The sequence below is a fragment of the Arthrobacter sp. NPDC093139 genome, from assembly GCF_044754165.1.
Classification (GTDB): domain Bacteria; phylum Actinomycetota; class Actinomycetes; order Actinomycetales; family Micrococcaceae; genus Arthrobacter.
Genome location: NZ_JBIVOO010000008.1, coordinates 1 through 113,034 on the forward strand (window position 1 = coordinate 1; position 113,034 = coordinate 113,034).

A 113,034-nucleotide genomic window follows, 5' to 3' on the forward strand; every position below is an offset into this window, starting at 1 on the left:
AGCGGAATCTGTCCCTCCCGCTGGGCCCGGTAGGCCTCCGGGTCTTCCTTGCGCTGGAACGATGCCTCGATGATCGGGGTTGCGGTCAGGCCGGGAGCGACGACGTTCACGCGGATGTTGCGTGAGGCCCACTCGATCGCTGCGCCCTTGGCGAGCATGATCAGGCCGCCCTTGGCCGCAGAGTACAGGACCTCTTCGGGCTTGCCGACGATGCCCAGCCGGGAACCGACCAACACGAACGAGCCTCCGGTAGCGGGCATCAGCGGCGCGAAGTGCTTCATCACCAGGAATGAGCTCAGCAGGTTGCTGTGGAGCGTGTTCTTCGCGTCCTCGTAAGACATCTCGGTCAGCGGGCCGCTGACCTGCAGGCCGTGGTTGAGGACGACGACGTCGACTGTGCCGTAGGTCTCGGCGGCCTCGCGGGCGAGGCGCTCGACGAAGGCCTCGTCGTTCAGGTCTCCGGGAACGTAGAGGTCCGCGGGTTGCGCGCTGTCGATCTGCTCCTTGCGCCCGGTGAGCAGCAAGCGGGCTCCCTCACTGCGGAACTGGGAACACACCGCCTGCCCGATTCCGCTGTTGGCACCGGTCACCAGAGCCGTGACTTTATCAAGCCTCATGTCAGACACTCCTTCATGGGATAGAAGATATAGGTCAACTCGTAGATGGGATTTGTTAGGAAAGGGGAGTGCGGGAGATCAGCGAGGCATAGGAATTGAGGTCGATGTTTCCGCCGGTTGCGATTGCTGCAGCCCTTGAGCCAGCGAGCTTTTGTCTGTGCTCAAGGCGCGCGGCACTGGCAGCGCCGCTGGGCTCAACCAGGGGTTTCCGTTCTCTGCCAGCCACGGCCTCGATGAGATAATGAATCTTCGGAGACCGTAATGCCGCAGCCGCAAGGATCTAGGCTTGGTGTGCTTTCGGGCTGCGGTCAGGTGCCATGGCGCAGAGCCAGCGGGAAATGATTGGCCAACTCGTCCCGGAACCGGTCGATGTCGCCCTCCAAGGCAATATCAGCCAATCTCTGGTGTTCAACGGCAACATCATGCAGATCCTCATAAGCGCGATGGTCGGCCGCCAGATAGAGACGCAACCTTGTCTCCCAACTGTTCCAGAGACTTCGCAGCACATCGTTTCCTGAGAAGTCGTAGAAAAGACCGTGGAAGCGCAGGTGCGCATCAATGCTTGCCGGAATGTCGTTCTCATCCGCGGCTCGGTGGAGCTGCTCCATGATTTGCAGCAACATGGGCCGCTGTTGCCCGCGCAGAGCTTCGAAGGATAGTTGAGCAGCGTACGGTTCGAGGAGGAGACGCAAGGCTGCCATGTCCGAGATCTCACGAGGGTCGACCTTTGCCACGAATCTCCCTCGGAAAGGGACTTTTACGACGAGACCCTCCTCCTCCAGCCTTGGCAATGCCTCGCGCAACGGCGATCGGCTTATTCCGAGGTCCTCGGCAATTTGGACTTCACGCAACTGTCCACCGGGAGGCAGCGTTCCGTCGAGGATCGCGGCCCGCAATACGCCATAGACCCCTTCCGGAGTAGTGCTCCGCTGCGATGGCCACGTCAACTTGGTCTCCATCTTGCCTCCTTAGTCGATGTCGATTCTAAATGTGTTTGCCCGTTAACTCTTTGTTCGGCTGAAGCGGAAGTCTACGACCTGGCCGATGCCGCTGTTGGTGCACGTAACCAGGGCAGTGACCTTCCCGAGTCTCAATGACAGACACTTCCTACATGGGGTTGCTCGCGTTCTTCATCACTTCAGTGATCCGAAGGGCCGGTTATCAGTCCGGCATAGGCCTGGAGGTCTATGTTTCCCCCGGTTGCGATCGTCACGACCTTTCGTCCTTCGAATTCGCTGCTGTACTCGAGGAGCGCGGCGTTGGCGACGGCGCCGCTTGGTTCGACCACCAGTTTCCCGTCCTGGGCCAGCCACCGCATTGCCGAGACTATGGACTCTTCGGAGACTGCCAGGACGTCATCAACGAGGGCTGTGATGTGTGCCCAGGTCAGCTCACCCACCGCGGCCGATCGCAGGCCGTCTGCGATAGTGCGCAACGTCATTTCCCGCGACCACACTGTCCGTTCGCCTTTGGCATACCCTTCCGCAAGGTCTGCGGCGAGTTCCGGTTCGACCGCAATGATCCGTACATCCGGTCGCAGGCTCTTGATGGCGCTGGCTACACCGGCGATCAGGCCGCCTCCGCCGACTGGCACAAGCACCACGTCGACGTCGTCGGTCTGCTCAAGCAGCTCAAGCCCCGCGGTACCTTGCCCGGCAATGATCAGGGGATCGTCATACGGAGGAACGAGGGTCAATCCTTGAACTTCCGCCAGATAGTGGGCATGCGGTACGAACTCGTCGGGATGCCGGAGCACAACGGTGGCCCCCAAAGCTCGCGTGACATCAACCTTGAACTGCGGGGCCGTATGGGGCATCACCACCGTTGCGTCGACTCCGGCCCTCCGGGCCGCGTAGGCCAGAGCCCTGCCGTGATTGCCTGCCGAATAGGTCACAACGCCTCGGTCGCCTGCGGTTCCGCTGAGCGCGGCCACTGCGTTCATGGCGCCACGAAACTTGAAGGAGCCTGTGTGTTGAAGGGACTCGGCTTTGACCCATGTCGGCTCACCGCTTGCCGGATGGAGCACTTGCAGGACCGGCGTCCGGAGACAGGCGTGGCTGATGCGCCCCTGCGCCTCGCGAACGTCGTCCAGGGTGACCAGCTTCGTTTCTTGGAATTCGGTCTTGTCCATGTCTTTCCTCTCGTGAACCATGATGCACTCTCAAAGCCGGCTGGACGGGCCAAGTCGAGACGGCCCAGGGCGCGCGGATTTCAATAGGGGTCCGTCTACCCCGGCATTACTTCTGTGACCGGGGCAGACGGAGTGGGAGCACTGCGCCCCTGCCTTCAGGCAGACAAAACCTGAACCTCCTAGATGCCGAGCAGCGGTGGCAGATCGGAGAGAAGCTCGATCTGCCTGAAGTTGTAAGCGGGGGTTGGGAGCTCGTAGCCCCGGTTGACGAATACCGTGTTCTTCACGCCGAGCTCCTGGGCGACCATCAGGTCGTAGCGGGGGCTGCCGGAGACGTGCAGGACGTCCTCGGGACGGCAGTTGAGCTGCTTGAACATGTACTCGAACGCCTGGTAGCGCGGCTTGTAAGCCTGGGCGTCCTCGGCCGTGAGGACCGCGTGGAACGGCGCCCCGAGCTTCTCAACATTCTTCATGACGGCGTTGTTGTCGGAATTGGTCAGGATGACCAGGGGGTACTTCGATGCCAGCGCCCGCAGCGCCTCCGGAACCTCCTCGTACGGCCCCCAGGTAGGGATCGCATCCGCGATGGCCTGGCTGTCGGACTTCCGATACGGGAGGTCGAAGCGCTCCAGGGTCTTGCGCAGCGAGTCGTGGATGACATCGGGCAGCGGCTTCCACGGACCAAGGACCTCATCGAGGCGCTGCCATTTGAAGCCGGCGATGACCGCGTCCATCTGCTCGGCCGGCACAATGTCGGCCAGCAGCTTCCGGGTCAGGTCAACGATCTGCCAGCGGATCAGCGTGCCATGCATGTCAAAGCTGATGTACTTCGGCTCGAAGTCGATCAAGGTTTCTCTCCTCCTCTATGAGACTGAACGGATATCCAGTCAGGTTGTTTACGCCCTCCACCATAGAACAATTGTACACAATACACAATAGACAGAGTTGAGTTGGGTGGCTTCGGCGTGGCAGCCATGGAAGGTGCCGAACAAGCCGGTGCTGTCCTGAACGATCGCTGGCTCGGGATTACGCAGCACGGGACCCTTCATATTGAAGCTTCAGCCGCTGGCCGGGGACAGCTTGCAACTACCCATTCCGGTGACCTGGATAGCCCTAAGCCGGACGGCAATCCATAGGCGGTCATGGTGGAATCCGATTGGGAAGCACTGGCCTCGGTATTTGGGCGTCCTTGATCCTGAGCTGAAAATCGCCGTCGCGGCCTTTCCACTGGAGGGTGAGAAGCATCCAAGACAGGACCGCCCGAGTCCCCTGCCGCTGGGGTCAGGATCTTCTCAGCTTTGGACGATACGGGACAGCGAGGACGCGACGTTTTCGCCGATGTCACTTCGGGCAGCAAAACAGGCATCAAGCGGCCCGGAATGAAAAAAGCTTCTTGAGTACGCCGAGGAGGGCGACACCGTCGTTGTTTGGCGTGTCGACGGCTTGGGCCGATCGTTGATTGACGTAATCAACACCGTGACCCTGCGGCGCGACCGCGGCATCCAAGTCCGATCCATCTCAGACGGCATCGACCCCGCGACTCGACGGGTCCGCCTGATGCTCAACATGCTCGGCGACCCTCGCCGAGTGTGACCATGAGCTGATCATCAGCGGTTCAACGCATGCATTGCCGCCGCCAAGGCACAACGGGACGCGTTTTCGCCGCCCGATCTCGGATCCGGCCGTCATGAATTGCGGTAACGGCGGGCATCGTTCCTCACCTCGCCTGCCCAGCCTCTTGAGTTAATCGGTCCTCACTTCGCTCGGGCTGTAGAGGCGCTTTTCTGCTTTTTTTGCTGCTGTCCTGCGGATCGTACGTGCCCGCTCCACCGGCTCAACCGTCCTGCGGACGGCTGCACAGCCGATGCCTTGTGTCGGCGTTTCGCTTATTTCCTCCCACAATCCATCCGCTGCTTGCCCTTCGGGTTGCGCCGACTCCGTCGGGCACAGCTACGCGATGCTCCGCCAGCAGGCAAAAACAACCGGGGGAGAGGGAAAGCTGGCCGGTCACCAAGGCCGCCCCCGCCCCCGCGCCAGTGAAAGGAAGACCAGAGCGCCCCAGCCGTACCCGGGAATGACGGTAGGCAGGGACCCTTGCCGGTAGCTATCCGGACGGGAATCCTCGTTGACAACATGATTGAGATTCCGTCGGCGGTTTCTTCCAACCCGACTGCGCCGTCCGCTGAGGCGTTCACTTATTCGATGAACGTGGGCAAAGCGCGCAGGAGTAGGCTTGCTGCATGGCACACGTTAACGATCGAGCAGTGATTGAACGCCTTATGCGAACGAAGGGGACGTGGGCCATCGTCGGCCTCAGCACGAACGAATGGCGCTCCGCCTATGACGTGGCCCTGTACGTCCGTGACCGCATGGGCATGGAGATCATTCCCGTGAACCTGCGCGGGGACGATGTCCACGGGGAAAAGGGGTACCGCTCCCTGGCCGACATATCGCCGGCGAAGCACCCGATCGACGTCGTGGAGTGCTTCGTGAACTCGCAAAAGGTCGGGCCGGTCATTGACCAGGCAATCGCCATCGGCGCCAAGGCAGTCTGGCTGCAATTGGGTGTTTTCGATGACGCCGCCGTGGAGCGTGCAAAGGCCGCCGGGCTGGACGTCGTGGTGGACTCGTGCCCTGCCCGCGAAGGCTGGCACTACGGGCTCTGAGACCGCTGCCGGGTCACGGTCGGGAGCAGCTTAGCGCTTCATCAGCTCCGGGTAGTGGCGCTCTGTGACATCCGGGTGCGCCCGCATCCTTCCCTTGAGCATGTTCAGCCCGAACGAGGCGAGCATCGGGTTGGACGGGTCGTCGGAGATGCCGCGGGCCTGCGCCTTGAGTTCTGCCGGGAGCGGTACCGGATCGATCACCGCATCGAGACGTGGCGACCAGAAGAACGGCACAGAGTAACGGTCCACCCCTGGCGGCGGCGCCTTCACACGGTGGATCGTGGCGGCGAGGTAGCCCTCGGTGGCCACCTCCAGCATTTCGCCGAGGTTCACCACCAGGGCTTCGGGGATGGGCTCCACCGGCACCCACTCGCTCGCGCCCGGCGGCAGTACTTCCAGCCCGCCCACCTCATCCTGCAGGAGGAGGGTCACAAAACCGTAGTCCGCGTGTGAGCCGACGCCCTGCTCGCCGGCCTCCTCGACGACTCCGCCGACATAGTGGACCAGTTTGCCCATCCAGGCCGGTGAGTCCCGGAAGGGTTCATCAAAGTAGTCTTCCGGCAGCCGGAGGGAAACGGCGATGGCGCGCATCAGTTCCGCCCCCACTTCCGCCATAAGCCCGGCCCACGCCATCGCCGCCGGCTTCAGCTCAGGCAGTGACTCATCCGGCCACAGGTTCGGGCCCTGGAGGAGCCAGTACGGCCGATCGGGAGGATACTCCTTTACCGGTTCGCGGTCGGGCGAGTAGTCGATCTGTTCGCGCGCATCCGCCCTGCCCTGGGTCACTTCCGTGCCCATCCGCGTGTAGCCGCGGAAATGGGGCGAGAGTCGGTTGTCCAGCTTCATCCGCTCCTCGAGGGGCAAATCAAAGAAGCGCTTGATCGTGGCCAGCAGCTCCCTCGCCTGGCCGGGTGAACCTCCGTAGCCGGTGACCTGGAAGAAGCCGACCCGGTGCGTGGCATCGCGGAGCTTGTCTATGAAGTCCGGGCTGAACGATCCATCGGCCTGGCGCGCCGCGCCAAGGTCAAGCACGGGTATGGTCTGCTGACCTGCTGCCATGCTCGCAGACTAGCACCGGAGGGAAAGGCTTTGTAGGCTCGCTCCATGAATCCAGCCGAATTGAGGGAAATCTGCCTGTCGTTTCCTGGCGCGTTTGAGGACTTCCCGTTCGGACCGGAAACGTCGGTTTTCAAAGTCCGGGCGGCCGTTGCGGGAGGCGCCAGGCACGAGGCCAAGATGTTCGCGGCGTCCACTATGGATCCGGATGACTGGTCCGTGAGCCTGAAGTGCGAACCGGCCCTGGCCGAACAGCTGCGGGCCGTGCATCCCGAGATCACCGGCGCCTGGCATATGAACAAGACGCACTGGAACGGCGTCCGGCTGGACGGCACACTGCCGGACGACATGATCCGCGACATGGTGGAGGACTCCTACGACCTCGTGGTTGCCTCGCTGAGCCGGAAGCAGCGTGAGCAACTCGGATGGGCCAGACTGGTGGGCAATGACTGAAAGACGCCTGGCGCAGGGTGAGCTCAACTACCCTGGGATCGGCTCCACCCAGGGCGGGATGCCCCCTGCGGGGTTCCCTTGCCTTGTCACGCAGACGTATCTGGGAGAGGGACACGCGACGTACCGCCGGGTGGCCCGCGGTATCCTCTCCTGGGAGCTGCAGCGCCGCTCCGGGCTGAGGGTCCGCACCGAGTCCGACGCCGTGGTTCCCGGCGCACGCGTGGTGAGCGGCTTCGGCGTCGGGCCGTTCCGCATCAACGCACCCTGCGAGGTGGTCTGGGTGCGGCAGCCTGCGCCCGGCGCCGGGCCGCAGTCGGCCGGCTTTGCCTATGGAACACTGCCCGGCCATCCCGAACGGGGTGAGGAAGCCTTTGAAGTGGTGATCGACGAACAGCAACGTGTGTTTCTCAAGATCACAGCCTTCAGCAGGCACTCGAACTGGTTTTACACCGCAGGCGGTTTGCTGGCCAGGGCGGCGCAGCGGCACATCACTTCCCGATACATTGAAGGGGCACGGCAACTCGCGACCGGTGAAAGCTGATCAGGAGACGGTACATGCTGGACCAAAAGACCCTTGACCGACTGTGGGATTTCGACAACCCCGGGCTGTCCGAACGGCGGTTCCGGGAAGCGATGGACGACCAGAAGTACGACGCCGACGAAAGGGCGGAGCTCGCCACGCAGCTGGGCCGGGCGATCGGGCTGCAGGGCCGCTTCGAGGAGGCCGATGCCCTGCTGGACTCGATCGACGGCGAAGACGAACCCACCATCGGCATACGCATCATTCTCGAGCGCGGACGGATCCTGAACTCCAGCGGTCACCCGGCGATGGCGGTTCCGCTGTTCGAACAGGCCGCAGAGCTGGGCGACCACCTGGGGGAGGAGTTCCTCGCCGTGGATGCCCTTCACATGCTCGCCATCGCCGATGCTGACCACGCGGAACTGTGGACCCGGAGTGCGCTTGAGTACGCTTCCACGGCCCATGACCCAAGCACCAGGCGCTGGATGGTGGCGCTGCACAATAATCTGGGCTGGGCGCTCCATGGCGCCGGCCGTTTCGCCGAGGCGCTCGTGGAGTTTCAACTGGCCGAGCAGTGGGCGGACCGGGTGGGAACGCCGGCCCAGCAGCAGTATGCCCGCGATGCCATCGCAGAATGCGAGCACGCCCTCGCCGGCTGACGCCGCTAGCATGAGGGCATGTGGATCGGATGGATTGAGTTCGACATCCTCCTTGGCGATGTTCACAGCCTGAAGGAGAAGCGTTCCGTGGTCAGGCCGCTGCTCGCGGAACTGAAACGCCGCTATGACGTCTCCGTGGCGGAGGTGGGGGACCAGGACCAATACCGGCGCACCCGGCTCGGCGCCGGCCTCGTCGCCGCGGACCGGGCCCACCTCGTGGAGGTGCTCACCGCCGTCGAACGCTTTGTGGCCGCCCGCCCCGAAATGGACCTGCTCAGCGCGCGCCAGCGCGAAATCCACAGCGAGGACTGATCGACAGGTTAAGCGCGAACGGACACTTGTGGCCCCAAGGGGCTACAAGTGTCCGTTCGCGCTTGGTGCCTGACGGCTTAGCCGAAGTACTTCGGCAGGGTTGCCTCGTGGGCTTCGCGGAGGGCGTCGAGCGGGAGTGCGTCCACGCCGTTGATCTCCAGCTGGCCGCTGGCCGCGTCCACCACGCCGATGCGGATGTGGGCGAAGCCGCGGGCGGTGCACATGTCCGTGAAGCGGACTTCCTCCGAACGCGGGACGCCCACGAGGGCGCGACCCTGGGACTCCGAGAACAGCGCCGTGAACAGGTCGATGCCGTCGCGGTCCAGAACATCCTGCAGCGCGATCCGGGCACCGACGCCATAGCGGAGTGAGGACTCCACGAGAGCTGCCGCGAGGCCGCCCTCGGAGAGGTCGTGCGCGGAGTCCACCATGCCGTCGCGGGAGGCGTTGATCAGGATCTCGCCCAGGGCGCGCTCGGCCGCCAGGTCAACCTTGGGCGGCAGGCCGCCAAGGTGTCCGCGCAGGTTCGCCCACTCCGAGCCGTCCAGCTCAGCGGCGGTCGTGCCCAGCAGGTAGATGGCCTGGCCGTCCTCGCGCCAGCCCGAGGGCGTGCGGCGCGCGACGTCGTCGAGCTTGCCCAGTACAGCAACCACCGGGGAAGGGTGGATCGGCGTCGTGCCGGTCTGGTTGTACAGCGAGACGTTGCCACCCGTGACAGGGATGCCCAGCTCCATGCAGGCGTCCGACAGGCCGCGAATGGCCTCGGCCAGCTGCCACATCACGTCAGGATCCTCGGGGGAACCGAAGTTCAGGCAGTCGCTGACGGCCATGGGCACGGCGCCGGAGGTGGCCACGTTGCGGTAGGCCTCGGCGAGTGCCAGCTGGGCGCCCTGGTACGGGTCCAGGTAGGTGTAACGGCCGTTGGCGTCGGTGGCCAGGGCAACGCCCAGGCCGGTTTCCTCGTCCACCCGGACCACGCCGGCGTCGTCCGGGAACGCCAAAGCCGTGTTGCCGCCGACATAGCGGTCGTACTGGTCCGTGATCCAGGACTTGTCGCACATGTTTGGCGAGGAAATGAGCTCGGTGACGGCGGCGGCCAGTTCCGCGGGGGCGGAGGGACGGCCGGTGTCCTGGACGGAGCCGGTGAAGGCGTCGGCCTGCACGGCGTCCTGCCATTCCGGGCGGGCGTACGGGCGGTCGTAGACCGGGCCGTCGTGGGCCACGGTGCGCGGGTCCACGTCGACGATGACCTCGCCGTCCCAGGTGATGATCAGGCGGCCGGTGTCGGTCACCTCGCCCAGCCAGGAGTACTCCACGGCCCACTTGTCCATGACCGCTTCAAAAGCGGCGACGTTCTCGGGGGTGACCACGGCCATCATGCGTTCCTGCGACTCGGACATCAGGATTTCGCCCGGGGTCAGCGTGGGGTCGCGCAGCAGCACGGAGGTCAGTTCAACCTGCATGCCGCCGTCGCCGTTGGAGGCGAGCTCGGACGTGGCACAGGAGATGCCTGCAGCGCCCAGATCCTGGATGCCTTCCACCAGTGAACCCTTGAACAGCTCAAGGCAGCACTCGATCAGGACCTTCTCGGCGAACGGGTCGCCCACCTGGACAGCGGGGCGCTTGGACGGCTTGGTGTCATCGAAGGACTCCGAGGCCAGCACCGAGGCCCCGCCGATGCCGTCGCCGCCGGTGCGGGCACCGAACAGCACCACCTTGTTGCCCTTGCCGGAGGCGTTGGCGAGGCGGATGTCCTCGTGGCGCATGACGCCGACTGCCAAAGCGTTAACCAGCGGGTTGCCCTGGTAGACCGAGTCGAAGACCATTTCCCCGCCGATGTTGGGCAGGCCCAGCGAGTTGCCGTAGCCGCCGATGCCGGCGACGGCGCCGTGGATAACGCGGGCGGTGTCAGGGTGGTCGATGGCACCGAAACGCAGCGGATCCATCACGGCCACCGGGCGGGCGCCCATGGAGATGATGTCGCGGACAATGCCGCCGATGCCGGTTGCGGCGCCCTGGTAAGGCTCCACGAACGACGGCGAGTTGTGGGACTCGATCTTGAACGTCACGGCCCAGCCGTCGCCCAGATTGGTGACGCCGGCGTTTTCGCCGATGCCCACCAGCATGTCCTTCTTCATCTCGTCCGTCACCTTTTCGCCGAACTGGCGCAGGTGGTTCTTGGAGGACTTGTAGGAGCAGTGCTCGCTCCACATGACGGAGTACATGGCCAGTTCGGCGCCCGTGGGGCGGCGGCCCAGGACCTTCACGACCTCGTCGAATTCGTTCTGCTTCAGGCCGAGCTCGGCCCAGGGGAGTTCGGTGTCCGGGGTCTTGGCCGCGTTCTCGACAGTGTCGATGTTGAACTTCTTGCCGACGGTTTCAGCTGAGGTGGTCACTTGGCGCCTCCCACAATCTTGTTCAGTACGGAAGTGAAGAAGCCCAGGCCGTCCGTGTCGGTCCCGCCGATGCCGTCCAGTGATTGGGGGCCGAAGCCCTGCTCCACTGCGTGCTCGGGGTGCGGCATGAGGCCCACCACGTTGCCGGCGGCGTTGGAGATGCCGGCGATGTCGCGGCGTGAGCCGTTCGGGTTGAAGCCCACGTACCGGAACACGACGCGGCCTTCAGCCTCGAGCGCGTCCAGCGTCTTGTCGTCGGCGATGTACTGGCCGTCCTGGTTCTTCAGCGGCACCGTGATCTCCTGGCCCTCGGCGTAATCGAGGGTCCAGTCGGTGCGGCTGTTCTCGACGCGCAGCACCTGGTCGCGGCACATGAACTTCAGGTGGTCATTCTTGATCATGGATCCGGGCAGCAGGTGCGACTCGGTGAGGATCTGGAAGCCGTTGCAGATGCCGAGCACCGGCAGCCTGGCATCGGAGTTGGCGGCATCGATGACCTTGGACATCAGCGGCGCGAAACGTGCGATGGCGCCGGCCCGGAGGTAGTCGCCATACGAGAAGCCACCGGGAATGATGACGGCGTCCACGTCACCGAGTGACGTGTCGGCGTGCCACAGCGAAACGGGTGTGCCGCCCGCGAGTTGGACTGCGCGCGCAGCGTCGCGGTCATCGAGCGTGCCGGGGAAGGTGATGACGCCGATCTTCGCGCCCGCGAGGCTGCGGGCATCTGGAGCGCCGGCGACTGCCTCGCCGATCAGGGGGAGTTCAGTCATCTCAGGCCTCGACGACCTCGACGTTGACGACGTCCTCGATCACCGGGTTGGACAGCAGGGTCTCGGCAGCTTCCCGGGCCTGGGCCAGGATTGCTTCGGTCACCTCGCCGTCGACGGTCAGTTCGAAGCGCTTGCCCTGGCGGACAGAGCTAAAGCTGGTGAAGCCCAGGCGGGGGAGTGCACCCACGATGGCCTTCCCCTGCGGGTCCAGAATCTCGGGCTTGGGCATGACGTCGACAACGATCCGGGGCATCCGGTAACTCCTGTGCGTGAGCATTGGGTAAGGGCGCAGCGGAGTGGTGCCGTCTCACGCCGTTCGTCTGCGGCCTTCTGGCACACATGGCACAACATGGACGGGCGCTCCGCGAGCTTGCCTGCCCATTCTACCGGCCGCAGCGGCGCAAGCCGTATTCGGGCCCCGTGACGCTGGCCTCCTGTGAAGGCCGACGCCGGCTCTGGCCCGCCGTCGGCCCCGTCAGTAGGATTGCGGAATGGCTGAGAAACCGAAATCCGTAGTGTTGCCAGTGGTCGTTGCCGCCGTATTTGCGGGCCTGGGGAGGATGGTTCTGCAAAAGATCAAGGCGGACCGCGCCGCCAAGCAGAACCGCGTTGCAGGTCCGGTCGACGAGAAGACCCGCCAGTGGATTAGTGACGTGGTCCGCACTCCGCGCCAGTAGCGCTCCAGGCAGGCGCCTTCGGATCCGCGCCGGGTCCATGGAGGGCACAGCGGGCGCCCCTCCAGGGTGCCCGCTTCCGTCATTTAAGGCCCTGTTGATCTGAGTGACAATTTTTAAAAAGTGGTTTGTGACGTATGTCATAAGTACCTGCCAGTAGGTACTGTGGGGATCGGCTGACCTTGGGGGAATCGACAGGACCTGTCAATCTCGCGCGGCTTGGCCGCATGAGCCTGGCAGCGCAGCCGGGACCGTTCCTTATGAAAGGTTCAAATCACTCGTGAATTCCGCAGGAAAGAGCTTCTTCCGAAGCCGGGGGGCCAGGAAAGCAGCGGCACTGTGTGTCGGTCTGCTTATGCTCCTTTCATCCCCCGCCACATCGCCGGCTGTCGCCGCCCCGACCCAGGGCGTGACGCAATTGGGGGAGCACAAGACCATTGATCCCAAGGACTTCCAGGCGGGGCGCTACATCGTGGTCCTCACTGACAAGCCCGCAGCCACGTACGACGGCGGCACGCCGGGACTGCCGGCCACGAAGCCGCGGTCGGGCCGGAAACTCGACGCCAACCGCCCCGAAGTGCGGAAGTACCGGGCGCACCTTGAAGCGAAGCAGACAGCATTGGCCCAAAAGGAAAACGTGCAGATCCGGCACAAGTACACTGCCGCGCTCAACGGCTTCAGTGCCACCCTGACCGCAGACCAGGCCGTGAACCTCGCCAAAAAGCCTGACGTCCTCACCGTCGCCCCGGACAGCCAGCGGGCGCCGGATTACTCCACCACCGACTTCCTCAAGCTCAGCGGCCCCAACGGCACGTGGAATACACAGTTCGGCGGCCAGGAAAACGCGGGCAAAGGCGTTGTGGTCGGAGTCATTGATTCCGGTTACACACCATCGAGCGCCTTCTTCGCCGGAGGCGAGGTGCAGCCGCTCAGGGGGGAGCCGCAGGTCGGCGTCCCCTACCGCACCGCGGGCGGCCGGATTGCCATGCTGAAGTCGGACGGCAGCACCTTTGAGGGCGAGTGCCAGAAAGGCGAAGGATTTAATGGCAGGGCCTGCAATTCCAAGGTCCTGAGCGCCCGCTACTTCTCGGAAGCTTTCGAGGACACCGTGGCCAAGAAGGACCGTGCACCGGAAGAGCTGATTTCCCCGGTCGACGTCGGCAGCCACGGCACACACACCGCCAGCACCGCCGCCGGCAACCCCAACGTCGAGACATTCGTCGACGGCCGGAGCTTCGGCATCACCGGCGGCATTGCCCCGGCCGCCAAGCTTTCCATCTACAAAATCTGCTGGGAGGACAACGACCCCGCCACGGGAGGCTGCTACACCTCCTCGTCCATCGAAGCGATCGACCAGGCGGTGCTGGACGGCGTTGACGTGCTGAACTACTCCATCTCGGGCACCACATCCACCACGACGGACCCGGTGTCCCTGGCGTTCCTGTCGGCAGCCTCGGCCGGCATCTTCGTTTCGGCGTCGGCCGGCAACTCCGGGCCCGCAGCCAGCACCGTCAACCACGGTGAACCCTGGGTCACGACGGTTGCGGCGAGCAGTTTCTCCCAGGAACTGCAGGGCACGGCTGAATTCTCGGACGGCAGCAAGTTCCGCGGCGCCAGCATCATGAACCGCGAGGTTACCGGCGCCGGGGTGGTCCTCGCCGCTACTGCAGGGTCCGGGCAGGATCCCGCCCCGCAGCTGTGCGGTCCGGGTTCCCTGGATCCGGCGAAGATTTCCGGCAGGGTAGTGGTTTGTGACCGCGGCACCTATGACCGCGTAGCCAAGAGTGCCGAGGTGGCCCGCGGCGGCGGTGCCGGAATGATCCTGGCCAACGTGACCAGTTCGTCCCTCGACGCGGACAAGCACTCTGTGCCCACCGTGCACGTAAACCCTCCTGCCACGGAGAAGATCAAGGCCAAAGTAACCGCGAACCCGGCCATTACGGTATCGCTCGTGAACAAGGACACCACCGGACTGCCGGCCGAGGCGCAGCCGCAGATCGCCGGCTTCTCTTCCCGCGGACCGCTCATCGCCACGGACTCTGATCTCCTCAAGCCTGACGTCGCGGCCCCGGGCGTTGCTGTCCTGGCCGGCGTTTCGCCCATCGGTGCCGGCGGTGACACCTTCGGGTTCATGTCGGGGACGTCCATGGCGGCGCCCCACGTTGCCGGATTCGGCGCCCTCATCCTGGGCAAGAACGCCCATTGGTCTCCGGCTGCTGTGAAATCGGCCATGATGACCACGGCAAGTGACCTCAAGCTCGCAGACGGCAGCAAGAACACGGATGTCCTCGCCACCGGCGCCGGGCAGGTCGACCCGGCCCGGATGCTGAGCCCGGGACTGGTTTACGATGCCGACGGCGATGACTACCTGCGGTTCATCCAGGGGACCGGGGTTGACCTGGGCATTCCGGACCTTGGCAGCACCAGGTCCCGTGACATGAACGTCCCGTCCTTCTCCCTGGGCAACTTGGCGGGCAGGATAGAAGTCACACGTACGGTGACGGCGCTGACCGCCGGCGTCTACCGAGCCAAGGCCAGCGTGCCCGGTGTCAAGGTGACGGTCACGCCGTCCATTCTGTCCTTCAACGCTCCCGGCGAAAAGCGTACGTTCAAAGTTTCCTTCGAGAACCAGAGCGCCACGCTGGGGCAGTTCGCCATGGGCTCGCTCACCTGGGAGGGGGCGAACATGAGCGTGGTCTCGCCGATCGCGGTGCGCCCGCAGTCGGTGGTGGCTCCCAAGAACGTTGCCTTCAACTCCATTGGAGGCAACGGCTCCGGAGATGTCAGCATCGTCTCAGGCACCAATTCGCCTACCAACGTGACCCTCGACGGGCTGTCCAAGGCTGATTCTTCGGCCATCGAACTGGTTCCCGGACCGTTCAGGTACACGACTGACGCCTCGAACTTCGTGAAGACCGTCGAGGTTCCGGCCGGTGCCCCGCTGGCCAAGCTGTCCGTCTTCTCGGCCGATGAAAAGGCTGACTTCGACATGGTGGTCATCACGCCGGGCAACCAGGCGATTGTCGCGGCCACTGCATCGGCCAGTGAAACGGTGTCCATCGCCAACCCCGCACCGGGGACCTACCGGATGCACGTGAATCTGTACGACAGCCCGGGCAGCCAGGCCACCAAGGCATCTGTGGATGCCGCGGTCCTGGGAGCAAACGTTGGAAACGCAACGGTAGCCCCTGACCCCGTGCGCCTCGACAACGGCAGATCCGGCAACCTGGCGCTGTCGTGGCAGAACCTGGCACCCGGCTCGTACATCGGCCGGATCACGTTCGACGGCGCCAGCGCACCGACCTTCGTCAGCGTCGTGGTGACACCGGGCGCCGTCGCCGGCGTTCCACCGGCTTCGGAAGATCCGACGAAAAAGAAAGACCGGGGAAAGGTCCATAACGAGGACCTGACACGGATTCCGGATAACTCCATCTAGGAAGGTCCCGGAAGCGGGTTCCCTTGGGGACTCCCTGGCAGCAGTGGCCGGCGGTGCATGCCGCCGGCCACTGCTGCTTTTGGGACTCTGTTGTTTTAACGCGCCCCTGTTGTCTTAGACTGCACCGGTGGACCCGGAAACCCCACCCAGCAGCGGAGCGAGTGCGTGCCAGCGCGCAATTTCGCAGCCGTCTGTCAGGGAGAACCGGGAGTGCACCTGCCGGTCACCGAACGTTCCGGTGACCACGGCCACCTGCGGGCCACCGTACTGCTGGGTGCAGAGCATGGGAGGTCCCGGAACGGGAAAGAAGATCCCTTCCCCGAACCGTTCGACGGCGGCAACCGCCCCCGCAGGGTCCGGCAGATTCGATTCCGGGGGATGTCCCGGCCGCCGGGCCAGGCTGAAGGTCCGCTCCGGACCTCCGGGCGTCTCGGTCAGGGTGACGGTCAGGTCCAGGTCCAGGTCTGAATCCGGGGCGGGGGCACCGGCACCGGCGCCGGCGCCGGCGTCGGTCACGGCTGGCCTCCTGAAGCGTCCGCACCGAGGTCCTCGAAGAGAGGAGCGAGCGCCGCCAGCAGTCTGCCGCGCAGCATCTGAGCCTCTGCGGCGAAGGCACGCTGCTGCTCAACGTAGGTGGCCTTGCCTTCTGCCGTCTCAATCCTGATCGGAGGATAGCCCCAGTCGGCGAGATCATAGGGAGACGCCTGCATGTCCATGGCCCGCACCCGCCATGAAAGTTCAAAGCAGTCCATCACCAGTTCGCTTGGCAGTGCGGGCGAAAGCTTGTAGGCCCACTTGTACAGGTCCATGTTGGCGTGCAGGCAGCCGGGCTGTTCCATGGCCCGTTGGTTCTCCCTGCTGGGCGTGAGTTCGTTCAGAGGAAGCGCATCCGGCGTGTAGAAACGGTACGCGTCAAAATGCGAACACCGGATTCGGTTCTCTTCAACCACCTTGTCCGTGCCGGCGCCGCCGAGCCGCAGCTTCAGGTATTCGTGCCGCAGCTCAAACTTGTCTTGGCGGTACACCATGGCCCATTCGTGCAGGCCAAAGCAGCCGAACTGCGCCGGACGCGCAGCGGTGCCGGCCAGGATGATCCGGGCAAAAACGAGGGCGTCGCGTCGCGCGGCCACAAACGCCGGGCGGTCGAAGGTGACCGCGGTGCTGCCGGGTGGCAGGCCGCGCAAGGCGAGCTCGCCGGCGTCGAGCGCGCGGTAGAACTTCCATGTGCTGCGCGGGCCGGCTTCCGCTCCGGCGAGAATGACGCCGTCACCGGGATGCCAGCGCAGCAATTGGCCGGGTTTTTGCGTGTAATAGGTGAAGAGGAAGTCCTCCACCGGGTGCTTCCTGCCGGCGGAGCGCCGCTCAAGGTACGGATCGGCGTAACGGCGTACCCGTTCGGCATGGGCGGCTTCGCGGTCCCGCCAGTCGGCAGCCGGGAGAACGAGTGGTTGATCCTGCATCTCGAGCGTTACGTCGGGCACGGACCTAAACTGCCCCACCGGCAGACCCCAGGATGTCCTTGGCGGCGTTCCAGGCGCCTATTTCGCAGCCGTTGCGCAGCATGAAAGTACTCTCCACGGGGGTGCCGTCAACAGCTCCCGTGACCGTGGCCACCTGGGGGCCCCCGTACTGCTGGGTGCACGAAACGTCCTTGCGCGGGCCGGGTTGGTTCAGGACGGCAGGATTCTCCTTCAAGGCGGCACAGGCCGCGGCGGCACTCGGATGCTGGCTTTCGGCCACCGGGGCGCCCGCCTTGCAGACGAGTGTGTAATTGACGGCGGTTCCGTCCCGGGAGGGTTTGACGGCGATGGAGAGCTCGGCATCTCCGGTTCCGGGCCCCGAAGGCAGCGGAGCGGGCGCGGACGGAGCAGGGGCAGGCACTGTCGTCTCGGCGTCCGGGGGTGTGGTGGCCGGTGCTGTGGTACCGGGCGCAGATGTACCGGGTTCAGAGGTGCCGGGTGATGCGCTCGTGGCCCCGGGGCTGGGCTGCCCTGTTCCGCTATCCGGGGTGCAGGCAGCCAGGCCGCCCAGCGCTCCGAGGGCGAGCAGCACAGAAATGAATTGCTTGCGCATGCCGGGTCTCCTCAAGTTTTTCCCATTCTACCGTCGGCCCATCCGGCGGTCCGGAACGGCCTGGTAACGGTGCCCGGCAATCGCTAACGGAAGGGTATCGATTCTTAGCGGCGTCCGCGGTATCTTTCTGACATTGACGGGTGCGCGGCTACAACCAAAGAGTGATGACGCCTAGGGGGGCGGAGCGTCCAGTTCGTGGGACCGAAGGTCTGCAGGTCCAAGAACCAAGGAAGGCATGTCCCCAATGACCACCCAGCAAGAATCCTCCCGCCCTAAACTCAGCAGGCGGCTGCCTGCCGTGCTCGCCGTCGGCCTCGCCTTGGTCCTCGGCCAGGGGCTCGCCGCGCCCACATCTGCCGCACCCGGGCCGTCCGCCGGCCAGTCGGCTTTCGACGACGGCCGATACATCGTGATGCTCAAGGACAAGCCCCTGGCCACATACTCGGGTGGCGTGGCCGGCATTCCGGGCACGGCCGTTCCGAAGGGCAAGAAGCTGGACTCCTCCGGGTCCAACTCCCGGAAGTACGACGCGCACCTCAGGTACAAGCAGCGGCAAACGGCCGCCGCCAAGGGTGTGCAGATAGACCAGAGTTTCACCCTGGCCGTCAACGGCTTCAGCGCGGCCCTGTCCGCAGAACAGGCCAAGCAGCTGGCCGGTGACAGAAGCGTGCTGGCCGTGGTTCCCGACACGATGCGCAAGCCGGACTACTCCAGCACGGATTTCCTCGGCCTCCCCGGCCCGGACGGTGTCTGGAAGCAGCAGTTTGACGGCAGGGATGACGCCGGCAAGGGCGTCGTCGTCGGCGTCCTGGACACCGGCTATTCGCCGGACAATCCATTCTTCGCGGGCGACACCGTCCCGCCGCTCTCGGGAAGCCCAAAGATAGGCCGGCCCTTCCACCTGCAGGGCAACGTCATCGCCATGCGCAAGGCCAACGGCGGCACGTTTGTTGGCGATTGCGTTGCAGGGGACGGGTTCGAGGGAACCGAGTGCAACAGCAAGGTCATTGGTGCCCGCTTCTACGACCAGGCCTACAAGGCTGTTGTTCCACCCGAGCAGAGATCCCCGCTGGAGCTTTTCTCCCCCTTGGATGTCAACGGACACGGCTCGCACACGGCCAGCACGGCAGCCGGAAACAGCGACGTGACCCAGACGGCAGGCGGACGTGATTTCGGCACGAGTTCGGGCGTCGCCCCGGCGGCGAAGATTGCGGTGTACAAAGTCTGCTGGGAGGGCGCTACCCCCGCAACGACCGGGTGCCTGGAATCGGACATCATCAGGGCCATCCAGGACGCCATCCTCGATGGAGTGGACGTGATCAATTTCTCGATCTCGGGCAACAACACCACGACCATTGACGCGGTTTCGCTCGCCTTCCTCAACGCCGCCGCCGCTGGGGTTTTCGTGGCAGCGTCGGGCGGCAATTCCGGCCCCGGTCCCAGCACGGTCAACCATGCCGGGCCTTGGCTGACCAGCGTTGCCGCTTCGACGTTTGACAGCTCACTCCGTGGAACCGTTGAACTCTCAGACGGAGCGAAGTTCGCCGGAGCGAGCGTGATGAGCACGGAGGTCACCGCGAAGCCGATCGTCCTGGCCGTCGCCGTCAAGGCAGCCGCCGCCGCTGACGCGGACGCAGCACTGTGCATTCCGAACACGCTGGATCCGGCCAAGACTGCGGGCCAAATCGTGGTGTGTGACCGCGGCGTTATTCCCAGGGTCGACAAGAGCGTTGAAGTGAAGCGTGCCGGCGGAGTGGGCATGGTGCTGGTCAACCTGCTTCCAGGCACACTCGATGCCGACCTGCACAGTGTTCCGACCGTCCACGTAGGCGACCCGAAGGTCAAGGACGTGGTCGCGGCGAATCCGGGCCTGACTGCCAGCCTCAAGGCAACAGACACCACGGGGGCGCCACTTCCCCCGGTCCCGCAGATCGCTGAATTCTCGTCCCGCGGCCCGACGCTGGCATCCAACGGCGATCTCCTGAAGCCCGATGTCACGGCACCCGGTGTGGCCGTCCTGGCAGCCGTCTCGCCGATCGGCTTCAAGGGCGAGACCTTCGGCTTCCTCTCGGGAACGTCCATGGCCGCGCCGCACATTGCAGGATCTGCAGCGCTCCTGCTGGGCAAGAACCCGCAGTGGTCCCCGGCGGCCGTCAAGTCGGCCATCATGACCACGGCGTATGACCTTGTCGGAGCGGATGGAGCGAAGGTTCACGACGTCTTTGCCCAGGGCTCAGGGCATGTGGATCCCTCCCGGTTCGCATCGCCCGGCCTGGTGTACGACGCCGGGCTCGCTGACTGGTTCGGGTTCCTGCAGGGCCTCGGCATCGACCTCGGCGTGGTGCCGGTGGCCGCCAAGGACGTCAACGTGCCCTCCGTGGCGCTTGGGTCCCTGGCCGGCAGCCAGACCGTCACCCGGACTGTTACCGCGGTCAAGGCGGGAACCTACCGCGCCACTGTCGAGGTTCCGGGCGTGCAGGCAACTGTCAGCCCGGCTGTGCTGACCCTCCGCGAGGGCGAGAGTGCCACGTTCACGGTCACCTTCACCACGGCCGGAGCCCCGCTGGACACTTACGCCACAGGTTCGCTGACGTGGGCATCATCTGACAACACCGTGCGTTCGCCGGTGGCGGTGCGTCCCGTGGCTGCCCGGTAGCGGGGGCAACTCCGGCCAGGCCTCGCCGGGAAGGCATGCCAGCCAGAACGACGCCGGCACTCACCACGGGTGGTGAGTGCCGGCGTCGTTCGTTTACTAAGCCCGCGGGCCGGTGGTGGCGGCGATGAGATCCATCATGGTGCGGTGCAGGGACTCCACCTGTTCCCGGGTCAGCCCGAGCTTGGCCATCATGGTGCCCGGCACGGACGTCGCCTGTTGCCGCAGTGCTGCTCCGGCCGGCGTCAAGGCGACAGCCAGGGCGCGTTCGTTCCCTTCGACGCGCCGCCTCGTGATCAGCCCGGCGGATTCCAGCCTGCGGAGGAGCGGCGAGATGGTGGCGGGCTCCTGGGCGAGTGCCTCGCTGATGTCGCGCACCGTGCGCGGGCTGGATTCCCAGAGGCACAGCATCACCAGGTACTGGGGGTGCGTCAGGCCCAAACGCTCGAGTACCGGCTTGTACGCGCCAACAACGCTGCGGGAGGCGACGGTCAGCGCGAAGCACAATTGACGTTCCAGCAGGAGGTCGTCATCGGCCTCGATGACCGAGGTCCCCGGGCCCGCCACGGCTGGGGCAATGTGTGGCGTTCCTTCGCTCCGGGAGGCGCTCATAGATGTCCCTTCAATAGTTAGTGCACTAATTATTAGTGTATCGTTGATTCTGGCAGCAGGAGATAGGGAGAAGTGGATACTGTGGCACAAGAGGACGCAACACAAAGGTTCATGCGCGCAACGGGCAAGCTAAGGGCGATTTTCGGCCCCGCCAACCGGAGCTCCCTGAGTCACGAAATGACCGAGGAAAACCGCCGCCTGCTGGCCCAGCGCGAGGCGGAAACCCAGCAGTGGGAAACGGTCCGCCGCCCTGATGGGAGCACGTATGTGGTGCCCCGTAATCCTGACGATAAGTCGCTCCGCTAGGCCCGTTGCCCCGGCGGTTACGCGGGGCAATGGGGCCGGGGCCTTTTCCGCCGCCCCGGCGTAAAATAAGGGCACTGGCAGTTACGAGAGCAGATGCTCGCTACCTTCGATCAGGGAAGGGGGTGGTACTTGTGGCACATGTACTCACTGGTTTCATGAACCTGACCGACAGGCTTCGGTTCGTATTCGGCCCCGCCTCCGTAGACGACAACGCATCGCCCGTGGTTCACCGACATGACGACTTCGAGCACGCCTCGGAGGAAGACCTGGCCCAGTTCGAAGTCGAGACCGATTCCGAGGGCCACCACTACGCAATTCGCAAGAGTGACCTGAAGTACCTCGAATAGGCAGACACGAAAGCGGCCGCCGGCCTGGTTTTGCCAGGCGGGCGGCCGCTTCCATGTGCTGTGCCTGTTCCTTAGCGGCCCGTGCCGCCGTAAACGGTGGCCTCTGCTTCGCTGTCGAGGTCGAAGGCCCTGTGGATGACGCGCACTGCCTCGTCCAGGAGGTCGGCGTGGGTCACCACGGAAATACGGATCTCGGAGGTGGAGATCATGTTGATGTTGATGCCGGCGTCGGACAGCGCCTTGAAGAACGTGGCGGAAACACCCGGGTGGGAGCGCATGCCCGCGCCGATCAAGGAGAGCTTGCCGATCTGCTCGTTGTACTCAATGCTCTCGAACCCGATCTCAGCCTCGGCGGCACGAAGGGCTGCAAGGGCATCCGCACCATCGACGATCGGGAGCGTGAATGAGATGTCCGTCCGGCCGGTCCCGTGGGTCGAGACGTTCTGCACGATCATGTCGATGTTCGAGTGCGCGTCCGCGATCACCTGGAAGATGGCGGCGGCCTTTCCGGGGATGTCCGGAACACCCACCACGGTAACCTTGGCTTCGGAACGGTCGTGTGCAACACCGGAGATGATTGGCTGCTCCAAGGCAACTCCCTCTTGAGTCTTGATCTTGTCGTCGGCACCGGGCATGACCCACGTGCCTTCGTGCTGGCTGAATGAAGAACGGACGTGCAGGGGCACACCGAACCGGCGGGCGTATTCGACGCACCGCAGGTGGAGGATCTTGGCCCCGGACGCGGCCAGTTCCAGCATCTCTTCGCTGGAAATGCGGTCGATCTTCTGGGCCGACGGCACCACACGCGGATCGGCCGTGTAGATGCCGTCCACGTCCGTATAGATCTCGCAGACATCGGCGTCCAGGGCTGCCGCAAGGGCAACGGCCGTGGTGTCTGAGCCGCCCCGGCCCAGGGTGGTGATCTCGTTGGTGCTGCGGCTCATGCCCTGGAAGCCGGCAACGATGGCAATGTGCCCCTTGTCGAGGGCGGTCCGGATGCGATGCGGATCCACGTCAATGATCCGTGCCTTGCCGTGGATGCCGTCCGTGATCATGCCGGCCTGGGAGCCCGTGAAGGATTGGGCGGAGGCGCCGAACTTGTTGATGGCCATGGCCAGCAGTGCCATGGAAATGCGCTCACCGGCGGAAAGGAGCATGTCCATTTCGCGCGCCGGAGCGGAATCGGTGACCTGCGCGGCGAGGTCCAGCAGTTCGTCGGTGGTGTCACCCATGGCCGAAACCACAACAACAACCTCGTTGCCGGCCTTCTGCGCGTCGACGACGCGCCGGGCAACCCGCTTGATGCCGTCAGCGTCGGCTACCGATGACCCGCCGAATTTCTGGACAATGAGCTGGGCGGTCGACGCCGGGTTGACGGTCAGCTCCTGCAGCTGCGGTTCGGTCTTCACATCGGTACTGGGCATACTCATGCGTGCACCCTCACTGGATCAAATCGGAGTTCTGGAGGCCAGGCGGCCTTGCGGCTCGACGGCGTAACTGATGTTGACAGTTTATCGCCGCCCTCGGCCGGGCGTTGAATTGTGACCGATTCCGCTCCCGCAGATGCTCCGGGACTGGCTTTGCCGGCCGGCGCGGCTCATCAGCTGAGAGCGTTGCGCCGGCCCTCGAATGCGCGGCCGAGCGTGACCTCATCGGCATACTCCAGGTCGCCGCCGACGGGGAGTCCGGAGGCCAGCCGGGTCACCGTGATGCCGATGGACTTGAGCATCCGGGCCAGGTAGGTCGCCGTTGCCTCGCCCTCAAGATTGGGGTCGGTGGCGATGATGATTTCCTGGATGGCGCCGTCATTCAGACGGGTCAGGAGTTCACGGATCCGCAGCTGTTCGGGGCCGACGCCGGCGATCGGATTTATGGCCCCGCCGAGCACGTGGTATCTCCCGCGGAAAGAGCGCGTCCGTTCCACGGCGAGGACGTCTTTGGACTCCTCCACCACGCAGATAACGGTCGGGTCCCGGCGGGAGTCCCGGCAGATATTGCACAGCTCCTGCTCCGTCACGTTGCCACAGACCGTACAGAACTTCACACGTTCCTTGACAGTGGTGATGGCCTGCACAAGGCGCTTCATGTCCTCGGGGTCGGCCTCCAGGATGTGGAAGGCCAGCCGCTGAGCCGACTTGGGCCCGACGCCGGGCAGGCGTCCGAGCTCGTCGATCAGTTCCTGAACTGCACCCTCGTACACAATGTCCTCGATTACCTGGTTGGATGATTACCGGCCGTGCTGGCCAACGTCGTGGGCGGCTGGGTGGCTGGCTGACGTACGGCCCGGTGGCCGTGCCTGCCGACAATATGGGCTTCCGGTTCCCTTGCAGGGCCCGGCCGCTGCCACAGGGCCGGAACCCGTTCGGTCTTGCTAGCGGGGCAGCAGCGGACTTCCGTCCAGCGACCGTTCCTCGATCAGCTTTCCGCCCAGAATACGCTCAACCGCAGCCCTGCCAAACACGCCTGATTCCTCGATGGTTTCGTCATCCGCGCTGGGGATGTCCTGTGCGTAGGAGGCCGTGGGCTCTGCCTGGCGGGCCGGGGCCTTGGCCCGCCCCGCTTCCGCCTCCGGGCTGTTCGACAAACGCTGGTACAGGCTCAGCTTGCCGTTGCCGGCGGGTGACGGAGCTGCCACCGCTGCTGTGCCCTGGGTTGCCCCAGGCGCCCCCGCCGGTGCAGAACCCAGTGCGGTCACCCTGGTCGGCGCCAGCTGAGGCTTCGCAGAGGGCGCGGCGCCAAGGGCAAACCCGGCCGCGTCAGATCCCGCCGCCGGCGCAGAGGCCATGGCATAGGCGGGAGCGAATTCCGCGGTGCCCGGCTCGGGCGTTGCTGGCCCCCCGGGTAGGGGGCGGTGGGTGTGCTCTCCTGCCTGTACCTGCGACGGGCGGGAAGTACCTGCAGGGTCCGGAACCCGCGGCTGTGCGGAGGGCGGAACCTGGGCAGCCGCTGGCTCATACCGGGGTGCGGCAGGCGCCGGGGGTTCCTGCCCGCCTTGGTCGCCGGGCTGGCTCAGGTATTTGCCGACGTTGGTTTCCGAGCCGAGGGCCCACACTCCAGGTGCCTGTTCAACGGCGCGCGACCACGGGTCGCTTGACGCGTCCCCGACCTGACGGGCTGGCCCACGGGCCGGGGCGGCGGTCTGGGCAGGGGCCGCCGGCTGGACAGGCCCCGCGGCCTGGGCAGCCGGGCCGGAAGCGGCCGCCGGTGAAGGCTCGCTGCGTGGCTCACGCGGGGACGGTGGCTCCCAGTCCGCTGGCGGTTCTTCGTCCAGCGGCGGCGCATCTTCGTCGAGCGGCGGGCCCCAGTCGTCATCGGGATAGGAGTACGAATGGGTCTGTCCCGCATCGGCCGGCTGCCAGGGATCTGCGGGCTGCCCTGGATCACCGGACTGCAGGGGAGCTGAGGGCCCAAGAGGAGCGCCCACCGAGGGCGTGGCGCGCTGGATGTCCGCGTTGCGGTCGCGGCCGGGGCCGGGCGTCATGACTGACGGCTGCCCTGGCCGGCCTGACCGGGTTGCGGTATTGACTGTCTGGCCAGGGGCCGCCGGGGTAACAGGCACCTGCGGAGAGGTCGTCTGAGGAGCAGCCGACTGAGGCGCAGCGGCCCGAGGCGCGGGGGCCTGAGGCGCGGGGGCCTGCTCCTGCCGGTGAGCCGGTGCCTGTCCGGTGTCGGGCCCGGCTGGGGCCAGGCCCCAGTCCGCGTCCGTCGTAGTAGCCGGGATGTCCCGGCTAATAGGACCTTTTGGGTTTGGCTCAGAGCTCGCTGCGCTGTTGGATCCGCCTGCTGTGGCGGTGATCTGGCAGTCGATGCCTATGGTCTTGTGGATGGCCTGCCGCAGGTTCTCGGAATGGTCGGCCCGCCCGAACGCGCCGGCCAGTCCGGGCGTTGTGAAGACCAGTGTCAGGACCTGGCCGTCGAACTGGCCGACCTGGGCGTTCGGCTCGACGAGGGCCCATGTGCTGCGCTTGATCTTGGTGAGGGTCTGCAGGATTTCCGGCCAGGCGCGGCGGAGCATTTCGACGTCGGCGCCGCCACCCGGGGACGTCGGCGGCGCGGGACGCGGGGCGCCGGCGGCCGCCGGGGCTGGAACTGGCCGGGCGTCCTGGGCTGGCGTAGGCCGTACGGGCGCAGGCTGTACGGGCGCCGGCTGTACGGGCGCCGGCTGAACGGGAGGCGTGGACTCGGGTCCGCCGGTGCGAACCGCATCGGCGGACGGCCTGCGGGGGCCGGAATGCGGTTCGTCAACTGGCCAGTCGGTGGTGCTGATCCGGGGCGCGGAGATGGGCTCCCGCTGCGCCGGCAGCTGGGCCGCGGGGCCCGATGGCCCTGTGTCGGGCATCCCGGTGGCAGGTGCGGGAGCTCCGTGAGCTGCCCCTGCCGGGGAAGGCGCGGGCGGCGGAGCAGAATCAACGGCAGAAGCGGCAGCAGCAGCAGAGGGCAGATCCGACGCCGCGGCAGCGGGTGCCGCAGCAGGCGCAGTGGGAACAGGCGCAGGGGGAACAGGGGCTGCGGAGACAGGCGTGGCCGTAGGGACGCCGGGTTCGTTCCCCGCGTAATTCAATCTCCGCTCCAGACGGTCAATACGTGCGGCAATTCCGCGTTCGGTCTGTTCGGAGCTTGGCAGCAGGATGCGGGCGCACAACAGTTCGAGATGCAGCCGGGGCGACGTGGCTCCCGTCATCTCGGTGAGCGCGGTGTTGGTGACGTCCGCCGCGCGGGACAGTTCCGCGGCGCCCAGGTTGTGCGACTGGCTCTGCATCCTGGCGATCTGGTCGGCGGGCATGCCACGAAGAATGGACTGGGCGCTCTCGGGCATGGCCTGCACGATGATGAGGTCACGGAAGCGCTCCAGGAGGTCTTCCACAAAGCGGCGCGGATCGTGACCGGTCTGGATGACGCGGTCAACCGCCCGGAAGACAGTCGCCGAGTCGGAGGCTGCGATGGCCTCGACCACATCGTCCAGGAGCGAGGCATGGGTGTATCCGAGCAGCGCCACGGCCAACTCGTAGTCCAGGCCGTTCGGACCGGCTCCCGCCATGAGCTGGTCCAGGACCGAGAGCGAATCCCTGACGGATCCAGCCCCGGCGCGGATGACCAGGGAGAGCACACCCGGCGCGACCGGGACGTTTTCCTGGTTGCAGAGAAGCTCGAGGTACGCCAAGAGCGGCTCCGGGGGCACGAGCCGGAACGGGTAGTGGTGCGTGCGGGAGCGGATCGTCCCGATGACCTTGTCCGGCTCCGTGGTGGCAAAGATGAACTTGATGTGTTCCGGCGGCTCTTCAACGATTTTCAGCAGGGCGTTGAATCCGGCGGACGTGACCATGTGGGCTTCATCGATGATGAAGATCTTGTAGCGGTCCCGCACCGGTGCATAGGTGGCCCGTTCCCGAAGGTCCCGGGCGTCGTCCACGCCGCCGTGGCTGGCGGCGTCGATCTCGATGACATCGAGAGATCCGGCACCGCCGCGGGCCAGTTCAACGCAGCTGGGGCACACGCCGCACGGCGTATCTGTAGGGCCTTTGGCGCAGTTGAGGCAGCGTGCCAGAATGCGGGCCGACGTGGTTTTGCCGCAGCCACGCGGACCTGAGAACAGGTAGGCGTGGTTCACGCGGTTCTTACGCAGGGCCGTCATGAGCGGCTCCGTGACATGCTCCTGCCCAATAACGTCCGCGAACGAGTCGGGACGGTATCTGCGGTAAAGGGCGGTTGTAACAGTCACAGGGAAAACCCTACCAATCGGGGCTGACATAAAAGACCCCCCATGCACCCGCCAGAGCCCGCCTACCCTTGCTACCTTCCGGTCCTGGGGGAGTTCAACAGGATGACGCCACATGAGGGGCCGTCAGATACTTTACCTGAAATTTCGGTGTGCCCCGAATCGGCCCAATGCCGGTGCCGGTGCCGGCTGGCGGTGGCCCGTTGGCGGGGGGGCAGGCTACCGGTGTCCGTTCACCGGCCAGCTCATGAAGGCTGGCTCCTCATAGGGGTGCGCCGTGCGCAGTGCGCGCACGACGGCGTCGAGCACTTCGTCCGCGACGACGCACTCCACACGCAGCTCGGCCACCCGCTCGGGAACCCCTTCGGCTCCGATAAATGGCCGGGAGCCACGCAAGGGGGTGAAACGGCCTAAGCCGGGCGACGTGAACGAACAATGCGAGTAGTCACCCAGCCGTCCGGCGCCGGCGTCTCCGATGGCGGCCAGCACGGCTTCGGCGTGGGACTCGGGAACGTAGACGACCAAGGCGTGCAACTGTGACATGACACCATCCTGCCAGCGGATGCAGCCAAGTCGCGGCTGCGCAGCCCCGGAAGGGCGGGCAGCTGGAGGGCAACAGCAGGAGGGCCTGGAGGCCGGCAATTGCAGGCCGCACCGCTCGATTGGGCGATGCCGGAAAGTTCGGGTATTCTAGTATCTGCTTTTGATTCAGAAGCAGCTGGAGAATTCGCCTAGCGGCCTATGGCGCACGCCTGGAACGCGTGTTGGGTTAACGCCCTCGGGGGTTCAAATCCCCCATTCTCCGCCACTGGAAACCCGGTTCCGATTTTGTCGGAACCGGGTTTTCTTTTCCTTCCGGTATTCGGCGCCGGCTACGCCAGCCCCAGCCGCCGAAGGCGCTGCCGAGCGGCACGTTCGCTGGGTCCCATCCGGCCCAGTGCAAGGCGTACGACGGCGAGAGTCACCCTTGTTGCCAGTCCCACCGGAAGGGGCAGCGGACCTAGCTGCGCCTTCCGCAGCCCCAACATCTCTCGGTACCGCGGCTCGAGGCTTAGCACTGCACCCGCGAAAAGCACCCGGTATCCAGGCATCAGCCATGGATGCAGGGGAGGGTTCCGGATAAAGGCAACGGTCTCGGCAACCCGTTCGTCCGCTCGAAGGGCGCCCGTCGAGAACCAGTTGTTCAACTCCCGGACCACCTCGGCTTCACGGAGCGGCGGTGAACTGACGCCCATCAGCCGCCCTGCCTGCGCCCATTCACGGACATAGGCGTCGGGTCCGCCCGGAATGGGTCCGCCCCATTTCTTGTGCACCGTGAGGAAGGAATCCGTAAACGTGACGTGGACCCATCGGAGTAAGTCCGGATCGTTCGCCGAGTAGTCCCGCGTGGCTCCGGCCCCATCAACGTATTGTCCGTGGACCGAATCGTGAATCCGTAGGACGGAATCTGTCACTAAGCGGGCATCGGCCGTTGAGCCGTACGTGACGGCATGGATCCAGCGCGTCGTCCGGGCAAGGCGTCCGAGGGGGTCGTCATGGAATTGGGAGTGTTCATAAACACCGGCCATAACCCCGGGGTGCAGCGTCTGCATCAGAAGCGAGCGGATGCCCGCGACGATGGTGGGCATCCCGCGATGGACAGTCCAGACAGCGGAGCCGGGCAGATAGAAGCCCGGGTCATTTCCCTGGGCGAACTTCTCTGCCCAATCGGGCGGCGCAGAAGGGCTGCCCGTCAGCGTCCGTCTGACCTCCGCCTGCCATTCCCTGAGGAAATTGCGCATGCTCCATTCTCGCGCACCTAACTGAGAGTTGGACCACAATTTTGCGGCCCTTCCGCCGGCCAGTTTGCGGGGCCCGCAATGAAGGATATTGCCCTCCAAGCGGGGTGCCCGTTTGGGGGGTTAAACCTATAAAGCACAGGGATTCACCCCCCAGTTTTAGGGGTTTCCCGGCGCCTTCACGTGTGGCCACAATGGAGGACATGCTCGTCGAGACAAGGAGTTGGCGGGTCCTACATCAGGAGAATTCTGTGGCAACTCATGGGGGAAACCAAGACACCGCCAGGGCGAACGGGCCCGGACGAATCGCTTTGCGGAGCCTGTCTGCGGCGGTTGTCGTAGGCTTCTCCGTTTTCGCGTTCGGGTTCCAAGCGCCGGCCAGCCGCATCCAGACTCCGGCAGGGGCCCTCGACGAGGCCTCCGTCCGCGTGGTTCCGCCTTCCGGCGTCGTGGGACCTGCGCTGCTTGACCCGGCCAGCACTTCCGAGGGCCGCACCGTAAGCGGTCCGGTGGCGGAGTTGGTTGCCAAAGTACCGTTTGGCCGGACGATCGTAGAGACGTCGTCCAAAGGCGTTGCCTCCACGAGCAGGGTCAAGTCGCAGTCCCCCGGTGTTGCATCCGCCGCCTTGAAGCGGCCAGGAGCAGGTTTCCTCATGGCACCGCTCGAGGTTTTGTATCCGAGTTCCTCCTTCGGCCTGCGGCATAACCCCCTGACGGGGGAATCCGGTGAGTTCCACTGGGGCCAGGACTTCGCCGCTGCATGCGGCACCCGTGTGTACGCGGCCGATTCCGGTGTTGTCCGGGCCGCAGGATGGCATCCGTGGGGCGGCGGCAACAGGGTAGAGATCGACCATGGCAACGGGATCATCACCACGTATAACCACCTCCAGTCCGTGGCCGTTGCCAAGGGCGACGCAGTGCGTGTGGGTGAGGTCATTGCTCAGGTAGGTACCACAGGATCGTCCACCGGGTGCCACCTCCACTTCGAGGTCATCGAGGACGGCGAACACCAGGATCCAGCAAAGTGGACCCTGCTGCCCATCCGGCAGGTAGATGCGCTGCAGCAGGCGGTCATGACCAGCTTCGATCCCGCTGCTGCCAATCTGGCGGGCTGGGCGATACCCTTCCTTCGCGGGAACACCGGCGACGGCAGCTCTGAGGCCTCCACCTATTATGATGCCCGGCCGTTCACCTGGAGCCCGTCCAGCCCCTCACTGATGCCCAGTTCCACGGCCACGTGGGCTTCAACCCCTCAGACCAGCTCCAGCCCGCTGCAGACCATCGCACCCGAACCGACGGCCACGTCCAAACCCGCTCCCTCGCCGTCGACAAAGCCTGCCCCATCGACTCCGCCTGCAACGACTGCCCCCCCGACAACGACCACTCCGCCGACAACGACCACTCCTCCGACGACCACCGAGCCGCCGGCAACGACCGAGCCGCCGGAGACCACTGAGCCGCCGACGACTGAGCCGCCGGCAACGACTGAACCGCCGACGACTGAGCCGCCGGCAACTGAGCCGCCGGAGACGACTGATCCGCCGACGACTGAGCCGCCGGCCACTGAGCCGCCGGCGACGACCGAGCCGGATCCTGCACCAGTAGAGCCGTTGCCCGAACCCGCCCCTGGTCCGCCTCCGGTTGATCCAACGCCGGACCCCTATGTTGAACCCGTCCCAACTCAGCCGGCACCTGCACCGGTGGATCCGCCCACCGCAATTGTTGTCGAGCCCGTGCCTGCTCCGGCTCCCGCGCCTGCTCCGGCGCCTGCTCCGGCTCCCGCGCCTGCCCCGGCCCCCGCACCGGCGCCTCCGGCTCCGGCACCTGCCCCGGCGCCTCCGGCACCCGCGCCTGCCCCGGCTCCCGCGCCTGCTCCGGCTCCTGCACCCCCGGCCCCTCCGACGCCGCCGGCCCCGCCCGCAGCAACGCCTGTGCCAACAGCTGTCCCTGGCTCAACAGCTCCTGCAACTGCACCTGCAGGAACAGAAACAGCCGTGACGGCGGCCCCCACAACCGCGCCGTAGCGGCGCGGCGGGGTTCGCCGTCCGGCTGTTCACCAAACCGGGAGGAGGTCGAAGGAATGCACCGGAGCGCATATCGGTTGTCATTAATGACGACCATGCAACCGGCCAGGGAGCGCCACGTGCAGTCCTTCCGAAGGATCCGGCTGACGTCCAAGGACGGAGCCGTACCCGAGGCCGCCGGTTTTGACCCTTGGCAGCCCTCGCGCTGCCAAGGCCAATCTGCCCGGCCGTCACATTTCCCCTTAGCGCCAGGGCAATGTCCCCTGGCCAGGGACGCAAAGTCGTGGGGCGGCCTGCCCCCGCCGTTGTCCCGGTGATCCCGGAACCGCGGCACCTACAAAGCGGTCATCATCCGGTGCCCGCATAGATGAAACGAAAGCGAGGAGCGTTAGCAAGGTAAGCGGTAGGCATCGTAATTTTTCGACATGCCAACTGAAGTTTCCCCACAGTTTGCTTTTTGTCTGGTTGGATGGAGCGTACTGAGAGGGACACTGGAAGTACCCGCTTCCTAACTACCGCGAAGGCAGCAATGGAGCTCATCGAGGCCGAGCACCCCAGGCCACGTCATTTTCTACTCCACCTGAGCGACCCCCATTTGTTGGGAGGTCCGGACCCACTTTATGGCGCTGTTGACAGCGAAGCCCGCCTGATCCAGCTCTTCAATGAAGTCCAGGCATCAGGCGCCCGCCCGGAAGCCGTGATTTTCACCGGGGACCTGGCGGACAAGGGAGACCCCGAGGCTTACGCCAAACTCCGTGCGATCGTTGACCCGGCGTGTAGGGACCTCGGCGCCAAAGTCATCTGGGCCATGGGAAACCACGACAACCGCGCGAATTTCAGGGCGGGCCTGCTGGACCAGCCGGGCAATGACGACCCGGTGGACGACAGCTACTACATCAACGGCCTGCGGGTCATCACGATGGACACGTCCGTGCCCGGGTACCATCACGGCGAACTCAGCGGCGACCAGCTGGATTGGCTGGCCGCGCAGCTGGAAACGCCCGCCCCGGACGGCACCATTCTGGCGCTGCACCATCCGCCGGTACCGTCGGTACTGGACCTGTCCGTGCTGGTGGAGCTCCGTGACCAGGCTTCCCTGGAGGCAGTGGTCCGCAACTCGGACGTCCGCACCATTTTGGCCGGGCACCTGCACTACTCGACGACGGCGAGCTTCGCCGGCATCCCTGTGTCGGTTGCCTCTGCCACGTGCTACACCCAGGACCTGAACGTTCCGGTGGGAGGAACCCGCGGGCGTGACGGCGGGCAGGCCTTCAACCTCGTGCACGTCTACGAGCACACCATTGTGCATTCCGTGGTGCCGCTGGGAAGCACACCGACTGTGGGGGAATACGTCACCCCAGAGGAAACGGAGCGGCGTCTGGCTGCTGCAGGCATCCGGATTCCCGAGCGGGCGAACCGGCCGGTTCTTACGCGAAACTAGCCTTAAACCAAGCCCCCGGCAGTCAGGACTGCTGGGGGCTTTGGCCTCGCATATTTACTTCTCCCAGGGCGCCTTGATGGGGTAGTACTTCTCCAGGAATTCTGTGACCAGATCGGCCCTTTCCCCGGCGGGAACTTCCGGGAAGCTGCCGTCATTGAGGCAGAAGAAATCCTTGTTCCGCTTTGCCAGCAGCTTGGGCAGGTAGTTGAGCCCCGCACGGAGTGTGGTGTCCACATACCTGACCTTGGCGGCGGTCTGAGTGACAGCCCGGCCGGTGAGCAGCGCGTAATAGTGGTAGAACGAATTGGTCACCGAGATGTTGTCCGCTGCGCGGAAGGTGCTGGCAGCAGTCTTGGCGAATTCGCTCGGGAATTCCTCCTCCATCTGCTCCACGACGCTGCGGCGCAGGGGTGCAGCGGTGTGTTCCAGGTGACGCGTGGTGATCCGGCCAAACCGGTTCCAGAGGAGCTTGCGGTTCACCCTGGCGGCATTCTCGAAGCCGCTGCGCTCGGCCGCATTCTCGCCGAGGCCGATGCGGGTCTCCGCCTCGATGAACTTGGTGATGCCACCGGGCGTGAAGAACATGTCGGGCCCCACGGGGCGGCCGAAGAACATGTCATCGTTGGAGTACAGGAAGTGCTCCGACAGGCCTTCGATATGGTGCAACTGGCATTCCACAGCCTGGGAATTGTGCGTGGGCAGCACGGAAGGATCGGCGAAGAACTCTTCACTCCGGACAATCGTCACGGACGGGTGGTCAGCCAGCCATTCAGGTGCGGGGGAGTCCGTGGCAATAAAGATGCGGCGGATCCATGGTGCGAACATGTAAACGGACCGGAGTGCGTACTTGAGTTCGTTGATCTGCCGGTAACGTGCTTCATGGTCGTCACCCTCCCCGAGCACGGCAGTGGCCTGGCGGGCCCGGCGTGCTGCGATGTATTCGGGCGAAGTGCCGTCCACCCACGAGAAAACCAGGTCGATGTCGAAGCTGATGTCACTTGCGTGGTCAGCGAACATGTTCTCGATAGTGGGCCAGGTGTGCCCGTACCGTTCGACAGTTCCGCGCACGGCGTCCTGGGCCAGCATGGTCCGCCGGGTCAGGGAATTCTCGATCGGCAGGATCACCTCGTCGTCTTCGAAGCTCCAGAGCTCCAGCTGCACGCCGGCGGAAGCGCCGAACTCGAAGCCGCCGCTAGGCTCCACGCGCGGCCTGTACAGCCTGAAGATTCTTGACTGACGGTTCGTGGAGAGCTCTCCGTCGGCCACGAGCACCGACGTCTTCTTCTTGGCATCCACAGTCATGGAGTAGAAAGGCTCATTGCGGCACGCTTCCACCAGGGCAGCGCGCAGCTTCTTGCGGTTTTTCCAGTCCAGCGCAATAACCGGGCGGTCGTTGTTGCCGCGGACCAGCAGGTAATCCAGGCCGGCCTGCGCCAGCACGTTCCGGAGGAAGAGCAGGTCCTCCACCATGGCCTGGTACGGCGTCCGGTTCTTGTTGATCAGGGCATACCGGCCCGAGGTGCGGACCACGTCCGGTCGGTGTTTGAGGCGCGCAACAGCAGCGGGCGATGTTACTTCCGCGAGTACGGGCACGTCCTCGGAAGTCTGTCCGCCATAGTAGATGTCATCCTGAACCGTTACGTCTGTAATGGTGATTCTCCGTGCTGCTAGGGGTGGGCTCTTACTTGCATGATAGTCCTGCAAAAAAACTGCAAGGAAAGTTGCCGGCAGGGCGCGGCATGCCGCGAAGCGGCGGCAGCGGGCTCAGCCCGCCAATGCCTCCCGCCAGCTGCGGAGAAAAGCCGCTCCGGCGTCGTCGTGGATGACCGTCGCATCCATGCCGAGGTCCTCGGCCGTAAGAATATCGTAGGGCTTGTCCGGCACACCATCGGCGGGCCGGACATCCACGTGCTTGACCGCGTGGTCATTGTGGTGCAGCCAGTCGGCCATGGCATAGTCCGTCCGCGAATCACCTACGGTCCGCCAGGCCTGCGGTGTGATGCCCTGGGCCGCCAGCAGCTCCACCGCCCGGCTTGCGCCCAGGTCCTTGCCGAGCCGCACTGATTCTATGTCCGTGGAAATGATCGTGGGGTCCACACGGTAGTCGATCTCGTCGTCGGAATTGGGTGCGTGGTGGTCCAGGCGAACGACGCCCATGCCGTGCCGCTGCATCAGCTCCATGGCTTCCGCGTCGAAGAGCCGCTGCTCGGCGAGGTACTCGCTGTTCGGCACCTCGATGTGCTGTTCGACCGAGACCATGGCGCGCTTGGTCTCGTCGAAGAACATGTGCGAGGAGTAGTCCTCAGCCACCATCCGCCGGATGTCGTCACCGTAGGCGGCGGGCACAGCCAGTTCGCGGTCCACGTGGATCGGTCCGGCCCCGGCGGAGGTGTAGCTGAACCAGACGGCGCCCTTCTCGCAAATCGCATGTATCAGGGTGCTGCCTGGCATGCCCGCCGCGATCATCGGGTCCATCACCTGCTCGCGGATGAAGGCGTCCGAGCGCCCGGTGTTGAAAATGACTGGTACTCCGGCGTTGGCGAGGGCCACCAGGTCCGCGATGATCTCCGGCTTGACGTCCCTGGTGACAGGGCTGGCCACCGGGCCGTCGACGTCCAGGAGCAGGGCCAGGGCGGGTGCCGATGGCGTGTGGGCGCTGAAGCCCGCGGCAGCGTTCGCTGTAGGTGCAGTCATGGTTCCATTCTGTCAGCCGCCGCCAGTGCGAAGTCCCAGGCAGGCACAAGTGCCGCGGATGTGACTCATGGTTACTGTTTGGCTACAACCTCGGTCCGCGGCCCGATCCACATTCCCTAGGACAGGCAAGATGCTTACGCTTGCAACGTGATATTCAAAGCTGTGGGCGAGGGACGCCCTTACCCCGACCATGGTTACAGCACGCCCAAGGACTGGGCAGCGCTGCCTCCCCGGCCGGTGCGGCTGGATGAACTTGTGACCACCAAGCGGACGCTGGACCTCGAGGCCCTGCTGGCCGAAGACTCCACCTTTTTCGGAGACCTTTTCCCGCACGTTGTGCAATATAAAGGAACGCTCTATCTCGAGGACGGCCTCCACCGGGCTGTCCGGACGGCGCTCCACCAGCGCACCGCGATCCACGCCCGGGTGCTGGTGATCGATGGCTAGGAAACCCAAGGACGTCACGGTTCTGCACGGACACCGTGTCATCACTGGTCCAGAGCTCCGTGCCACCCTCGTGGCCGACGACGACCCCGCTGACCACTCCGCAAAGCTCCGCCGGAAGATCCTGCACGGCGTGGTGCTGATGATGCTCCTCGGGCTGATCGTCACGGGCGTCATGGGAGCCGTGGCGGTCATGAACGGCCAGATCAAGCTTCCCGGGACCGATGACAGCCCGGCCCAGACATCCACGTGCCCGGCCACGACCTTCGATTACACGCCGAACGCCAAGGTCAAGGTCAACGTCCTCAACGCTACGACCAGGGGCGGGCTGGCGAGGTCAGCAGCCAATGAGTTCAAGGTCCGCAAATTCGCGGTGGGCAAGGTCGGCAACGTCGAAACCGGCTACCGCGGCGTGGCCGCCATTGTGTCCGGCGCCGCCGGCCAGTCCGCGGCCTTCACCGTGCAACGGAACCTGCCCGGTTCGGACTACTTCCAGGACGGGCGCTCCGACGCCAGCGTGGACGTGATTCTGACCGGCGACTACCGGGGCCTGGCCAAGCCTGAACTCGTGGACCAGACTCCCGGCAAGCTGGAGTGCCCGCGGGAAAGCCGTCGCATTGCCGACGACGCCCAGTGGCCCGTAGTCCCCACACAGGGCGCCAAAGGCTAACCCCTAGCCGGCCGCAGCGGGAGGTTCGCTCAGACGGACGGGACGGCCGCCGTCGTCGAACCTGGCTCCGGCACCCAACTGAATGAACCGCACTGTCCGGGAGATCCGTTCCTCCATGTCGTCCGACTCCCCGCTGCCCCGGGCAGCGCTGGATGACAGGGTTCCATGGATCAGCTGCGCCTGCTGCCGGACGTCCGCCACCGGGAAGTAGCCTTGGTCCATGCCTTCGCGCAGGATGTCCTGGAGAAGGTCACTGAGGCCGCCGACGTGATCTGCAAGCTTGGCGAAGGACGCCGGGGACAGCACAGCTCCCATGGCCGGGCCCGGCGGAAGGTGGCGGCGGCTGAGGTCCTCCACCTGCGAGCGCACATACAGCGCGAGCCGGTCCACCGGATTCTCCAGCAGGTTGAGGGACTCCTTCAGCTCCGCCAGGAAGCGCTCCGTTTCAATCAGGGCGTAGGAGATGAGCAGCTCTTCGATATCCGCGTAGTAGTTGTACACGGCAGTGCGCCCGATTCCTGCGTGGCGGGCAACATCCGTCATGGTCAGCCCGGGCAGCCCGTGCGTGAAGAGAAGTTCGCCAAAGGCATTAAGGATGCGGCGCTGGGTCTCGGCGCGCTGCGCAGCATTGCTGGGGGCCGAAATCCGTGGCATACGCACACTTTACCGCGCTCTGTCAGTAAAACCGTGCGTGTCTTGCGTCCCGTTAGACCGCGCAGCCGTCCGGGCCGCAGGCCCCGCCGCCCTGCGATGCACCGCCCTCTGGCCCGGGGTCGCCGGCGTTGACCATTGCCAACGGACGGGCGTCCGCCCAGGCTTGTTCGAGGGCCATGCTGAACGCTGCCGGGGACTGGGCGCCGGAGAGGCCGAATTTCCGGTCAATCACGAAGAAGGGGACCCCGCTGATGCCCAGCGCCCGCGCTTCAGCAATGTCATGGCGGACATCGGCGGCGTACTTGTCAGTGGTGAAGAGTTCGGCAACGGCGGCGGCGTCGAGGCCCAGTTCCGCGCCCAGCGCGGTGAGGTAGTCGCGGCTGCCGATGTCCTTGCCGTGTTCGAAGTGATCACTGAGCAGCCGCTCCTTGGCGGCGTCCTGCTTCCCGGCCGCGGCGGCCAGGTGGATGAGCCGGTGGGCGGTAAAGCTGTTGGCGACCACGACGGCGTCGAACCGGTACTGGAGGCCTTCACCTTTCGCCTGGGCGGCTACGTGGTCGAACATCTGTGAGACCTGCTCGGGGGCCAAGCCCTTGCGCGTGCTGAGGTAGTCAAGCTCGGTGCCGTCATAGTGTTCGGGCAGGGACGGATCCAGCTGATAACTGCGCCACTGCACCTCCACGGCATCGCGGTGGGGAAACTCAGCCAGGGCGGCCTCGAAGCGCCGCTTGCCGATGTAGCACCACGGACACGCGACGTCTGACCAGATTTCAATCTTCATGCTTGCCACAACCTTTACCGGCGCTCTGGCATTCCGCTGCGGCGGTGTCGGTTAGGCCACAGGCGGCCCGAAGGCGGACAGTCTTGCCCGCTGCCACGCGGGATCCTATCGTTTGACATAGGTTATGACGTCAGTCGTCGGATGGCGTTCATCCGAACGCACCCGTTACTCGGGTGTGCCGAGGCAGGCGCTTCTATCCGTTGTCCGGAAGCATCCTGCCCTGTGTCCCAGGAGGCCGGGCATGCGGATAGGACTAATTGCGGGACCGTGGATTCCGGTTCCCCCGCCCGCTTACGGCGGTACTGAGCGGGTAGTGGACAGCCTTGCCCGGGGGTTTGCCGAGGCCGGCCATGAGGTGGTGTTGGCTGTACCGTCCGACAGCGAATGTCCCGGTCTCCGAGTCCCGGACATGCGGAAGGCCGAAACGGCCGAACTGGGGTTCACGCTTTCGGAACTGAGTCACGTGATACGCGCCTACCGGGGGATGGGGGGAGTGGACATCATCCACGATCACACCATGGCCGGCCCGCTGTACCCGCACCGCCCGCCCGCCGTGCCGGTGGTGACGACCATCCATTGCCAGCTGACGCCGCCGGCGGTGGACATTTACCGGGACATCGGCAGGACCGCAAGCATCGTTGCTATTTCCCATGACCAGGTCAGCCGCACACCGGACGTGCCGGTGGCGCGGGTCATCCACCACGGGATGGATCTGGCCGGAGTGCCCGTGGGCACGGGGCAGGGAGGCTACGCGTGCTTTGTGGGACGAATGTCCCCGGACAAGGGTCCGGCCCAAGCCATCGCCGTCGCCCGGAAGGCCGGAATCCCGCTGCGCCTCGCGGCAAAGATCCGCGAACCCGAGGAGCTGCGCTACTTCAGGGAGGTCGTTGAACCTCTTTTGGGGCCCACCGTGGAGTTCATCGGCGAGCTTGGGAATACCGAAAAGTACGCGCTGATGGGCGAAGCCTGCGCCTTCCTGAACCCCATCCAGTGGTCCGAGCCTTTCGGGCTGGTGATGATCGAGGCCCTGGCCACAGGGACGCCCGTGATCGGCACGCCCATTGGCGCCGCGCCGGAAGTGGTGGACCACGGATCCACCGGCTACCTGGCTTCCCTGGACGAACTGCCGGCGCTGTTGCTCCGGGCCGGCGAGCTCAGCAGGGCAGCGTGCCGCGCCTCCGTCGAGCAACGGTTCAGCTCGGAACGGATGGTCGCGGACCACCTGGATCTGTACACCCAGCTATTGGAGCAGAAGCTGCCTTCCGGGGTTTCCGATCCGGCCATGGTGCGTGAGAATCAGATACACGATTCGCTGGCGCCCGGTTCCTGACCCCAGCCGCGGCGCCTGGCAAGGGAAGGGATCAGCCCATGAATGCGTGGAATGCCGGTACCGAAGCGGGTCCATCCGAAGCCGGCTCGGTCACCGTGGTCGAAGGGTCCTCGTTCTGCATCTCCTCCCACAACGGGGACATCATTCCCGGCGGACCACAAGGGGTCTTCTACCAGGACACACGGGTGGTTTCCCGCTGGATGCTCCGGGTCAATGGATCCCTCCGTGAACCGCTGGGCACCCAGACGCCTGCCCCCTTCCAAGCCACCTTCGTTGGCAGGGCGCGCTCCGCTGACGGCAGATTCGACAGCCCGCTGGTGGTCCGGCACCAGCGGCATATAGGTCCCGGGCTGAGGGACGACATCACCATCGTCAATTACTCGTCCGAGCCGGCGGACTGTGACATCGAGCTCAGCATCGAGGCCGACATGGCGGACCTCTTCGATGTCAAGGGTGGCAGGGCGGCAACCGGTGCCGTTGTCCTCAGGTCGGTTCAGGGTGCGGAGCTCCATATCGAAGCTGAGCGCAACGGCCAGCGGCGGGGTGCGGCCATCCGGGCAGCAGGGGCGCTGGTACGCGAGGATGCATTGGCTTTCCGGGTGGAAATTCCGCCCAGGGGACAATGGTCCACCGCCGTCATCGTGGTTCCACTGATCAACGGAGTGGGGCCGGATGAGCCCTTTTCCGAGGCTTCGCCTCCGCACCACAGGATGGGCGTTAAGAGGCATCTGGCTTGGGGGGAGCACGTACCGCGGGTGACCGTCCTGGACCGGAACGTTCAGAATGTTCTGAACCGCAGCCAGAACGACCTGGGCTCCCTGCGCATCTTCGATGATGCACACCCTGACCGGGCTGCTGTCGCCGCAGGCGCCCCGTGGTTCATGGCACTCTTCGGTCGGGATTCGCTGCTGTCCGCGTACATGGCACTGTTGGTCGACCCGAACCTGGCTGCCGGCACGCTGCAGACCCTCGCCGGGATCCAGGGCCAAAAGGTGGATCCGGACTCTGAGGAAGAGCCGGGGCGGATCCCCCACGAGGTGAGGTTTGGCATCAGTGCCGGCCTTGCCCTCGGTGGCACAGCGTATTACGGCACGGCCGACGCGACCCCCCTGTTCGTCTCCCTCCTGGGGGAGCTCAGCCGCTGGGGACTCGGCGAGGACATCATTGGATCGCTGTTGCCGCATGCGGATCGTGCCATGGAATGGATTGAGCATTTCGGGGACCGCGACGGGGACGGCTTTGTGGAGTACCAGAGGCCCAACCCCCACGGACTCTTAAACCAGGGGTGGAAGGACTCGTGGGACGGGATAAATTTCGCCGACGGCAGGATGGCCGAGCCGCCGATAGCGCTGTGCGAGGTCCAAGGCTACGTGTATGCCGCCTACGTGGCGCGGTCGCTGCTTGCCCGCTGGGAGGGTGACAAATCCAAGGAGCGCCACTGGGCCGCGCGTGCTGCCCGCTTAAGGACGTCCTTCAACGAACGGTTCTGGATGCCGGACAAGGGGTACTACGCCATCGCCCTGGACAAGGACAAGCAGCAAGTTGACTCGTGCGCGTCAAACATGGGCCACTGCCTCTGGGTTGGACTCGTCGACGAGGATAAGGCGCCGCTGGTCGCGGAGCGCCTCATGTCACCGGAGATGTTCACGGGCTGGGGAATCAGGACACTGGCCTCGGACATGGGCGCGTACAACCCGGTCAGCTACCACAACGGTTCGGTTTGGCCGCACGACACCGCGCTCGTCGCCACCGGGCTGATGCGGTACGGCTTTGTGGACGAGGCCAGCAGGGTCGCGAGCGGGCTCTTCGCGGCGGCGGCCCACTTTGGCGGACAGTTGCCGGAATTGTTCTGCGGGTTTGACCGGAGCGACTTCCCGGAGCCGGTGCCGTATCCGACGGCGTGCTCCCCGCAGGCGTGGGCGGCGGCGGCTCCGGTTCAGCTGGCCCGCATTCTTCTGCGCTTCGACCCGGACTTCACCCGGAACGAGGTCCACCTGGCACCGATCCTTCCGGACAGGATGGGCGACATCACCGCCGATAACGTTCTCCTGGGCAGTTCCAGGATCACCATCCGGGCCAAAGGAAGGGAAGGCAGCGTGGAGGGCTTGCCGCCGGGACTGACGCTCCGGAACGACCCCCGCCTGCCACTCTATAAAGACCTCGTGAGTTAGCCGCCCAGCCTCCGCTCCATCACGAAGTCGTGTTCCACAGCGCTTCCCAGCCGGAAGGACTTGGTCCCCACCTTCCGGAAGCCCGACTTTTCGTAGAACCGGATGGCCTTGGTGTTCTGGCTGTTGACGCCGAGCCACAGTCCCGTTGCCCCGGCGGCTGCGGCGTGCCCGATGGTGGCCTGCATCAGGTCAGCCGCGGCGCCGAGGCCGTGATGGTCAGGATGGACATAGCATTTGCTGAGCTCCGCCGAGGGCAGGGCGGTGAGCGCAGAGGCCACGTCAGGATCCAGGGCCGGCCGGTTCACGAGCAGGCTGTAGCCGCGGAGACCGCCGCCGCCGGCATCGATGACCAGTATCGTCACACCGGGGTCGGCGAGATACGTGCGGAAGTGGCGCTCGCTGAGTGTGTCGGCGAGGTGGGCCGCTATGTCCTCGGGGGAGGAGCCCGGCGGGCAGGCCAGCGGAAAGGTGACGGCCGCCAGCTCAGCCAGCCGCCCGGCGTCGTCCGCTGTTGCCTTACGGATGGTGTGTGTCATGGGTCCCGATGCTACTGCTTGAAGGCGGCGTCGAAGCTGGCCTGCGAGGCCGGGAAGTCGAACTTCTTGAGCGCGGCGAGGGCTTCGGGGGCGCCGTGGAGGCGGTCCATGCCGGCGTCTTCCCATTCGATGCTGACGGGGCCGGTGTAGCCGATGGCGGTGAGGGCGCGGAAAGAGGATTCCCAGGGGACATCGCCGCGTCCTGCGGAGACGAAGTCCCAGCCGCGGCGGGGGTCGCCCCAGGGCAGGTGCGAGCCCATGACGGTGTTCCGGCCCGTCATGCGCAGCTTGGTGTCCTTGCAGTCCACGTGGTAGATCCGGCCCTTGAAGTCCCAGATGAAGGAGACGGGGTCGATGCCCTGCCACATCATGTGGGAGGGGTCCCAGTTCAGGCCAAACGCCTCGCGGTGTCCGATCGCTTCCAGGGTCCGGACAGTGGTCCAGTAGTCGTAGGCGATCTCACTCGGGTGGACTTCGTGGGCGAAGCGGACCCCGCATTCGTCAAAGACGTCCAGGATGGGGTTCCAGCGGTCCGCGAAGTCCTGGTAGCCGGCGTCGATGACCTTTTCCGGCACGGGCGGGAACATCGCGACGTACTGCCAGATGGAGGAGCCGGTGAAGCCGACGACGGTGTCCACGCCCAGGGCCTTGGCGAGCCGTGCGGTGTGTTTCATTTCCTCGGCGGCGCGCTGGCGGACGCCTTCGGGGTTCCCGTCACCCCAGACTTTGGCGCCGACGATGGCTTCGTGGCGGAAGTCGATGGGGTCATCGCAGACGGCCTGGCCCTTGAGGTGGTTCGAGATGGCCCAGACTTTGAGGTTGTGCTTTTCCAGCACGGCGAGTTTGGACTCGACGTAGCCGGGTTCGTCCCAGCGCCAGGCGTCCAGATGGTCCCCGGACACGGCGATCTCGAGGCCGTCGTAGCCCCAGCCGGACGCGAGCCGGGCGACTTCCTCGAAGGGCAGGTCGGCCCACTGGCCGGTGAACAGGGTGTACGGGCGGGGCATGTCAGGCTCCTTCGGCGGGGGAATCGCTCACCGGGGCGGTGAGCTGGACGGTGGAGGACTTTGCGCTGGCGGACTCCTCGACGGCTGCCAGAACGCGCTGGACGGCCAGTCCCTCCTCGAAGGACGGCGAGGGGGCGCTGCCGCCGTCAATAGCGGTGAGGAAATCACGGATCTGGTGGGTGAATGTGTGTTCCCACCCGATGATGTGGCCTTGCGGCCACCAGGCGCCCATATAGGGGTGGTCGGGTTCATTCACGAGGATGCGGCGGAAGCCCTGTTCCCGGGCCGGGGCCGTCGCGTCCAGGAAGCCCAGTTCGTTCAGGTTCTCAAGGTCGAAGAGGAGGGCGCCTTTGTCGCCATAGATTTCCAGCTTCAGTGAGTTCTTTTGCCCGGTGGCCATCCTCGAGACCTCGACCGAGGCGATGGCCCCGCCGGTGAGTGACAGCGTCGCCCAGGCGGCGTCGTCGACCGTGACGTCCTCCGGGCCGTGCTCACCCGGCCGGCTGGAAACGAAGGTGTGCAGCCGCCCCGAGACCTCGGTGACGCCTTCACCGAGGAGGAACATGACCTGGTCGATGGCGTGGGAAGCGATGTCGCCCAAAGCGCCGGAGCCGGCCGCGTCCTTGCGCAGCCTCCAGGTCATCGGAGCCTGCGCATCAGTGAGCCAGTCCTGCAGATAGGAGGCCCGGATATGGCGGACGGTGCCGAGCCGGCCTTCGGCGATGAGTTCCTTGGCCAGGGCAAGCGCAGGGACGCGGCGGTAGTTGAAGCCGATCATCGACTGCACCCCGCGTGTTCGCGCCGCCTGCGCCGCGCGGGTCATGGCTTCGGCCTCGGCCATGGTGTTGGCCAGCGGCTTCTCCACCAACACGTGTTTCCCGGCCTCGAGGGCAGCGAGTGCGATCTCCGCGTGCATCCACCCCGGGGCGCAGATGTCCACAATGTCGATGTCGTCGCGGTCCACGACGGCTCGCCAGTCGGTGGCGGACTCGGCCCACCCATACGTGGCGGCGGCGTCGGCGACCTGCACCTTGTCCCGTCCCACGAGCACTGTCCGCTCGAAAGACGGGACATCGAAGTAGCTGGCCACGTTCCGCCAGGCGTTCGAATGGGCCTTGCCCATGAACGCGTAACCGATCATGGCCACCCCCAAAGGGCGGGTACCACGGCGGGCATCCGGGCGGGCACTACGGCGGGTTTCTTGGGTCGTCATTGCGCTGTTCCTAAAGTGTGGAGGGCCTAAAGTGTGGAGGCAGTGGGGTCCCAGTCCTCAGGGAGTGCAGGGGAGGCCGGCGCGGAGCTTTCGACGTTGATGAACGTTCCGGAGTCCACGGACTCGGAGATGGCGACCATGGTGTCCAGCACGTGGTAGGCGAGCTGTCCGGTGGCGCGGTGCGGGCGGTCCGAGCGGATGGCGCGGGCCATGTCCAGGACGCCCATCCCGCGGCCGTTGGAGGGACCCGTGGCGGGGATGACGGTCCAGTCCTCGTCGCCGGCCCGCCAGAGCCTCAGGTGGCCGTCAAAATAGTTCGGATCCGGGAGGGCGATCGTGGCTTCGGTCCCCGTAATCTCCACGAAACCCACCCGCTCGCGGGGCGACTCGAAGCTGAAGACGCTGTGTGAGGACTGGCCGCCTTCGAACTGTGCCATCGCGCTGACGTGGGTGGGGACCTCGACTTCAAATTCCTCGCCCAGCCTCGGGCCGGAACCGATCACGCGGACCTCCCTGGACTTCGAGCCCATGGCCGCGACTCTGCTGACCGGACCGAACGTCTGAACCAGGGCGGTGAGGTAGTACGGCCCCATGTCGAACAGCGGGCCGGCGCCGTATTGGAACAGGAACGCCGGATTTGGATGCCATGATTCGGGCCCCGGCGTCTGGAACGTGGTCATCGCGGTCAACGGCGTGCCGATGTCGCCGCGTTCGATCAGGCGGCGGGCGGTTTGGAGGCCTGCACCGAGGAACGTGTCCGGGGCGCAGCCGAGCCTGCGTCCGGCGGCGTCTGCTGCTTTCAGGAGTCCCAGTCCGGAATCGCGGTCCAGCGAAAAGGGCTTCTCCGTCCAGACGTGCTTGCCGGCGGTGACGGCGGCGGTGGCCACTTCCACGTGGGCGGCCGGGATGGTCAGGTTGACGATGATTTCGACGTCGGGATTGTTCAGTGCCGCGTCCACCCCGCCTGAGGCGGGTATGCCGTATTCCCTGGCCCGCGCCGCGGCCGCGTCCTCGGAAAGGTCGGCGATGACGAGGACGTTCAGGTCAGGGAACGCCGTCAGGTTGTCCAGGTACTGCTTGCTGATGTTGCCTGCGCCGATGACGGCGACGCCCACCGGACCGCTGCCGCCCGCCGGCGTCTCGGTCATGAACGTACCTGCCCGGTTGCCGCCTTCTGCAGAAAGGACAGGCTCTGGGCGATCCCGTCAAAAATGTCTCCGGAGTAGTCGTCAAACTCGACCACCCCGACTTCCAGGGATTTTGCGGCGGCGATGACATCCAGCACTGCCACCTTGCCCTTGCCTGCCGGCAGTTGCGCCTTGGTATCTGTGGTGAGCGGGCCGTCCTTGATGTGGATGAGCCGCACCCTGTCGCCCAGCCGGGTGAGAATTTCGACAGGATCCTTGCCGCCAACAGCAACCCAGTAGGTGTCGACCTCCAGGACTACCTGAGGGTCCAGCAGCCCGGCGAAGTACTCCAGGGCGGTCTGGCCGTCGATGGTGGACTCCAGCTCCCACTGGTGGTTGTGGTAGCCCACCCGGATGCCGTAGTCGGCAGCCTTCCTCGCGGCAGCATTGAGCTTCTCCGCGGTGGCCCGGATGTCCTCGGCAGACTGCCAGTGCTCGGCCTGTATGTAGGGCTCGATGACTGTTTCCATGCCCAGGTCCCGGGCCGCGGCAAAAATCTGATCCTGGTCCTCGCTGAGCAGGGGAGCGTGACCGGACGGGGCCGTCAGGCGGTTAGCCCTCAGCGCTTCCCCGAGCTCCTTGGCTGTCGCCACGAAGTTGTAGGGCTCCACCTGGGCGAAACCGATCTCGGCCACTTTTTGGATGGTGCCGGCAAGGTCCTCCTCGAGCGGTTCGCGGAGGGTATAGAGCTGGAGCGAGTAGGTCATGGCTTTCCTAACTTCGTTGCCGGCCGTGCCGGCATCAGCGACGGGAAACGTGCCCGGGAGTCAATTACGAAGCTACGGCTACTTTTACCGCAAGTCAATCAAAAGTTTGGAGAACTACTGACATAAGTCCGCCGTTGTGTGCTATTCCTTAAATCATGCAGACATCCCCCGCCCTCGAGCGGCCGTCGGAGGACACCGGGCTCCTGGCCCGTGCGGGCGACCTCTTTCAGATGCTCCGTGACGGCAAGGCACGGACCCGGGCCGAACTGACAGCGGTCACCGGCCTCGCGCGGACAACAGTGGCGGCCAGGATTGACGCCCTGTCAGCCCTGGGTTTCGTGGGTCCCGCAGGCGAGGCAGCCTCCTCGGGCGGCCGGCCGCCGTCGCGGTTTGTCTTCAACGCGGGCATGAAGGTTGTGTTCGCGGCCGACGTCGGCGCTACGCATGCTTCCGTTGCCGTCACGGACCTGAACGGGGACATTCTGGCCCGCCACTCCGGGGACTTGGGCATTTCGCAGGGGCCGGAAGCCGTCCTCGACTGGGTCATCGAGAACTGCAGGACGTTGCTGCGAAGTATCGGCCGTGGGGAAGGAGACGTGGCCGGTGTGGGAATCGGCCTGCCGGGGCCCGTGGAGCACGATACCGGCCGGCCGGTCAAGCCTCCCATCATGCCGGGCTGGGACGGGTTCGACGTTGCCGGCTATGTCGGCGCCGAGCTGGGAACCGACGTACTGGTGGATAACGACGTCAACATCATGGCTGTGGGCGAGCGGCATGCCTACTGGCAGGACCACCGGAATCTGCTTTTTGTGAAGGCTGCCACCGGCATTGGGGCAGGCATCATCAGCAGCGGTCAGCTGCAGCGGGGAGCAGACGGCGCCTCGGGGGACCTTGGACACGTCCGCGTTCCCAGCGGCGGGGACGTCCAATGCCGCTGCGGCAACCACGGCTGCCTCGAGGCGTTGGCGTCCGGCCCCGCGCTGGCAGCAAAACTGAGGGCCCAGGGCATCAATGCGGACTCCGGGACTGCCGTGGTGGACCTGGCAGCACAAGGGGATGTGCAGGCCATTCTCGCGCTCCGGCAGGCGGGAAGGGACATGGGGGAGGTGCTTGCCATCTGCGTCAATCTCCTCAACCCCTCCGTAATCGTGGTTGGCGGCAGCCTCTCGCGGGCCGGTGACCAGCTCCTGGCAGGCATCCGGGAGACCGTCTACCGCCGCTCACAGCCGCTTGCCACATCCAAGCTGCGCATCGAGCAGTCCAAAGCGCCGGTTGATGCTGCCATCTGGGGAGCGAGCCGGATGGTCATTGAGCACGTACTTTCGCCCGAGGCGGTGGAATCCGCCATCAGGAATGCCGCCCTTCACACCGCCTAGCGTTTTCACATCGACGAGAAACAGAGGATTCATCCGTGAGCAACCATGAGCCATCGTCCCTGCCGGGAACGGCACCCCTGAAAGTTGGGGTCGTCGGTATCGGATGGGCCGGTCAACAGCACATCAAGGCCTTCAAGAACATCGACGGTGTGGAGCTCGTCGCCGTCGCGGCCATGGAGGCGGACCTGCTGGCCGGTATCAAGGCCGAGTACGGCATCCCTCACACGTTTTCCCGCTGGGAGGACCTGATCGAACTCGAAGGGCTCGACGCCGTCAGCGTCGCCGTGCCGACGTTCCTGCACGCCCCGATTGCGATCGCCGCGCTTGAGCGGGGGCTGCACGTGCTGAGCGAAAAGCCCCTGGCACGCAACGGCGAAGAGGGCCGGAAGATGGTCGAGGCAGCCCGCGGGGCCGGCCGCGTCCTGGATGTCGCCTTCAACCACCGCCGCCGCGGCGACATCCAGAAGCTGAAGAGCATCATGGACGACGGCGAGCTCGGCCGCCCGTACTACGCCAAGGCCTCCTGGCTCCGCCGGCAGGGCATCCCCATGCTGGGCAGCTGGTTCACCAATCCCGCGCTCGCCGGCGGCGGGCCGCTGGCTGACATCGGCGTCCACGTTCTGGACTACGCGCTGCACCTGCTGGGTGAACCGAAGGTCCTCTCCGTGTCGGCGTCCACGCATTCGGAGCTTGGCCCCCGGGGCCTGGGCGGGAACGCCCGGTACACCGCGATGCAGTCGGCCCACAAGTTTGAGGTGGAAGACTTTGCCTCTGCCTTTATCCGGCTTGAAGGCGGAGGGACGCTGATCCTCGAGGCCGGCTGGGCGGCTTACCGGGACGAAGCAGACCTGATGGACTTCACCGTCTACGGTACCGACGGCGGCGCGGACCTGCGCGCCGTCGGCGCCTCCGACGCTCCGGTCGCAGACCTTCGCATCTTCAAGGAGAAGGACGGCGAAAACGCTGACTACACGGTGGTGGCGGAACCCGGCCGGGCACACCAGGCCGTGGTGGAAGATTTCGTGGAAGCCGTCCGGGGAGGCGAGTCCGTGTGGGGCGCCCACGATGGCTCACTGGCGTTGACCCGCGCCCTGGTGCTCGACGCCTGCTACAAGTCCGCCCTCGAACAGCGCGAAGTGAGGCTCTGACATGACCGACAAACTCAACATCCTGGTGTGGAACGAAGGTGTCCACGAGGCCCATAACGAGCCGGAAACCATGGCAGAGATGTACCCCAACGGCATCCATGGCGCGATCGCGGACGGCCTGAAAGGCTTTTACGCGGATTCCAGCATCAGCACGGCCACCCTGGCCGACCCGGAGCACGGTCTTTCGGAGGAAACCCTGGCCGCGACCGACGTCCTGCTGTGGTGGGGGCATGTGGCCCACGGCGAGGTCAGCGACGAGGTCGTCGAACGCGTGCAGCGCCACGTCCTGGGCGGCATGGGGCTCATCGTCCTCCACTCCGGCCACTTCGCCAGGATCTTCACCAAGCTCCTGGGAACCACCTGTTCCCTCAAGTGGCGCAACGACGGCGAACGCGAACTCGTGTGGACAGTCAAACCTTCGCATCCAATTGCCGCCGGCGTGGAAAGCCCCATCGTCATCCCGAAGCAGGAGATGTACGGCGAGCTCTTCGACATTCCGGAGCCCGATGACCTGATTTTCATCAGTTCCTTCGAAGGCGGCGAGGTCTTCCGGTCCGGGGTCACTTTCTCCCGCGGCAAGGGCCGGATCTTCTACTTCAGTCCGGGCGACCAGGAGTACCCCGTCTACCATCAGCCTCAGATCCAGCAAGTGATCGCCAACGGCGTCGCCTGGGTGGCGCAGCCCGCCCAGTTCCGGGAAGCCCCCGGCGTGGGCAACGCCCAGCGGGACTGGTACCTGTAGGGGCTGGCTCCGGCGGGCGGGACGCACGTGATAGCAATGAACTGATGAAAGCGTCTGCCGTGCTCCCGCCCGCCAACCCCGCCGTTCCATGAGGGACCGTGCCGGCTCCAGAATTCCGGCCAGCTGGATTCTCCTCGCCTGCATAGGCCTGATAGCCCTCAACATGCGGGGACCCTTCGTGGCTGTGGCACCTGTGGTGGCGCCGATGCAGCTGGACCTCGGGTTCTCACCGGTGGAGCTGGGTCTGCTCACAGGCATCCCGGTGCTGTGCTTCTCTCTCGCGTCGCCGCTTGCCTCGCTGGCGGCGCGTCGGCTGGGTGCGGAACTGGCCATCACCCTGACCCTCCTGGGGGTTCTGGCGGGCGTCGTCGTGCGCTCCGTGGGCGGCGGGGCAACGGTGATGCTCGGGACCGTGATTCTTGGCGTGGCCATCACGGTCGGGAACATCGCGGTGCCACTGATCATCCGACGGGATTTTTCCTCCCGCCGGCAGGGGACTGCGCTGGGGATCTACACCGCCGCCCTGAACATCGGTTCGTTCATCACGTCCGTGGTGACGGCGCCCCTGGCTGAAGCCGCCGGGTGGCGGCCGGCGCTTGCCGCGAGTGCTCTGTTCGCCGTCGCCGCAATCGCCTTCTGGGTTCCCGCAGCCGGACGCGGGGCATACATCCCCGCAGCCGACGATGGTTCCGGAGGCCCGCCCGCCAGCGGCCAGCTGGCCTCGCCGTGGACAACGGTGGGGCTGACCGCCGGTTTCGCCGGTCAAGCCATCTCCTATTACGGAGTGACGGCCTGGCTGCCCACGCTGCTGTCCGACGAACTCGGCATGGCACCGGCCGCCGCCGGCGCCGGGTCCTCCCTCTTCCAGATCCTTGCAATTCTGGGCGGACTGGGGGTTCCGCTGGCGGCGCGGTTCATGAGTACGACGGCGGTCGCCCTTACCTTGGGAGCCATGTGGCTCACCGTTCCCCTCGGGCTGCTGCTGGCGCCGCAGCTGTGGTGGCTCTGGTCGTCAATCGGCGGCGTGGCCCAGGGCGGCGGCATCACGGTGATCTTCACGGCCATCATCAAGCTGGCCCGCGACCAGACTTCGGCTGGCCGGATGTCGGCGGTGGTCCAGGGCGTGGGCTACGGCGTCGCCGCCGCAGCGCCGACGTTCGTGGGCTACGTCAACAGCGTCACCGGAGGCTGGACGGTGCCGCTGCTGGTGATCCTGGCATCGGTGCTGGCGTTCATCCTGGGCACGACGCTGTCCGTGCGCAAGGTGCCGAAACAGCGTTAAAGCCGCCACCCGCCGTCGTCCGCCCCCTAAACACCAAGCGCGAACGGACACTCAAGGCCCCGCACCTGAGCAGTTCCCTCTCACCGGCGAGGTCTAGGGGAACAGGCTGTTCCCACGGCTGACCCATATCGATAGGGTGATCACGGGCGGTGTCGATGAAGGATCGCCCGGTGGGATCAGCCGCCGGTAACGGGGGTGATCCCAGCCATTCGATTCTCGGGAGGAAGTATGACCAGTCCAGAGCAGGATCCGAGCCAGCAGGAAGGCCCGGCGGACGGTGGCGCTGCCGGCGTCCCGGGCGCCCGTGACGGGGGCGCCGACGGGGGAGCTGACAGCGGCGCCGACGGCGGTGCAGACAGCGGCGCCGACGGCGGTGCAGACAGCGGTGCCGATGGAGGCGCTGACAGCGGTGCTGACGGCGGTGCCGATGGAGGCGCTGACAGCGGTGCCGATGGAGGCGCTGACAGCGGAGCCGACGGCGGTGCCGATGGGGGAGCCGCAGAACGGGGCATCTGAATTTTGAGCACCACCCGCACTGATCTTCAGGACCCCGGCGCCGTGGAAGGCGGCGGGGTCCTGGAGACACGCCTGATTGACGTCGGCCGCGAGAGGTTTGCCGGCGACATCTGGGGGCGCACAGCGCTGCTTACCCGTAGCGCCGGCGACTTCTCCGATCTGTTCTCTGCTGAGGCCGTCGACGAACTGATCTCGCGCCGTGGACTGCGCACGCCCTTCCTCCGCGTCGCCAAGGGCGGCTCCACATTTCCCGACTCGTCATTCACCTCTCCCGCCGGCGTCGGCGCCACCATCTCTGACCAGTTGGACGACACCGCGCTTTGGCGGAAGTTCGCCGACGGTGCCACGCTCGTCCTGCAGGCTCTGCACCGCACATGGGAGCCAGTCTCTGACTTCAGCACCAAGCTGAGCACGGAACTCGGACATCCGGTACAGGCCAATGCCTACATCACCCCGCCTCAGAACCGTGGGTTCGACGATCACTACGACGTCCACGACGTCTTCGTCCTGCAGATCGCGGGGACCAAGCGTTGGATCATCCACGAGCCGGTCCACCCGGACCCACTGCGTAATCAACCCTGGACCGATCGCCGTTCCGCTGTCGCCGAGGCTGCGAAAGGCGAGGCCTACATCGATACCGTGCTCGAGCCCGGGGATGCCCTCTACCTGCCGCGCGGCTGGTTGCATGCCGCCCAGGCGCAGGGCGAGGTCTCCATCCACCTCACGCTCGGAATCCACAGCTGGACCCGCTACGCGTTGGCCGAACAGCTCGCGCAGGCCGCGCTTGCAGTGCTGTGCGACGATCCCGAGATGCGCCGTACCCTGCCATTGGGCGTCGACGGACCGGGTGCGGAGATCGACACCGTCCGTGAGCGTCTCGCCGCTGCCGTCGCGGAGGCTGATGTCACTTCTCTGTTCCACAGCACCCGGCGAGGTCAGGGACGCCCGGCGCCGCTGGGACCGCTGGCCCAGCTCGCCGCCGTCGAGGGCCTCAGCCCCGAGTCCGAGGTGCGGCTCCGTGGAGCACTGGAAGCACGGCTGGAGGGCTCACGCCTGACCACGCGCGTGGGCTGGTTCGACTTCGCAGAGCCCGATCTGCCATCTGTGACGCGCCTGCTCGACGGGGAGGTTCACAGCGCGAACGATCTCGGCGTCGGACTCGTCGAAAAACTGCTGCGTGCAGGGGTCCTCGTTCCCGTTGAACAGTGACGTCGTTGAAAATGACTTCGCTGAACAGTGACTCCGTGAACAGTGACTCCGCCGCAGTGGCTGCCACGGAACGCTTCTTCTGCTCTGAAGGCGCCCGGAAGCGCGACGACCCGATTGCCGGCACGGCCTCGCACGGGGTCGTCTGGGTCCTCATCGAGTACCGGGGCGGGTGGCCGCTCAACGGGTTCGAGGGGCTTGATCTCGAGCCTGAGACCAAAGCAATCGTGCTCGCCGCCGCAAAGGCGGCGCAGGCGCGGGTGCTGCTGGTGAGGCGGCCCGGCCCCCGCCGCCGTGAGGGTCAGAGCCATTGGGCAGTACTGCGACATGAGAACTCCGGCGCCTATCGTCAGCAATGGGGAACGTGGAGCAAGGATGAGGATCTGGCGGAGATTGCCACGGCACTCAGCATTCCAGGAAGGCTCGGCCATCCGCCCGTCATCCTGGTCTGCACCCACAGTCAACATGACCAATGCTGTGCGGTGTGGGGACGGCCCGTGGGACGTGCACTGAGTGAGCGCTGGCCGGAGCTGGTGTGGGAATGCACGCATATTGGCGGTGACAGGTTCGCAGGCAACGTCGTTGTAGCGCCCGACGGCGTCTACTACGGCCGTCTGGATGCCGAGTCGTCCGTCGCCACGATCGACGAGCATCTTGCCGGCCGCATCCACGGGGAGTATCTGCGCGGATACACGGATCTCTTCCCGCCGCAGCAGGCCGCTGTCGCGGCCACGCTTAGACGTTTTGGCCCTGCCGGCCGGCATGACTATCTGGTCACGGAGACCGTCCGCGATGGCGACCACTGGCGGATCCGCATTACCGGTCTCCCGCCTCACCCGGCGCGTGTCGACGTCGAACTGGAGGCCCGCCGCGCCCCGCCGTGCCGGTTGACCTGCCGCGGGCCGGCGATGAGCTCCGCCCTGGTCTACGAGCTTACGTCGGTCCGCGCAGTCTGACACCTGAGCCCCTTCTGAAGGGCCTCAAGTGTCCGGTTCGCGATATAAAGATGGCTCCGCTGCCGGGCTGCCTCCCCGGATTTCGGGGGTGCTGTTGCGAAGGCGTGGCAGCCCGGCGGGCGGAAATCTGGGCCGGTCTTTTCTAGGCGGCCACGAGCTCGTCCTCGATGGCTTCGGCCGTGGCGTCCGCATTTTGGCGGGCCTCGTGCAGGTACCTGGCATAGGCCGGAACCGTCAGGAAGCTGGGAAACGTGTCGCTGAGCGTGACTTCCTCGAAGATGTCGCGGGCGTCGGCGAAGCGGTCGCCGTCAAAGCGTTCCAGCCGGGCGAACTCCTCGTCCAGCATGTCCTCGACCCACTCCTTGGTGATGATCTCGCCATGGTCCGTGATGGCCCGCGAGTAGATCCACTGCCACAGCTGTGAGCGGGAGATCTCCGCGGTGGCGGCGTCCTCCATCAGGTTGTGGATGGCCACGGCGCCGTTGCCGCGCAGCCAGGACTCGATGTAGCGGATGCCTACTTCAATGTTGTTCCGGATGCCCTGCTCGGTAATGGTGCCATGGGTGGCGGCGACGTTGATCAGGGCACGGTCGTCCGGGATGACGTCCTCCCGCAGGCGGTCCAGCTGGTTGGGGCGGTCGCCGAGGACGCCGTCGAACACCTCGCGGCAGACGGGAACCAAGTCGGGGTGGGCTACCCATGAGCCGTCAAAGCCGTCGGCGGCCTCGCGGGTCTTGTCCGCGCGGACCTTTTCGAAGGCGTTGGCATTGGCGGCCTCGTCCTTGCGGTTCGGAACAGCGGCAGCCATGCCCCCAATAGCCATGGCTCCCCGCTTGTGGCAGGCACGCACCAGCTGCTCGGTGTAGGCACGCATGAACGGCTGGGTCATGGTCACCTGCCCGCGGTCCGGCAGGACGAACCGGGGGCCGCGGGTGCGGAAGTTCTTGATCAGGGAGAAGATGTAGTCCCAGCGGCCGGCATTGAGGCCGGCGGCGTGGCCCCGCAGTTCATAGAGGATCTCCTCCATCTCAAAGGCCGCGGTGATGGTCTCAATCAGCACGGTGGCGCGGATGGTGCCCTGCGGGATGCCGAGCAGGTCCTGGGCCAGGATGAAGATGTCGTTCCACAGCCGGGCTTCGAGGTGGTTTTCGATCTTCGGCAGGTAGAAGTACGGCCCCTTGCCCTGGGCCAGCAGACGGCGTGCGTTGTGGAAAAAGTACAGGCCGAAATCCACGATGCCTCCGGCCACCGGGGCGCCGTCGATGAGCATGTGCTTCTCGGGCAGGTGCCAGCCGCGCGGCCGGACCACAATGGTGGGCAGTTCCTCCGCGGCGCGGAGCCTGTACTCCTTGCCCTCTGGGGAGGTGAAGTCGATCCGGCGTTCCAGCGCATCCGTGAGGTTCAGCTGGCCCTGGATGACGTTGCGCCAGGACGGCGTGGAGGAGTCCTCCATGTCCGCCAGCCACACCTTGGCGCCCGAGTTCAGCGCGTTGATGGTCATCTTCTTATCCACCGGTCCGGTGATCTCCACGCGGCGGTCCTCCAGGCCGGGGGCCGGGGGAGCGACACGCCAGCTCGGATCGTTGCGGACGGACTCGGTCTCCCGGAGGAACCGTGGGTCCTGGCCGCCGGCGATTTGATCGCGCCGTGCCCTGCGCGCCCGCAGCAGTTCCTCGCGCCGCCCGGCCGTGGCCTTGTGCAGGCTGGCGATGAAGGCCAGCGCCTCCGGAGTAAGCACCTCGCCTTGCCGGCAAATAGGCTGCGCAGTCAAGGTAATGCCATTAATCGTGAAGTTGTCAGTGAAGCTGTTCATTTCTGTCTCCTTAAAGACGAAAAAGGGAAGTTCGACGGCGTTTGGCGGCACTTCGGTGATTCGGGCACGAAGCCGAAGGAGCCGGTATCGCGGCAGCGTGCGTAAAAGGGGCCCTGTGACCGGCTTCGTCCTCGCTCAGCGAGGTAAGAAGCCGGCCATGGGGAATAGCACGCCGAGCGATGCCGGTCCGAAGGCCGGCGGCGACGACCGCCGTCGAACGGTAAGTTTTAGTGGAACTGGCCTTCTTCGGTGGATCCCACCAGGGCCAGGGTGGATGCGTTCGGGTTGAGCGCGGTTGCGATGTCGTCGAAGTAGCCGGTGCCGACTTCGCGCTGGTGCTTGGTTGCGGTGTAGCCGCGGGACTCGGAGGCGAATTCCTTCTCCTGCAGCTCGACGTAGGCGCTCATGCCTTCGCGGGCGTAGCCGTGGGCGAGGTCGAACATCGAGTAGTTCAGGGCGTGGAAGCCGGCCAGGGTGATGAACTGGAACGTGAAGCCCATGGCGCCGAGTTCGCGCTGGAACTTCGCGATCGTGGCGTCGTCGAGGTGCTTGCGCCAGTTGAACGACGGGGAGCAGTTGTAGGAGAGCATCTGGTCCGGAAAGTCGGCCTTGACGGCCTCGGCGAACTTGCGGGCGAGCTCAAGGTCCGGGGTGCCGGTTTCCATCCAGATGAGGTCGGAGTACGGGGCGTAGGCCTTGGCGCGGGCGATGCAGGGTTCGATGCCGTTGCGGACCTTGTAGAAGCCCTCCGGGGTGCGGACCGGCTGGCCGCCTTCGCGGAGGATGAATTCCTGGTCGCGCTCGTCGACGTCGGAGGTGATCAGGGTTGCCGCCTCGGCGTCGGTGCGGGCGATGATGACGGACGGGGTGCCGGCGACGTCGGCTGCCAGGCGGGCGGCGTTCAGGGTCCTGACGTGCTGCTGCGTGGGGATGAGCACCTTGCCGCCGAGGTGGCCGCACTTCTTCTCCGAGGCGAGCTGGTCCTCCCAGTGCACGCCTGCGGCGCCGGCCTGGATCATGGACTTCATCAGCTCGTAGGCGTTGAGGGGTCCGCCGAAGCCGGCCTCGGCGTCGGCGACGATCGGGACCAGCCAGTCCTGGACGGTCTGGATGCCTTCGGAGAATTCGATCTGGTCGGCGCGGAGCAGGGCGTTGTTGATGCGGCGGACCACGGTGGGAACGGAGTTTGCCGGGTAGAGCGACTGGTCCGGGTAGGTGTGGCCGGAGTTGTTGGCGTCGGCGGCGACCTGCCAGCCCGAAAGGTAGATGGCGCGGAGGCCCGCCTTGACCTGCTGGACGGCCTGGTTGCCGGTGAGGGCGCCGAGGGCGTTGGTGTACTTGCCTTCCTTGTGCTCCTCGGTGAGCTGCTTCCAGAGCTTCTCGGAGCCGCGGCGGGCCAGTGTGTGCTCTTCGGAGACGCGGCCGCGGAGGCGGACAACGTCGGAAGCCGAGTAGTCGCGGGTGACGCCTTCCCAACGCGGGTTGGCAGCCCACTCGAGCTCCAGTGCGGCAGCCTGCTCGCTTGCCGTCGCTGGTGCGGGCTGCCGGGTGGGCTCAAATGCTGCAGTCATCGTTGATCTCCTTGTTTGCTCCCGGGTGATTCCGGGTGATGGCTCCGGGCTGACCGGCCCTGCGCCTTTGCAGTTCCGGCCAGCTTCCGGAAGGGTGCTTCCTTCGTGACACTTACTTTTCTGCACTTTCCAAATGCTTTCTAGAGCAAAATGCTGGAAAGAAATGCAGTTCTTCACGTATTCTTCAGAAATGTCGCCTTCAAGCTGGAACAGGGAAGTATCGCAACCGCCGTCGTCGCCGCCAACGGCGGAACTGGACGTCATCGCACTGGGCCGCCGGATCCGTCACCTGCGCAAGCAGGCCGGCATGACACTCGATGACCTGGGTGCCGCCGTCGGGACCGCACCGAGCCAGCTGAGCCTCATCGAAAACGGCAAGCGGGAACCGAAACTCGGCCTCCTGCAGCACCTGGCAGGGGCGCTGAACGTCGGCATTGACCAGCTGCTCGGAGCCGAACCGCCCAGCCGCCGTGCGGCCTTGGAAATCGAGCTGGAACGCTACCAGCGCGGACCCCTCTACGAGTCCCTGAACCTGCCGAAAATCCGCATCAGCTCGCGGTTGCCGCTGGATGTCCTGGAGGCCCAGGTCGGACTGCTGCAGGAGCTCGAACGCAAGATGAACGAGCAGGTGGCCACACCGGAAGAGGCCCGCCGCGCGAACGGTGAACTGCGCGCCATGATGCGGGAACGGGGAAACTACTTTCCGGAGTACGAGGCCGAGGCGCAGAAGGTGCTCAAAGAGGTCGGTTACACCACCGGACCTCTGAGCCAGCACGTCATCGCAGACATCGCGGCGCACCTCGGATTCACCCTTCATCACGTGGGTGACCTGCCGCATTCGACGCGTTCGGTTACTGATTTGAAGAACCGCAAAATTTACCTGACGCAGGGCGAACGGCAGGACCACGATCCCAGGTCTGTGCTGCTGCAGGCACTCGGCCATTACGTCCTGGGCCATGAAACGCCCCGGAACTACGGCGATTTCCTGGCCCAGCGCGTGGCCACGAACTATTTCGCCGCGGCCCTCCTGCTGCCGGAACAGGCCACCGTGGAATTTCTGCAGAAAGCCAAGGCCGCAAAGGAGATCGCGGTCGAGGATATCCGCGATGCCTTTGCCGTGTCCTACGAGACGGCCGCCCATCGATTTACCAACCTGGCCACGAAGCACCTGGGCATCACCACGCATTTCCAGAAGACACACCAGAGCGGGATCATCTACAAGGCCTACGAGAATGACGGCGTAGACTTCCCGCAGGACCACACGGGTGCCATCGAGGGACAGCCGTCCTGCAAGGCCTGGACCTCGCGCGCCGTGTTCGACGTGCCCGATAAGTTCAGCGCCTACAGCCAGTACACGGACACACCCTCGGGCACATACTGGTGCACCGCACGCACCGACCGGTCGGCGAACGGGCAGTTCTCGCTGAGCATCGGCGTGCCGTACCAGCACGTGAAATGGTTCCGCGGACGGGAAACGACGGCGCGGGCAACATCAAACTGCCCGGATCCCAACTGCTGCAAGCGGCCGCCGGCTTCGCTGACGTCGGAATGGGCAGGCAACGCGTGGCCATCCGCGCGGGCGCACTCCCACCTGCTCGCCGCCATGCCGCCGGGTGCCTTCCCCGGTGTGGATGAGACCGAGGTCTATACGTTCCTGCAGGCGCACTCGGGGAACTAAGGCGGGCGCCGGCCGGCTACGTCCTGCGGCGTTCGGCGGATCACGCGGGAAATAAGGGAGCGTTGGGTCAAAACGTGCGAAAGGTGAGGGAGGGAAACCGAGACCGAAACGACAACAAACCGTGACCGGACAGGCATCGATACTGTCGGACCCCGGTGCTTGACTGTGGACAGGCGAAATTTCCGCTGACTGTGTTTCCGCTGACTGTCTGAGGACGGCTATGAAGAGGATTCGAGTGGCTAAATTGGTGGCGGCTTCGGCCGTGGCGGCCCTGACCGCGTGCTCGGCGGCGCAGCCCGGGCTCTTGAAGGCCGACGGCGTTCCCCGCGACACCGTGGACCGGGCCACGTACTCAGCCGAGCTGAATTCCCTGCGGGATTCCGCTCTGACGCTCGGGGAGGCACTGTTGGCCGACGGCGGCGACGGTGCAAACGGCAATGTGGTGGCATCGCCAGGCAGCCTGCTGATTGCGCTCGCCATGCTGCGTGCGGGGGCATCGGGCGGGACGGCCGCCGAGATGGACGCGGTCCTGCAGCTTCCGGTGGAACACCGCGACGAGGCTATGAACGCACTGCTTGCGTCCCTGGAAAAGTTCGACGGCGACCCCGGCTCTGTGGACGAAGCGAACCCGCCGCGAAAGCCCATAATGCACCCGGCGAACGGCCTGTTTGTCGACAGGGGTGTCACCGCCGGCCCCGCCTACCTGGACACGCTGGCCCGGCACTACGGCACAGGCGTGTATCCGGTGGACTTCAGTGATGAGGCGGCCACCAAGCCCGCCATCGACGCATGGGTGGGCAAGAATACAGGCGGCCGGATCAAGGAGTCTCCTGCGGAGTACGATCGCCGAAACACCTTCAGCGTCCTCAACGCGCTGTATTTCGCCGCCGCCTGGAACGTTCCGTTTGATCCGAACAACACCTCTGACCTGCTGTTCACCACGGCCGGGGGCAAGGAGGTCACCGCCCCCGCCATGCACAACCTGCTGCAGATGAAGTACGCGGAAGGCCGGGGCTGGCGCGGCGTGGACCTTCCATATGCCGAGGGCTTCGTGATGCGGCTGGTCTTGCCTGACGAAAGGGCCGGCAAGGGAACGGGGCTGAGCGCGGAAACGTTGACGGACATCGCCGGAGCCATGGATACCGCCCGGTTGCAAATGGTCCGGATCCAGCTGCCGCGGTGGGACCACAAGTGCACCTTCGACCTTCGCAAGGTCTTCGAGTCACTGGGCATGCGGAAGACTCTCACAACCACGGAGGACTTCAACGCGATCCAGCCCAAGATGGCAATCACCCAGGCCGCGCAGGCCGCCAACATCACCGTCGCTGAAAAAGGAACCGTGGCCGCGGCCGTGACCCAGATCAACGGCATGGTCACGAGCGCGCCGCCGGAGCCGGACCGGACCATCGAGTTCGACAGGCCGTTCCATTACCAGGTTGTTCACGTCGAAACCGGACTGCCGCTGTTCATGGGCACTGTCGCGGATCCCCGCTGAGAGCAGGGTGCTGCCGTCGCCGCCGAAAGGCTATCCGTCCGCAGGGCTAGCCGTGCAATGTTCTGTACGCGGCCGCAGCAGCGGGATGCAGCGGGAGTCCCGCCGTGTTGATGAGCGATTCCGGGCTCAGGAACTGCACTCCGAGACTGGACCGCGGGATGAGCTCCTGGGCATGGTTCACCAGCAGTTCGACGGTCCGCTTCACCGTGCCGTCATCCAGATCGTTCCGGCACAGGAGCAGGTTGGCCACACCGACCGTCCATACAGCCTGAGTGCCTTCGTAGGCGCCCTCGGGAATCAGCACCCGGTCGTAGAACACGCCGTACCGCGACCGCATCACCGGGATGAGCGCAGAGAGGTCGAGCAGTCCGAGCCCGGTTTCTTTGTTGGCGGCAGCGATGGCGGCTGTGGGGACGCCTCCGGACCAGAACAAAGCGTCCACGGATCCGCCCTGGAGCGCGTCAAGTCCGTCGTTCAGGCCTAGGTTCATGACGGTCACTCTCTTCTCCCTGGCACCGGGACTGGCACCGGTACCGGTACCGGGACCGGCACCGGCACCGGCCGGGGATGCGGTCAGTCCGGCGGCGTCGATGAGGCGGGGAGTGATCAGTGAAGTCCCCGAGCCTGGCTGGCCGACGGCGACCGCCCTCCCGGCAAGGTCGGTGAAGGTCCGGATGCCGCTGTTCCTCCGGACGACGCAGTGGACGTAGTTTTCGTACACCTTCCCGAGGGCGGCAATTCCTACATTCGACGTGGCCCCGGCCGCTACCTGCTGCGCCGCCGCGTCCGCCAGTGCGACGGCGAAGGTGGCCTTGCCGGTCAGAAGATGCTGCAGGTTGTCCAGGCTCCCTCCGGTGGTCAGTGCCACGGCATTGTCCGCCACTCCATGACGCTGCAGGGACTCTGCAAGCAGCGTTGAGAACTCAAGGTAGAAGCCACCCGGCTCACCCCCCGCCACGGTGACCGTACCCGGCCGGCTCGCCGAAGTGCATGCGCTGAGAGCCGGCAGCAGTGCGCCGGCCAGGCCCGCGGCGAGTCCTGCCTTGAGGGCGGCCCTGCGGTGAGGAAGCCCCCGGGCGGTGATCACGTCAGCCATGGCGGTGCTCCTGGCCGGGCGGGGTGACCGGGGAGGGAAACTCGAGTCCTGCAATCAGACCGTGGGGTGCCCGTTCGGCCAGCAGCAGGCGCCCTCCATTGGCTCCCGCAAGCTTGTCCACGATGGTCATGCCCAGGCCGTTGCCGCGGATATCCCGGTTCCGCGGTGACCGCCAGAACCTGGTGGTGGCCGCGGCCCTTTCCTCCGCCGTAAGTCCGGGCCCGTCGTCGGACACCTCGATTATCGCCGCTCCCGACTGCTCGCGGATGCCAACGGAAATGCGGGCGCCGGGGGCATACTTGATCGCGTTGTTGAGAAGTTCCCCCACCATCTGGGCGAGTTCGGCGGCGTTGCAGGCCAGTTGGAGCGGCGGATCGGGTGGACCCTCGAGCAGGATCGAGGCCCCGGCGCGCTCCGCGGCCGGCGCTGCCCGTTCGACCTCTTCCTGCAGAACAGGGTAGGGGTCGATGAGTGCCCTGTTCCCGCCGGACCCGGGGCCAAGTGTGCTGCGTGCCGAATCCTCGAAGGCCCTGTGTTCGGCCGCCGCCAGCTTCAGAACCCCGTCCAGGATCTCTTCCACCCGTTCGAGTTCAGCCAAGACCCCCGCCGCCGCGGTGTGTTCCCTGGCCGTCTGCAGTTCCAGCTGCAGTAAATCGATCCTCAACCGCAGGGCGCCGATGGGATTTCGCAACTGGTGGGACGTGTCGGCTATCAGCTGGCGTTGGGAATCAATGCTTTCGCTGACCGTCTGCGCCATTGTGGTGAAGGAACGGCTCAACTGCCTCAGTTCCGGCGGGCCGTCCTCGGGAAGATGGCTCGTCCGCCCCGTTGCTTCAAGTTCGGTCACCGCCGAATTCAGGCGATGGACAGGACGCAGCACCCACTGGGTCACGCGTGCCGCGGCCAGAAGGAGCACCGCCCCAAGGGCGGCCGCCGCCAGGCCGACGACGATCCACCGCTCCCGCAGTTTCTGCCGGGCCGGCTCGGTGTTGACCTCGAGGACGGCCTCGCCAAGGACCTGGCTCGCGCTCCCAAAGGACCGTGAGATCACTTCAGCGCCGGATCCGAACGGTTGCAGCGGCGTGAGCGTGGTGTCGCTGAGGTTGAGGTTCGCCCTGGCCACTGCGTCCCGGACGTCCGCCCGGTCCTCGCCCAGGCCGCCGGAACGCAGGATACCCTGCTGGAGCCGGATCAGGACCCCCTCCCCGTACAGCTCGGAGTACCTGTCCATCTCTCGCTGAAGCTGGGTGGAGTCGCCGTCCAGCGCCGCGTCATAGGCCACCTGGGCGAACCGGTTCAGCGCTGCCACCCGGTTGATCTGCAGCTCCTGGGTGAGCTCCCGGCTGGCGGACGTCAGGATGGCGTTGGAGACGAAGACGACCATGAGTACCGACAGCAGGCTGAGGATGCCCAAAACACGCAGTTTCACGCGGGATCTGCCTCGATCCGATAACCGACACCGCGGACGTTGATGATGAAACCGGGCAGTTGCAGCTTGGCCCTCAGGCCGGTCAGGTGCACGTCCAGGGACCGTGATGACGCGAGGAAGGCATCGCCCCACAAAGCGTCCAGGATCTGTTCCCGGGTGACCACGGAACCTGCATGGCGGGCCAGCAGCGCGAGGAGATCGAACTCGGTGGCTGTCAGGGGCAGAACGCGTGATCCGAGTGCCGCCACGCGCCGCTCGACGTCGACCTCCAGGTCTCCGAGCACAATGCTCTGCTGCACCTTCCCGCCGGAACGTCCTGCGCGCCGAGTGACAGCTTCGATGCGGGCCAGCAGTTCAACGAGTTTTACCGGCTTTACGAGGTAGTCATCAGCCCCGGACCGCAGCCCCAGCACCACGCTCCGCTCATCGTCGCGCGCGGTGAGGATCAGGATGGGACAGGGCGTGACCTGGCGAAGTTTCCGCAGCACCTCGAGGCCGTCCATATCCGGAAGCCCCAGGTCCAGGAGGATCACCTCGAACTTCCTGTGGACCAGCAGGGCATCAGCTCCTCGGGACACCCTGGTTGCCTTGTGGCCTGCGGAGACGACAGCTGCGTCAAGAGCGGCCGCCATGGCGTCGTCGTCCTCGACGATGAGCACTTCCATGGCCTGGTCCCTTTGTCGCTGGTCGGGCATGCGCGTCAGCGCACACATCAGTCTGCCCGCTTTGGAGATTACCCTTTCTCCCGCTTTTTTGCCCTGAGCCGGTGTTGCCCCGGCGGGATGGGGCAGGAAGCGAAAACCTAAGGAAGTGTTAGGAAATCCCCGCCTGCGTTGGTTGTGCCCTGCATCACCAATAGTTTTGATGGGGTCCTCTGCTGTTCAGGGGGACTGTCAACGTCGAGGAGGAACCATGAGCAAAGTTGCCGTGGACAGCATGAAAATTCGCCCGGAACGGTCGCCGGTGGCGGCGCCGTCAAGGAAGGTTCAATGATGAGCACCCAGCAAGCCGTGACCCAGAATGAGGCAGCCCAGACCCGCCGGGCCGTGAGCAACATCCTCAAGGGCTCCGCAGGCAACCTCGTGGAATGGTATGACCTCTACGTCTACACAGTCTTCGCAGCCTACTTCCAGTCCCACTTCTTCAATTCCAAGGACGAGCTGCAGGCCGGCCTCGAAGCGATGGCCGTCTTCTCGACGTCGTTCCTCATGCGGCCCATCGGCAGCTGGTTCTTCGGCCGCTATGCCGACCGCAACGGCCGCAAGGCCGCCCTGACGCTCAGCGTGACCATGATGTCGGCCGGCTCTTTCGCCATCGCCATCCTGCCCACTACCCAGCAGATCGGCGTCTGGGCCCTGCTTCTGCTCATCCTCGTGCGCCTGGTCCAGGGCTTCTCCGTGGGCGGCGAATATGGCACCAGCGCCACGTACATGTCCGAGGCCGCCACCTCCAAGCGCCGCGGCTTCTTCTCCAGCTTCCAGTACGTCACCCTGATCGGCGGACAAATGCTGGCACTGCTGATCCTCGTCATCCTGCAGAACACCATGGGTAAGGACGTACTGACGGAGTGGGGCTGGCGTATTCCGTTCGCCATCGGTGGCGTCGCCGCGCTTGTGGTCCTGTGGCTGCGGCGCTCCATGGAAGAGACTGTCTCCGAGGAGCAGGTCCTTGCGGCCAAGGCCCCGGTTGTGGCCGGCGAAGCCCAGCCCGGCACCATGAAGCTGCTGTTCACCCAGCACTGGAAGCCCCTGCTGATCTGCATCGGTGTGACCCTCGGCGGCACCGTTGCGTTCTACACGTACACCAACTTCATCCTGAAGTTCATGAACGATACGTCCGGCATCGCCAAGACCGACACCTCCGTCATCAACTTCTGGGCCCTGCTCATCTTCATGCTTCTGCAGCCCGTCTACGGCATGATCTCCGACAAGGTGGGCCGCAAGCCGCTGCTTCTCTGGTTCGGTTTCGGTGGCCTGCTATTCACTTGGCCGCTGCTCTCCACGCTTGCCGGCACCAAGGATCCGTTCACCGCGTTCCTGCTGATGATGGGTGGCCTGCTGATCGTTGGGGGCTACACCTCCATCAACGCCCTGGTGAAGGCCGAGCTGTTCCCGGCATCCATCCGCGCCCTCGGCGTCGGCCTCGGGTACGCGATTGCCAACTCGCTCTTCGGCGGGACCGTCCCGCTGATCGGTGCGGCGCTGCAGAAAGCCGGCCAGGTGGACCTGTTCTTCACCTACGTCACCGTGGCAATCGGCCTCTCCCTGCTGGTCTACATCTTCGCCCTGAAGAACAAGAAGGCAACGCACCTGGACCGCGAGCAAGGCGACGCCTGGTCCCGGGCAGCTGTTGCCGCGGATGATGCCACGGATGCAGGCCGCAGGGACGACGACAAGGACCTCGTGGACGCCTCGCAGCGCTAGGCCCGCAGGCCATTTCGATGGTTCCCTGCACACTCGATGCGCGACAGCGTCGAGGCGGCAGGGAGCCATCGAAACGGACGCGTACGACGGCGGGCGGCCGGCGCGCGTACGAGGCAACGTGGGTGAGAGAATGGGGGCGGTTCCGGCCAGCCCGGCGGGAACCGTCCAGTGCTAATACAGCCGGCTGCCGCTGCTTCCCGGGGAACCACGGCATCCGAGCGAACCACTACGAATGGAACAGCCATGACTTCCGCCCAGACTTTCCCGGCCGCCTCAGCACCGCCGAAATTCGCTTCGATCGGCTCGCCCTACTTCGGCATCATGCTGGCGGTCATGGCCGTGGTGTTGATCCTGTCCAACATCGGGGCATCAAAGGGTGTGGCTCTGGGCCCCATCGTCACGGACGGCGGCTTCTTCCTGTTCCCCTTGGCCTACATCCTGGGTGACGTCATCAGCGAGGTCTACGGGTTCAAGGTGGCGCGCAGGGCCATCATCACCACGTTTGCGCTGTCCGCCTTCGCCTCCGTCTGCTACTGGGTCATCATCGCGCTGCCCGGTTTCGGCGATGAGTTCGGCGCGTCGAAGCAGGCCGCCCTGGAGGGGGCGCTCGGCCCCGTGCCGCTGATCGTGCTCGCGTCACTGCTCGCGTTCCTCGCGGGCCAGACCCTCAACTCCTGGATCCTGGTCAGGATGAAGGCACGTTCGGGCGAAAAATCGCTCTGGGCCCGCATCATGAGCTCCTCGGTGGCGGGTGAGTTTGTGGACACCCTGATTTTCTGCAGCATCGCGGCGTCCGTGATTGGCATCAGCGACTTCGGCATGTTCGTGAACTATGTGGTGGCGGGGTTCCTCTATAAGACCCTGGTTGAGTTCCTCTTCGTGCCCGTGACGGCTCTCGTGATCGGATGGATCAAGAAGCGCGAGCCGAGCTACGGTGCGGTGACCGGCGCAGCGTAAGCGGACCACCCGCCGTCGTACCTTGGCCGCCGTTTAGACGGGTCCTGCCCCACTCGATGATGCGTGACGTCGAGCCTGCAGGGAACCGTCGAAACGGCGCTACGGGCTATCCGAAAGGACCACGGGCAAGCGCCCGGAGCACCCTGTACTTGAACTCGGTTTCATTGAACAGGTCCTTCCATTCGATCCGGAGGAAGATCCAGCCCTGTTCCATGAGCGCCTTTTCGCGGCGGCGCTCCGCAAACAGGACCTCATCGGTGGGCTGGTAGTCGAAGTACTTGGTTCTGCCGTCGAATTCGAGCGCCACTTTTCGCTTGCGCCAGGCGAAGTCCAGCCGGTGCTCGCCCAGTGGCGTGTGCACGACGTACTGGGGTTCGGGCGGTTCGATCCTGAGCCTGTGGAGCAGTTCCCTCGTCAGGGTTTCGCCGGGTGATTCGGAGCGCGGATCCGCCAGTTCGATTGCCCTGCGCAGTGCGACGACTCCGTTGCGCCCGGCCAGCTCAGTGCAGCGGGAATGCAGGGCCTCCAAGTCCGCCCCGAGCCGGCAGGCATGATCCATAAGGATGAGGGACTGCCGAACATTGAACATCAGGCAGCAATCCACCACTGTCCGCTCAAGTGACGTGCAGGGGAGCCCGTCCACGTAACTAATGTCGCCCGGACCCAGTGCCCGCGTATGGGCAACGACGTCACGGCCATGCGAAATCCGGGACGGGCACGTCTGCTGGGTGAGGTGGATCCGGCCGTCGGCCTTCCACAGGTGGAGCCCGCGCAGGCGGGCACCTGAGGTGTGGCTGTAAACAAAGCCGCCCGCCGACGTCGTAAGCGTCCCGTGTGCGTGGGCATGGATGAGACAGCGGCTGCGTGTGCTCGGCTTCAGGCCGTTCCACCAGCTGCCGCGGACATAGCAGCCACGCCGCGCACGGACCAGGTCTCCGCTGTACATCAGGCGGGCAACGGCGCGTGCATGAAGGCCGGCTCTAAGCAATTCCTGGGTGCGCCACATGTTACCGGCGGGAAGCTGCGGCTGGGTCATGGTTCCAGCCTCAACTTCGCGGCGGCCTGTATCCAGACCGAACCTTGGCTATGTGGACATCCGCTTCGACGGTTCCCTGCAGGCTAGACGCGGCCTTGCGTCGAGAGCGCAGGGAACCGTCGAAACGGGGGGCCCTAGGCGTAGTACCGGCGCAGGGTCTCGGCCTTGAACTCGAAGAAGGAGCCGTCCTCGATGGCGAGCCGGGCGTCGTCCACCATCTTCACCACGAACCGCTCGTTGTGGATGGAGATGAGGGTGGCGGACAGCATCTCTTTGGCCTTGAAGAGGTGGTGGATGTAGGCGCGGGAGTAGTTCAGGCAGGCATAGCAGTCACAGCCCTCCTGGAGCGGGCCGAAGTCGCGCTTGTACTTGGCGCCGGACAGGTTGAACCGGCCGTCGGGGGTGTAGAACGCCGAGTTGCGGGCCACCCGGGTGGGGGAGACGCAGTCGAAGGTGTCCGCGCCGTTTTCGATGGCCGTGAAGATGTCGTCCGGCTCGGAGATGCCCAGCAGGTGCCGCGGCTTGTTCTCCGGCAGCTCCTCGTTGCACCAGCGCACAATCGTGCCCAGGTTCTCCTTCTCGAGCGCCCCGCCGATCCCGTACCCGTCGAAGGCCATGGCACCGAGGTCCCGGCAGGCTTTCCGGCGCAGGTCCTCGTACTGCGCCCCCTGGATCACGCCGAACAGCGCCTGGTAGGGCTTCCCTGCCCGGGCGGAGGTCAGCCGGAAGTGCTCGTTCAGGCAGCGCACGGCCCAGAGCCGCGTGCGTTCCAGCGACTCCTCCTGGTATCGGCGGGAGTTCTGCAGGGTGGTGAGCTCGTCGAAGGCGAACATGATGTCCGCCCCGATCTGGTGCTGGACCTGCATCGAGATCTCAGGCGAGAAGCGGTGGCGGTCCCCGTTGAGGTGGCTCTTGAACCACACGCCGTCGTCGTCCACGTGGGCGAGCCGCTCCTTGCCGGCGGCCACGGCGTCGTCAGACACCGCCTGGTCCTGGGGTGACACGGACTTCATGTCGATGACCTTTTTGAAGCCCGAGCCCAGGCTCATCACCTGGAAGCCGCCGGAGTCGGTGAAGGTGGGGCCGGGCCAGTTCATGAAGGCTCCCAGCCCGCCGGCCTCGTCGAGGACGTCCGGCCCCGGCTGCAGGTACAGGTGGTAGGCGTTGGCCAGGAGTGCCTGGGCCCCGAGCTCGGCCATGGACTCCGGGAGCACCGACTTCACGGTGGCCTTTGTCCCGACGGCGATGAAGGCCGGCGTCTGGATTTCGCCGTGGGGCGTGGTGATGGTGCCGGTCCTGCCCAGGAATTCGCCGCCGTTGGCGGACATCTGCTCACCGGATGGGCGGCACGTTTCAGTGAGCCGTTTGCCGACGCGGAAGGAAAACTCCGACTGCCGGGCGGGCGGCACTGATTCAGGCGGCATTTGTTCTGGATTGGCTGGCACGGTTCAAGTGTGCCAGCTACGGGCACGCGGTCTCAGCGGATGGGCTCCGATGTGGGGTAGTTCTCAGAACGCCAGTCGTCCCAGAGCGTGCGGATCGTCTCCAGCGTGTGGGCGCCCAAATCGTAGGTCGAGATGATCACCATTGACCCGCCGTCGGGCCTGACCTCCGGGATGACGGGCTGGTCCGCCACGATCAGCAGGCCGTCGCCGTGCTCGGCGTAACTGTGCACGGTCAGCCCGACCTGGTGGTTGGACTTGTACCAGACCTTGCCGGCGATCTCCTCACCCGTGCCCAGTGTCAGTGAATAGTCCTCGCCGCGATTCGGCACCTCCTGGAGCCCGAGTTTCTCGATGGCCGAGCCGCCGCTTCCCGGAACCGAGAAGAACATCGTGTGGCGCTTTCCATGAGGATGCCGCTCCAGCGCGAACCTGAGCTGCTGGAGGAAGGTGAGCCAGCCCTGGGTGATGTCCTCGTCCCAGGCCGCCCATTCGGAGTTGTGATCCAGCGCCGCCCGGGTCACGCTGACTTCAGTCCCGGTGGGTACAGGTTTCAGCGTGAACACGTCGCCGCCGTCGACTGTCAGCGAGGTGTGGTCCGGGCTCTCGACGACGGTGCTGTTGAAGTAGATCTCATTGATTTCCGCGGCCAGGTCGTCTGCCTGCCAGCCATGCCACTCGGCCACTTTGGCGGGCTCACGCAGCATGGTCCAAACCTGCGGCGCATCAGAGTTGATCACAACGCTCAGATTGTTCGTCATGGCCCGAATTTACAACCTCGCCACAGCCGCGGCTAGAGCCAAACCGCAATGCCTTCGCGGCCCTATCCGCGGACCGACTCCAGCTCGTTGGCGATCCGCCGCTCCAGCTCACCCGCGCTGATGGTCTGTGAACCGCCGTGCGCCCGCAGGAACAGCAGCGACTCCAGGCGCAGCAGGCGCCACTCGCGCTCGGCCTCGGCGTTGGAGTTGTCCATGGACCGGAAGATCTCTTTGTCATACAGGTTGGGCTCGTTCAGGGAGCGCTGGCGCACCCTCGCCTGCATGCGGGCCTTGAACGGGTCCGTCTCCTGGTTTTCGGGTGCCCGGAGCAGCTTCTCGTAGACGGCGGCACGCTCCTTCTGGCCGGCCTGGCGGCAGATGTACGTGGAAAGTGCGAGCGAAGCCTCCACGGACGACCATCGGCCGGGATTTCCGTCGAAGGGCAGCACATTCAGGAGGTCAGCGACGGCGAGTGCGCCGTCCGCGTCCTTGAGCATGACGAACAGTTCGTGGGCGAGGTCGCTGAGGTCCTTCAGGCAGCTGCCGGATTTCGTGTTGATGCCTTTGACGAGCTTGTCGGCCAGCAGTTGCACACCCACGGAATCGGGATGCGCCTCCGCCACGGCCTCTACCACGGCTTCGGGGGTCCCTGCGGGTTCCGGGATGAGGGCCAGGTCCTCGGCGCTGGGCCCGATGATCGCCGGTGTGGAGGCCGGCAGGGGAGGAACGACGACGGCGGGAGGCGCCGGGGGCAGGGCCGCCCCCTCGTTCTGGTTCCCGACCACCTGCAGCGGGGTGGCGGCGTCGGAATTCTTGGCAGCGCCGGCACCGTCGGTGGCCGCGTTGTCGGCTGTCGTTAGGCCCTGAAGCACGTCATCTTCGGCGGCGAAACCGGTTCTCTCGATCCGGACAGACGAGCCGGCGGCAATGCGCAGCATGCCGCCCCCGGTCAGGGTTGCCAGGACGATGGCGGGCGCGCCGAAGTCATCATTTTCAATCTCTACGGAGTGGACTTCGGCCGTCCTGAGGCCGTCCGGCAAAAGAAGGTGGTCGCCCGGCTGCAGAGACCCAGCCTGCTGTTCGCGGTAGGTCTGGGCAGCTGGTACGTGGTTCATGGGAGTCCTTAAGTTCTCTTGCGGTCCGCCCAACAGTCTACAAAGGAGGCAGTGCGAAGTCCGGGAGGCGGCGACCTCAGGGTGCCGTCAGCTGCCGACGCCCGCGAACGCCAGGGCTTGGCGCACGAGCGAGCCGCGGCCGCCGCTGAACTCCTGCTGGACGTCCTCGCTGAGTACTTCCTGCGGAGTCATCCAGGTCAGTTCCAGCGCGTCCTGGCGCGGCTCGCATTCGCCCGTGACCGGGATGATGTAGCACAGCGAGACGGCGTGCTGGCGGTCGTCGGTGAATCCTGTGTGGGAAGGCGCGGGGAAGTACTCTGCCACGGTGAAAGGCACCGGGCTGATGGGCAGCTGCGGAAAAACGAGCGGGCCGAGGTCCTTCTCCATGTGGCGCAGAAGCGCGGCGCGGATGGTTTCCCTGTACAGCACGCGGCCGGACACGAGGGAACGGACCATGGTGCCGTCGGCGTCCGCCTGCAGGAGGGTGCCCACTTCGTTCACGAACCCCAGCGGGTCGAGTCGGACCGGCACTGCCTCGACGTAAACCATGGGGAGCCGTCCGCGGGCCTCGAAGAGGTCCTCGTCGGAGAGCCAGCCGGGATTGGGGTCGGGGGTGCGCACGTTCATGGTTAAGTTCTACCCCATCGCCGTGCATCCGGCCGCCGACGCGTGGGATCTCCGCTCTTAGCGGAGGCCAGATGACTGGGCACCGAGCGGAGCCTGCTTCGAGATCCACAGCGTGGGTGGTACGTGCGGTCCGGAGGCATCACCCGCCGCGTCGGGGTTCGCCAGGTGCAGGGTCCGCCCGAAAGCCTCCTCCGTCATGCTGACCTGGTGGCCCGCGGCGGCCAGCCGGTCCCGCAGGGCGGGCAGGTCGCCGTCGTACTCAAAACCGAAGCCTGACCGCGCAGGGCCCGAACCGGGACGAACCATCAGCACACCGCCGTTCTTGGCCGTAAAGTCCGCGGTCTCGTCATTATCCGGCACCGGCCGGGGCCTCGCGCCGATGCTCCTGAGCGTCTCGGCGGCCGCGGCGGTGTCTTCGGTGAACCAGACGGCGACGACCGACAGCCCCGTGTCGGCGTCGGCACACTGTGCGAAGTGGGCCGCTTTATCCGCCAGGAAGCTGAAACCGTCCTTTCCCGTGATTCTGCAGGAGTCGCCGATGTCCGCGGGGATCAGTTCGGCCGGCGTGGTTCCGGACTCCACCCCTGCCAGGTTGGTGCGGCGGGCAAATTCCTCCAGGTCGCCCACCTCGACGGCGAAGGACGATGCGCCGTCGTTCTCGGCGCCGGCAGGGACGTGCTGCAGTGCAAGCCGGCCAGACGCGGCGTCGAATTCCCGCCACGTGTCGTCGTGAAGGGTTTTGATCATTCCCAGGTCCGTGAGTAGCCGCTCCCACTGGTCCAGGCGTGAAGTGAAATGGACGGGGCGGACACGCAGCATGGTCTCTCCTCGGACTCGAACGGCTTGGATTCAGCAACGGCGCAGTCATGGCCATGATGCCACGACTTGCATCCCGCGGCACCGGGCGCGAAAGGGGCAGAATAGGCGCATGGCTGCTGAACTCGAGGAACTGCTGGTCAAAGACGCCGCCGAGTGGCGACGCTGGCTCGAACTGAATCATTCAACGAGCCCGGGCGTGTGGCTGGTGCTGCACAAAAAAGGCGGCAGCGTCACGGAACTCGACTACGAGGCAGCCTTGCAGGAGGCACTGTGCTTCGGATGGATCGACGGCCAGGGCAAAAGGCGCGACGACGAGAGCTCCTTCCAGCGGATGACCCGCCGGGGGCCGAAGAGCGTCTGGTCGGCACGGAACGTGGACCGCATCGGGCGGTTGGAAGCCGCCGGCAGGATGGCAGAGGCCGGCCGGGCCGCCGTCGACGCAGCCAAGGCCGACGGGCGGTGGGAGGCGGCGTACTCCGGCCAATCGTCAGCCGAAGTGCCGGAGGATCTCGCGGCTGCCATTGCCGCAGTTCCCGAAGCGCAGGCCATGTTTGACGTCCTTACCTCAGTCAACCGCTACGCCCTGATCTACCGCACCAACTCGGTCAAGCAGGCCTCCACGCGGGCACGAAAAATCGCCGGTTTCGTCGAGATGCTGGCCCGCGGCGAGACACCCTACCCGCAGAAGAAGCGGCCTGCAGGCCCAGCAATTAACCCTTGAGGTCGGTGCCGGCACTCCCGGACAGCCCGGGAATGCGGCCGCGGTAAAATTGAATCTGGCCCAGTGAAGCGCCGGCAGCGCTCGCAGCCCTGCCGGCGCTTCCCCATTTTCCGACGATCGGCGGACATGCAGCTGAATTCCCTTCGAAAACTCGGCCCCCGGGGCAGCTGGATCACGGTGGCTGCAGTCCTGGCTGTCGTGCTGGCCGTGGCTGCCGCGATAGTTCAGGGGAGCAGACCAGGAGACCCCGCCAACCCTGGCGCCGGGAACGGTGGCGCGCAGGAAACGGCGCCGAGCCCCAACTTCAGCCGCCCGGAGGGGGCATCGCAGTTCCGGCCGGCCTACCACCTCACTCCGAAGAAAGAATGGATGAACGATCCGCAGCGGCCGTTCCTGCTGGATGGCGTCTGGCATTACTACTACCTCTACAACGCCGACCATCCCGAGGGGAACGGCACAGAGTGGTTCCACGTCACCAGCACCGACCTGGTGCACTGGAAGGACGAGGGCGTGGCCATCGAGAAATTCAAAAACGGCCTGGGCGACATTGAAACGGGCAGCGCCGTCGTGGACACGGACAACACCGCAGGCTTCGGCAAGGACGCCGTTATCGCCGTGATGACCCAGCAGGACAAGGGCGTCCAGCGGCAATCCCTGTTCTACTCCACGGACAAAGGCTTCAGCTTCAAGCCTTACGATCGGAACCCAGTCATGGACAACCCCGGCGCAGAGCACTGGCGGGATCCGAAGATCATCCGTGACGACGCCAATGGCCAGTGGGTCATGGCCCTGGCAGAGGGCGAGAAGATCGGTTTTTACACCTCCCGCGATCTGAAGGGCTGGCGGTACGCCTCATCCTTTGAGCGCCGGGGGCTGGGCATCCTGGAATGTCCCGACCTTTTCCAGCTGGACGTCGACGGCGATCCCGCCAAGCGCACATGGGTCCTCGCCGCAAGCGCCAACGGTTCCGAGGAAGGCCGGACGACGGGAGTGGCCTATTGGACGGGAAACTGGGACGGGACCACCTTCACTCCAGCTGACGACGGGCACCAGTGGCTCGACGCCGGATCGGACTTTTACGCGGCCGTCACCTGGGATGATCCCCGGCTTCCGGAAAACCAGCGGATGGCGTTCCGCCATGCCATCGGCTGGATGAACAACTGGACCTACGCGCGCAATCTGCCCACTACTGACTGGCAGGGCGGCGCCGATTCGATCGTGCGGGACATCCGCCTCAAGACGGTCCAAGGCAGGCCATCCCTGGTGTCCAGTCCCACCAAGGCCCTGTCCGTTCTTGAGGGTGCCGCCGAGACCGTCACCGGCCGGCGGGTCACAGAGGACGGTGCGGGGGAACTGCCGGTGCCGGACAGCGGCGCCTACCGGCTGGATGTGACCCTCGAAAAGGGGCCGGACGACGCCGCTTCGGAAGCCCTGCTGAAGCTGGGCAGCGGAGCGGCAGAAAAAGGCCCGGCGGACTTCGCCACGGTCGGATACGACTTCGACGACGGAACGGCCTTCGTGACGCGCTCCGCCGTGGTGCCTGGCGTCGAATCGCTCGGCCGCGTTTTCACCGACCGGCGGTCAGCCGCGAGTCCCCTGCGCGGCGGTTCGGCACCCGGCCGGGGGATCGTTGAGCTCACGGTCTTTGTGGATTATTCCTCAGTGGAGGTCTTCGTTAACGGCGGCGAGCAGACCCTGACATCGCTGGTTTTCCCGCGGGAGGGCGGACACACCGTCACCGCCGCGACGGCCGGCGGGAGCGCAACCCTGAAGTCGTTCAAGTACACGCCGCTTGCCGCTGCCGGCTGACGAAGAGGCGACGACACCAGGCCAGCCGGAAGGTCAGGGCTAAGCGGAAGGTCCGTCGCCGTTGACCGGAAAAGCGACGGCCTCGCCCACGACGCGCAGGCACAGCTCCATGCCCGGCCGGGCGATGGAGGCGTTCCAGTGCCGGATGGTGATCACTTCCCCGCCGCCGGGGTAGCGGTGGTCCGGCATGGCACCGGCGAGTTCCGGCGGCACGGCCAGCTTGAGCCGCACGGTGGTTTCGGGGCCGAAGTAGTCGGTGTCCACCACCACTCCGCGGATGTGGCCGTCCTCGGCAATGCGGATCTGTTCAGGACGAAGCATCAGCTGCACGCGGCCCTGGGCCGGAGGGCGTCGTACGGGGATGCCGCCCAGCGAACACGTTGCCAGCGAGCCTTCCATCCACGCGTCGAGGATCACGGCGTCGCCCAGGAACTCGGCAGTGGCCCGGTCCGCCGGGCGCGTATAGACAACAAACGGGTTGCCGATCTGTGCCAGCTTGCCGCCACGCATCACGGCCACCTGGTCCGCGAAGGAGAGGGCCTCCGCCTGGTCGTGCGTCACCAGGATCGTGGTCACACCGGCCTGGTTCAGCACTTTCGCCACGGCGCGGCGGGTGGCCACACGGAGCCCGGCATCCAGGGCAGAAAACGGCTCATCCAGCAGCATGAGCTCAGGCTCGCGGGCCAGGGCGCGGGCCAGGGCGACCCGCTGCTGCTGGCCGCCGGAAAGCTCATGCGGCCGTCGCTTGGCCATGGCGGGGTCCAGGGACACCATCTCCAGCAGCTCGGCAACCCTGGCCGCAACAGCCCGCCGCCCGCCGTCGAGCTTTGATGCGCTCAGCCCGAAGGCGATGTTCTTCCCCACCGTCAGGTGCGGGAACAGGGCACCGTCCTGCGCCACATACCCGACGTGCCGCTTGTGCGCGGGTGTCCACACGCCGTTACCCGCCACAGGGGAACCGTTCAGCAAAATGCTGCCGGTGCCGGGATGCTCGAAGCCGGCGACCAGGCGCAGCAACGTGGTCTTGCCGGAACCGGAGGGCCCCACGATTGCGGTGGTGCCGCCTCTCGCGACCGAGAGGTTGACGCCCCTGAGAACCGCCTGGGAACCGAAGTTTTTGGTGACGTCCTCGATCACCAGGTGGCTGTCCGTGCTGGGAGCCACGGACGGCGAGATCCGGGGTTCGGGAACCCTGGATGGCAATTGTTCGGTCACTGTCCCGCTACTTTCTTGGACTGCTGGAAGAGCAAATACGTCATGGGTGCCGAGATAGCGATCATCAGCAGGGCATAGGGCGCCGCGCCGGCATAGTCGATTTCGCTGCTCTTGGCCCAGAACTCGGTGGCGAGCGTGCGCGTGCCGTTGGGGGAGAGGAGCAACGTCGCGGTGAGCTCGTTGACGATGCCCAGGAACACGAGGGCGGCTCCGCCGGCGGCTGCCGGGGCCGTCAGACGCAGCGTGACGCGGATGAAGGCCAGCAGCGGCGGCGCTCCCAGCGCCTGCGCCGCCTCATCCAGTTCCTTGGGCGCCTGCGCCAGCCCGGCCCGGATGTTCACCAGCGACCGGGGGAGGAACAGCAGCACGTACGCAGCGATCAGCACGCCCGCGGTCTGGTAGAGCTCAGGGACCAGCCGGATGCTGACGGTCACGAACGCAAGCCCCACCACAATGCCGGGCATGGCACTGGTGATGTAGTTGGACAGCTCCAAGGCCTTGCTGAACCAGCCGGGGTGACGCACCGCGAGGTAGGCCATGGGGAACGCGACTGCCGTGGTCACCACGGCGCCTCCGAGCCCGTAGCCGAGCGTCTGCAGGAGCGCAGGGAGGAACTCGTCAGCCGCCCAGATCTCCGGGCCGCCGGCCACGATCCACCGCAGCACGAAGGCCAGCGGAAGCCCGAACGCCAGTGCAGTGAGCGCCACAAGGAACAGCTGCGCGGGCATCTGGTAGGCGCGCAGGGGGAGCCGGAGGGCCCTCGCCTGGGCCCCCGAACCCACCCGGGCGTAGCGGGCGGTGCCGCGGCTCCGGACCTCGGCAAGCAGCAGCAGGAGGCAGAGAAACACCAGCACGCTGGCCAGCATGTTCCCTGCCGTGCCGTTGAAGGTGGACTGGTACTGCACCATGATGGCCGTGGTGAACGTGTCGAAGCGGATCATGGCGAACGCACCGTATTCGGCCAGCAGATGCAGCGCAACCAGGAGGGCGCCGCCGGTCATGGCGATCCGCAGCTGCGGCAGGACCACCCGGAAGAACGCCCGCCAGGCGCCCAGCCCCAGGGACGCCGCGGAATGTTCGATGGCGGGATCCAGCCGGCCCAGCGTCGCCGCGGCAGGGATATACACCAGCGGGAAATAGGAGAGGGTGGCAATCAGCACGCCGGAAAACAGGCCCTGCAGGGACGGGACGGCGGACACCCAGGCGTAGCTGTTCACGAACGCGGGGATGGCCAGCGGCGAGGCAAGGAGCACCGCCCAGACCTTGTTCCCCCGCAACGTGGTGCGCTCCACCAGCCAGGCTCCGCCGACACCGAGGACCAGGCACAGCGGCACGGTGAACACCACGAGCAACACCGTGTTGAGGAGCAGTTCCCCCACGCGTTCGCGGAATATCAGCGCCGAGGCCGTTTCCCAGCCGGTGGCCACGGTCATGACGACGACGTAGCCAAGCGGAACGAGTGAAAACAGGGCGATCAGCACCGCCAGGACAGCAACAGCAGAAACGCCGAAAGGCGGGCGGGGGCGCTTGCCCCGGCCCGCCGTCGTCGTGCGTCCGGAAACCTCCGGCGCCGATGCCTGCGCGGTCACAGAATTACAGGAGTCCTGCCTTGGTCATCAGCTCGGTGACCTTTGCGGAGTTCAGCTTGGCGGGGTCCACCGCCGGAGCCTGGAGTTCCTTGACCGGAACCAGCTTGTCGTGGGCCGGGACGCCGGAGGCAATCGCGTACTCGAACGAGTCGCCCTTCTGCAGCACTTCCTGGCCCTTCTTGCCGGTGATGAACTTGAGGAAGGCCTGGGCCTTGTCAGCGTTCTTGGACGACTTCAGCACGCCGCCGCCGGACACAGAAAGGAAGGCGCCCGGGTCCTGGTTCTTGAAGTAGTACGGCGTGACGTTCTTGGAGTTCTCGCCGGTCTTGGCCTGGTCGCCGTAGTAGTAGTAGTGGTAGATCAGCGCGGCATCGACTTCGCCGGCGTTGACGGCCTTCATCGCGGTGCTGTTGCCCTTGTACGCCGTGAAGTTTTCCTTCATGCCCTTGAGCCACGCTGCGGTTGCCGCTTCGCCCTTGAGTTCAAGGAGGGCGGCCACAATGGCCTGGAAGTCAGCGCCGGTCGGGGATGCAGCCCACTTGCCCTTCCACTCCGGCTTGGCCAGATCCAGCATGGACTTGGGCAGCTTGTCCTCGGTCAGCTTGGCCTTGTCGTACACGAGGACGGTGGAGCGGGCCGCGATGCCGGTCCACTTGCCGGTGGTCGGACGGAATTCGGCGGGAACCTGGGCGATGGTGTCCTTGTTCACGTCGGCAAACAGGCCTGCGTTCTCCACCTGCGCCATTGCGGGGGAGTTCTCGGTCAGGAAGACGTCGGCGGGGGAGGCACCGCCCTCCTGGACGATCTGGTTGGACATCTCCGTGTCCGAGCCCTGGCGGAGGGTGACCTTGATGCCGGTTTCCGCGGTGAACGCGTCCGCCCATTCCTTGGTAAGGCTCTCGTGCTGGGCGTTGTAGACCGTGATCTCGCCGTTGGTTGCTTCCGGGGAGGCGGTTCCGGCGGGGGACGGGGAGCCGCCGCAGGCAGCCAGTCCCAGTGCTGCGGTGGCGGCGAGTGCGATGCCGGCCAGGCCGTTCTTGCGGATCTTCATTGGGGGCTTCTTTCTGAAAATGTCAGGCGGACCTGGGTCCTGGTGAGCAGGGGACGTCAGGCGACGCTCACTGCCAAACTGTAGGTTAGCCATACCTAAGTGGCATGCTTAAGTGACCATTATCACATCAATTACGGAAGTGTTGCATGACGTAATTCGGTGGCCCCGCCGGTGGTCAGAACTCCCCAGCGGGTGCGTGCGGCGTGCCGGCGGCAGCTGCCGCTTCCAGCACCATCCACGCCTGCAGCTGTGTGGAAAGTTCGACGGCGGCGGCCGGCGGATAGGTATCAGTCGCCGGTCGCTGTGGATGGTGGGAAAAGATCAGGCGGCCCGGCCCGCCGTGCCTGGCAAGGGCTTCGTCTACGGTAACGGCCCTGCGGCCCGCCCAGAGCGCGGCAGCGGTGTCCGTGACCATCCGGCCGGCGGTGGCGCGGGTGGCCTCGGGCAGGCGTCCGTCGCGCGCGGCCAGCGCCAGGTAGCGCGTCAGTATCCCGGTGAAGAGCCCGCCGTCGCCCGTTCCGTCGCAGCGGAGCACTCCGCCGCTGTTCGCTGGGCCGCCGGGCACCGCGCCGCCGTGGGCTGAGGTGCCGGCCATGCCCGGCGCAAGGCTGGCTTGCAGCGTAAGGTGCCGCGACACCGCACCCACCACGACGGCGGCGCGCTCCAGGTTCCTCGTCCCGCCGAGCTCCAGGAGGGCGCCGAGGACCGGGCCCTGGTTGTAGGTGTAGATCGCGTTCTCGAGGACGGTTTCGCCGGTGGGGCCGATCCGGAGTCCGTCCAGGTAGAGCCCGCGGCCCGCGTCGAAGAGCCTGGCGTCGAGCCAGTCCAGGAGCGCCTGCGCCCGTGCAGTGTGGCCTGTGCGTGCGAAGTAGAGCGCCACCGGGGCCGTTGCCGGGGTGTTCTTAAAGTCTCGTTTCGTGCTCCAGAAAGTGCCGCCGCCAAGGTCGTCCGTGGACGCCGAGTCGAACTGGAGCATCAGGCTCCGGCGGAGGCGCGCGTACCGGCGCGGGACCGGGCGGCGGCTTTCCTCCGCCAGCTTTTCGAGCCGGAGGCCGGACAGTGCCAGCCAGGCCATGTCGTCGTAATAGCTGTTGACGAAGGTGAAGAAATTGCGCAGCCGGATGCCGGTGACCAGGCGGGAGGCGAGCTGGCCGGCGCTGGGGTGGTGTTCGCCGTCGAACCGGGCCGGCTGCCGGCCGGCCGTACCCAACTCGCGGCGGCCGGTGTCCACAAGGCAGTCCACGTAGTGCGCCTGCCACCAGTAGTGCCACGGACGGAGGAGGCTCCTGAAGCCCCCGGAGGGACGGGAAACCGCACCGATGTGGGTCCCCGGCAGGAAAAAGAGCCGGTGGCCGAACATCCGCGTGACCGACCGGGCGGCCTCGTCGGCGCGGGCGGACCAGTCAGCCGGGGCTGCCGGTTTCCCCGGTGTTCCGGGTTTTCCGGGGCCGGGCCGGTCTCCGGGGGCCGCTGACGCATGGGGCTGGCTCATTCCGCCAGCCTAGCGAAACGGGGCAGGGTGCGCGCACCCCGGCTTTCAGTTAACATTCACTAACTAATGTTCGCCGGCTGCCGGTTTCCGCATCAAGGAGGATGTATGGACATCAAGGGTTCTGTTGCGCTGGTCACGGGCGGGGCGTCCGGACTGGGCGCTGCTACTGCCCGGCGGCTGTTCGATGCCGGCGCCTCGGTGGTGATCGCGGACCTCGGCTCTTCGGCCGGCGCGGCTTTCGCCGAGGAGCTGAACTCCAGCCGAGTGGACGTGCCTGCCCCCGGCGGTGCAGAAGCCGGCGGTGCCGTAGCCGGCGGTGTCGGCGCCGACGGGGTAGGCGGCGGCGCCGGGAACACCGCAGTCTTCGTTCCGACGGACGTTACCAGCGAGGGCGACGTGCAGGCCGCCGTCGACTCCGCAGCGGCGCTGGGTCCGCTGCGGATCCTGGTGAACTGCGCCGGCATTGCCACACCCGGCAAGGTACTGGGCCGCGACGGCGTCCTGCCGCTGGAGACCTTCACCCGCGTCGTCCAGGTCAATCTGGTGGGCACCTTCAATGTGATCCGCCTCGCCGCCGCGGAAATGGCCCTTACGAAGCCGGCCGTCACCGATCTGGGCGGGGAAGAGCGCGGCGTCATCATCAACACCGCCTCCGTTGCCGCGTTCGATGGCCAGATCGGCCAGCCGGCCTACGCCGCCTCGAAAGGCGCCGTGGCGGCCATGACCCTGCCGCTGGCCAGGGAGCTGGCCCGTTCACTGATCCGCGTTGTCACCATCGCACCGGGCATCTTCGAGACACCCATGATGGCCGGCCTGCCGGCGGAGGCACAGGAGTCCCTCGGCAAGCAGGTGCCGCACCCGTCCCGCCTGGGCCGGCCGGCCGAATACGCCAATCTCGCGGCGCACATCGTGGACAACGCGATGCTGAACGGCGAAACCATCCGCCTCGACGGCGCCATCCGGATGGGCCCGAAATGACACATCGTCCTTCCGCTGAATCCGCCGTCGAAGCACTGCCCACCGCGGACTTCTACGACTACGAGTCCCTGCTCAGCGGCTCCGAACGGCGCAAGCTCCAGGAATTGCGGGAGTTCCTCGCCGCGGAGATCGCACCGTACGCGGAGGAATGGTGGAACAAGGCCGAGTTTCCGTCCCAGCTCCTGCCAAAGCTCGCCGCACTTGAGCTGAGCACCCCGGCCCAGCGCGGCTACAGCCACCTCTTCGCCGGACTCGTCATTGCGGAAATAACCCGCGTGGACACCTCGATCGCCACGTTCTTCCTGGTCCATCATGATCTCTTCGTCGAGGCGCTCTACAAGTTCGGGTCGGATGACCAGCGGAGCCGGCTGCTCGAGGACGCCTCCAACCTGCGCACCACCGGCGCCTTTGCACTGACCGAACCGGGGCACGGCTCCGATGTCGCCGGCGGCATGGAGACACGTGCTCGCCGGATATCCAGCCCAAGCGGAGCAGCCGATGGCGGCGGTGACTGCTGGGTGCTGAACGGCGCCAAACGCTGGATCGGCAACGGGACGTTCTGCGACTACATGCTGGTGTGGGCACGGGACGAAGCCGACGGCACCGTCCGCGGGTTCATCGTGGACGCCTCCCTGCCGGGAGTGACGCGCAGCCGGATCGAAAACAAGATCGCGCTGAGGACCGTGCAGAACGCCGACATTGTGTTTGAAGACGTCCGCGTGCGCGAGGCGGACAGGTTTGCGACGGTTGACGGCTTCGAGGACACGAACGAACTGCTCCGCGGCTCGCGCATCATGGTGGCGTGGCAGGCCGTGGGGCAGCAGCTGGCGGCATTCGACGTCGCCCGGCAGTACGCCGTCGAACGGCGGCAGTTCGGACGGCCGCTGGCAAAGTTCCAGCTGATCCAGCAACAGCTCGTCTCGATGCTGGGCAACACTGTGGCCAGCATGGGCATGATGGTGCGGATCGCCCAGCTGCAGGACCGCGGCGCCGATGACATGGCGCAGGTGGCCTTGGCCAAGTCGTACACATCGGCGAGGATGCGTGAAACGGTGGCCATGGGACGGTCTCTGCTCGGCGGCAACGGCATTGTCACGGACTACCGCATGGCCAAGATTTTCGCCGACGCCGAAGCGATCTACACATACGAGGGCTCGTACGAAATCAACACCCTCATCGTGGGCCGCGCCGTCACCGGGGTTTCCGCCATCGTCTGACGCCAACCTCCGCCCAAAATACGAAGCGCGAACTGGCAGCTACTACCCGCAAAACCCAGGTTTGAGGGCATTATCTGCCTGTTCGCGCTCAGGGGTTGGGCAGCTTCTCGCCGGCTTCGATCCTGGCGTCGAGGCTGTTGTTCTTCACGGGCATCGGGCAGGTGCCGTATGGCGTGAACGCACTGGGGTAGTTGATGGCGCGGTTGAAGTCCAGAACCACCGAGGCGTTTCCCGAAGCGTCAATGCGGGGCCGGGGCGTGGAAACCTTCCGCCACTCACCAGTTGCCTGTCCCGGCGAGGCTGCTCCGTTGGTCTCGTCGTGGAAGGTGACCGTCAAGGCGCCGAGCTTCTCCTCCTCGGCGTGAAGCCGGTACTCGTGGTCCTTTCCCGGGAGCCGGAACACGAGCTCGCCCACTGTCCGGTGCACGCCGTCCACCAAAGGGTTGGCGGTGGCGATGGGGATGTCCACCGGTTCGGGATAGGCCTCAAAACGGGCCTCCACCACGAGGTCCGGGCGGTAATCAAAGGTGGGCACGCCGTCGAACTCCGTGAAGACCGGCGACAGCGAATCGCGGGTGCGGATGGCGTACTTGTCGGCACGCATGGCAAGCTCCACCACCACCTGGCGGCCATCGGGGCCGCCGAACTGGACCCACATCAGAGACTCCTCGTTGGAGAGCCGCGCCGTGACGGTCCCGTCCACCGGCTCGCCGGTTTCCACAAGCGTGAGCCCGTCGGCCGCCGCGGCGGTAAGTGCCGCCGTCGTGCCGTCGGTTGACCACAGCCCGGGGGCGAGGTCGACGGCGGAGGGCTGGCTTTCCAGCCACTGGAACGACGTGAGCGTAAGCCAGCCGTGCTCAGCGGCGAGGGCGGCATTGCGGTTGTTGCGGAAACGGTGCCAGCGCTGCAGCTGGGCATCTGGTGCTGTGCTCATGGTTCCTCCAACGTAGACGGCTGCCTGTACAACCGCACGCAAAGACACTTCATTCCGTTCTGGATTCCGCTGGAGGCGGCTGCCGGCACGGGCGGAATGGTGTCCCCATAGCGGGCCGGGATGCCCGGTTCAAGGCCGTAACAGGATCTGTGACATATTCCCGGCCCCGGCGCGCTGCGGGTAACATTCCATAGGAACAGGTAACCCGGCTCACAGTATCCAGCGCAGTGTACGAGCCAAGTCCGAACCCTCGAAAGATAGTTTCCATGGCTGACACTGCAATGAATTCCCAAACAGATCTCGCCGCCGAACTCCGCGCAGACGTGCGCCGCGTCTCCACCCTGCTGGGCGAATCGCTGGTCCGCCAGCACGGCCCCGAACTCCTGGACCTTGTGGAGCAGGTGCGCCTGCTGACCAAGGAATCGAAGGAAGCCGCCCGCGGCGGTGCGGACGCCACCGGTCCGTGGAGCGCGCACGACGTCGTTGCCCAGGTCCGTGAGCTCCTCGCCTCCCTGCCGCTTGAGCAGGCCACCGACCTGGTCCGCGCCTTCGCGTTCTACTTCCATCTCGCCAATGCCGCCGAACAGGTCCACCGCGTCCGCGGCCTGCGCACGCGGCAGGAAAAGGACGGCTGGCTGGCCAAGGCGGTCGACGACATCGCCGGCCAGGCAGGCCCGGCAGTGCTCCAGGAAGTCGTCAATGAACTGGACGTGCGCCCCGTCTTCACCGCGCACCCCACCGAAGCGTCGCGGCGCTCCGTTCTGGACAAAATCCGCAAACTCTCCGATGTGCTGGCCGAACCCACCGAGGAGGGCACCACAGCCCGGCGCCGGCAGGACCGCCAGCTGTCCGAAATGATCGACCAGATGTGGCAGACGGACGAGCTCCGCCAGGTACGGCCCACCCCGGTGGATGAGGCCCGCAACGCCATCTACTACCTCAACAGCATCCTCACCGACGCGCTGCCGGAGATGCTCACGGACCTCTCCGCGCTCCTGGGCGAGCATGGCGTCACGCTGCCGGCGCACAGGGCCCCGATCAAGTTCGGTTCGTGGATCGGCGGCGACCGTGACGGCAACCCCAACGTCACCGCGGCCGTGACCCGTGAGATCCTCCAGCTGCAGAACCAGAACGCCGTGCGGATCAGCATCGCCATGGTGGACGAGCTCATCTCCATCCTGTCCAACTCCACAGCCCTCGCCGGTGCGGACCAGACGCTGCTGGACTCGATCGACGCGGACCTCACCAAGCTGCCCGGCCTCGACCCGCGCGTCCTCAAGCTCAACGCCCAGGAGCCCTACCGGCTCAAACTCACCTGCATCAAGGCCAAGCTCATCAACACGGGCAAGCGCGTGGCCGCCGGTTCAGCGCATCAGCCAGGCCGCGATTACACCTCCACCGAGGAGCTCATCACAGAGCTGGAGCTGCTGGAACTCTCGCTGCGCAACCACTCGGCTTCCCTTGCGGCGGACGGCGCGCTGGCCCGCGTCCGGCGTGCCATCGCCTCCTTCGGCCTCCATCTGGCCACGCTGGACATCCGCGAGCATGCCGATCACCACCATGACGCCGTCGGACAGCTCATGGACCGCCTTGGCGGACCCGGCATCCGGTATGCCGAACTGACCCGCGAACAGCGGCTCGAAGTGCTGAGCGCCGAGCTGGCTTCCCGCCGTCCGCTGTCCGGCCACCCGATTAAGCTCGACGGCGTCGCCGACGGCACGTACGACGTCTTCCGCGAGATCCGGCGCGCCCTGCGCACGTACGGCCCCGACGTCATCGAGACGTACATCATCTCCATGACGCGCGGCGCCGACGACGTCCTGGCCGCGGCCGTCCTGGCCCGCGAAGCCGGCCTGGTCAGCCTTTTCGGCGACGCCCCCTATGCAAAGATCGGCTTTGCGCCGCTGCTCGAAACTGTTGAGGAACTGCGTGCCTCCGCCGAGATCGTGGACCAGCTGCTCTCTGACTCGTCCTACCGGGAGCTGGTCCGGCTGCGTGGCGACATCCAGGAAGTCATGCTCGGCTACTCGGACTCCAACAAGGAATCCGGCGTGATGACCAGCCAGTGGGAGATCCACAAGACCCAGCAGAAGCTGCGCGACATCGCCACCAAGCACGGCGTCCGGGTCCGGCTGTTTCATGGCCGCGGCGGATCCGTGGGCCGCGGCGGAGGGCCCACCTACGATGCCATCATGGCCCAGCCCCACGGTGTCCTCGAGGGAGAAATCAAGTTCACCGAACAGGGCGAGGTCATCTCGGACAAGTATTCGCTGCCGGAACTGGCCCGCGAGAACCTGGAGCTTTCCCTCGCCGCCGTGATGCAAGGGTCCGCCCTGCACCGCACACCCCGCAACTCCGACGACCAGCGCGAACGCTTCGGGCACGTCATGGAGATCATTTCCGACGCCGCCTTCGACCGCTACCGGAGCCTCATCGACCACCCGGACCTGCCCGCCTACTTCATGGCGTCCACCCCGGTGGAGCAGCTGGGTTCCCTGAACATCGGCTCCCGGCCCTCCAAGCGCCCGGACTCCGGTGCGGGTCTCGGCGGCCTCCGCGCCATCCCGTGGGTGTTTGGCTGGACGCAGTCGCGGCAGATCGTGCCGGGCTGGTTCGGCGTGGGATCCGGCCTGAGGGCCGCCCGCGAGGCTGGCAACTCAGCCCAGCTCGTGGAGATGATGGACCGTTGGCACTTTTTTCGTTCGGTGCTCTCCAACGTCGAGATGACCCTGGCCAAGACGGACCTCGACATCGCCGGCTACTACGTGGACACCCTGGTCCCCAAGGAGCTCCACCACCTCTTCCACGCCATCCGCGAAGAGTACGAACTGACTGTTACAGAGATCCAGAACCTCACCGGTGAGAACGTGCTCCTGGACGCCCAGCCGACCCTGAAGCGCTCGCTGGAAATCCGGGACCAGTACCTCGACCCGATCAGCTACCTGCAGGTGGAGCTCCTCCGCCGTGTGCGTACCGAGGCTGCGGCAGGCAAGTCCATTTCCGGCGGCGAGATCGACGACCGGCTCCAGCGCGCCATGCTGATCACAGTCAACGGAGTGGCGGCAGGACTGCGCAACACCGGGTAGTCCCCGCGCCCTCCGTCGCTTTGCAGATAAGGGGCGGGAGGCACAGCGTTTCCCGCAGTCAGCTCATTCGTCCTGTCCTGCAGCAGCCTGCAGGGCCGGGGCTGCGGCCGTAGGAATATCCGCCGCCGACAGGGCCGGGGCTGCGGCCGTAGGAATGTCCGCTGCCGACAGGGCCGGGGCTGCGGCCGTAGGAACATCCGCCGCCGACACGGCGGGTGCGGGAACGGCCGGTGCGGGAACGGCGGGTGAGGATACTGCAGGCGAGGCCGCATCGGGGACCAGTGCCAAGGGAGCCGCCTGCCCTGCCGGTGCGACCAGCGGGAGCGACTCCGCCGGCGTCGCCTCCGTCGGGGCCGGACGTGCCGGCGCGGCAGGTGGCGGCGGGGGTTGCACGGATTCCCCCGGGATGGCCACAGACAGTACTCCGCCGCGGACCAGCAGCGGAAGCGGGTCCAGATGCAGGTCTTTGTCCTCGAGGCAGGCCCCGGCGTGGTGCACGTCGAAGTGGCCGCGGCAGGTGGGGCAGCGGAGGAGGCTTCCGCCGATCTGTGGCGCGCCGGCCTGCAGGGTTGCGCCGGCCATGGAGCCGGTGCAGCGCGGGCAGTAGTCGCGGTACGCGTAGACATCTTGTCCGGCGCGGCAGGCCAACACCGGGTAGCCTCCAATCAGGAAGCCTGCGACCTCCCCGGATTCGAGCCCGGCGATTTCCGGAACCGCTTCCCAGGTGCCGCCGGTCATGTCGTGCCAGGACGCCGCGGGCGTTGCGTCCTGGGGATTGATCGCACGGACAGGCAGGGAGTCCACGGGAATGAGGTCCGGCATTCCGGGCTGTCTTTGCTCTTCGACGACGTCGATGGCGGCGACGTCCGGTGCCGCTGTTTTGATGGCTTCCTCCACGGCGGACTTGAGGTGGGGGGACGACGGCGGGCCACCCGGCCCGGTGTAGAGCTTGAGCCGCACCACCCCGTCCGTGCTCGTCCCCTCCAGCTCCACGTCGCTGCCATGGGAACCGAGGTAGGGCCGGATCCGGTCCAGCGCCGCGGCCACGCGCGCTTCCAACGAGCGGGGGTACAGCCCATGGACCAGCAGGAGGGCAGACACGAGGTCGTCCGCCGTCAGCGCCTCCAGCGTGGCCTCGTCGAGCTTCCCCTGGCGGTGCAGGATTTCCATGATGCGCCGGAGTCCCGATCCATACAGCTCCGCCACCTGGCGGACCAGGTCCTCGGCACCGCCGCGGGCGCCCACACCATCGGTGCCCCAGACCCGGAGGAAACCGCGGATCCAGTCGCTGCTCTCCAGCGGCCGGTCTTCGCCCGACATGGCCTACCTGCCCATCAAATTCTGGGTGGGGGAGTGGGCTTCTTCCGCCTTGCGGGCAGTTTCAGCAGGCATCGTTGCCTCTTTCAGTGGCCCCTGCGGGGCCGGTGTCCTCTTGTCAGCGATCCGGGAAAGGTGCCGGACCGGTTTGTGCCCGTATGAAATGCGGATGGAGGCCTCGTTGCCGCACCCGCACGTTGTACGCATTGTTCTATGGCACCTCCGCGGACATCAGTCGGAGTTTTCGGCAGCTGCGGACGTCAGTGCGGCCGCAGCCATAGAACGGGAACAGGGCGATACCGACGTTGAGTGCAGTGGCCGGCCGTTCTCCTGTTGGGTCCAGAACGGCGCCAGCAAGGCTCTGCGTGACAGAGAGTTCGTGCATGATCTCGCCCCTTTTTGCAAACATAGGCTCGCCCCAGACAAAACGCAACTGCCCAATTTCAGGGTCAACTTTTCCGCAGCGCGAACTGGCAGCATATGCCCCTTGGAGCCGGATTTGCGGGCATCAGCTGCCCGTTCGCGCTCGGGAACTGTCTGCCGTCATCTGCGGCGCCGTTAGGCTGGGTCCATGCCGTCGTTCCAGACCAGACTGAAGATCACCGGGCTGAAGCCGGGCAATCCTCCCGAAGACGTGATGGCTGCCGCCGTCGACGCACTGGGTACGCGCCATCACGTGGAAGCGAACCAGCTGGAACTGGCAGGGGGTGTGCCGCAGCTGAACCTCCGGTTCCTCGTGGAGCCCACCGAATACAGCGGTGAGAACCACCAGGCGCTGGAGTCGGCCGCAATGATGCGCGACGCCGTCGAGCGCGTTGCGGTGACCGGCTCGCTGGTGGTGCTCCGCCGCAGCCGCGGCAAGTGGGCGCCCGTCTGACCCCTTTGGTGCGCCTGTCAGGGGGCTGGCTACGCCGGCTCGTCAGGCTCGTCGACCGGGGACCTGCTGCCGCGGCGCCGGGTGGCGATGACACCGACGACGGCGCCGATCACGAGACCGGCTGCCACTCCAATGAGCGAGCTGGCCCAGAAGGGCAACCGGGTCGCTGAGCCGGTGAAGTAGCCGAGCCCGACGAGCCACGTGGCCCAGAGAACCCCGCCCAGCCCCGCACAGAGGTTGAAGCCGCCCGAGGAGACGTCGGCGATCCCGGCCGCGGCGGATGTTGCGAGCCGGCCTCCCGGAATGAACCTGGCCCCGATGATGGTGCCGTACGTGGAGGACCGCCCCGCCTTCGCGATCGCTTCATGGATGCCGTGGTGCAGTTTCCTGCCCCACCGCCAGCGGTCCAGCACATGGCTCAACCGTCGCTTGAACAGCTGGAACACCACGACATCGCCCGCCCAGGAGGCTGAGGCTGCCAGGAGGCCAATCAGGAACAGGTTGGCGCGGCCCTCGGCGGAGAGTGCGCCGCCGGTGATGAGGACCATCTCGGAGGGGACGGGCGGGAAGATGGCGTCGCCCAGTACCGCCGGGACGATCCAGAAATAGATCGCGGCCCCCCAGTTGTCCGCGTTGCCGAAGTCCATGCGGCCAAGGTACCGCACTTATTGCCGGCAGGGGATCCGCAGTCTTCGTCCGAACCCTGCAGCGGTGCCACACTGGCTGCATGCAGATTGACATTGTTCAGGGCGACATCACCGGCCGGCCTGTTGACGCGATCGTCAACGCAGCGAATTCCTCGTTGCTGGGCGGCGGCGGCGTGGACGGCGCGATCCACCGGGCAGCGGGGCCGGAACTGCTGGAGGCCTGCCGCGGGCTCCGCGCCGGGGAACTGCAGCACGGCCTGGCGGTTGGTGCAGCCGTTGCCACACCGGGGTTCCGGCTGCCGGCGAAGTGGGTGATCCACACCGTTGGGCCGAACCGCCACGCCGGCCAGACCAACCCGGCGCTGCTTGCCTCGTGCTTCACCCAGAGCCTGCGGATAGCTGAAGGTCTCGGGGCGCGGTCCGTGGCGTTTCCCGCTGTCAGCGCAGGCGTTTATGGCTGGGATGCCCGCACCGTGGCGCAGGTGGGGATCGAGGCGGTCCGCGCCTACGCCGGCCGTCCTCCGATGGGCGGTGAGCAAAAGGTGGAGCTGGTGGAATTCGTGCTGTTCAGCGAGGAGACCGCCGAGATCTTCCGGCAGGCCCTGCAAGAAACCGGCGGCTAGCGGGCCTCGCTCAGCTCGAGCCGGCTCCGGTACTCCACGGGCTTCCCGGTAATCGGATCCACGAAACGGATCCCGCGGGCGAGGAGCTGAAGCGGCTTGGTGTAGTCGTCCGGGGCCTTGTCCAGGAGCTCCGGGTAGAAGGCATCGTGCAGGATGCCCAGGCCCAGCGATGCCATGTGCACCCGCAGTTGGTGGGTCTTGCCCGAGTGTGGCTCCAGCCGGTAGAGGGCGAGGCGCCTGGCGCCGTTGCCGGAGGAGCCGACGGCCGCGGGAGCCGCAGTGGTGCGTTGCCCGCCGTCGGCAGTTCCGGCGTCAAACGTCTTCAGCAGATCAATCCGGGTCTCGGCATTCGGCTCGCCGTCGATGACCTCGGCGAGCAGGTAGCTGCGGGACTTGGTCATCCGGTTCCGCACCACGACCGGGAAGTCGACGGCGGAGTGCCCCGCCGCGGGCTCAGCGGCGGCCACGCACTCGTATTCCTTTTGCACTTCCCGTTTCTCGAAGAGCACCTGGTACCTGCCACGCGTTTCCGGGTTGGTGGAGAGCAGCAGGATGCCGGCCGTCATGCGGTCGAGCCGGTGCATGGGAATCAGGTCCGGAAGGTTCAGCTGGTTCCGCAGCCGCACCAGCGCGGATTCCTGGATGTAGGTTCCACCGGGTGTGGTCGGCAGGAAATGGGGCTTGTCCACGACGAGGATGTGATCGTCCTGGTGCAGGATGTTCAGCTCGACGGGCAGCCGCGTCTCCGGCGGGAGCGTGCGGTAGTACCAGATGAATGTGTGGTCCTCGAGCCGCGTCCGGCGATCCAGGGGGATACCGCCTTCGCCCACGATCTCGCCGGCGTCGAACCTGTCCTCGATGCCCTGAGGGTCGATGTGGCCCCAGCGGTGCATCATGTAGTCCATCGCGGTGTCCCACGGCCCCTCGTCCGGCAGGCGGAGGCGGGTTGCGTTCACGCCGTCGCGCACGGGGAGGGGGGATTGCATCACCGGTCCATTCTACGTGCCGGGTCGCCCCCGCCGTTTCGATGGTTCCCTGCGTGCTAGACGTTGCCGAGCATCGAGTACGAGCGGAACCGTCGAAACGGCCGGCCGGACCCTGTCCCCGCTGACGGACGTGTCACGCGGCCCAGCCCCGGGTGACCGCGTCCAGCGCTGAGGCGTAGACCCCCGCCCAGTCCGTCCCGGGCGGCCCCACCTGTGCCAACTCCAGGCTCACCAGTCCGTGGGCCTGTCCCCAGATGGCCGAGGCGACCATGTGCACGGGCGCCACCAGCAAGGTGCCGGAGGACTGGGCCGAAGTAACAGCCTCAAGCAGGGGCACCATGGCATCTGCGGCGGCGTCGGGACTGGGCCGGCAATCGGCGTACGCGGCCAGTGCGCCGCAAGGCAACGGCGCATGCCCCATCGGTCCCGGAACCAATACGGCGAAGCAGCGTATGGGCCGCCCAGCCGGGCGTGGCGCGGGTGCGCCGGCCGCGGCTGCTTAGTCGCTGAGAGTCAGGCGATGGCCACGGCCGGGGAATCCCTGAGGGTTCTGCGCAGCTGCGGGGAGGCGTCCAGCCGGTCCTGGGCTGAGCGCAGTGCCAGGACCGCCTGCTCCAGCTTGTCCGGCGGCAGGGTGAACGGCACGCGGAGGTGGTTCTCAAAGACGCCGCCCACGCCGAAGCGCGGTCCGGCTGCGAGGCGGATGCCGAAGTCGGGCGCGATCACGGTCAGCGCTGTGCTGCTGGCGGAGGGCAGCCGGCACCAGACGGCCAGGCCGCCATCGGGCCTTTCGGGCTGCCATTGCGGCAGGTGGGCGCCGAGCAGCTCCAGCAGCGCCGTCCGGCTTTCCCTGAGTGCGGCCAGGCGCGCCGGCAGCGGCTCATCCAGGGCCCGGACCAGGTGGGCGGCGGCCAACTGCTCCACCACCGGGCCGCCCAAATCCATCGTGGTCCTGGCGGCGGCAAAGCGCTGGATCATGCTTTCGGAGGCGCGAATCCAGCCTGTGCGAAGCCCCGCCCAGTGCGACTTGCTCAGCGATCCGATGGAAACTACCGCGGGATTGAAGGCTGCCAGCGGCGCCGCCGTTCCGCCGTCGAGGTTCAGTTCCCGAAGGGTCTCGTCCGCCACCAGCAGCGTGCCCGACGCGGCGGCGGCGCGGACCAGCCGGCGGCGCTGGCCGTCGGGCATGAGCCGTCCTGTGGGGTTGTGGAAGTCGGGGACGATGTACGCCAGCTTCGGCCGCTGCTGCAGCAGGGCGGTCTCCACCGACTGCAGGTCCCACCCGGATTCAGGCGCGGGAGGCAGTGCCACGGGAACCATCCGGCAGCCCTGCGCCCGGATGGCATCGAGGGCGTTTGGATACGTCGGCTGCTCCACCAGCACCCTGTCCTGCTTGCCGACCATCGCCCGCAGCACGATATTCAGGGCATGCTGGGCTCCCGACGTCACCAGAATCTGGGCCGGTGCCGTCGGCACCCCGACGGCGGAGTAGCGGGCGGCAATGGCCTCCCGGAGCGCTGGGACGCCCAGGGCGTCATAGCCAAATCCGGGCAGGAGCGCCGGCAGTTCGGTCAGCGCCGAAGCAAAGGCCCGGTGCACCACCTCGCCGCTGGCCGGGAGGGACGCGTAGGCGAGATCGATCACGCCGTCGGGAACGGCGAGACCGGGAGCGCCCGAAAATGCCGCGCCGGTCTCCGCGCCTGCCTCGGAACCTGAGTCAACGCCGGAGCTGCGGGGAAGGCAGGTGCGGCCGCGGGTGCCCTGACCGCTGCTCAGGAATCCTTGTTCGCGCAGGCTTGCGTAGGCGGCGGTCACGGTGGTCCGGCTGACGTCCAGTGTGTCGGCCAGAGTCCTCTCGCTCGGGAGGGCGGTTCCCAAGGGAATGCGGCCGTCGAGCACGAGAAGACGGACGACGTCGGCCAGTTCGCGGTAGGCGGGCGACGCGCCGCGGTGCCACCGGCCCAGGAGGCGTGCAAGTGCTGCGGGGCTGAGGGATCCGGACACAAGGCCAGTATTTCAAACTGGCCATGGAAAACAAGGCCAGTTGTCACACAGGATAGGTCAATGATGACTCGCAGACTGCTCCAGCTCTTCACCGGCCTTGCCATGTACGGCATCTCACTGGCCATGTTCATTCGCGCCGGGCTGGGCCTGGACCCGTGGGACGTGTTCCATCAGGGACTCGCTGGCAGGACCGGGCTGAGCATCGGGGCGGTGGTGATCATCGTCAGCTTCCTGGTGCTGCTGCTGTGGATTCCGCTGAAGCAGTGGCCCGGATTCGGAACGATCTGCAACGCCGTGCTTGTGGGCCTTTTCGCCGACATCGGCCTCGCCCTGATCCCCGCTTTTTCGCACCTGGGAGGCCAGATCGCCCTGCTCGCCGGCGCCGTGGTGCTCAACGGCATCGCTTCCGCCTGTTACATCGGCGCACGGTTTGGTCCGGGGGCGCGTGACGGCCTCATGACCGGATTGGCCCGGCGCACGGGGTGGTCGGTCCGGGTTTCCAGGACGCTGATCGAGGTGGTGGTTCTTGGCGCGGGCTGGCTGCTTGGCGGATCCGTCGGCGTGGGCACCGTGGTGTACGCGCTGGCGATCGGGCCGCTGGTGCAGATCCTGCTGCCGTACTTCATGGTCCCGGCAGCGGTTCCAGCAGCGGTTCCAGCAGCGTCAGAAGCGGCACGGACGGCTGACGCCACCCATACGGTCTGACGCCACCCATACGGTCTGACGACATGGGAATACCCGCGTCGCCGGACCTTTTGCGCATCCCGTGGCACTTGCGCGTCGTGACGTCGCCGCGTGGTGTGGGGTGTTCGCAGATGAGACCGCGAGCGGGAGGGCAGCGCGGGCCCGGACGCCGTTGCGGGCGTCAGGTCCCGGCCGCGCCCAGCAGCGGCTGGCATTTCGGGCAGAAGTAGATGTCGCGCTCCTCCGTGACCAGCTCCGGTACGCCCGCCGCCGGGACGGCCGCCGGTGACCCACTGCGGGGCACGGTCCGGCCGAGCACGCCGTGACGGATAGGGGTCCGGCAGCGGAGGCATGGCTGGTGCTCACGTCGGTAGACCCAGTACCCGGGGCGGCCGGCGGCCCTGCCAGCCGGCGTGCCCCGCGCATTCAGCACAGTGGTACGCCGTCCCGGGCCGAGGTTCGCCTCGAGCAGCTGTTTGGCGTCGGCGAACAGGGCCGGCAGGTCCGCTACGGCCGAGACCGGCGAGGCAGGGTGGATTCCCGAAAGGAAGCAGGCCTCGCAGCGGTAGATGTTGCCGATGCCGGCGAGGTTTCGCTGGTCCAGCAACGCCACACCGATCGGAACGTCCGGCGCTGATGCCACGCGCCGCTCCGCCTCCGCCGGATCCCAGTCCGGGCCCAGGAGGTCCGGCCCCAGATACCCCACAGCCTTGTCCTCTTCGGAGGTTTTGATGACTTCAAGCAGCCCGAGGGAAAAGCCGACGGCGTCAGCCACCGGCGTGCGAAGAATGCACCGGGCGGTGAACCCCGGTTTTCGCCAGCGTCCGCCGGGCGGGTAAACCTGCCAGCTGCCCTCCATCTTGAGGTGGGAGTGGACGGTCAGCCGTTCATCGTCCGGACCGGCCAGCCGCATGAGCAGGTGCTTGCCCCGCGGAACCACTTCCTCCACTGTCCAGTCCCGGAGATTGAGCGTGGCATAGCGCGGCACGCGGAAGTCCGAGGCCGTCAGTTTCTGGCCGGCGAGGGCGCCGTGGAGCTGATGGGCGACGCGCCAGATCGAATCACCCTCAGGCACGGATTCTCAGCCCCTTCGGAGTGGAGTAAGCTCCCGCGGCCGTCAAAGCCGCCGCGGCCGGGGTGTCCAGGATGCTGTGGCCGTTGACCTTTTCCATGACCAGCTTGTCCACGGCGCCGCGTTTCACGACATCGACCAGCGCCGCGCCGGCGGCTGCCAGTACCGCATCGTCCTCAGTGAAAACGAGGAGTGTCTTGCCGCCGCGTTCAACGTACAGCGCCAGGGCGCCGTCGACCAGCACCACCAGCGCGCCTGCCTTGCGGCCGGGACGGTGGCCGCTGCCGGCTTCGATGCTCAGGGCCGGCCAGGGCAGCGCGGCGCCGTACGGGTTGGCGGGGTCCGTCGCGGCGAGGGCCAAAGCCATGGGTTCCGGCTTGGCAAGCTGGGTGTCCTCTGAATATGAGCGCAGGCGGTCAACTGTGGCAGGAACGGCGAACTGGGCCGCTCCGAGGTGCTCGATGAAGTAACCGCGGCGGCAGCGTCCGGCCTCCTCCAGCCGCGCCAGCACCTTGTACATGAGTCCGAAGCCGCCCAGGATGTTTTCCGCCATGACCGAGCCGCGGGTAACGACACCGTACCTGTCCAGGAGCAGTTCCGCTGTGGCGCGGGCGTGTATGGTGGCGTCGAGCTCGGGGGAGGGGAGGGCCGACCACCGGCCCGCAGCCAGCGGCGGCGTCGGGGTTTGTCCGGTGACGGTGCCGTACCGCCCGCCGGAAAGGCCCGGCGAACCCAGCAGGCCCGTTCCATGTGAACGTCCCAGCCTGCTCATCCGCGGAGCACGGGCGCGCGGAGCACGGGCTACCTGTCGGTGGGCCGTGTGGCCGCCGGCGATGAGGGCGCGGACGGGCGCGAACGTATCACCTGTCACGCGGCCCGCCCACACCAGGTCCCACAGTGCGGACACCACGTCCTGATCGCTGAGCACGGCGTCCATCCCGCCAGCAATATCGGTGAGCTGCCGGAAGAAGTAGCCGCCGCCAGCGGTCTGCAGGTGGTCCAGCAGCCTGCGCTGGGCATCACCGGGTTCGAAGTCGATGGCCGGATTCAGCGTCAGTTCCGCAGAATCGGCCAGATGCATGCTGATCCAGCCGTCGTTGCCGGGCAGGGAACCTGCACCGGACCAGAGGACCTCGCCGGCTGCCATGAGCTCGTCAAGCATGGCCGGCTGGTAGTTGGACACACGGCTGGCCAACACAAGCGGCTCCCAGGCCGACGCCGGAACGGGCACCCCGGAGAGCTGGTCGATGGCAGTGACTATTCCGTCCAGCCCGCGCAGCGCCGGTTGCCCTCGACGGGTTCCAGGACTTCGCACGTTCTGCCAGGCGGGCAGGAACCGGCCGTAGGCTGTCGCGTCGACAGGCTCCACTTCCGCCCGCAGCGCGGCCAGGGAACGACGGCGGAGCTTGCGCAGCACTTCGGCGTCGCACCATTCGTTGTGGGCGGGCAGCACGACGGTGGACGGCGGAACCGCCCCGGGATGCGAATCGGCGCCGGAATGGTCGTCGCCCTCGGCCGCGCCAAAGCCGCCGTCGCTCTGCCTTCCGGATTCATCCGGGATGGACTCTGCCGCCGGCTCGATATGGGGCCGGAACTCACCCTCCACCACGCGGCCGTCGGCGGCGAGCCGTTTCAGCGCAGTGCCAACGACGGCGACGCCAAGCCCGAGCCGCGCTGCGGCCTCCGTGGCGGTGAACGGACCGTGCGTTCGCGCATACCGGGAGACGAGGTCGCCGAGGGGATCCGCCACCGGCTCGATAAAGGCCAGGGGCACACCCATGGGAAGGGGAACCCCAATGGCATCCCGCAGCCTGGCGGCGTCTTCCACCGCCGCGTAGCGCTCAACGCCCCCGACGCTCACCCTGATGGCGCGGTTGGCCCGCTGGAGTGCGGAGAGGTGGGAGGCCGCGTCTGCCAGCGTGGCCTCGGACAGCGGGCTGTCGGCATGCCCGGTGTCGGCAGGTTCAACAGGCTCGAGCCTGGCTGCGACTTCATCCGTCGACAACGGGCCCAGCAGCCGCAGCAGGTCGGCGACCCCTTCGATGCCCCGTACCTTGCGGTCCGGAGCAAGGCGCTGCAGCTCGCGCTCGGTCGCTTCGATGACCTTGGCATCCAGGAGTTCCCGCAGCTCCACGCGGCCGAGGAGTTCGTTGAGGAGCGTGGAATCCAGGGCCAGCGCGGCGGCCCTGCGCTCCGCCAGCGGAGAATCTCCCTCGTAGAGGAACTGGGCCACGTAGCCAAACAGCAGGGACTTGGCGAACGGCGACGGCTGTTGGGTGGTGGTCTGGACGATGCGCAGCTCGCGGCGTTCCACGGATGTGGCGATGTCCTTCAGGGCCGGCAGGTCATAGACATCCTGCAGGCACTCGCGCACAGTTTCCAGGACGATGGGGAACGCCGGGTACTTCCGTGCGACATCGAGCAGCTGGGCGGACCGCTGGCGCTGTTGCCACAGGGGCTGCCGTTTGCCTGGGGTCTGCCGCGGCAGCAACAGGGCACGGGCCGCGCATTCCCGGAAGCGCGAGGCGAACAGGGCGCTGCCACCAACCTCGGCCGTCACGATCTGCTCGAGCTCCTCGGGGTCAAAGAGGAAGAGCTCCGCGCCGGGTGGTTCATCCTCCATCATGGGAACGCGGAGCACGATGCCATCGTCGGCGGCCATGGCGGAGCCGTCCAGGCCGTAGCGCTGCTGGAGGCGCTGGCCCACGGCCAGTGCCCAGGGGGCATGGACGGGCATACCGAATGGACTGTGCAGGATCACCCGCCAGTCGCCGAGTTCGTCGTGGAAGCGTTCCACCACCAGCGTGGTGTCGCTAGGCACCACTTCGGTGGCCAGTTTCTGCTCATTGAGGTACTGGAGCAGATTGTTGGCGGCGAAGTCGTCAAGGCCGCTGGCCTTGCAGCGTTCGGTTGCCGGGCCGACGTCGGACGCTGACAGTTCCCGGACGAACGCGCCAAGGGCGCGGCCGAGGTCAACGGGACGCCCCAAGGAGTCGCCCTTCCAGAACGGCAGCTTGCCGGGCTGGCCGAAGGCCGGGGAGACCAGCACGCGGTCGTGCGTGATGTCCTCGATCTTCCAGCTCGTGGCGCCGAGGGCGAAGATGTCGCCGACCCTGGATTCGTAAACCATCTCCTCGTCGAGCTCGCCGACGCGCCTGCCGCCCTTGGCGGGAGAGGGCGTGCCGGATACCTTGCCGGCGCCGTCCCCGCCGGAAGGTGAGGCCGATCCCTCAACTTCGGTGCCGATGATGTAGACACCGAACAGCCCCCGGTCAGGGATGGTGCCTCCGGACGTGACGGCAAGGCGCTGTGCGCCGGGTCTTCCCTCGATGGTCCCGGCGTTGCGGTCCCAGATGATGCGGGGCCGGAGCTCGGCGAATTCGTCCGACGGGTAGCGTCCGGCCAGCAGGTCGAGGGTGGCCTCGAAGGCGGAGCGGGGGAGGGTGGCGAACGGTGCGGAGCGCCGCACGGTGGCGAACCATTCCTCCACATCGATGCTGCCCAGGGCCGTGGCCGCGACGGTCTGCTGGGCCAGGATGTCCAGGGGGTTCGCCGGAACGCTGAGCCGCTCGATCTTGCCGTCCAGCATGCGCTCCACGGTGATCGCCGTGTGGACGAGATCGGCCCGGTGTTTCGGAAAGAGGTAGCCCTGCGAGATCTCGCCCACCTGGTGTCCGGCACGGCCCACGCGCTGCAGCCCGCTGGCCACGGACGGCGGCGACTCCACCTGGACAACAAGGTCCACGGCACCCATGTCGATACCAAGTTCCAAAGAGGAGGTGGCCACTACGCAGCGCAGCCGTCCGGATTTCAGGTCATCCTCGATGAGCGCGCGCTGGTCCTTAGAGACGGAGCCGTGGTGGGCCCTGGCCAACAGCGGCTCGGCGCCCGAGGTACTTCCTGCCTGCGCCATCATATGGGCGGGGGTCGCTGTGGAGGTCTGGAGAGAGCCGGAAAAGTCCGGCGCCGGCTCCTCCCAACCGCCACCGACAGCCATGAGCTGCCGCTCGGCATGGATCTCATTCAGCCGCGCGGTCAGCCGTTCGGCCAGCCTCCTGGAGTTGGCGAAAACGATGGTGGACTGGTTCGCCAGCACCAGGTCCACGATCTTCTCCTCCACATGCGGCCAGATGGAGGCCTGCGGCTGCAGGCCCGAGGCAGGACCTGAATCGAAGGCTCCGGCCGCGCCCTGGAGATCCGACATGTCCTCCACAGGGACAGACACGGTGAGATCCCAGTTCTTGCGGGACGGCGGGGCCACGATCTCGACCGGAGCCGAACCGGCCAGGAACTGCGCGACAAGCTCCCGGGGCTCCACGGTGGCGGACAGGCCGATCCGCTGGGCCGGTTTGGGCAGCAGTGCATCAAGGCGCTCGAGTGAGACGGCGAGGTGGGCGCCGCGCTTGGTTCCGGCCACGGCGTGGACTTCATCCACAATGATGGTGTCCACCTCGCTGAGGGTTTCCCTCGCCCTGGACGTCAGCATGAGGAACAGCGATTCCGGAGTGGTGATGAGGATATCCGGCGGGTTGCTGAGCAGGGCGCGGCGGTCAGACGCCGTCGTGTCCCCGGACCGGACGCCCACCGTGATCAGCGGGGCCGGCAGGTCCAGCCGCTTGGCCGTCTGCGTGATGCCGATGAGGGGTGAACGGAGGTTGCGTTCGACGTCGACGCCAAGCGCCTTGAGCGGGGAAATGTACAGGACGCGGGTGTTCCGCTTTGGCGGCCTGGCTCGCTTTTTGGCGGCGGCGGGAGGATTCCCGCCGTCGGCCTTTTGGCTGTCCTCGTGCCTTTTGGTGCCGCCGGCGGTTGCCCCGGCAACCAGCAGTCTGTCCAGGGCCCACAGGAAGGCGGCGAGCGTTTTCCCCGAACCGGTGGGGGCGACGACCAGCGCGTGCGATCCCGAGGAAATGGCGTTCCAGGCACCGTGCTGGGCAGGGGTCGGCTCGGAGAAGGCGCCAAGGAACCACTCCCTGGTGGGCCGGCTGAACTGGCCCATGGAGTCCACCGAAGATGTGCCCCCGGACGTGCCGGCGGGCCCCTGCGACTGCATGCCTCCATCATGCCTCAAGGCAGCGACAGTATGGCCGCCGTCGACGGGCCGTCACCTTCGCCGGGGCCGACCACCGGAAGGCGCCCAGCACTGATCCGAGGGACGGGCGCTTCAGCCGTTGGCTTTCGGACCTGACTCCGCCGCAGGCTGCAGGTTGTGCGTGGCCGGTCCTTCCAGCAACGTGCCGTCGCTGCTGAAACGGGAACCGTGCAGGGGGCAGTCCCAGGATTTCTCGTTGTCGTTCCAGTGCACTATGCCGCCGAGATGCGTGCAGACGGCTGACAGGGAACACGTCGTCCCGTTCACGGTGGACGTGGCGACGGGCTTGCGCCCGCGGAGCGCAACGCTGCCCGTCCCCTCCGCGGGCGGGGTGGTGCCCTGCTGCGGCAGCTTCTGCAGTCCGGCCCGTGCCCAGTCCTTTGCCAGGGTGGCTGCCACACCGGCGTTCAGCGACACGGCGGACGCAGCCCCGGGAGGGGCCGTGACGCGGCGGTGGATGGTGTTGGCCCACTCCAGCTGGCCGCCGAGGATATCCGCGGCGATACCCAGGGACGCCGCAACGGCATTGGTCATTCCCCATTTGTTGTACCCGGTGGCGAAGAAGATCCGGCCGCGCCCGCGGGGGAGTTTGCCGAAGAAGGGCATGAGGTTGACGGACTGGTAGTCCTGGGCGGACCAGGTGTGTGTCACCGTGGCACCGGGATAGTGCGAGTGTGCCCAAGCCAGCAGTTCGTCCAGGTGGGCCTGCTCCGATTCCGCCCGTCCCACGGGATGGCCGTTGCCGCCTACGAGCAACAGGCGCCGGCCGTCGGCAGGGTAGTCTCGCAGCGACCGGACGGGGTGCTCCACGGACAGATACATGCCGTCCGGGGGCGCAGTGGAGTCCGCCAGTTCCATCGCCGCGGCATAGGAGCGTCCGGGCTTGAGCTTGGCAAAATACAGGCCACGGTTCAGGATGGGCGTTCCGGTGGCGAGTACAACCTCGTTGGCGCGAACGGTTCCGCGGTCCGTCTCAACCGTGGACGGCCCGGTACCGCTTACTTTCTGGACCCGGACGCCGGTGACCACGCTGCCGCCATGCGAACGAACGTCCCGGGCCAGGGCAAGGATGGCATCCATGGGATTGATCTGTGCCTGGCCGCGGAGGCGCACCGCACCGTGGACCGGGAAAGGGAGTCCGGGGTTCCGCACATAGTCCACTTCGACCCCCGCGGCCAAAGCCACAGCCAGTTCCTTGCGCAGCTTATCGGCGCCCTGCGGCGTGGTGGCATAGGTGTAAGCGTCACGCTCCTGGTACGGGAGGTTGCTGGATTCGAGGTACCGCAGCAGCCAGGCCTGCCCCTCACGGTTGGCGGCCACGTACGCATCGACCATTTTTGCGGAGTATTGGGTACGGAGCGCCGAGAGGACAGTCCCCTGCAGCAGGGTGACCTTCGCGGTCGTGTTGCCGGTGGTTACTGCCCCGGGCGTCCTCGCTTCAAGCACGAGGACGTTTTTCCCCGAGCGTGCAAGCAGGAGTGCGGTGACCAGCCCGGTGAGGCCCGCGCCGACGACGACAGTGTCGTAGGCGGCGCCTTGGCGGAAGTCCTCTCCGCTGAAAGTATCGGTGCGGTCCAACCAGAGCGACGTCATGCAAATCAACCTGCCTTCAACCGTAGCCACATCGCGGCGCACTCCCGCCGCAGGCCCTGCCAGGCGGGTAAGGCCTCAGAGTATTCGTAAGTGTACTTACGGAATCGGGGTGGAGGAACACCGGGGCTAGCTGCGCTGAAACGCCCCGATGCTGAGGAGCTCGATGGAGGCATTGCTGCAGGCGTCCGAAGGTCTGGCCACGAAGAGGGATGCGGTGTCCTCGGGCGGGTAGATCCGGAAGCCGGCCGCCTGGGCAAGGACGCAGTCCGGGTAGTTGCGGGCCTGGGTGTAGCGCAGCATGGCTGAGCCGGACTGACCGGGGGCCAGTAGGACGTCGCTCACCGGTGTTGTCGCATCCCGACTGGCCGGTGCGCCGATCGGCTGGCCGCCGGCACCGTTGGTCAGCGAAACGCCGGGGAAGCCCTTGAGATGGCAGGGTGCGGTGCCGCTGTTGGTCAGGATCAGCCGCATGTACACGCTGCCTGCTGCGCCCCCGCCGGTGGCATCCGTGCTGGCCTTCAGCGCTGATGCCTTGCACAGTTGCGCGCCGGCGGCTGTGGAACCTGGCGCTGCAGCCGCGCCAGTCGGCGCTGGCTTGGAGGGTGCCGGGACGGAAGGAGGGGCGGCAGCGGAGGACGACGGCGGGTCCGACGTTTCGGCGGCCCCCGGGCTTGCGCTGCTGCTTGCTTCGGCAGGACCCGTCGTCTGCTCCGGGCTTGCCTGGCCGGAGGGTTGGCTCGGCCCGCAGGCCGTGAGCAAGAGCGCGAGTGCGGCAGCCGCCGTCGTGCCTGCCAGTCCGGTGGGGATTCGCTGAAGCCTCATGGGTCTAACTTTGCGGTCAGCACCGCCGGAGTCAACGAAGGCAGGACCGCGTGGCGGATTTGGTTCCCTGATTGTGACCTCCGCACCACGACGAGGGGTCATGGCGACGCTTAAGTCGGGGGCTCTTGGGCCTGCAGTTATTGATGCAACGATAAATCTTTTGCCACCCGAAAAAATGCCGCCACAAGGGGCTAAAAGTCCTTGGATAGCCCATTTCCCTATGTCAGAATGAGCGTGGTCTTACTTGCCCGAGAATTGAATAAATCTATTCGGATAAGAAAATAGCTCTCCGTCTGGCCGCGCCTGGTCCATCACAGCGCGGCCAGCATCGTCCCCGATGTCGGGGACGTGCAGGGTTGAGGGAGGCAGCTCGGCATTCACGCGCAGCAACGCCGCTGCGCGTGATCCTGAATAAGGCGCATCAGTAATTGGAACCTGGCAGAGGTGCCCGTTCCAATAACGATGGGGGCTGAGGATATGACCGGTTGGCTAGTCCGCTGGAGTCTTAAGTTTCGTTTGATCGTTTTGGCCGTGGCAGCCGGCATTCTAGGGTTCGGACTTACGAGCCTGCCGGCCATGCCAATGGATAATCTTCCTGAATTTTCTCCACCGCATGTGGAAATTCAAACCGAGGCCTTGGGCCTGTCTGCCGTTGAAGTCGAGCAACTCATCACCTCTCCAATGGAGGCGGACCTCTTAAATGGGGTCGCGTGGCTCGATGAAATCCGTTCCGTGTCCGTTCCCGGCCTGTCATCCATTGAGATGGTCTTCGAGCCCGGTACGGATGTTTTGCGTGCCCGGCAGCTTGTTGCTGAACGGCTGACTCAGGCCCACGCCCTGCCCAACGTGTCAGCTCCACCGGTGCTGATGCAGCCGCTGTCTTCGACGAGCCGCGTGATGATGGTCGAGATGACCTCCGAGGAGGTCTCGCCCATCGACATGTCGGTGCTAGCACGCTGGGACATCAAGCCCGCACTGATGGGTGTTCCCGGGGTAGCCAACGTCTCCATCTTCGGCCAGCGCGAGCAGCAGCTTCAGGTCCAGGTGGACCCCGCGAAGCTCAAGGCCCAGGATGTAACCCTGAACCAGGTAGTGGAGACGGCCGGCAATGCTGTGTGGGTTTCACCGCTGAGCTTCCTGGAGGCGTCAACCCCGGGAACCGGCGGATTCCTGGAATCCGCAAACCAGCGGATCGGTATCCAGCACGTCCTTCCGATCCGTACTCCGGAGGATCTCGGCAAGGTCAGCGTTGAGGGCAGCACCAACAAGTCTCTGAAGCTGTCCGATGTCACTACCCTGGTCGAGGACCACCAGCCGCTGATCGGTGACGCCGTGACCGGAAAGTCTCCGGGCCTGCTTCTGGTCATCGAGAAATTCCCGGACACCAGCGTGGCCGAAGTGACTGCAGGCGTCGAGGAAGTTCTGGACGGCCTGCGTCCCGGCCTGTCAGGGATCACCGTCGATTCGACTGTCTTCCGTCCGGCGTCGTTCCTCGAATCCGCCGCGAGCGGGCTTGGCGTGGCACTGCTCGTGAGCCTGCTGGTCGTGGTGGCTGCGATCGGGCTGGCCTTCCGGTCCTGGCGGTACGCCCTGCTGGCACTTGTTGCCATTTCCGTGGCCGCAATGGGTGCAGCCCTGGTGCTGCAGTTCCAGGGGGCAGTGCTGAATACGATGGCATTTGCCGGCCTCACGTTGGCGCTCATCGTGGTGGTGGGTGACATCATTCTGGACCTGCACAGCTTCCGAAGGGACGCCGCGAATGAAGGGCTGTCCCGGGAGGCTTTGCTTTCTCACGGACTGCAGCGCTCTCGTGTCCCCGTCCTCTTCGCAGGCCTGGTGGCGCTGCTGGCGCTCGCTCCTGCACTGTTCGTACCAGGCGTGGACGGAGCATTCCTGAAGCCGCTGGTGCTTAGCTATCTGCTCGCCACTGCGGTGGCAATGCTGGTTGCATTGACGGTTACGCCTGCACTGGGAAGCCTTCTGTTGCGCGGCCGCCAGCGGCCGCTGACGAAGCCGTCCTTCTTCCACAAGCTGGGAGAGCGGTACCGCAAGTCAACAGGATCCTTCACCAAGGGCGTGGCCGTTCTGGTCGCATCCGTCGCAGCCGTGCTGGCCATCGTCGCCGTGGCTCTGGTGCCGGGGCTGACCCGGGAACTGCCGATCGTGAACGCCGTTCCTGACCGCACCCTCCTCGTTGAGTTGGACGCGTCCAGCGGAGCGGGGCCGGACGTCATGAACCGGCTGATGACCAAAGCTGGGGAGGAACTGACGCAAATCGAAGGAGTAGCACGGGTGGGCGGCCACGTAGGACGCGCCATCACCTCAGACCTTTCCGCGGATGTAAATTCCGGAGAACTCTGGATCACATTGGAAGACGGCGCGAACATCGCGAACATCCGGGCCGAGGCCCAGTCAATTGTGCAGGGCTACCCGGGAATGACAGCCAATGTCACCACCTATCCCGAGCAGCAGGTTTCCAAGGCCAGCGCCATTGACGACCAGCAGTTCAGGGTGCGCGTCTACGGTATCGAACTGCCAATCCTGCAGGAGAAAGCCAACGAAATCCGCGACATCCTGTCCAGGACGGACGGAGTGGTGAACCCCACGGTGGAGGCCACGCCTTCCCAGCCTGTTGCCGAGATTGAAGTGGATCTCGCCAAAGCCCAACAGCAAGGCGTGAAGCCCGGTGACGTGCGGCGCGCGGCTGCCACTGTTCTCCAAGGTATCGAGGTGGGCTACCTGTTCGAGCAGCAGAAGGTGTTCCAGGTTGTCGTCAAAGGTACCCCTGAGACGCGGCACAGCATGAGCAGCGTGCGGAACCTGCTGATTGACAAGCCGGACGGCGGGCAGATCCGGCTCAGTGATGTTGCCGACGTCAGGCTCAGCCCCAACCAGGCCGTGATCGCCCACGATGACACGTCCAGGAGGATTGACGTTGTGGCCGACATCCAGGGCAGGAGCCTTGGTGACGTGACCGCGGACATACAAAACGCGATCAGGGGGATGCAGTTCCCCGTTGAATACCACGCCGAGATCCCGAAGAAATTCGGCGAGCAGCAGGCAGCCGGTGACCTGATGGTCTGGCTGGCGGCTGCAGCGGCGGCGGGCATTCTGGTGCTGCTGCTGACGGTTCTGGGCAGTTGGCGGCTTGCAGCGCTGGTATTCGTTCTGCTGCCTGTCGCTTTGGTGGGAGGTGTCATTGCAGCCTGGTTGAGTGGGGGCTTCGGTTCCCTGTACGTGCTGGTAGCCCTGGCGGCTGTGCTCGCCGTCGCAGTCCGTGATGCAGTCATGCTCATGGGTTCTTACCAGTCCATGCAGCTCAAGGACCCGACGGCGTCCTCGGCCGAGCAGATGAAGCGTGCGGTATCGGAGCGGCTGCAGCCGACAGTGCTGACGGCCATCATCACCGCCTTGGCGCTGGTGCCGCTGGTGCTGCTGGGCGGGCCCGTTGCCACGGCCATGCTGCTTCCAATGGCGCTCATCCTGTGGGGTGGTCTGATCACGTCCGCCCTGCTGACACTGTATATCCTGCCGATCCTCTTCCTGCGTTTTGGTCCGGCCGCCAACACGGACTGGGGGAGCTCATTGGTGATTAACAACGGACCGGTTCTGTCAGAGAGGTCGGAATTGTCATGAAAAGCAATAGTGGTTTTGGGGGCTGGCGTTCTGTTCTCGTGCTGGCCAGCGCGGCGTCACTGAGTCTTGCCGGCTGCGCGGCAGTGAAATCCGACTCTGCGCCTGCCGGGGAGGCTCCGGCCTCCCTGGAGAAAGTGGGCTCGGATCTGAACAAGCTCACGTTGACGGAGAAGGCCGTCGAAAGGCTGGGACTGACCACGGAGAAGGTCACCACGGGCAAAGGCGGCCCGGTGGTTCCGTACGCCGCATTGGTTTACGATGGCGCCGGTAAGACGTGGGTGTATACCGCTCCGGAGCCTCGGACCTACATCCGGGCCGCGGTCACGGTGGACCAGATCACCGGCGACAAGGTCCAGCTCCGGTCTGGTCCGGCGGCAGGAACCGACGTAGTCACCCTGGGTGCTGCGGAGCTGTTCGGCGCCGAGTTCGGCACGAAGGGCCATTGACATGCGCCGGATTGTCGGGTTCAGCCTGAAATTCCGCGCCTTGGTGGTGGCCATAGCAGTGGCAATGATGGCGTTCGGCGGCGTCCAGCTCAGTACGGCCTCCGTGGACGTCTTTCCCGAATTTGCGCCTCCAAAGGTAGAAATCCAGACCATTGCCATCGGTCTGACCGCTGCCGAGGTGGAGCAACTGGTCTCCGTTCCGCTCGAAGATGCCCTCAACGGCGTCGAGGGGCTGGACGAGATCCGCTCCAAGTCCGTGGAACAGCTGTCCTCGATCGTGCTCATCTTCTCCCCGGGGGCGGACCTGCTGAAGGCCCGCCAGCTGGTCTCGGAGCGCATCGCCACTGTCACGCCGTCGCTGCCTACCTGGGCGTCGCCGCCAATGATGCTGCAGCCGCTGTCCTCCACCAGCCGGGTCATGAAGATTGGCCTGACGTCGGAGTCACGGTCCCTGATCGAAATGTCGATGATCTCCTACTGGAAGATCCGGCAGCACCTGCTGCGGGTCCCGGGGGTGGCCAACATCGCCATCTGGGGCGAGCGTCTGCAGATGCTGCAGGTGCAGGCTGTTCCGGAGAAGCTGAAGGCCCACGACGTCAGCATCAACCAAGTCATGGATGTCACCGCCAATGCCCTGGACGCGGGCCTGCTGCAGTACACGCCCGGGGCCGTCATCGGTACCGGCGGCCACGTTGAGACGCCAAACCAGCGGCTCAGCATCCAGCACGTGCTGCCGATCGCCACGCCCCAGGACCTCGCGGAGGTCGTCATTGAGGAACGGAACGGAAAGCCACTCCGCCTGGGTGACGTGGCCAATGTGAAGGAAGACCATCAGCCGCTCATTGGTGACGCCGTGATCAACCAGGGCCCGGGGCTGATGCTCATCGTTGAGAAGCTTCCATGGGGCAACACCCTGGAAGTCACCAAGGGTGTGGAGGCGGCCCTTAAGCAGATGGAGCCGGGACTCAGCGGAATCACCATTGATACGGAGATTTTCCGGCCTGCGACCTTCATCGAGGAGTCCCTGGATAACCTCAGCCGCGCGTTGCTGCTGGGCTGCATCCTCGTGGTGCTGGTGCTGGGAGCGTTTCTCTTCCAGTGGCGGACTGCGCTGATCAGCCTGATAGCCATCCCGCTGTCGCTGGTAACGGCGGCGTCCGTCCTCTATCTAACGGGCACCGCGGTGAACACCATGGTCCTTGCCGGGTTGGTGATTGCCGTCGGGGTGGTGGTCGATGATGCCATCATCGACATTGAGAACATCATCCGAAGACTCCGACAGCACCGGGCGGCGGGCGGAACCCGTTCGACTGCCTCGGTGGTGCTGGAGGCCTCCCTGGAGGTCCGCGGCCCGATCGTCTACGCCACGCTGATCATCATCGCCGCGGCTGTGCCGATCTTCTTCCTGCAGGGACTCACGGGCGCCTTCTTCAGACCGCTTGCCATTTCCTACACGCTGGCGGTGCTGGCGTCGATGGTCGTGGCGCTGACTGTCACACCGGCACTGGCGCTGATCTTCATGCGCAAGGTTCCGTTGAAGGAGCAGGAGCCGCCCCTTGTTCGGGTGCTCAAACGCGGCTATCACCGGATCCTGCGCCCGATCGTGAAGCGGCCGGCGGCAGGCTACGCGACGTTCGGCGCGATGGCGGCCGTCGGTGCCCTCACCGCGCCGCTGTTGGGGCAGTCTCTGTTGCCGGACTTCAAGGAACGTGACTTCCTGATGCACTGGCTGACCCAGCCGGGCACTTCGGTCCAGGAGGAATATCGGATCAGTCAGAGGGCTTGTACAGAGCTCATGACCATTCCGGGGGTCCGGAACTGCGGCGCCCACATCGGGCAGGCATTCAACGCCGACGAAGTGGTGGGTGTGTACTTCGGTGAAAACTGGATCAGCATCGACCCTGCTGTGGACTATGACGAGACATTGGCCAAAGTCCATGAAGTGGTCGAAGGCTATCCCGGTATAGTGCGGGACGTTCAAACCTACCTGAAGGAGAGAATCCGTGAGGTCCTGACGGGCGCCAGCAACGCCGTCGTCGTCAGGCTCTACGGGGACGACCTGGCGCTGCTGCGTTCAAAGGCGGCCGAAATCCAGGCGATCTTTGACGGGACCGAGGGGGCCATCGACGTCCACACCGAGCTCCAAAAGGACATCCCACAGCTCAATATCGAGGTCGACCTGGAAAAGGCCCAGCAACACGGGCTGAAGCCGGGCGACGTGCGACGGATGGCGGCAACACTCGTGGCCGGCGAGGAAGCCGGCGACGTCTTCCGCGGCGGCAAGGCGTACGACGTCCAGGTCTGGAGTCCGGTGGAGGTCCGTTCCGACGTGACCAGCATCAGGAATCTTCCCATTGACACCCCCAGTGGCGAGAAAATCCCTTTGTCCGATGTTGCAAGCGTTGAGGTGAAACCAACGCCCAATGTCATCGAACGTGATGCACACTCGAGGCGGATCGACATCGAGGCAAATGTGACAGAAGGATCCTTGGCCACGGTCGTTGCGGCCATGGAGGAAGGACTGAAGGGCGTGGAGCTGCCGCCAGGCTTCCGGACGGAAGTCCTCGGCGAATTCAAAGAGCGCCAAGAGGCTACGGCCACGCTGCTGACTCTCGCCACTGTGGCGCTGGCAGTGATCTACCTGCTCCTGCAGGTGGCCTTCTCAAGCTGGCGGCTGGCCACGCTGGTCATCCTCACCCTGCCAATCGCCCTCGTCGGCGGCGTGTTCGCCGCCTGGCTGGGAGGCGGTGTCCTGTCACTTGGCTCGATTGTGGGCTTCCTGACGGTCATGGGTATCGCGGCAAGGAACGGCATCCTGCTCATCAACCACTGCCAGCACCTGGAGAAATATGAGGGCATGAAGTTCGGGCCCGAGCTCGTGCTGCGTGGGGCGGGCGAACGGCTTTCACCGATCCTGATGACAACCCTTGCCACCGGGCTGGCACTCGTTCCGCTGGTGGTCCTCGGTGAAATTCCGGGCCACGAGATCGAGCATCCCATGGCAACGGTCATTCTCGGCGGGTTGGTGACGTCCACGCTGCTTAACCTCTTCGTGGTGCCGTCGCTCTACCTGAGGTTCGCCAAGTCCCGGAAACAGCGGGAGGAGGCTCCGCCCCGGGAACCGGAGCTCGCCAACGCCTGATCACCGCCTATACAAGTAACTACGACATACCGCCGCCCACGCCCCGCCAACAGCGGGAACGTGGGCGGCGGTATGTCGTCGTCTCCCGTCCTTTCAGGCACTGGCGTCGTTGGCGCCAGCAGCCTTGGTAGTCGTCACGGGTACACTCGCGGGGCTGCTACAGGTCCGCCACCACTCCGCTTGGCGTCATCCGCAAGGTCGTCACCCATTCCTCCGCCGTCTCGATGGCTCTCTGGACCTGAAGGCTGAATGCTGCCATGGCCGCGGCCTCCCGGGATTTGCCCGGCCACTCGGAGTGCCAAGTGACCACGTCGATAGTGATTCTGGAATGGATCATCTGCAGCGGCTCGAGGAACGTGAACGTCCTAGTCTCATCGGCACCCCCTCCTGCCGGGACAAGCAGAGATACCACTCCCTCCGCATCGATGTGCACAACACCGAGGTGCCCGAGGGCCAGCTGCATTGCCGACGCAAAAGACTGCTGTTCCAGTGTCATCGCTGCCTCCTTGCGCACCTCATGCGGCATCGGAAGTGGGAACTCGTGCTCCGGCAGATGGGGATATGCCGGCGGTACCGTGAAGACGCGTTTCCCGGCGATGCGGTTCAATCATCGTCCCGGTGCAGACTCAAGATTTCGCGGTTCCTCCGTCTCAACCAATGCCCGCCGTTATGAGGCATACGTTCGCGGCGCTGCAAGAGGCGTCGATGCCGAAGAATGCCCAGCGGGCCAGGGACTCCCGCGACGTGGGATGGTACGCCACGCTGCCCGGGAAACGCCGGGGCAGCCGCCTGCAATGCACGCCGGTAGCGGAGTGCCCCTGGCCCAGCACCACCACTTGGGCTCCCCGGGCCACAAACTCGGCACATCGAAGGTGACAGCCGGACTGTCGCCGAGCCCTCAATACGCCGGGATCAGCAGACGGACGTTGAAGCCAAGCTCGGCCATACTCTTTGGCGGCGCACTGCTGAGGTCAGCCAGGCCGCCCACCTTGACGAACGGGTACGTCTTCGCGCGGGTGAACAGCACGCGCTGCGACCGCACCGGCGGGTCGATGAAGAGGTCCCCGGCCAGATCGGTTTGGCGGAGGGCAGTGTCGGGTCCAGTAGTTGGGCGCAGATGGACCAGGAATCATCGCTTTGCCGCCCGGCCTATCATGTCCGTTCCCGCCCTTGCTGGAAAATGCGCTGGCAGGGAATGCATGACCATCCGTATGCGCGTCGCGCAGAATCCTGCCATCTTTGCCCATTCAAGTAACTAGGCCATCCGCCGCCCATGCCCCGCCCGCCGCGGGAACGTGGGAGGCGGTGGTGCGGGGACATTCTGCGGATTGCCGCGCCGGCGGCGCAGCTCCAAGGCGAGGCTTTCCTGCCCCCGTGCCATGGCCCAGCGGTGGTTGACCGCAAACGCCGGCTTTAGCAGCCAGCCCAGGCGGCGGAGCAGCGGTTTGCTGGTGCTGACACGCCAGTCATACGTGATGACGGTTTCCGGGCCGTCCTGTTCGAAATCCCAGCGGCCTGTGCCGTTGAGGTCCCCGGTGGCCCGGAGACTGAAGCCACTGCTGGTGATGGGCGAGGTAACGGTCAGGGTCCAGCGGAGGGTGTAGGGCAGCCATCCCTTGGTGTGAAGCCTGGCCATGCCGCCGGTGCCGTCTTCCTTGCCCGCGTGGATGGGTTCTACCGACAAGTAGACCGACGGCCACCACTGCGGAAGTGTGGAAGCGTCGCCCAGGATGGCTGCCACCTCCTCCGGGGTCGCGGCAACGCGCCACACAGTGCGGAACTGGTAATCGGTGCTTCTGCTGCGTTGCGGATTCACCGTTGCCTCCTCGCGATTGCATGTCCGGACTTCATTGAAGCGCGGGAAGTGGGCCCGCTCAATGCCTTTCCGCTGGGGTCTTCGCTCCGGCTCCAAGCGGCTCCAAGCGGCTCCAAACCGGTTACCTGCCGTCTGTACGGGTGTAACCCGGCGCCCATAGACTGCTGACGTACGTCGCTCTCTAACGCAAGGAGAAGTCATGGATTACGCAGGGACCGGCACTGAGAAGGCTGTAGTGGCCACCGACCTCAACAGGACCCACGTAGGGCTGACGGTGAGCTTCCAGCCCGATGACGGCACCCTGGTCTTTGGTCGCATCGGCGCCATCGTCCGCAAGGACACCGGAGTGACGCTTGCCCTGGAAGGAGTGGACGGCACCGGAGGGCTGCAAACGAATTACACGGTGAACCCGACCCAGAACGTGTATGTCCAGCCGGACATGCTGACCAACACCGAGTCCACCATCAAGGATCTGTTCGGCAAGGTGCAGGAGAACCTGCGGGGCCACAAGGGGGACCAGAGGCCGGACGCCATGTAGCGGACCGGAAACCGTCACGGCCGGGCAAAGCCATAGCCCCTGCTTCCCTCAACAAAGGGAAGCAGGGGCTTCGCTGTTAGTACCAGTCCTTATGGGGTGACGCTGATGCGTGCGACTTCCTGCAGAATCGGGTTGGTGATGATCACGGTGGAAGTTCCAGGCTTGATATCAAAGGCAACCTTGCCGCGCGCCTTGTCGCCAGCCGGGATCTCGCCCGCACCGATTGCGTCATCCGTGAAGAGCTCAACGTTGGCCGCCCGTCCGTTAGCGTCCTTTGCCTTGAAGTACAGCGGGTTGCTGCTGGTCTCACCCTTCTCCGTCTCCCACAGCACATCCAGGATCAGAAAGCCGCCGTTCTTTGCCGGGCTGGCGAAGGGGCCGGTGGTGATCGCGTCGCCGTAGGTGGCGGAAACGATGGTGATCTTGGCGATGTCTCCGTTGCCCATGTCAGCGTTGAACGCCTGGCCGACCTTCTTTTCGGAGGAAGCGGCCGGGGCTTCAGCCGCAGGGGCGGCGGCCGGGGCGGCCGGGGCTTCAGCCGCAGGGGCGGCGGCCGGGGCGGCCGGGGCTTCAGCCGCAGGGGCTGCAGCCGGAGGCGCGGAGATGGGCGCTGAAGCCGGCCGGGTGGAGTTGAAAACGATGCTGAGGAGAATGACCACGCCGGTCACAATGAGGGCGATCTTCTTGTGCTTCTCGTAGCCCTCCAGCCTGAGGCCCCGCTTGTCGCGCTGATTGTTCGTCAGAACGAGGATGAGGTCAACGAGCGCCCAGATACCCACGCCTCCCAAGGTAAACAGCTTGAGCAGGCCGGTACCGACCTTGCCCAGGTAGAAACGGTCCGCGCCGAGAATGCCAAGGAGCAAAGACAGGAGCCAGGTTACGAGGAAGGACTTATCACTGACGCCATATCCTCCGAATGAGGGGCCTCCCGGAAACGGCGCCGGGGCTCCGGGGTAGGGTGCCGGTGCGCCGGGGTAAGGCGCCGGGGCGCCAGGGTACGTCGTGGTGGCCGCTGGTGCCTGTCCATAGGTTCCCTGTCCGTAGGGTGCCTGCGGCTGCTGCGGTGCGCCGTAGGGGCCTGGTGAGCTCATTGTGGTCCTTTCAAAGGGCGCCATGACGGTAGGCGTCCGGTGCGTCGTGGGTGCGAGGAATTACCGTCCGCTGGACGGAGTGCGATTGTTATGCATTGTGGGACGGTGCGAAATGGATGGCTTGGCGCGCATTGGGCAGTCGTGGTCACTTCCCCCATAAGTGCGTCTACGGTGGACCGCCCGGGTTTAAGCATGCCCCGGCCAGGACGCGGTTTTCGGCAGCATCAGCGCAGGACTGGAGCAGGCTTCGCACAGTAAACAGCGCACCTCTGTGGAAACGGCGCACGCTCCGTTCCTTCCCTCTCTGTGAGAATGAGTAGATGTATTGGGTCCACTCAGGTCTCGGTTGGCTCGGCATCGTGGGCGCCGTGGCCTGGGCGGCGTTGGTTGCCCTGATGGCAGGGGACTGGGGGCCGCCGGGATCAGCCGAATATACCGCTATGAAGCCCACTCGCAACTCTGGGTGTTCGCCTTCGCCCTCATGGCCTGCAGTTTCATCGGCCTGTTCCTGAGGTACAGAACATCACCACACCCTCGGGGACTCACTGCTACAGTCCCCATAGTTCTTGGGTTTATGCTCATGATGGCCGGCAACGTAGCCGAGTTCAGGTTCTTCAGCCAGCTGCCCTATGAGCCGGGCAATGCCCGAATGTGGGCGTGGTTGATATTCCTGCTCGGGTTCCTGTCAACCCTCGTGGGAGCGCTGGTGCTGGGGGTGCGGACGCGGAGACACGGTTTTTTTCCCCGGTGGGCTGCATGGATGTTCCTGCTGGCACTTCCCGCCACCTTTGTGGCTGCTGCCGCGTCGCTGTATCCCGTTCCGCTGTGCCTTGCGACGATCGCCGCAGGCATACTTGCTGCGCGGCCGAGGGGCAAGATTTGGGCAGCCCCCTGATTTAGCCAAAGCAAAGGCCCCCGCCTCCCTTGTAAACAAAGGAAGCAGGGGCCTCGCTACTTGGCGGTGACGGTGGGATTTGAACCCACGTTGGCTTTGACACCAAACAACATTTCGAGTGTTGCACCTTCGGCCG

General features: G+C 65.8%; 96 protein-coding genes, 2 tRNA genes and 1 other RNA gene (1 of these 99 only partly in view). 42 read left to right on the plus strand and 57 right to left on the minus strand.

Annotation, left to right across the window (positions count from 1 at the left end):
• The 4 genes from ACIP90_RS13285 to ACIP90_RS13300 form a co-directional block, all read right to left on the minus strand.
• Window positions 1-617, minus strand: a 617-nt coding sequence (locus tag ACIP90_RS13285) for an SDR family NAD(P)-dependent oxidoreductase (protein ID WP_400579793.1), incomplete at its 3' end; no start/stop codon positions are given.
• A 308-nt stretch (window positions 618-925) separates the two neighbouring features.
• Window positions 926-1,576, minus strand: a complete 651-nt coding sequence (locus ACIP90_RS13290; protein ID WP_400579794.1) for a GntR family transcriptional regulator — start codon at window positions 1,574-1,576, stop codon at window positions 926-928.
• Between the two features lie 179 nt (window positions 1,577-1,755).
• Window positions 1,756-2,748 carry a threonine/serine dehydratase gene (locus ACIP90_RS13295; RefSeq protein WP_400579795.1) on the minus strand — a complete coding sequence of 331 codons (993 nt, stop codon included), beginning with the start codon at window positions 2,746-2,748 and terminating at the stop codon, window positions 1,756-1,758.
• Between the two features lie 179 nt (window positions 2,749-2,927).
• Window positions 2,928-3,596, minus strand: a complete 669-nt coding sequence (locus ACIP90_RS13300) for a haloacid dehalogenase type II (RefSeq protein ID WP_400579796.1) — start codon at window positions 3,594-3,596, stop codon at window positions 2,928-2,930.
• A gap of 595 nt (window positions 3,597-4,191) precedes the next feature.
• On the opposite strand from ACIP90_RS13300, the gene ACIP90_RS13305 reads away from it, so the two are divergent.
• Window positions 4,192-4,341: a recombinase family protein gene (locus ACIP90_RS13305; protein WP_400579797.1), complete on the plus strand. Its 150-nt coding sequence runs from the start codon at window positions 4,192-4,194 to the stop codon at window positions 4,339-4,341.
• A gap of 647 nt (window positions 4,342-4,988) precedes the next feature.
• A complete protein-coding gene (locus tag ACIP90_RS13310; RefSeq protein WP_400579798.1) occupies window positions 4,989-5,414 on the plus strand; it encodes a CoA-binding protein in 426 nt (141 codons plus the stop codon).
• Window positions 5,415-5,444: 30 nt separating this feature from the next.
• On the opposite strand, the gene ACIP90_RS13315 is transcribed toward ACIP90_RS13310, so the two are convergent.
• Complete coding sequence (locus tag ACIP90_RS13315; RefSeq protein ID WP_400579799.1) at window positions 5,445-6,473, minus strand: isopenicillin N synthase family dioxygenase; 1,029 nt, start codon at window positions 6,471-6,473, stop codon at window positions 5,445-5,447.
• 45 nt (window positions 6,474-6,518) lie between these two features.
• On the opposite strand from ACIP90_RS13315, the gene ACIP90_RS13320 reads away from it, so the two are divergent.
• The 4 genes from ACIP90_RS13320 to ACIP90_RS13335 are packed head-to-tail and all read left to right on the plus strand — an operon-like array spanning window position 6,519 to window position 8,414.
• Entirely contained in the window at window positions 6,519-6,923 is a 405-nt protein-coding gene (locus ACIP90_RS13320) for an MmcQ/YjbR family DNA-binding protein (protein ID WP_400579800.1), read from the plus strand.
• Window positions 6,916-7,464, plus strand: coding sequence for a DUF1990 family protein (locus ACIP90_RS13325; RefSeq protein ID WP_400579801.1), 549 nt, complete (start codon window positions 6,916-6,918; stop codon window positions 7,462-7,464). Before ACIP90_RS13320 ends, ACIP90_RS13325 begins: the two co-directional genes overlap by 8 nt.
• A 14-nt stretch (window positions 7,465-7,478) precedes the next feature.
• The gene (locus ACIP90_RS13330; protein ID WP_400579802.1) at window positions 7,479-8,102 is read left to right on the plus strand and encodes a hypothetical protein; all 624 of its coding nucleotides are present in this window, start codon (window positions 7,479-7,481) and stop codon (window positions 8,100-8,102) included.
• Window positions 8,103-8,120: 18 nt separating this feature from the next.
• Complete coding sequence (locus ACIP90_RS13335; RefSeq protein ID WP_400579803.1) at window positions 8,121-8,414, plus strand: DUF503 domain-containing protein; 294 nt, start codon at window positions 8,121-8,123, stop codon at window positions 8,412-8,414.
• 77 nt (window positions 8,415-8,491) lie between these two features.
• On the opposite strand, the gene purL is transcribed toward ACIP90_RS13335, so the two are convergent.
• From purL to purS, 3 genes are read right to left on the minus strand one after another with little or no spacing between them, the layout of a single operon-like run.
• Window positions 8,492-10,810, minus strand: a complete 2,319-nt coding sequence (purL, locus tag ACIP90_RS13340) for a phosphoribosylformylglycinamidine synthase subunit PurL (protein WP_400579804.1) — start codon at window positions 10,808-10,810, stop codon at window positions 8,492-8,494.
• Entirely contained in the window at window positions 10,807-11,583 is a 777-nt protein-coding gene (gene purQ, locus ACIP90_RS13345; protein WP_400579805.1) for a phosphoribosylformylglycinamidine synthase subunit PurQ, read from the minus strand. The genes purL and purQ overlap by 4 nt, the downstream gene beginning before the upstream one ends.
• A gap of 1 nt (window position 11,584) precedes the next feature.
• Entirely contained in the window at window positions 11,585-11,836 is a 252-nt protein-coding gene (purS, locus tag ACIP90_RS13350) for a phosphoribosylformylglycinamidine synthase subunit PurS (RefSeq protein ID WP_400579806.1), read from the minus strand.
• Between the two features lie 238 nt (window positions 11,837-12,074).
• Here purS and ACIP90_RS13355 point away from each other — a divergent pair, with 238 nt between their 5' ends.
• Both ACIP90_RS13355 and ACIP90_RS13360 read left to right on the plus strand, forming a co-directional pair.
• A complete protein-coding gene (locus tag ACIP90_RS13355) occupies window positions 12,075-12,260 on the plus strand; it encodes a hypothetical protein (RefSeq protein WP_400579807.1) in 186 nt (61 codons plus the stop codon).
• Window positions 12,261-12,612: 352 nt separating this feature from the next.
• Window positions 12,613-15,693: a S8 family serine peptidase gene (locus ACIP90_RS13360; protein WP_400579808.1), complete on the plus strand. Its 3,081-nt coding sequence runs from the start codon at window positions 12,613-12,615 to the stop codon at window positions 15,691-15,693.
• A 114-nt stretch (window positions 15,694-15,807) separates the two neighbouring features.
• Here ACIP90_RS13360 and ACIP90_RS13365 read toward each other — a convergent pair whose 3' ends face one another.
• The 3 genes from ACIP90_RS13365 to ACIP90_RS13375 are packed head-to-tail and all read right to left on the minus strand — an operon-like array spanning window position 15,808 to window position 17,766.
• On the minus strand, window positions 15,808-16,209 hold the full coding sequence (locus tag ACIP90_RS13365) for a serine protease inhibitor (RefSeq protein ID WP_400579809.1): 402 nt from the start codon (window positions 16,207-16,209) through the stop codon (window positions 15,808-15,810).
• A complete protein-coding gene (locus ACIP90_RS13370) occupies window positions 16,206-17,153 on the minus strand; it encodes a 3-methyladenine DNA glycosylase (protein ID WP_400580040.1) in 948 nt (315 codons plus the stop codon). The genes ACIP90_RS13365 and ACIP90_RS13370 overlap by 4 nt, the downstream gene beginning before the upstream one ends.
• Before the next feature lie 25 nt (window positions 17,154-17,178).
• Window positions 17,179-17,766 carry an SSI family serine proteinase inhibitor gene (locus ACIP90_RS13375; RefSeq protein WP_400579810.1) on the minus strand — a complete coding sequence of 196 codons (588 nt, stop codon included), beginning with the start codon at window positions 17,764-17,766 and terminating at the stop codon, window positions 17,179-17,181.
• Window positions 17,767-18,010: 244 nt separating this feature from the next.
• Here ACIP90_RS13375 and ACIP90_RS13380 point away from each other — a divergent pair, with 244 nt between their 5' ends.
• Window positions 18,011-20,422 (plus strand): S8 family serine peptidase, encoded by a 2,412-nt coding sequence (locus ACIP90_RS13380; RefSeq protein WP_400579811.1) that lies wholly within the window; start codon window positions 18,011-18,013, stop codon window positions 20,420-20,422.
• Window positions 20,423-20,518: 96 nt separating this feature from the next.
• Here ACIP90_RS13380 and ACIP90_RS13385 read toward each other — a convergent pair whose 3' ends face one another.
• Complete coding sequence (locus tag ACIP90_RS13385) at window positions 20,519-21,031, minus strand: MarR family winged helix-turn-helix transcriptional regulator (protein ID WP_400579812.1); 513 nt, start codon at window positions 21,029-21,031, stop codon at window positions 20,519-20,521.
• A gap of 111 nt (window positions 21,032-21,142) precedes the next feature.
• Here ACIP90_RS13385 and ACIP90_RS13390 point away from each other — a divergent pair, with 111 nt between their 5' ends.
• Both ACIP90_RS13390 and ACIP90_RS13395 read left to right on the plus strand, forming a co-directional pair.
• Entirely contained in the window at window positions 21,143-21,337 is a 195-nt protein-coding gene (locus ACIP90_RS13390; protein ID WP_400579813.1) for a hypothetical protein, read from the plus strand.
• A gap of 131 nt (window positions 21,338-21,468) precedes the next feature.
• Window positions 21,469-21,684 (plus strand): hypothetical protein, encoded by a 216-nt coding sequence (locus ACIP90_RS13395; RefSeq protein ID WP_400579814.1) that lies wholly within the window; start codon window positions 21,469-21,471, stop codon window positions 21,682-21,684.
• Between the two features lie 71 nt (window positions 21,685-21,755).
• Here the strand turns inward: ACIP90_RS13395 and ACIP90_RS13400 are convergent, their stop codons facing one another.
• The 5 genes from ACIP90_RS13400 to ACIP90_RS13420 all read right to left on the minus strand — a co-directional run bounded on the left by ACIP90_RS13400 (window position 21,756) and on the right by ACIP90_RS13420 (window position 27,943).
• Complete coding sequence (locus ACIP90_RS13400) at window positions 21,756-23,114, minus strand: aspartate kinase (RefSeq protein WP_400579815.1); 1,359 nt, start codon at window positions 23,112-23,114, stop codon at window positions 21,756-21,758.
• Between the two features lie 170 nt (window positions 23,115-23,284).
• Entirely contained in the window at window positions 23,285-23,884 is a 600-nt protein-coding gene (gene recR, locus ACIP90_RS13405) for a recombination mediator RecR (RefSeq protein WP_400579816.1), read from the minus strand.
• 171 nt (window positions 23,885-24,055) lie between these two features.
• On the minus strand, window positions 24,056-27,433 hold the full coding sequence (locus tag ACIP90_RS13410) for a DNA polymerase III subunit gamma and tau (protein ID WP_400579817.1): 3,378 nt from the start codon (window positions 27,431-27,433) through the stop codon (window positions 24,056-24,058).
• Window positions 27,432-27,528, minus strand: an RNA gene (gene ffs / locus ACIP90_RS13415) — signal recognition particle sRNA small type. Before ffs ends, ACIP90_RS13410 begins: the two co-directional genes overlap by 2 nt.
• Before the next feature lie 91 nt (window positions 27,529-27,619).
• Window positions 27,620-27,943: a hypothetical protein gene (locus ACIP90_RS13420; RefSeq protein WP_400579818.1), complete on the minus strand. Its 324-nt coding sequence runs from the start codon at window positions 27,941-27,943 to the stop codon at window positions 27,620-27,622.
• A gap of 177 nt (window positions 27,944-28,120) precedes the next feature.
• On the opposite strand from ACIP90_RS13420, the gene ACIP90_RS13425 reads away from it, so the two are divergent.
• Window positions 28,121-28,208: transfer RNA gene (locus ACIP90_RS13425), tRNA-Ser, on the plus strand.
• Window positions 28,209-28,272: 64 nt separating this feature from the next.
• Here the strand turns inward: ACIP90_RS13425 and ACIP90_RS13430 are convergent.
• Window positions 28,273-29,181: an oxygenase MpaB family protein gene (locus ACIP90_RS13430; protein WP_400579819.1), complete on the minus strand. Its 909-nt coding sequence runs from the start codon at window positions 29,179-29,181 to the stop codon at window positions 28,273-28,275.
• A 248-nt stretch (window positions 29,182-29,429) separates the two neighbouring features.
• On the opposite strand from ACIP90_RS13430, the gene ACIP90_RS13435 reads away from it, so the two are divergent.
• Window positions 29,430-31,202, plus strand: coding sequence for a M23 family metallopeptidase (locus tag ACIP90_RS13435; protein ID WP_400579821.1), 1,773 nt, complete (start codon window positions 29,430-29,432; stop codon window positions 31,200-31,202).
• A 529-nt stretch (window positions 31,203-31,731) separates the two neighbouring features.
• Window positions 31,732-32,643: a phosphodiesterase gene (locus tag ACIP90_RS13440; RefSeq protein ID WP_400579822.1), complete on the plus strand. Its 912-nt coding sequence runs from the start codon at window positions 31,732-31,734 to the stop codon at window positions 32,641-32,643.
• Between the two features lie 54 nt (window positions 32,644-32,697).
• Here the strand turns inward: ACIP90_RS13440 and ACIP90_RS13445 are convergent, their stop codons facing one another.
• On the minus strand, window positions 32,698-34,173 hold the full coding sequence (locus ACIP90_RS13445; RefSeq protein ID WP_400579824.1) for a stealth conserved region 3 domain-containing protein: 1,476 nt from the start codon (window positions 34,171-34,173) through the stop codon (window positions 32,698-32,700).
• Between the two features lie 234 nt (window positions 34,174-34,407).
• Window positions 34,408-35,337: a hypothetical protein gene (locus ACIP90_RS13450; protein ID WP_400579825.1), complete on the minus strand. Its 930-nt coding sequence runs from the start codon at window positions 35,335-35,337 to the stop codon at window positions 34,408-34,410.
• 147 nt (window positions 35,338-35,484) lie between these two features.
• Here ACIP90_RS13450 and ACIP90_RS13455 point away from each other — a divergent pair, with 147 nt between their 5' ends.
• Both ACIP90_RS13455 and ACIP90_RS13460 read left to right on the plus strand, forming a co-directional pair.
• Window positions 35,485-35,784: a type II toxin-antitoxin system VapB family antitoxin gene (locus ACIP90_RS13455; RefSeq protein WP_205651433.1), complete on the plus strand. Its 300-nt coding sequence runs from the start codon at window positions 35,485-35,487 to the stop codon at window positions 35,782-35,784.
• On the plus strand, window positions 35,777-36,451 hold the full coding sequence (locus tag ACIP90_RS13460; RefSeq protein WP_400579827.1) for a LytR C-terminal domain-containing protein: 675 nt from the start codon (window positions 35,777-35,779) through the stop codon (window positions 36,449-36,451). The genes ACIP90_RS13455 and ACIP90_RS13460 overlap by 8 nt, the downstream gene beginning before the upstream one ends.
• Before the next feature lie 3 nt (window positions 36,452-36,454).
• Here the strand turns inward: ACIP90_RS13460 and ACIP90_RS13465 are convergent, their stop codons facing one another.
• The gene (locus ACIP90_RS13465; protein ID WP_400579829.1) at window positions 36,455-37,105 is read right to left on the minus strand and encodes a TetR/AcrR family transcriptional regulator; all 651 of its coding nucleotides are present in this window, start codon (window positions 37,103-37,105) and stop codon (window positions 36,455-36,457) included.
• A gap of 52 nt (window positions 37,106-37,157) precedes the next feature.
• Window positions 37,158-37,886, minus strand: a complete 729-nt coding sequence (locus ACIP90_RS13470) for a DsbA family oxidoreductase (protein WP_400579831.1) — start codon at window positions 37,884-37,886, stop codon at window positions 37,158-37,160.
• Between the two features lie 241 nt (window positions 37,887-38,127).
• Here ACIP90_RS13470 and ACIP90_RS13475 point away from each other — a divergent pair, with 241 nt between their 5' ends.
• Window positions 38,128-39,216: a glycosyltransferase family 4 protein gene (locus ACIP90_RS13475; RefSeq protein WP_400579832.1), complete on the plus strand. Its 1,089-nt coding sequence runs from the start codon at window positions 38,128-38,130 to the stop codon at window positions 39,214-39,216.
• Window positions 39,217-39,254: 38 nt separating this feature from the next.
• Window positions 39,255-41,387: a glycogen debranching N-terminal domain-containing protein gene (locus tag ACIP90_RS13480; protein ID WP_400579834.1), complete on the plus strand. Its 2,133-nt coding sequence runs from the start codon at window positions 39,255-39,257 to the stop codon at window positions 41,385-41,387.
• Here the strand turns inward: ACIP90_RS13480 and ACIP90_RS13485 are convergent.
• Genes ACIP90_RS13485 through ACIP90_RS13505 form a run of 5 tightly spaced genes read right to left on the minus strand, consistent with a single transcriptional unit; the run spans window position 41,384 to window position 46,037 of the window.
• A complete protein-coding gene (locus tag ACIP90_RS13485) occupies window positions 41,384-41,923 on the minus strand; it encodes a GNAT family N-acetyltransferase (RefSeq protein WP_400579836.1) in 540 nt (179 codons plus the stop codon). The genes ACIP90_RS13480 and ACIP90_RS13485 overlap by 4 nt on opposite strands.
• 11 nt (window positions 41,924-41,934) lie before the next feature.
• A complete protein-coding gene (locus tag ACIP90_RS13490; protein ID WP_400579837.1) occupies window positions 41,935-42,930 on the minus strand; it encodes a sugar phosphate isomerase/epimerase family protein in 996 nt (331 codons plus the stop codon).
• 1 nt (window position 42,931) lies between these two features.
• Window positions 42,932-44,143 (minus strand): Gfo/Idh/MocA family protein, encoded by a 1,212-nt coding sequence (locus ACIP90_RS13495; RefSeq protein ID WP_400579838.1) that lies wholly within the window; start codon window positions 44,141-44,143, stop codon window positions 42,932-42,934.
• 26 nt (window positions 44,144-44,169) lie between these two features.
• Window positions 44,170-45,291 carry a Gfo/Idh/MocA family protein gene (locus ACIP90_RS13500; RefSeq protein WP_400579839.1) on the minus strand — a complete coding sequence of 374 codons (1,122 nt, stop codon included), beginning with the start codon at window positions 45,289-45,291 and terminating at the stop codon, window positions 44,170-44,172.
• A complete protein-coding gene (locus ACIP90_RS13505) occupies window positions 45,288-46,037 on the minus strand; it encodes a sugar phosphate isomerase/epimerase family protein (protein ID WP_400579840.1) in 750 nt (249 codons plus the stop codon). Before ACIP90_RS13505 ends, ACIP90_RS13500 begins: the two co-directional genes overlap by 4 nt.
• Before the next feature lie 155 nt (window positions 46,038-46,192).
• Here ACIP90_RS13505 and ACIP90_RS13510 point away from each other — a divergent pair, with 155 nt between their 5' ends.
• The 7 genes from ACIP90_RS13510 to ACIP90_RS13540 all read left to right on the plus strand — a co-directional run bounded on the left by ACIP90_RS13510 (window position 46,193) and on the right by ACIP90_RS13540 (window position 53,263).
• Window positions 46,193-47,413 (plus strand): ROK family protein, encoded by a 1,221-nt coding sequence (locus ACIP90_RS13510; protein WP_400579842.1) that lies wholly within the window; start codon window positions 46,193-46,195, stop codon window positions 47,411-47,413.
• Window positions 47,414-47,448: 35 nt separating this feature from the next.
• Window positions 47,449-48,561: a Gfo/Idh/MocA family protein gene (locus tag ACIP90_RS13515; protein WP_400579843.1), complete on the plus strand. Its 1,113-nt coding sequence runs from the start codon at window positions 47,449-47,451 to the stop codon at window positions 48,559-48,561.
• Between the two features lies 1 nt (window position 48,562).
• Window positions 48,563-49,303, plus strand: coding sequence for a ThuA domain-containing protein (locus ACIP90_RS13520; protein WP_400579845.1), 741 nt, complete (start codon window positions 48,563-48,565; stop codon window positions 49,301-49,303).
• Between the two features lie 88 nt (window positions 49,304-49,391).
• Window positions 49,392-50,585 (plus strand): CynX/NimT family MFS transporter, encoded by a 1,194-nt coding sequence (locus tag ACIP90_RS13525; protein ID WP_400579846.1) that lies wholly within the window; start codon window positions 49,392-49,394, stop codon window positions 50,583-50,585.
• Window positions 50,586-50,813: 228 nt separating this feature from the next.
• On the plus strand, window positions 50,814-51,101 hold the full coding sequence (locus ACIP90_RS13530) for a BatC protein (protein WP_400579848.1): 288 nt from the start codon (window positions 50,814-50,816) through the stop codon (window positions 51,099-51,101).
• Between the two features lie 3 nt (window positions 51,102-51,104).
• Complete coding sequence (locus ACIP90_RS13535) at window positions 51,105-52,310, plus strand: cupin domain-containing protein (RefSeq protein WP_400579850.1); 1,206 nt, start codon at window positions 51,105-51,107, stop codon at window positions 52,308-52,310.
• Between the two features lie 113 nt (window positions 52,311-52,423).
• Window positions 52,424-53,263 carry a sucrase ferredoxin gene (locus tag ACIP90_RS13540; protein WP_400580042.1) on the plus strand — a complete coding sequence of 280 codons (840 nt, stop codon included), beginning with the start codon at window positions 52,424-52,426 and terminating at the stop codon, window positions 53,261-53,263.
• Window positions 53,264-53,405: 142 nt separating this feature from the next.
• Here ACIP90_RS13540 and aceB read toward each other — a convergent pair whose 3' ends face one another.
• Both aceB and aceA read right to left on the minus strand, forming a co-directional pair.
• Window positions 53,406-55,076, minus strand: a complete 1,671-nt coding sequence (gene aceB / locus ACIP90_RS13545; protein ID WP_400579851.1) for a malate synthase A — start codon at window positions 55,074-55,076, stop codon at window positions 53,406-53,408.
• Between the two features lie 227 nt (window positions 55,077-55,303).
• Window positions 55,304-56,647 (minus strand): isocitrate lyase, encoded by a 1,344-nt coding sequence (aceA, locus tag ACIP90_RS13550; protein ID WP_400579853.1) that lies wholly within the window; start codon window positions 56,645-56,647, stop codon window positions 55,304-55,306.
• Between the two features lie 163 nt (window positions 56,648-56,810).
• On the opposite strand from aceA, the gene ACIP90_RS13555 reads away from it, so the two are divergent.
• On the plus strand, window positions 56,811-58,325 hold the full coding sequence (locus ACIP90_RS13555; RefSeq protein WP_400579855.1) for a helix-turn-helix domain-containing protein: 1,515 nt from the start codon (window positions 56,811-56,813) through the stop codon (window positions 58,323-58,325).
• Window positions 58,326-58,560: 235 nt separating this feature from the next.
• Entirely contained in the window at window positions 58,561-59,820 is a 1,260-nt protein-coding gene (locus ACIP90_RS13560; RefSeq protein ID WP_400579857.1) for a serpin family protein, read from the plus strand.
• A gap of 46 nt (window positions 59,821-59,866) precedes the next feature.
• Here the strand turns inward: ACIP90_RS13560 and ACIP90_RS13565 are convergent, their stop codons facing one another.
• From ACIP90_RS13565 to ACIP90_RS13575, 3 genes are read right to left on the minus strand one after another with little or no spacing between them, the layout of a single operon-like run.
• Window positions 59,867-60,916, minus strand: coding sequence for a TAXI family TRAP transporter solute-binding subunit (locus ACIP90_RS13565; RefSeq protein ID WP_400579858.1), 1,050 nt, complete (start codon window positions 60,914-60,916; stop codon window positions 59,867-59,869).
• Window positions 60,909-62,345, minus strand: coding sequence for an ATP-binding protein (locus tag ACIP90_RS13570; RefSeq protein WP_400579860.1), 1,437 nt, complete (start codon window positions 62,343-62,345; stop codon window positions 60,909-60,911). The genes ACIP90_RS13565 and ACIP90_RS13570 overlap by 8 nt, the downstream gene beginning before the upstream one ends.
• Complete coding sequence (locus ACIP90_RS13575; RefSeq protein ID WP_400580043.1) at window positions 62,342-63,010, minus strand: response regulator transcription factor; 669 nt, start codon at window positions 63,008-63,010, stop codon at window positions 62,342-62,344. Before ACIP90_RS13575 ends, ACIP90_RS13570 begins: the two co-directional genes overlap by 4 nt.
• Window positions 63,011-63,337: 327 nt before the next feature.
• Between ACIP90_RS13575 and ACIP90_RS13580 the strand changes: the two genes are divergently transcribed.
• Window positions 63,338-64,768, plus strand: a complete 1,431-nt coding sequence (locus tag ACIP90_RS13580; RefSeq protein WP_400580044.1) for an MFS transporter — start codon at window positions 63,338-63,340, stop codon at window positions 64,766-64,768.
• Window positions 64,769-65,011: 243 nt separating this feature from the next.
• Complete coding sequence (locus tag ACIP90_RS13585) at window positions 65,012-65,725, plus strand: queuosine precursor transporter (RefSeq protein WP_400579862.1); 714 nt, start codon at window positions 65,012-65,014, stop codon at window positions 65,723-65,725.
• 106 nt (window positions 65,726-65,831) lie between these two features.
• Here ACIP90_RS13585 and ACIP90_RS13590 read toward each other — a convergent pair whose 3' ends face one another.
• The 6 genes from ACIP90_RS13590 to ACIP90_RS13615 form a co-directional block, all read right to left on the minus strand.
• Window positions 65,832-66,761, minus strand: coding sequence for a hypothetical protein (locus tag ACIP90_RS13590; protein ID WP_400579863.1), 930 nt, complete (start codon window positions 66,759-66,761; stop codon window positions 65,832-65,834).
• 134 nt (window positions 66,762-66,895) lie between these two features.
• On the minus strand, window positions 66,896-68,185 hold the full coding sequence (gene tgt / locus ACIP90_RS13595) for a tRNA guanosine(34) transglycosylase Tgt (RefSeq protein ID WP_400579864.1): 1,290 nt from the start codon (window positions 68,183-68,185) through the stop codon (window positions 66,896-66,898).
• 53 nt (window positions 68,186-68,238) lie between these two features.
• On the minus strand, window positions 68,239-68,964 hold the full coding sequence (locus ACIP90_RS13600; RefSeq protein WP_400579865.1) for an SRPBCC domain-containing protein: 726 nt from the start codon (window positions 68,962-68,964) through the stop codon (window positions 68,239-68,241).
• 62 nt (window positions 68,965-69,026) lie between these two features.
• Window positions 69,027-70,079 carry a DUF6707 family protein gene (locus ACIP90_RS13605; RefSeq protein WP_400579867.1) on the minus strand — a complete coding sequence of 351 codons (1,053 nt, stop codon included), beginning with the start codon at window positions 70,077-70,079 and terminating at the stop codon, window positions 69,027-69,029.
• Window positions 70,080-70,166: 87 nt separating this feature from the next.
• Complete coding sequence (locus ACIP90_RS13610; protein ID WP_400579868.1) at window positions 70,167-70,706, minus strand: NUDIX hydrolase family protein; 540 nt, start codon at window positions 70,704-70,706, stop codon at window positions 70,167-70,169.
• A 57-nt stretch (window positions 70,707-70,763) separates the two neighbouring features.
• Window positions 70,764-71,525 (minus strand): VOC family protein, encoded by a 762-nt coding sequence (locus ACIP90_RS13615; RefSeq protein ID WP_400579870.1) that lies wholly within the window; start codon window positions 71,523-71,525, stop codon window positions 70,764-70,766.
• Window positions 71,526-71,634: 109 nt separating this feature from the next.
• On the opposite strand from ACIP90_RS13615, the gene ACIP90_RS13620 reads away from it, so the two are divergent.
• Both ACIP90_RS13620 and ACIP90_RS13625 read left to right on the plus strand, forming a co-directional pair.
• Window positions 71,635-72,246, plus strand: coding sequence for a YdeI family protein (locus ACIP90_RS13620; protein ID WP_400579872.1), 612 nt, complete (start codon window positions 71,635-71,637; stop codon window positions 72,244-72,246).
• 126 nt (window positions 72,247-72,372) lie between these two features.
• Window positions 72,373-74,055 (plus strand): glycoside hydrolase family 32 protein, encoded by a 1,683-nt coding sequence (locus tag ACIP90_RS13625; protein ID WP_400579874.1) that lies wholly within the window; start codon window positions 72,373-72,375, stop codon window positions 74,053-74,055.
• A gap of 39 nt (window positions 74,056-74,094) precedes the next feature.
• Here the strand turns inward: ACIP90_RS13625 and ACIP90_RS13630 are convergent, their stop codons facing one another.
• The 4 genes from ACIP90_RS13630 to ACIP90_RS13645 form a co-directional block, all read right to left on the minus strand.
• Window positions 74,095-75,270 carry an ABC transporter ATP-binding protein gene (locus ACIP90_RS13630; protein WP_400579875.1) on the minus strand — a complete coding sequence of 392 codons (1,176 nt, stop codon included), beginning with the start codon at window positions 75,268-75,270 and terminating at the stop codon, window positions 74,095-74,097.
• A complete protein-coding gene (locus ACIP90_RS13635) occupies window positions 75,267-76,859 on the minus strand; it encodes an ABC transporter permease (protein ID WP_400579877.1) in 1,593 nt (530 codons plus the stop codon). The genes ACIP90_RS13630 and ACIP90_RS13635 overlap by 4 nt, the downstream gene beginning before the upstream one ends.
• A 4-nt stretch (window positions 76,860-76,863) precedes the next feature.
• Window positions 76,864-77,910: an iron ABC transporter substrate-binding protein gene (locus tag ACIP90_RS13640; RefSeq protein ID WP_400579879.1), complete on the minus strand. Its 1,047-nt coding sequence runs from the start codon at window positions 77,908-77,910 to the stop codon at window positions 76,864-76,866.
• Between the two features lie 175 nt (window positions 77,911-78,085).
• Window positions 78,086-79,402, minus strand: a complete 1,317-nt coding sequence (locus tag ACIP90_RS13645; RefSeq protein WP_400579881.1) for a glycoside hydrolase family 76 protein — start codon at window positions 79,400-79,402, stop codon at window positions 78,086-78,088.
• A 105-nt stretch (window positions 79,403-79,507) separates the two neighbouring features.
• Here ACIP90_RS13645 and ACIP90_RS13650 point away from each other — a divergent pair, with 105 nt between their 5' ends.
• Together ACIP90_RS13650 and ACIP90_RS13655 are read left to right on the plus strand one after the other, a co-directional pair.
• Window positions 79,508-80,380: an SDR family NAD(P)-dependent oxidoreductase gene (locus ACIP90_RS13650; protein ID WP_400579883.1), complete on the plus strand. Its 873-nt coding sequence runs from the start codon at window positions 79,508-79,510 to the stop codon at window positions 80,378-80,380.
• The gene (locus tag ACIP90_RS13655) at window positions 80,377-81,597 is read left to right on the plus strand and encodes an acyl-CoA dehydrogenase family protein (RefSeq protein ID WP_400579885.1); all 1,221 of its coding nucleotides are present in this window, start codon (window positions 80,377-80,379) and stop codon (window positions 81,595-81,597) included. Before ACIP90_RS13650 ends, ACIP90_RS13655 begins: the two co-directional genes overlap by 4 nt.
• Window positions 81,598-81,685: 88 nt before the next feature.
• Here the strand turns inward: ACIP90_RS13655 and ACIP90_RS13660 are convergent, their stop codons facing one another.
• On the minus strand, window positions 81,686-82,531 hold the full coding sequence (locus ACIP90_RS13660) for a DUF1684 domain-containing protein (RefSeq protein WP_400579887.1): 846 nt from the start codon (window positions 82,529-82,531) through the stop codon (window positions 81,686-81,688).
• Between the two features lie 266 nt (window positions 82,532-82,797).
• Here ACIP90_RS13660 and ppc point away from each other — a divergent pair, with 266 nt between their 5' ends.
• Complete coding sequence (ppc, locus tag ACIP90_RS13665; protein WP_400579889.1) at window positions 82,798-85,617, plus strand: phosphoenolpyruvate carboxylase; 2,820 nt, start codon at window positions 82,798-82,800, stop codon at window positions 85,615-85,617.
• Window positions 85,618-85,680: 63 nt separating this feature from the next.
• Here ppc and ACIP90_RS13670 read toward each other — a convergent pair whose 3' ends face one another.
• Window positions 85,681-86,937: a NifU family protein gene (locus tag ACIP90_RS13670; RefSeq protein ID WP_400579891.1), complete on the minus strand. Its 1,257-nt coding sequence runs from the start codon at window positions 86,935-86,937 to the stop codon at window positions 85,681-85,683.
• A 568-nt stretch (window positions 86,938-87,505) separates the two neighbouring features.
• Here ACIP90_RS13670 and ACIP90_RS13675 point away from each other — a divergent pair.
• Window positions 87,506-87,811, plus strand: a complete 306-nt coding sequence (locus tag ACIP90_RS13675) for a hypothetical protein (RefSeq protein ID WP_400579893.1) — start codon at window positions 87,506-87,508, stop codon at window positions 87,809-87,811.
• Between the two features lie 29 nt (window positions 87,812-87,840).
• Here ACIP90_RS13675 and ACIP90_RS13680 read toward each other — a convergent pair whose 3' ends face one another.
• The gene (locus ACIP90_RS13680; RefSeq protein WP_400579895.1) at window positions 87,841-88,458 is read right to left on the minus strand and encodes a DedA family protein; all 618 of its coding nucleotides are present in this window, start codon (window positions 88,456-88,458) and stop codon (window positions 87,841-87,843) included.
• 80 nt (window positions 88,459-88,538) lie between these two features.
• Here ACIP90_RS13680 and ACIP90_RS13685 point away from each other — a divergent pair, with 80 nt between their 5' ends.
• Window positions 88,539-89,081 (plus strand): O-acetyl-ADP-ribose deacetylase, encoded by a 543-nt coding sequence (locus ACIP90_RS13685; protein ID WP_400579897.1) that lies wholly within the window; start codon window positions 88,539-88,541, stop codon window positions 89,079-89,081.
• On the opposite strand, the gene ACIP90_RS13690 is transcribed toward ACIP90_RS13685, so the two are convergent.
• From ACIP90_RS13690 to ACIP90_RS13700, 3 genes are all read right to left on the minus strand, one after another.
• Entirely contained in the window at window positions 89,078-90,067 is a 990-nt protein-coding gene (locus tag ACIP90_RS13690; RefSeq protein WP_400580045.1) for an RluA family pseudouridine synthase, read from the minus strand. The two genes, ACIP90_RS13685 and ACIP90_RS13690, sit on opposite strands and share 4 nt — an antisense overlap.
• 133 nt (window positions 90,068-90,200) lie before the next feature.
• The gene (locus ACIP90_RS13695; RefSeq protein ID WP_400579899.1) at window positions 90,201-90,407 is read right to left on the minus strand and encodes a hypothetical protein; all 207 of its coding nucleotides are present in this window, start codon (window positions 90,405-90,407) and stop codon (window positions 90,201-90,203) included.
• A gap of 173 nt (window positions 90,408-90,580) precedes the next feature.
• Window positions 90,581-92,071, minus strand: a complete 1,491-nt coding sequence (locus ACIP90_RS13700) for a PLP-dependent aminotransferase family protein (RefSeq protein ID WP_400579901.1) — start codon at window positions 92,069-92,071, stop codon at window positions 90,581-90,583.
• A gap of 60 nt (window positions 92,072-92,131) precedes the next feature.
• Here ACIP90_RS13700 and ACIP90_RS13705 point away from each other — a divergent pair, with 60 nt between their 5' ends.
• Window positions 92,132-92,776, plus strand: coding sequence for a YitT family protein (locus ACIP90_RS13705; protein ID WP_400579903.1), 645 nt, complete (start codon window positions 92,132-92,134; stop codon window positions 92,774-92,776).
• Between the two features lie 160 nt (window positions 92,777-92,936).
• Here the strand turns inward: ACIP90_RS13705 and ACIP90_RS13710 are convergent, their stop codons facing one another.
• From ACIP90_RS13710 to ACIP90_RS13725, 4 genes are all read right to left on the minus strand, one after another.
• A complete protein-coding gene (locus ACIP90_RS13710; RefSeq protein ID WP_400579905.1) occupies window positions 92,937-93,830 on the minus strand; it encodes a DNA-formamidopyrimidine glycosylase family protein in 894 nt (297 codons plus the stop codon).
• On the minus strand, window positions 93,823-98,880 hold the full coding sequence (locus tag ACIP90_RS13715; RefSeq protein WP_400579907.1) for an ATP-dependent helicase: 5,058 nt from the start codon (window positions 98,878-98,880) through the stop codon (window positions 93,823-93,825). Before ACIP90_RS13715 ends, ACIP90_RS13710 begins: the two co-directional genes overlap by 8 nt.
• A 111-nt stretch (window positions 98,881-98,991) precedes the next feature.
• The gene (locus ACIP90_RS13720; protein ID WP_400579909.1) at window positions 98,992-100,512 is read right to left on the minus strand and encodes an FAD-dependent oxidoreductase; all 1,521 of its coding nucleotides are present in this window, start codon (window positions 100,510-100,512) and stop codon (window positions 98,992-98,994) included.
• A 126-nt stretch (window positions 100,513-100,638) separates the two neighbouring features.
• A complete protein-coding gene (locus ACIP90_RS13725; RefSeq protein ID WP_400579911.1) occupies window positions 100,639-101,334 on the minus strand; it encodes a DUF4232 domain-containing protein in 696 nt (231 codons plus the stop codon).
• A 477-nt stretch (window positions 101,335-101,811) separates the two neighbouring features.
• Between ACIP90_RS13725 and ACIP90_RS13730 the strand changes: the two genes are divergently transcribed.
• The 3 genes from ACIP90_RS13730 to ACIP90_RS13740 are packed head-to-tail and all read left to right on the plus strand — an operon-like array spanning window position 101,812 to window position 108,558.
• Complete coding sequence (locus ACIP90_RS13730; protein WP_400579913.1) at window positions 101,812-104,970, plus strand: efflux RND transporter permease subunit; 3,159 nt, start codon at window positions 101,812-101,814, stop codon at window positions 104,968-104,970.
• Window positions 104,967-105,416 carry a hypothetical protein gene (locus ACIP90_RS13735; RefSeq protein ID WP_400579915.1) on the plus strand — a complete coding sequence of 150 codons (450 nt, stop codon included), beginning with the start codon at window positions 104,967-104,969 and terminating at the stop codon, window positions 105,414-105,416. The genes ACIP90_RS13730 and ACIP90_RS13735 overlap by 4 nt, the downstream gene beginning before the upstream one ends.
• 1 nt (window position 105,417) lies before the next feature.
• Window positions 105,418-108,558, plus strand: coding sequence for an efflux RND transporter permease subunit (locus ACIP90_RS13740; RefSeq protein ID WP_400579917.1), 3,141 nt, complete (start codon window positions 105,418-105,420; stop codon window positions 108,556-108,558).
• 157 nt (window positions 108,559-108,715) lie between these two features.
• Here ACIP90_RS13740 and ACIP90_RS13745 read toward each other — a convergent pair whose 3' ends face one another.
• The 3 genes from ACIP90_RS13745 to ACIP90_RS13755 form a co-directional block, all read right to left on the minus strand.
• Window positions 108,716-109,054 (minus strand): hypothetical protein, encoded by a 339-nt coding sequence (locus tag ACIP90_RS13745; RefSeq protein WP_400579919.1) that lies wholly within the window; start codon window positions 109,052-109,054, stop codon window positions 108,716-108,718.
• A 402-nt stretch (window positions 109,055-109,456) separates the two neighbouring features.
• A complete protein-coding gene (locus tag ACIP90_RS13750; RefSeq protein WP_400579920.1) occupies window positions 109,457-109,600 on the minus strand; it encodes a glycogen/starch synthase in 144 nt (47 codons plus the stop codon).
• A gap of 213 nt (window positions 109,601-109,813) precedes the next feature.
• Window positions 109,814-110,374 (minus strand): SRPBCC family protein, encoded by a 561-nt coding sequence (locus ACIP90_RS13755; RefSeq protein ID WP_400579922.1) that lies wholly within the window; start codon window positions 110,372-110,374, stop codon window positions 109,814-109,816.
• Window positions 110,375-110,573: 199 nt separating this feature from the next.
• Between ACIP90_RS13755 and ACIP90_RS13760 the strand changes: the two genes are divergently transcribed.
• A complete protein-coding gene (locus tag ACIP90_RS13760; protein WP_400579924.1) occupies window positions 110,574-110,912 on the plus strand; it encodes a hypothetical protein in 339 nt (112 codons plus the stop codon).
• Window positions 110,913-111,001: 89 nt separating this feature from the next.
• On the opposite strand, the gene ACIP90_RS13765 is transcribed toward ACIP90_RS13760, so the two are convergent.
• The gene (locus ACIP90_RS13765) at window positions 111,002-112,003 is read right to left on the minus strand and encodes a TM2 domain-containing protein (protein WP_400579926.1); all 1,002 of its coding nucleotides are present in this window, start codon (window positions 112,001-112,003) and stop codon (window positions 111,002-111,004) included.
• A 574-nt stretch (window positions 112,004-112,577) separates the two neighbouring features.
• Here ACIP90_RS13765 and ACIP90_RS13770 point away from each other — a divergent pair.
• Window positions 112,578-112,898 (plus strand): hypothetical protein, encoded by a 321-nt coding sequence (locus ACIP90_RS13770; RefSeq protein ID WP_400579928.1) that lies wholly within the window; start codon window positions 112,578-112,580, stop codon window positions 112,896-112,898.
• A gap of 61 nt (window positions 112,899-112,959) precedes the next feature.
• On the opposite strand, the gene ACIP90_RS13775 is transcribed toward ACIP90_RS13770, so the two are convergent.
• A tRNA-Ser gene (locus tag ACIP90_RS13775) sits at window positions 112,960-113,034 on the minus strand (it continues 15 nt past the right edge of the window).

Excerpts from the sequence above, each read along its gene's own strand:
- ACIP90_RS13290 (WP_400579794.1), bottom strand. The coding sequence starts at position 1,576 with ATGGAGACCAAGTTGACGTGGCCATCGCAGCGGAGCACTACTCCGGAA.
- ACIP90_RS13295 (WP_400579795.1), bottom strand. The coding sequence starts at position 2,748 with ATGGACAAGACCGAATTCCAAGAAACGAAGCTGGTCACCCTGGACGAC.
- ACIP90_RS13310 (WP_400579798.1), top strand. The coding sequence starts at position 4,989 with ATGGCACACGTTAACGATCGAGCAGTGATTGAACGCCTTATGCGAACG.
- ACIP90_RS13315 (WP_400579799.1), bottom strand. The coding sequence starts at position 6,473 with ATGGCAGCAGGTCAGCAGACCATACCCGTGCTTGACCTTGGCGCGGCG.
- ACIP90_RS13320 (WP_400579800.1), top strand. The coding sequence starts at position 6,519 with ATGAATCCAGCCGAATTGAGGGAAATCTGCCTGTCGTTTCCTGGCGCG.
- ACIP90_RS13325 (WP_400579801.1), top strand. The coding sequence starts at position 6,916 with ATGACTGAAAGACGCCTGGCGCAGGGTGAGCTCAACTACCCTGGGATC.
- ACIP90_RS13330 (WP_400579802.1), top strand. The coding sequence starts at position 7,479 with ATGCTGGACCAAAAGACCCTTGACCGACTGTGGGATTTCGACAACCCC.
- ACIP90_RS13335 (WP_400579803.1), top strand. The coding sequence starts at position 8,121 with ATGTGGATCGGATGGATTGAGTTCGACATCCTCCTTGGCGATGTTCAC.
- purQ (WP_400579805.1), bottom strand. The coding sequence starts at position 11,583 with ATGACTGAACTCCCCCTGATCGGCGAGGCAGTCGCCGGCGCTCCAGAT.
- purS (WP_400579806.1), bottom strand. The coding sequence starts at position 11,836 with ATGCCCCGGATCGTTGTCGACGTCATGCCCAAGCCCGAGATTCTGGAC.
- ACIP90_RS13355 (WP_400579807.1), top strand. The coding sequence starts at position 12,075 with ATGGCTGAGAAACCGAAATCCGTAGTGTTGCCAGTGGTCGTTGCCGCC.
- ACIP90_RS13360 (WP_400579808.1), top strand. The coding sequence starts at position 12,613 with ATGCTCCTTTCATCCCCCGCCACATCGCCGGCTGTCGCCGCCCCGACC.
- ACIP90_RS13370 (WP_400580040.1), bottom strand. The coding sequence starts at position 17,153 with ATGCAGGATCAACCACTCGTTCTCCCGGCTGCCGACTGGCGGGACCGC.
- ACIP90_RS13375 (WP_400579810.1), bottom strand. The coding sequence starts at position 17,766 with ATGCGCAAGCAATTCATTTCTGTGCTGCTCGCCCTCGGAGCGCTGGGC.
- ACIP90_RS13380 (WP_400579811.1), top strand. The coding sequence starts at position 18,011 with ATGACCACCCAGCAAGAATCCTCCCGCCCTAAACTCAGCAGGCGGCTG.
- ACIP90_RS13385 (WP_400579812.1), bottom strand. The coding sequence starts at position 21,031 with ATGAGCGCCTCCCGGAGCGAAGGAACGCCACACATTGCCCCAGCCGTG.
- ACIP90_RS13390 (WP_400579813.1), top strand. The coding sequence starts at position 21,143 with ATGCGCGCAACGGGCAAGCTAAGGGCGATTTTCGGCCCCGCCAACCGG.
- ACIP90_RS13400 (WP_400579815.1), bottom strand. The coding sequence starts at position 23,114 with ATGAGTATGCCCAGTACCGATGTGAAGACCGAACCGCAGCTGCAGGAG.
- ACIP90_RS13410 (WP_400579817.1), bottom strand. The coding sequence starts at position 27,433 with ATGTCAGCCCCGATTGGTAGGGTTTTCCCTGTGACTGTTACAACCGCC.
- ACIP90_RS13420 (WP_400579818.1), bottom strand. The coding sequence starts at position 27,943 with ATGTCACAGTTGCACGCCTTGGTCGTCTACGTTCCCGAGTCCCACGCC.
- ACIP90_RS13430 (WP_400579819.1), bottom strand. The coding sequence starts at position 29,181 with ATGCGCAATTTCCTCAGGGAATGGCAGGCGGAGGTCAGACGGACGCTG.
- ACIP90_RS13440 (WP_400579822.1), top strand. The coding sequence starts at position 31,732 with ATGGAGCTCATCGAGGCCGAGCACCCCAGGCCACGTCATTTTCTACTC.
- ACIP90_RS13450 (WP_400579825.1), bottom strand. The coding sequence starts at position 35,337 with ATGACTGCACCTACAGCGAACGCTGCCGCGGGCTTCAGCGCCCACACG.
- ACIP90_RS13460 (WP_400579827.1), top strand. The coding sequence starts at position 35,777 with ATGGCTAGGAAACCCAAGGACGTCACGGTTCTGCACGGACACCGTGTC.
- ACIP90_RS13465 (WP_400579829.1), bottom strand. The coding sequence starts at position 37,105 with ATGCCACGGATTTCGGCCCCCAGCAATGCTGCGCAGCGCGCCGAGACC.
- ACIP90_RS13470 (WP_400579831.1), bottom strand. The coding sequence starts at position 37,886 with ATGAAGATTGAAATCTGGTCAGACGTCGCGTGTCCGTGGTGCTACATC.
- ACIP90_RS13475 (WP_400579832.1), top strand. The coding sequence starts at position 38,128 with ATGCGGATAGGACTAATTGCGGGACCGTGGATTCCGGTTCCCCCGCCC.
- ACIP90_RS13480 (WP_400579834.1), top strand. The coding sequence starts at position 39,255 with ATGAATGCGTGGAATGCCGGTACCGAAGCGGGTCCATCCGAAGCCGGC.
- ACIP90_RS13485 (WP_400579836.1), bottom strand. The coding sequence starts at position 41,923 with ATGACACACACCATCCGTAAGGCAACAGCGGACGACGCCGGGCGGCTG.
- ACIP90_RS13490 (WP_400579837.1), bottom strand. The coding sequence starts at position 42,930 with ATGCCCCGCCCGTACACCCTGTTCACCGGCCAGTGGGCCGACCTGCCC.
- ACIP90_RS13495 (WP_400579838.1), bottom strand. The coding sequence starts at position 44,143 with ATGACGACCCAAGAAACCCGCCGTAGTGCCCGCCCGGATGCCCGCCGT.
- ACIP90_RS13500 (WP_400579839.1), bottom strand. The coding sequence starts at position 45,291 with ATGACCGAGACGCCGGCGGGCGGCAGCGGTCCGGTGGGCGTCGCCGTC.
- ACIP90_RS13505 (WP_400579840.1), bottom strand. The coding sequence starts at position 46,037 with ATGACCTACTCGCTCCAGCTCTATACCCTCCGCGAACCGCTCGAGGAG.
- ACIP90_RS13510 (WP_400579842.1), top strand. The coding sequence starts at position 46,193 with ATGCAGACATCCCCCGCCCTCGAGCGGCCGTCGGAGGACACCGGGCTC.
- ACIP90_RS13520 (WP_400579845.1), top strand. The coding sequence starts at position 48,563 with ATGACCGACAAACTCAACATCCTGGTGTGGAACGAAGGTGTCCACGAG.
- ACIP90_RS13525 (WP_400579846.1), top strand. The coding sequence starts at position 49,392 with ATGAGGGACCGTGCCGGCTCCAGAATTCCGGCCAGCTGGATTCTCCTC.
- ACIP90_RS13530 (WP_400579848.1), top strand. The coding sequence starts at position 50,814 with ATGACCAGTCCAGAGCAGGATCCGAGCCAGCAGGAAGGCCCGGCGGAC.
- aceB (WP_400579851.1), bottom strand. The coding sequence starts at position 55,076 with ATGAACAGCTTCACTGACAACTTCACGATTAATGGCATTACCTTGACT.
- aceA (WP_400579853.1), bottom strand. The coding sequence starts at position 56,647 with ATGACTGCAGCATTTGAGCCCACCCGGCAGCCCGCACCAGCGACGGCA.
- ACIP90_RS13555 (WP_400579855.1), top strand. The coding sequence starts at position 56,811 with ATGCAGTTCTTCACGTATTCTTCAGAAATGTCGCCTTCAAGCTGGAAC.
- ACIP90_RS13565 (WP_400579858.1), bottom strand. The coding sequence starts at position 60,916 with ATGGCTGACGTGATCACCGCCCGGGGGCTTCCTCACCGCAGGGCCGCC.
- ACIP90_RS13575 (WP_400580043.1), bottom strand. The coding sequence starts at position 63,010 with ATGGAAGTGCTCATCGTCGAGGACGACGACGCCATGGCGGCCGCTCTT.
- ACIP90_RS13580 (WP_400580044.1), top strand. The coding sequence starts at position 63,338 with ATGAGCACCCAGCAAGCCGTGACCCAGAATGAGGCAGCCCAGACCCGC.
- ACIP90_RS13585 (WP_400579862.1), top strand. The coding sequence starts at position 65,012 with ATGACTTCCGCCCAGACTTTCCCGGCCGCCTCAGCACCGCCGAAATTC.
- ACIP90_RS13590 (WP_400579863.1), bottom strand. The coding sequence starts at position 66,761 with ATGACCCAGCCGCAGCTTCCCGCCGGTAACATGTGGCGCACCCAGGAA.
- tgt (WP_400579864.1), bottom strand. The coding sequence starts at position 68,185 with ATGCCGCCTGAATCAGTGCCGCCCGCCCGGCAGTCGGAGTTTTCCTTC.
- ACIP90_RS13600 (WP_400579865.1), bottom strand. The coding sequence starts at position 68,964 with ATGACGAACAATCTGAGCGTTGTGATCAACTCTGATGCGCCGCAGGTT.
- ACIP90_RS13605 (WP_400579867.1), bottom strand. The coding sequence starts at position 70,079 with ATGAACCACGTACCAGCTGCCCAGACCTACCGCGAACAGCAGGCTGGG.
- ACIP90_RS13610 (WP_400579868.1), bottom strand. The coding sequence starts at position 70,706 with ATGAACGTGCGCACCCCCGACCCCAATCCCGGCTGGCTCTCCGACGAG.
- ACIP90_RS13615 (WP_400579870.1), bottom strand. The coding sequence starts at position 71,525 with ATGCTGCGTGTCCGCCCCGTCCATTTCACTTCACGCCTGGACCAGTGG.
- ACIP90_RS13620 (WP_400579872.1), top strand. The coding sequence starts at position 71,635 with ATGGCTGCTGAACTCGAGGAACTGCTGGTCAAAGACGCCGCCGAGTGG.
- ACIP90_RS13625 (WP_400579874.1), top strand. The coding sequence starts at position 72,373 with ATGCAGCTGAATTCCCTTCGAAAACTCGGCCCCCGGGGCAGCTGGATC.
- ACIP90_RS13640 (WP_400579879.1), bottom strand. The coding sequence starts at position 77,910 with ATGAAGATCCGCAAGAACGGCCTGGCCGGCATCGCACTCGCCGCCACC.
- ACIP90_RS13645 (WP_400579881.1), bottom strand. The coding sequence starts at position 79,402 with ATGAGCCAGCCCCATGCGTCAGCGGCCCCCGGAGACCGGCCCGGCCCC.
- ACIP90_RS13650 (WP_400579883.1), top strand. The coding sequence starts at position 79,508 with ATGGACATCAAGGGTTCTGTTGCGCTGGTCACGGGCGGGGCGTCCGGA.
- ACIP90_RS13655 (WP_400579885.1), top strand. The coding sequence starts at position 80,377 with ATGACACATCGTCCTTCCGCTGAATCCGCCGTCGAAGCACTGCCCACC.
- ACIP90_RS13660 (WP_400579887.1), bottom strand. The coding sequence starts at position 82,531 with ATGAGCACAGCACCAGATGCCCAGCTGCAGCGCTGGCACCGTTTCCGC.
- ppc (WP_400579889.1), top strand. The coding sequence starts at position 82,798 with ATGGCTGACACTGCAATGAATTCCCAAACAGATCTCGCCGCCGAACTC.
- ACIP90_RS13670 (WP_400579891.1), bottom strand. The coding sequence starts at position 86,937 with ATGTCGGGCGAAGACCGGCCGCTGGAGAGCAGCGACTGGATCCGCGGT.
- ACIP90_RS13675 (WP_400579893.1), top strand. The coding sequence starts at position 87,506 with ATGCCGTCGTTCCAGACCAGACTGAAGATCACCGGGCTGAAGCCGGGC.
- ACIP90_RS13680 (WP_400579895.1), bottom strand. The coding sequence starts at position 88,458 with ATGGACTTCGGCAACGCGGACAACTGGGGGGCCGCGATCTATTTCTGG.
- ACIP90_RS13685 (WP_400579897.1), top strand. The coding sequence starts at position 88,539 with ATGCAGATTGACATTGTTCAGGGCGACATCACCGGCCGGCCTGTTGAC.
- ACIP90_RS13690 (WP_400580045.1), bottom strand. The coding sequence starts at position 90,067 with ATGCAATCCCCCCTCCCCGTGCGCGACGGCGTGAACGCAACCCGCCTC.
- ACIP90_RS13695 (WP_400579899.1), bottom strand. The coding sequence starts at position 90,407 with ATGGTGCCCCTGCTTGAGGCTGTTACTTCGGCCCAGTCCTCCGGCACC.
- ACIP90_RS13705 (WP_400579903.1), top strand. The coding sequence starts at position 92,132 with ATGATGACTCGCAGACTGCTCCAGCTCTTCACCGGCCTTGCCATGTAC.
- ACIP90_RS13715 (WP_400579907.1), bottom strand. The coding sequence starts at position 98,880 with ATGCAGTCGCAGGGGCCCGCCGGCACGTCCGGGGGCACATCTTCGGTG.
- ACIP90_RS13720 (WP_400579909.1), bottom strand. The coding sequence starts at position 100,512 with ATGACGTCGCTCTGGTTGGACCGCACCGATACTTTCAGCGGAGAGGAC.
- ACIP90_RS13725 (WP_400579911.1), bottom strand. The coding sequence starts at position 101,334 with ATGAGGCTTCAGCGAATCCCCACCGGACTGGCAGGCACGACGGCGGCT.
- ACIP90_RS13730 (WP_400579913.1), top strand. The coding sequence starts at position 101,812 with ATGACCGGTTGGCTAGTCCGCTGGAGTCTTAAGTTTCGTTTGATCGTT.
- ACIP90_RS13735 (WP_400579915.1), top strand. The coding sequence starts at position 104,967 with ATGAAAAGCAATAGTGGTTTTGGGGGCTGGCGTTCTGTTCTCGTGCTG.
- ACIP90_RS13740 (WP_400579917.1), top strand. The coding sequence starts at position 105,418 with ATGCGCCGGATTGTCGGGTTCAGCCTGAAATTCCGCGCCTTGGTGGTG.
- ACIP90_RS13745 (WP_400579919.1), bottom strand. The coding sequence starts at position 109,054 with ATGACACTGGAACAGCAGTCTTTTGCGTCGGCAATGCAGCTGGCCCTC.
- ACIP90_RS13760 (WP_400579924.1), top strand. The coding sequence starts at position 110,574 with ATGGATTACGCAGGGACCGGCACTGAGAAGGCTGTAGTGGCCACCGAC.
- ACIP90_RS13765 (WP_400579926.1), bottom strand. The coding sequence starts at position 112,003 with ATGAGCTCACCAGGCCCCTACGGCGCACCGCAGCAGCCGCAGGCACCC.
- ACIP90_RS13770 (WP_400579928.1), top strand. The coding sequence starts at position 112,578 with ATGCTCATGATGGCCGGCAACGTAGCCGAGTTCAGGTTCTTCAGCCAG.